The sequence below is a fragment of the Flavivirga spongiicola genome, assembly GCF_030540825.1.
In the GTDB taxonomy this organism is placed as follows: domain Bacteria; phylum Bacteroidota; class Bacteroidia; order Flavobacteriales; family Flavobacteriaceae; genus Flavivirga; species Flavivirga spongiicola.
The window spans coordinates 1880275-1995617 of the sequence record NZ_JAUOEO010000001.1 but is presented as its reverse complement, the minus strand read 5'-3'; the positions used below and the strand labels follow the sequence as shown (position 1 = coordinate 1995617).

115 protein-coding genes (1 of these 115 running past the window's edge) are annotated in these 115343 nt (G+C 32.6%); 57 read left to right on the top strand and 58 right to left on the bottom strand.

All coding sequences use genetic code 11. The features are described 5' to 3' along the window. The 7 genes from Q4Q47_RS07975 to Q4Q47_RS07945 all read left to right on the top strand — a co-directional run. Positions 1–554: the end of an O-antigen ligase family protein gene (locus tag Q4Q47_RS07975; RefSeq protein ID WP_303306126.1), read on the top strand. Its footprint begins 670 nt before the window's first position; only the last 554 of its 1224 coding nucleotides appear in the window; the start codon falls outside the window, past its left edge; the stop codon is at positions 552–554. After that, a complete protein-coding gene (locus tag Q4Q47_RS07970; RefSeq protein WP_303306125.1) occupies positions 551–1294 on the top strand; it encodes a WecB/TagA/CpsF family glycosyltransferase in 744 nt (247 codons plus the stop codon). The genes Q4Q47_RS07975 and Q4Q47_RS07970 overlap by 4 nt, the downstream gene beginning before the upstream one ends. A 2-nt stretch (positions 1295–1296) precedes the next feature. Next, on the top strand, positions 1297–2445 hold the full coding sequence (locus Q4Q47_RS07965) for an MraY family glycosyltransferase (RefSeq protein ID WP_303306124.1): 1149 nt from the start codon (positions 1297–1299) through the stop codon (positions 2443–2445). Positions 2446–2537: 92 nt separating this feature from the next. After that, on the top strand, positions 2538–2666 hold the full coding sequence (locus Q4Q47_RS23810; protein WP_332243900.1) for a hypothetical protein: 129 nt from the start codon (positions 2538–2540) through the stop codon (positions 2664–2666). A gap of 77 nt (positions 2667–2743) precedes the next feature. After that, positions 2744–2962, top strand: coding sequence for an AAA family ATPase (locus Q4Q47_RS23805; RefSeq protein WP_303306123.1), 219 nt, complete (start codon positions 2744–2746; stop codon positions 2960–2962). 181 nt (positions 2963–3143) lie between these two features. After that, positions 3144–4130, top strand: a complete 987-nt coding sequence (locus tag Q4Q47_RS07950; RefSeq protein WP_303306122.1) for a UDP-glucuronic acid decarboxylase family protein — start codon at positions 3144–3146, stop codon at positions 4128–4130. A 7-nt stretch (positions 4131–4137) separates the two neighbouring features. Continuing rightward, positions 4138–5547 carry an exopolysaccharide biosynthesis polyprenyl glycosylphosphotransferase gene (locus Q4Q47_RS07945; protein WP_303306121.1) on the top strand — a complete coding sequence of 470 codons (1410 nt, stop codon included), beginning with the start codon at positions 4138–4140 and terminating at the stop codon, positions 5545–5547. On the opposite strand, the gene Q4Q47_RS07940 is transcribed toward Q4Q47_RS07945, so the two are convergent. From Q4Q47_RS07940 to Q4Q47_RS07930, 3 genes are read right to left on the bottom strand one after another with little or no spacing between them, the layout of a single operon-like run. Beyond that, complete coding sequence (locus Q4Q47_RS07940) at positions 5541–6707, bottom strand: glycosyltransferase family 4 protein (RefSeq protein ID WP_303306120.1); 1167 nt, start codon at positions 6705–6707, stop codon at positions 5541–5543. The genes Q4Q47_RS07945 and Q4Q47_RS07940 overlap by 7 nt on opposite strands. Then, complete coding sequence (wecB, locus tag Q4Q47_RS07935; RefSeq protein WP_303306119.1) at positions 6707–7801, bottom strand: non-hydrolyzing UDP-N-acetylglucosamine 2-epimerase; 1095 nt, start codon at positions 7799–7801, stop codon at positions 6707–6709. The genes Q4Q47_RS07940 and wecB overlap by 1 nt, the downstream gene beginning before the upstream one ends. After that, positions 7798–9171 carry a phenylacetate--CoA ligase family protein gene (locus Q4Q47_RS07930; RefSeq protein ID WP_303306118.1) on the bottom strand — a complete coding sequence of 458 codons (1374 nt, stop codon included), beginning with the start codon at positions 9169–9171 and terminating at the stop codon, positions 7798–7800. Before Q4Q47_RS07930 ends, wecB begins: the two co-directional genes overlap by 4 nt. 100 nt (positions 9172–9271) lie before the next feature. On the opposite strand from Q4Q47_RS07930, the gene purD reads away from it, so the two are divergent. Further along, positions 9272–10543, top strand: a complete 1272-nt coding sequence (gene purD, locus Q4Q47_RS07925) for a phosphoribosylamine--glycine ligase (RefSeq protein ID WP_303306117.1) — start codon at positions 9272–9274, stop codon at positions 10541–10543. Here purD and Q4Q47_RS07920 read toward each other — a convergent pair. Further along, on the bottom strand, positions 10538–10765 hold the full coding sequence (locus Q4Q47_RS07920) for a DUF6341 family protein (RefSeq protein WP_303306116.1): 228 nt from the start codon (positions 10763–10765) through the stop codon (positions 10538–10540). The two genes, purD and Q4Q47_RS07920, sit on opposite strands and share 6 nt — an antisense overlap. 81 nt (positions 10766–10846) lie before the next feature. Here Q4Q47_RS07920 and Q4Q47_RS07915 point away from each other — a divergent pair, with 81 nt between their 5' ends. Further along, positions 10847–11770 (top strand): DUF6427 family protein, encoded by a 924-nt coding sequence (locus Q4Q47_RS07915; RefSeq protein WP_303306115.1) that lies wholly within the window; start codon positions 10847–10849, stop codon positions 11768–11770. Here the strand turns inward: Q4Q47_RS07915 and upp are convergent. Then, positions 11759–12418 carry a uracil phosphoribosyltransferase gene (gene upp / locus Q4Q47_RS07910; RefSeq protein WP_303306114.1) on the bottom strand — a complete coding sequence of 220 codons (660 nt, stop codon included), beginning with the start codon at positions 12416–12418 and terminating at the stop codon, positions 11759–11761. The genes Q4Q47_RS07915 and upp overlap by 12 nt on opposite strands. A 74-nt stretch (positions 12419–12492) precedes the next feature. Here upp and Q4Q47_RS07905 point away from each other — a divergent pair, with 74 nt between their 5' ends. Both Q4Q47_RS07905 and Q4Q47_RS07900 read left to right on the top strand, forming a co-directional pair. Beyond that, positions 12493–13098 carry a DUF4254 domain-containing protein gene (locus tag Q4Q47_RS07905; protein ID WP_303306113.1) on the top strand — a complete coding sequence of 202 codons (606 nt, stop codon included), beginning with the start codon at positions 12493–12495 and terminating at the stop codon, positions 13096–13098. Between the two features lie 39 nt (positions 13099–13137). Then, entirely contained in the window at positions 13138–14163 is a 1026-nt protein-coding gene (locus Q4Q47_RS07900) for a glycosyltransferase family 9 protein (protein ID WP_303306112.1), read from the top strand. A 229-nt stretch (positions 14164–14392) separates the two neighbouring features. Here Q4Q47_RS07900 and Q4Q47_RS07895 read toward each other — a convergent pair whose 3' ends face one another. Beyond that, on the bottom strand, positions 14393–15448 hold the full coding sequence (locus tag Q4Q47_RS07895) for a ferredoxin--NADP reductase (protein ID WP_303306111.1): 1056 nt from the start codon (positions 15446–15448) through the stop codon (positions 14393–14395). 112 nt (positions 15449–15560) lie between these two features. Between Q4Q47_RS07895 and Q4Q47_RS07890 the strand changes: the two genes are divergently transcribed. The 22 genes from Q4Q47_RS07890 to Q4Q47_RS07785 all read left to right on the top strand — a co-directional run bounded on the left by Q4Q47_RS07890 (position 15561) and on the right by Q4Q47_RS07785 (position 36089). After that, positions 15561–15899, top strand: a complete 339-nt coding sequence (locus tag Q4Q47_RS07890) for a PadR family transcriptional regulator (protein ID WP_303306110.1) — start codon at positions 15561–15563, stop codon at positions 15897–15899. A 53-nt stretch (positions 15900–15952) separates the two neighbouring features. Beyond that, positions 15953–16666, top strand: a complete 714-nt coding sequence (locus Q4Q47_RS07885) for a hypothetical protein (protein WP_303306109.1) — start codon at positions 15953–15955, stop codon at positions 16664–16666. 273 nt (positions 16667–16939) lie between these two features. Next, entirely contained in the window at positions 16940–17347 is a 408-nt protein-coding gene (locus tag Q4Q47_RS07880) for a DUF2059 domain-containing protein (protein WP_303306108.1), read from the top strand. Between the two features lie 6 nt (positions 17348–17353). After that, the gene (locus tag Q4Q47_RS07875) at positions 17354–18832 is read left to right on the top strand and encodes a DUF5687 family protein (RefSeq protein WP_303306107.1); all 1479 of its coding nucleotides are present in this window, start codon (positions 17354–17356) and stop codon (positions 18830–18832) included. An 11-nt stretch (positions 18833–18843) separates the two neighbouring features. Then, entirely contained in the window at positions 18844–19551 is a 708-nt protein-coding gene (locus tag Q4Q47_RS07870) for an ABC transporter ATP-binding protein (protein ID WP_303306106.1), read from the top strand. A 536-nt stretch (positions 19552–20087) separates the two neighbouring features. Next, entirely contained in the window at positions 20088–22658 is a 2571-nt protein-coding gene (gene porW / locus Q4Q47_RS07865) for a type IX secretion system periplasmic lipoprotein PorW/SprE (protein ID WP_303306105.1), read from the top strand. A gap of 16 nt (positions 22659–22674) precedes the next feature. Further along, entirely contained in the window at positions 22675–23109 is a 435-nt protein-coding gene (locus Q4Q47_RS07860) for a bactofilin family protein (protein WP_303306104.1), read from the top strand. Continuing rightward, positions 23054–23299, top strand: coding sequence for an AtpZ/AtpI family protein (locus Q4Q47_RS23800; protein WP_303306103.1), 246 nt, complete (start codon positions 23054–23056; stop codon positions 23297–23299). The genes Q4Q47_RS07860 and Q4Q47_RS23800 overlap by 56 nt, the downstream gene beginning before the upstream one ends. Beyond that, positions 23299–23685 carry a hypothetical protein gene (locus tag Q4Q47_RS07850; RefSeq protein WP_303306102.1) on the top strand — a complete coding sequence of 129 codons (387 nt, stop codon included), beginning with the start codon at positions 23299–23301 and terminating at the stop codon, positions 23683–23685. Before Q4Q47_RS23800 ends, Q4Q47_RS07850 begins: the two co-directional genes overlap by 1 nt. 116 nt (positions 23686–23801) lie before the next feature. Continuing rightward, a complete protein-coding gene (gene atpB, locus Q4Q47_RS07845) occupies positions 23802–24887 on the top strand; it encodes a F0F1 ATP synthase subunit A (RefSeq protein ID WP_303306101.1) in 1086 nt (361 codons plus the stop codon). A 43-nt stretch (positions 24888–24930) separates the two neighbouring features. Continuing rightward, positions 24931–25122, top strand: a complete 192-nt coding sequence (gene atpE / locus Q4Q47_RS07840) for an ATP synthase F0 subunit C (protein ID WP_102756010.1) — start codon at positions 24931–24933, stop codon at positions 25120–25122. 91 nt (positions 25123–25213) lie between these two features. Then, positions 25214–25720: a F0F1 ATP synthase subunit B gene (locus Q4Q47_RS07835; RefSeq protein ID WP_303306100.1), complete on the top strand. Its 507-nt coding sequence runs from the start codon at positions 25214–25216 to the stop codon at positions 25718–25720. Next, positions 25720–26256, top strand: a complete 537-nt coding sequence (gene atpH / locus Q4Q47_RS07830) for an ATP synthase F1 subunit delta (protein WP_303306099.1) — start codon at positions 25720–25722, stop codon at positions 26254–26256. The genes Q4Q47_RS07835 and atpH overlap by 1 nt, the downstream gene beginning before the upstream one ends. 27 nt (positions 26257–26283) lie before the next feature. Then, complete coding sequence (gene atpA / locus Q4Q47_RS07825; RefSeq protein ID WP_303306098.1) at positions 26284–27858, top strand: F0F1 ATP synthase subunit alpha; 1575 nt, start codon at positions 26284–26286, stop codon at positions 27856–27858. A gap of 105 nt (positions 27859–27963) precedes the next feature. Further along, positions 27964–28824 (top strand): ATP synthase F1 subunit gamma, encoded by an 861-nt coding sequence (gene atpG / locus Q4Q47_RS07820; RefSeq protein WP_303306097.1) that lies wholly within the window; start codon positions 27964–27966, stop codon positions 28822–28824. Between the two features lie 234 nt (positions 28825–29058). Further along, a complete protein-coding gene (locus Q4Q47_RS07815) occupies positions 29059–29565 on the top strand; it encodes a hypothetical protein (RefSeq protein WP_303306096.1) in 507 nt (168 codons plus the stop codon). 62 nt (positions 29566–29627) lie between these two features. Beyond that, on the top strand, positions 29628–31055 hold the full coding sequence (locus Q4Q47_RS07810) for a lipopolysaccharide biosynthesis protein (protein WP_303306095.1): 1428 nt from the start codon (positions 29628–29630) through the stop codon (positions 31053–31055). 1 nt (position 31056) lies between these two features. Continuing rightward, on the top strand, positions 31057–31491 hold the full coding sequence (gene dut, locus Q4Q47_RS07805; protein ID WP_303306094.1) for a dUTP diphosphatase: 435 nt from the start codon (positions 31057–31059) through the stop codon (positions 31489–31491). Between the two features lie 96 nt (positions 31492–31587). Continuing rightward, positions 31588–32607 carry a sugar phosphate nucleotidyltransferase gene (locus tag Q4Q47_RS07800; protein ID WP_303306093.1) on the top strand — a complete coding sequence of 340 codons (1020 nt, stop codon included), beginning with the start codon at positions 31588–31590 and terminating at the stop codon, positions 32605–32607. Positions 32608–32728: 121 nt separating this feature from the next. Continuing rightward, positions 32729–34090, top strand: coding sequence for a tetratricopeptide repeat protein (locus tag Q4Q47_RS07795; RefSeq protein ID WP_303306092.1), 1362 nt, complete (start codon positions 32729–32731; stop codon positions 34088–34090). Next, positions 34090–34857 (top strand): DUF4292 domain-containing protein, encoded by a 768-nt coding sequence (locus Q4Q47_RS07790; protein WP_303306091.1) that lies wholly within the window; start codon positions 34090–34092, stop codon positions 34855–34857. Before Q4Q47_RS07795 ends, Q4Q47_RS07790 begins: the two co-directional genes overlap by 1 nt. Further along, positions 34857–36089 (top strand): murein hydrolase activator EnvC family protein, encoded by a 1233-nt coding sequence (locus tag Q4Q47_RS07785; RefSeq protein ID WP_303306090.1) that lies wholly within the window; start codon positions 34857–34859, stop codon positions 36087–36089. The genes Q4Q47_RS07790 and Q4Q47_RS07785 overlap by 1 nt, the downstream gene beginning before the upstream one ends. Before the next feature lie 352 nt (positions 36090–36441). Here Q4Q47_RS07785 and Q4Q47_RS07780 read toward each other — a convergent pair whose 3' ends face one another. From Q4Q47_RS07780 to Q4Q47_RS07725, 12 genes are all read right to left on the bottom strand, one after another. After that, positions 36442–36957 (bottom strand): GNAT family N-acetyltransferase, encoded by a 516-nt coding sequence (locus Q4Q47_RS07780; RefSeq protein WP_303306089.1) that lies wholly within the window; start codon positions 36955–36957, stop codon positions 36442–36444. 134 nt (positions 36958–37091) lie between these two features. Beyond that, entirely contained in the window at positions 37092–37487 is a 396-nt protein-coding gene (locus tag Q4Q47_RS07775) for a DUF2721 domain-containing protein (RefSeq protein ID WP_303306088.1), read from the bottom strand. Between the two features lie 254 nt (positions 37488–37741). After that, positions 37742–38422: a hypothetical protein gene (locus Q4Q47_RS07770; protein WP_303306087.1), complete on the bottom strand. Its 681-nt coding sequence runs from the start codon at positions 38420–38422 to the stop codon at positions 37742–37744. Positions 38423–38675: 253 nt separating this feature from the next. Then, a complete protein-coding gene (locus Q4Q47_RS07765) occupies positions 38676–39575 on the bottom strand; it encodes an energy transducer TonB (RefSeq protein ID WP_303306086.1) in 900 nt (299 codons plus the stop codon). 72 nt (positions 39576–39647) lie between these two features. Then, entirely contained in the window at positions 39648–40313 is a 666-nt protein-coding gene (locus Q4Q47_RS07760; RefSeq protein ID WP_303306085.1) for a DUF6796 family protein, read from the bottom strand. A 233-nt stretch (positions 40314–40546) separates the two neighbouring features. Further along, positions 40547–41038 (bottom strand): hypothetical protein, encoded by a 492-nt coding sequence (locus tag Q4Q47_RS07755; protein ID WP_303306084.1) that lies wholly within the window; start codon positions 41036–41038, stop codon positions 40547–40549. Positions 41039–41208: 170 nt separating this feature from the next. After that, a complete protein-coding gene (locus Q4Q47_RS07750) occupies positions 41209–41391 on the bottom strand; it encodes a hypothetical protein (RefSeq protein WP_303306083.1) in 183 nt (60 codons plus the stop codon). 315 nt (positions 41392–41706) lie between these two features. Beyond that, entirely contained in the window at positions 41707–42261 is a 555-nt protein-coding gene (locus Q4Q47_RS07745; protein WP_303306082.1) for a porin family protein, read from the bottom strand. A 578-nt stretch (positions 42262–42839) separates the two neighbouring features. Then, positions 42840–43565, bottom strand: coding sequence for a hypothetical protein (locus Q4Q47_RS07740; protein WP_303306081.1), 726 nt, complete (start codon positions 43563–43565; stop codon positions 42840–42842). After that, entirely contained in the window at positions 43565–44050 is a 486-nt protein-coding gene (locus Q4Q47_RS07735; protein ID WP_303306080.1) for a hypothetical protein, read from the bottom strand. Before Q4Q47_RS07735 ends, Q4Q47_RS07740 begins: the two co-directional genes overlap by 1 nt. Before the next feature lie 18 nt (positions 44051–44068). Next, a complete protein-coding gene (locus tag Q4Q47_RS07730; RefSeq protein WP_303306079.1) occupies positions 44069–44899 on the bottom strand; it encodes a ParA family protein in 831 nt (276 codons plus the stop codon). 271 nt (positions 44900–45170) lie between these two features. Further along, the gene (locus tag Q4Q47_RS07725) at positions 45171–45485 is read right to left on the bottom strand and encodes a hypothetical protein (protein WP_303306078.1); all 315 of its coding nucleotides are present in this window, start codon (positions 45483–45485) and stop codon (positions 45171–45173) included. A 372-nt stretch (positions 45486–45857) separates the two neighbouring features. On the opposite strand from Q4Q47_RS07725, the gene Q4Q47_RS07720 reads away from it, so the two are divergent. Together Q4Q47_RS07720 and Q4Q47_RS07715 are read left to right on the top strand one after the other, a co-directional pair. Then, the gene (locus Q4Q47_RS07720) at positions 45858–46190 is read left to right on the top strand and encodes a hypothetical protein (RefSeq protein ID WP_303306077.1); all 333 of its coding nucleotides are present in this window, start codon (positions 45858–45860) and stop codon (positions 46188–46190) included. Then, the gene (locus Q4Q47_RS07715; RefSeq protein WP_303306076.1) at positions 46187–46459 is read left to right on the top strand and encodes a sigma factor; all 273 of its coding nucleotides are present in this window, start codon (positions 46187–46189) and stop codon (positions 46457–46459) included. The genes Q4Q47_RS07720 and Q4Q47_RS07715 overlap by 4 nt, the downstream gene beginning before the upstream one ends. A 944-nt stretch (positions 46460–47403) precedes the next feature. Here the strand turns inward: Q4Q47_RS07715 and Q4Q47_RS23795 are convergent. The 3 genes from Q4Q47_RS23795 to Q4Q47_RS07705 form a co-directional block, all read right to left on the bottom strand. Next, positions 47404–47583 (bottom strand): DUF6515 family protein, encoded by a 180-nt coding sequence (locus Q4Q47_RS23795; protein WP_332243946.1) that lies wholly within the window; start codon positions 47581–47583, stop codon positions 47404–47406. A gap of 173 nt (positions 47584–47756) precedes the next feature. Next, positions 47757–48266 (bottom strand): acyl-CoA thioesterase, encoded by a 510-nt coding sequence (locus Q4Q47_RS07710; RefSeq protein WP_303306075.1) that lies wholly within the window; start codon positions 48264–48266, stop codon positions 47757–47759. 255 nt (positions 48267–48521) lie between these two features. Continuing rightward, the gene (locus Q4Q47_RS07705; protein WP_303306074.1) at positions 48522–49457 is read right to left on the bottom strand and encodes an HU domain-containing protein; all 936 of its coding nucleotides are present in this window, start codon (positions 49455–49457) and stop codon (positions 48522–48524) included. A gap of 104 nt (positions 49458–49561) precedes the next feature. Here Q4Q47_RS07705 and dprA point away from each other — a divergent pair, with 104 nt between their 5' ends. Continuing rightward, positions 49562–50665 carry a DNA-processing protein DprA gene (dprA, locus tag Q4Q47_RS07700; protein ID WP_303306073.1) on the top strand — a complete coding sequence of 368 codons (1104 nt, stop codon included), beginning with the start codon at positions 49562–49564 and terminating at the stop codon, positions 50663–50665. Between the two features lie 282 nt (positions 50666–50947). Here the strand turns inward: dprA and trpS are convergent, their stop codons facing one another. Continuing rightward, a complete protein-coding gene (trpS, locus tag Q4Q47_RS07695; protein WP_303306072.1) occupies positions 50948–51916 on the bottom strand; it encodes a tryptophan--tRNA ligase in 969 nt (322 codons plus the stop codon). A gap of 138 nt (positions 51917–52054) precedes the next feature. Next, positions 52055–52297, bottom strand: coding sequence for a GlsB/YeaQ/YmgE family stress response membrane protein (locus tag Q4Q47_RS07690; protein WP_303306071.1), 243 nt, complete (start codon positions 52295–52297; stop codon positions 52055–52057). Between the two features lie 65 nt (positions 52298–52362). Here Q4Q47_RS07690 and Q4Q47_RS07685 point away from each other — a divergent pair, with 65 nt between their 5' ends. Beyond that, the gene (locus tag Q4Q47_RS07685) at positions 52363–53100 is read left to right on the top strand and encodes a lysophospholipid acyltransferase family protein (RefSeq protein WP_303306070.1); all 738 of its coding nucleotides are present in this window, start codon (positions 52363–52365) and stop codon (positions 53098–53100) included. An 84-nt stretch (positions 53101–53184) separates the two neighbouring features. On the opposite strand, the gene Q4Q47_RS07680 is transcribed toward Q4Q47_RS07685, so the two are convergent. The 4 genes from Q4Q47_RS07680 to recA form a co-directional block, all read right to left on the bottom strand. Next, positions 53185–54831, bottom strand: a complete 1647-nt coding sequence (locus tag Q4Q47_RS07680; RefSeq protein ID WP_303306069.1) for a hypothetical protein — start codon at positions 54829–54831, stop codon at positions 53185–53187. Next, entirely contained in the window at positions 54831–55373 is a 543-nt protein-coding gene (locus Q4Q47_RS07675; protein ID WP_303306068.1) for an RNA polymerase sigma factor, read from the bottom strand. Before Q4Q47_RS07675 ends, Q4Q47_RS07680 begins: the two co-directional genes overlap by 1 nt. A 33-nt stretch (positions 55374–55406) precedes the next feature. Continuing rightward, positions 55407–55817, bottom strand: coding sequence for a hypothetical protein (locus Q4Q47_RS07670; protein WP_303306067.1), 411 nt, complete (start codon positions 55815–55817; stop codon positions 55407–55409). Positions 55818–55923: 106 nt separating this feature from the next. After that, positions 55924–56922, bottom strand: a complete 999-nt coding sequence (gene recA / locus Q4Q47_RS07665) for a recombinase RecA (RefSeq protein ID WP_303306066.1) — start codon at positions 56920–56922, stop codon at positions 55924–55926. An 870-nt stretch (positions 56923–57792) separates the two neighbouring features. Between recA and trhO the strand changes: the two genes are divergently transcribed. The 9 genes from trhO to Q4Q47_RS07620 all read left to right on the top strand — a co-directional run bounded on the left by trhO (position 57793) and on the right by Q4Q47_RS07620 (position 68990). Beyond that, positions 57793–58821 (top strand): oxygen-dependent tRNA uridine(34) hydroxylase TrhO, encoded by a 1029-nt coding sequence (trhO, locus tag Q4Q47_RS07660; protein WP_303306065.1) that lies wholly within the window; start codon positions 57793–57795, stop codon positions 58819–58821. Between the two features lies 1 nt (position 58822). Then, on the top strand, positions 58823–60067 hold the full coding sequence (locus tag Q4Q47_RS07655; RefSeq protein WP_303306064.1) for a peptidase U32 family protein: 1245 nt from the start codon (positions 58823–58825) through the stop codon (positions 60065–60067). Continuing rightward, the gene (locus tag Q4Q47_RS07650; protein WP_303306063.1) at positions 60067–60297 is read left to right on the top strand and encodes a ferredoxin; all 231 of its coding nucleotides are present in this window, start codon (positions 60067–60069) and stop codon (positions 60295–60297) included. The genes Q4Q47_RS07655 and Q4Q47_RS07650 overlap by 1 nt, the downstream gene beginning before the upstream one ends. A gap of 114 nt (positions 60298–60411) precedes the next feature. Then, the gene (locus Q4Q47_RS07645; RefSeq protein WP_303306062.1) at positions 60412–61605 is read left to right on the top strand and encodes a PSP1 domain-containing protein; all 1194 of its coding nucleotides are present in this window, start codon (positions 60412–60414) and stop codon (positions 61603–61605) included. Then, a complete protein-coding gene (locus Q4Q47_RS07640) occupies positions 61592–62086 on the top strand; it encodes a gliding motility lipoprotein GldH (protein WP_303306061.1) in 495 nt (164 codons plus the stop codon). Before Q4Q47_RS07645 ends, Q4Q47_RS07640 begins: the two co-directional genes overlap by 14 nt. 71 nt (positions 62087–62157) lie before the next feature. Continuing rightward, positions 62158–64488 carry a penicillin-binding protein 1A gene (locus Q4Q47_RS07635; protein WP_303306060.1) on the top strand — a complete coding sequence of 777 codons (2331 nt, stop codon included), beginning with the start codon at positions 62158–62160 and terminating at the stop codon, positions 64486–64488. 245 nt (positions 64489–64733) lie between these two features. Next, positions 64734–67052 carry a penicillin-binding protein 1A gene (locus Q4Q47_RS07630; protein ID WP_303306059.1) on the top strand — a complete coding sequence of 773 codons (2319 nt, stop codon included), beginning with the start codon at positions 64734–64736 and terminating at the stop codon, positions 67050–67052. Between the two features lie 468 nt (positions 67053–67520). After that, positions 67521–68222: a CoA transferase subunit A gene (locus tag Q4Q47_RS07625; RefSeq protein ID WP_303306058.1), complete on the top strand. Its 702-nt coding sequence runs from the start codon at positions 67521–67523 to the stop codon at positions 68220–68222. A gap of 111 nt (positions 68223–68333) precedes the next feature. Continuing rightward, the gene (locus tag Q4Q47_RS07620; protein WP_303306057.1) at positions 68334–68990 is read left to right on the top strand and encodes a CoA transferase subunit B; all 657 of its coding nucleotides are present in this window, start codon (positions 68334–68336) and stop codon (positions 68988–68990) included. A 463-nt stretch (positions 68991–69453) separates the two neighbouring features. Here the strand turns inward: Q4Q47_RS07620 and Q4Q47_RS07615 are convergent, their stop codons facing one another. From Q4Q47_RS07615 to Q4Q47_RS07580, 8 genes are all read right to left on the bottom strand, one after another. Further along, positions 69454–71133: an ABC transporter ATP-binding protein gene (locus Q4Q47_RS07615; RefSeq protein WP_303306056.1), complete on the bottom strand. Its 1680-nt coding sequence runs from the start codon at positions 71131–71133 to the stop codon at positions 69454–69456. Beyond that, positions 71133–71846 (bottom strand): 3'-5' exonuclease, encoded by a 714-nt coding sequence (locus Q4Q47_RS07610; RefSeq protein WP_303306055.1) that lies wholly within the window; start codon positions 71844–71846, stop codon positions 71133–71135. Before Q4Q47_RS07610 ends, Q4Q47_RS07615 begins: the two co-directional genes overlap by 1 nt. Before the next feature lie 6 nt (positions 71847–71852). Beyond that, positions 71853–74054: a S41 family peptidase gene (locus tag Q4Q47_RS07605; protein ID WP_303306054.1), complete on the bottom strand. Its 2202-nt coding sequence runs from the start codon at positions 74052–74054 to the stop codon at positions 71853–71855. A 94-nt stretch (positions 74055–74148) separates the two neighbouring features. After that, complete coding sequence (locus tag Q4Q47_RS07600; RefSeq protein ID WP_303306053.1) at positions 74149–74508, bottom strand: hypothetical protein; 360 nt, start codon at positions 74506–74508, stop codon at positions 74149–74151. Then, entirely contained in the window at positions 74505–76916 is a 2412-nt protein-coding gene (locus Q4Q47_RS07595) for a penicillin acylase family protein (RefSeq protein WP_303306052.1), read from the bottom strand. Before Q4Q47_RS07595 ends, Q4Q47_RS07600 begins: the two co-directional genes overlap by 4 nt. A 55-nt stretch (positions 76917–76971) precedes the next feature. Further along, a complete protein-coding gene (locus Q4Q47_RS07590) occupies positions 76972–77493 on the bottom strand; it encodes a DUF4442 domain-containing protein (RefSeq protein ID WP_303306051.1) in 522 nt (173 codons plus the stop codon). A gap of 2 nt (positions 77494–77495) precedes the next feature. Continuing rightward, on the bottom strand, positions 77496–78029 hold the full coding sequence (locus Q4Q47_RS07585) for a methylated-DNA--[protein]-cysteine S-methyltransferase (protein ID WP_303306050.1): 534 nt from the start codon (positions 78027–78029) through the stop codon (positions 77496–77498). Positions 78030–78041: 12 nt separating this feature from the next. Further along, positions 78042–79112, bottom strand: a complete 1071-nt coding sequence (locus tag Q4Q47_RS07580) for a CNNM domain-containing protein (protein ID WP_303306049.1) — start codon at positions 79110–79112, stop codon at positions 78042–78044. A 355-nt stretch (positions 79113–79467) separates the two neighbouring features. On the opposite strand from Q4Q47_RS07580, the gene Q4Q47_RS07575 reads away from it, so the two are divergent. Beyond that, positions 79468–79707: a hypothetical protein gene (locus Q4Q47_RS07575; protein ID WP_303306048.1), complete on the top strand. Its 240-nt coding sequence runs from the start codon at positions 79468–79470 to the stop codon at positions 79705–79707. A 1-nt stretch (position 79708) separates the two neighbouring features. Beyond that, on the top strand, positions 79709–80428 hold the full coding sequence (locus tag Q4Q47_RS07570; RefSeq protein WP_303306047.1) for a hypothetical protein: 720 nt from the start codon (positions 79709–79711) through the stop codon (positions 80426–80428). A 229-nt stretch (positions 80429–80657) separates the two neighbouring features. Here the strand turns inward: Q4Q47_RS07570 and Q4Q47_RS07565 are convergent, their stop codons facing one another. The 7 genes from Q4Q47_RS07565 to hemB all read right to left on the bottom strand — a co-directional run bounded on the left by Q4Q47_RS07565 (position 80658) and on the right by hemB (position 90535). Further along, complete coding sequence (locus Q4Q47_RS07565) at positions 80658–81482, bottom strand: hypothetical protein (protein ID WP_303306046.1); 825 nt, start codon at positions 81480–81482, stop codon at positions 80658–80660. Positions 81483–81499: 17 nt separating this feature from the next. Next, positions 81500–83005, bottom strand: coding sequence for a RagB/SusD family nutrient uptake outer membrane protein (locus tag Q4Q47_RS07560; RefSeq protein WP_303306045.1), 1506 nt, complete (start codon positions 83003–83005; stop codon positions 81500–81502). Between the two features lie 10 nt (positions 83006–83015). Next, positions 83016–86030, bottom strand: coding sequence for a SusC/RagA family TonB-linked outer membrane protein (locus tag Q4Q47_RS07555; protein ID WP_303306044.1), 3015 nt, complete (start codon positions 86028–86030; stop codon positions 83016–83018). A gap of 269 nt (positions 86031–86299) precedes the next feature. After that, positions 86300–87151 carry an AraC family transcriptional regulator gene (locus Q4Q47_RS07550; RefSeq protein ID WP_303306043.1) on the bottom strand — a complete coding sequence of 284 codons (852 nt, stop codon included), beginning with the start codon at positions 87149–87151 and terminating at the stop codon, positions 86300–86302. 71 nt (positions 87152–87222) lie between these two features. Then, positions 87223–87630 (bottom strand): hypothetical protein, encoded by a 408-nt coding sequence (locus Q4Q47_RS07545; protein WP_303306042.1) that lies wholly within the window; start codon positions 87628–87630, stop codon positions 87223–87225. Beyond that, the gene (locus tag Q4Q47_RS07540; RefSeq protein WP_303306041.1) at positions 87630–89147 is read right to left on the bottom strand and encodes a M43 family zinc metalloprotease; all 1518 of its coding nucleotides are present in this window, start codon (positions 89145–89147) and stop codon (positions 87630–87632) included. The genes Q4Q47_RS07545 and Q4Q47_RS07540 overlap by 1 nt, the downstream gene beginning before the upstream one ends. A 395-nt stretch (positions 89148–89542) precedes the next feature. Further along, positions 89543–90535 carry a porphobilinogen synthase gene (hemB, locus tag Q4Q47_RS07535; protein ID WP_303306040.1) on the bottom strand — a complete coding sequence of 331 codons (993 nt, stop codon included), beginning with the start codon at positions 90533–90535 and terminating at the stop codon, positions 89543–89545. Between the two features lie 75 nt (positions 90536–90610). Here hemB and Q4Q47_RS07530 point away from each other — a divergent pair, with 75 nt between their 5' ends. Continuing rightward, positions 90611–93247 (top strand): DEAD/DEAH box helicase family protein, encoded by a 2637-nt coding sequence (locus Q4Q47_RS07530; RefSeq protein WP_303306039.1) that lies wholly within the window; start codon positions 90611–90613, stop codon positions 93245–93247. Positions 93248–93282: 35 nt separating this feature from the next. Here the strand turns inward: Q4Q47_RS07530 and Q4Q47_RS07525 are convergent, their stop codons facing one another. The 9 genes from Q4Q47_RS07525 to hemA form a co-directional block, all read right to left on the bottom strand. Further along, positions 93283–93714 (bottom strand): PaaI family thioesterase, encoded by a 432-nt coding sequence (locus Q4Q47_RS07525; protein WP_303306038.1) that lies wholly within the window; start codon positions 93712–93714, stop codon positions 93283–93285. A 45-nt stretch (positions 93715–93759) separates the two neighbouring features. Next, complete coding sequence (locus Q4Q47_RS07520; RefSeq protein ID WP_303306037.1) at positions 93760–94533, bottom strand: hypothetical protein; 774 nt, start codon at positions 94531–94533, stop codon at positions 93760–93762. A gap of 1 nt (position 94534) precedes the next feature. Next, positions 94535–95437, bottom strand: a complete 903-nt coding sequence (gene hemF / locus Q4Q47_RS07515) for an oxygen-dependent coproporphyrinogen oxidase (RefSeq protein ID WP_303306036.1) — start codon at positions 95435–95437, stop codon at positions 94535–94537. 2 nt (positions 95438–95439) lie between these two features. Next, the gene (locus tag Q4Q47_RS07510; RefSeq protein WP_303306035.1) at positions 95440–95787 is read right to left on the bottom strand and encodes a 5-carboxymethyl-2-hydroxymuconate Delta-isomerase; all 348 of its coding nucleotides are present in this window, start codon (positions 95785–95787) and stop codon (positions 95440–95442) included. A 1-nt stretch (position 95788) separates the two neighbouring features. Further along, positions 95789–96331, bottom strand: a complete 543-nt coding sequence (locus tag Q4Q47_RS07505) for a GNAT family N-acetyltransferase (protein ID WP_303306034.1) — start codon at positions 96329–96331, stop codon at positions 95789–95791. Beyond that, positions 96324–97079: an EI24 domain-containing protein gene (locus Q4Q47_RS07500; protein WP_303306033.1), complete on the bottom strand. Its 756-nt coding sequence runs from the start codon at positions 97077–97079 to the stop codon at positions 96324–96326. Before Q4Q47_RS07500 ends, Q4Q47_RS07505 begins: the two co-directional genes overlap by 8 nt. A gap of 122 nt (positions 97080–97201) precedes the next feature. After that, positions 97202–98230 carry a uroporphyrinogen decarboxylase gene (gene hemE, locus Q4Q47_RS07495; RefSeq protein ID WP_303306032.1) on the bottom strand — a complete coding sequence of 343 codons (1029 nt, stop codon included), beginning with the start codon at positions 98228–98230 and terminating at the stop codon, positions 97202–97204. An 87-nt stretch (positions 98231–98317) separates the two neighbouring features. Beyond that, on the bottom strand, positions 98318–99895 hold the full coding sequence (gene hemC, locus Q4Q47_RS07490; protein WP_303306031.1) for a hydroxymethylbilane synthase: 1578 nt from the start codon (positions 99893–99895) through the stop codon (positions 98318–98320). Beyond that, positions 99888–101147 (bottom strand): glutamyl-tRNA reductase, encoded by a 1260-nt coding sequence (gene hemA, locus Q4Q47_RS07485; RefSeq protein ID WP_303306030.1) that lies wholly within the window; start codon positions 101145–101147, stop codon positions 99888–99890. The genes hemC and hemA overlap by 8 nt, the downstream gene beginning before the upstream one ends. 189 nt (positions 101148–101336) lie before the next feature. Between hemA and Q4Q47_RS07480 the strand changes: the two genes are divergently transcribed. The 6 genes from Q4Q47_RS07480 to Q4Q47_RS07455 all read left to right on the top strand — a co-directional run bounded on the left by Q4Q47_RS07480 (position 101337) and on the right by Q4Q47_RS07455 (position 107135). Next, positions 101337–102239, top strand: coding sequence for a helix-turn-helix transcriptional regulator (locus Q4Q47_RS07480; protein ID WP_303306029.1), 903 nt, complete (start codon positions 101337–101339; stop codon positions 102237–102239). Between the two features lie 15 nt (positions 102240–102254). After that, positions 102255–103289 (top strand): ferrochelatase, encoded by a 1035-nt coding sequence (hemH, locus tag Q4Q47_RS07475; RefSeq protein ID WP_303306028.1) that lies wholly within the window; start codon positions 102255–102257, stop codon positions 103287–103289. A gap of 2 nt (positions 103290–103291) precedes the next feature. After that, positions 103292–103840, top strand: a complete 549-nt coding sequence (locus Q4Q47_RS07470; RefSeq protein WP_303306027.1) for a CopD family protein — start codon at positions 103292–103294, stop codon at positions 103838–103840. Positions 103841–104081: 241 nt separating this feature from the next. Continuing rightward, the gene (locus Q4Q47_RS07465; RefSeq protein WP_303306026.1) at positions 104082–105539 is read left to right on the top strand and encodes a sensor histidine kinase; all 1458 of its coding nucleotides are present in this window, start codon (positions 104082–104084) and stop codon (positions 105537–105539) included. 187 nt (positions 105540–105726) lie between these two features. Next, on the top strand, positions 105727–106164 hold the full coding sequence (locus Q4Q47_RS07460; RefSeq protein ID WP_303306025.1) for a protein-disulfide reductase DsbD domain-containing protein: 438 nt from the start codon (positions 105727–105729) through the stop codon (positions 106162–106164). 185 nt (positions 106165–106349) lie between these two features. Beyond that, on the top strand, positions 106350–107135 hold the full coding sequence (locus Q4Q47_RS07455) for an enoyl-CoA hydratase/isomerase family protein (RefSeq protein WP_303306024.1): 786 nt from the start codon (positions 106350–106352) through the stop codon (positions 107133–107135). Between the two features lie 182 nt (positions 107136–107317). On the opposite strand, the gene Q4Q47_RS07450 is transcribed toward Q4Q47_RS07455, so the two are convergent. After that, complete coding sequence (locus tag Q4Q47_RS07450; RefSeq protein ID WP_303306023.1) at positions 107318–107854, bottom strand: nuclear transport factor 2 family protein; 537 nt, start codon at positions 107852–107854, stop codon at positions 107318–107320. 248 nt (positions 107855–108102) lie between these two features. Here Q4Q47_RS07450 and Q4Q47_RS07445 point away from each other — a divergent pair, with 248 nt between their 5' ends. Further along, positions 108103–109176 (top strand): PA0069 family radical SAM protein, encoded by a 1074-nt coding sequence (locus Q4Q47_RS07445; RefSeq protein WP_303306022.1) that lies wholly within the window; start codon positions 108103–108105, stop codon positions 109174–109176. 257 nt (positions 109177–109433) lie between these two features. Here the strand turns inward: Q4Q47_RS07445 and Q4Q47_RS07440 are convergent, their stop codons facing one another. After that, the gene (locus Q4Q47_RS07440) at positions 109434–110033 is read right to left on the bottom strand and encodes a hypothetical protein (protein ID WP_303306021.1); all 600 of its coding nucleotides are present in this window, start codon (positions 110031–110033) and stop codon (positions 109434–109436) included. A gap of 205 nt (positions 110034–110238) precedes the next feature. Here Q4Q47_RS07440 and Q4Q47_RS07435 point away from each other — a divergent pair, with 205 nt between their 5' ends. Beyond that, positions 110239–111111: an AraC family transcriptional regulator gene (locus Q4Q47_RS07435; protein ID WP_303306020.1), complete on the top strand. Its 873-nt coding sequence runs from the start codon at positions 110239–110241 to the stop codon at positions 111109–111111. Between the two features lie 109 nt (positions 111112–111220). Here Q4Q47_RS07435 and Q4Q47_RS07430 read toward each other — a convergent pair whose 3' ends face one another. The 5 genes from Q4Q47_RS07430 to Q4Q47_RS07410 all read right to left on the bottom strand — a co-directional run bounded on the left by Q4Q47_RS07430 (position 111221) and on the right by Q4Q47_RS07410 (position 115170). Continuing rightward, complete coding sequence (locus Q4Q47_RS07430) at positions 111221–111874, bottom strand: HD domain-containing protein (protein WP_303306019.1); 654 nt, start codon at positions 111872–111874, stop codon at positions 111221–111223. Positions 111875–112057: 183 nt separating this feature from the next. Next, positions 112058–112978 carry an AraC family transcriptional regulator gene (locus Q4Q47_RS07425; RefSeq protein ID WP_303306018.1) on the bottom strand — a complete coding sequence of 307 codons (921 nt, stop codon included), beginning with the start codon at positions 112976–112978 and terminating at the stop codon, positions 112058–112060. A gap of 23 nt (positions 112979–113001) precedes the next feature. Beyond that, positions 113002–113994 carry an acyl-ACP desaturase gene (locus Q4Q47_RS07420; protein ID WP_303306017.1) on the bottom strand — a complete coding sequence of 331 codons (993 nt, stop codon included), beginning with the start codon at positions 113992–113994 and terminating at the stop codon, positions 113002–113004. Positions 113995–114004: 10 nt separating this feature from the next. After that, positions 114005–114742, bottom strand: coding sequence for a lysophospholipid acyltransferase family protein (locus Q4Q47_RS07415; protein WP_303306016.1), 738 nt, complete (start codon positions 114740–114742; stop codon positions 114005–114007). A gap of 26 nt (positions 114743–114768) precedes the next feature. Beyond that, positions 114769–115170: a hypothetical protein gene (locus Q4Q47_RS07410; protein ID WP_303306015.1), complete on the bottom strand. Its 402-nt coding sequence runs from the start codon at positions 115168–115170 to the stop codon at positions 114769–114771. Positions 115171–115343 lie beyond the last annotated feature (173 nt).

The window sequence follows — 115343 nt, the reverse complement described above, 5'->3', positions numbered from 1 at the left end:
CAACGATTACGATGGTGTTGATTTATTCTCTTTATTCTTTAAGACTGAATAGATTAATTAAAATACTAATTTTAGTATTAATGACTTTGAGTGTTGTATATAAAACAGTGATATCTCCTAGCCCTAGAATTAATAGGTTTATAGAAATCGGAGATCCAACGAGAATTAACAACTATAAATCAAGTTTAGAAGTAATTTTAAATAATCCAATTATAGGAGTGGGTTTAGGAGATGAACTTTCTGAAATTCAGAAAGTCAGATTTGATTCATTTATTGTGAAAAATAAGTATAATGCTCATAATCAATTTATAGAAATTACCCTTGGCCTTGGTCTTGTAGGATTAGTCTTATTTGTTTGGTTTTTGTGCCTTTGTTTTTCAATAGCAATAAAAAACAAAGACCACTCCTTTATAATTTTCTTATTATTAATTAGTTGTTATTTTATGATTGAATCTATTTTAGTAAGACATTATGGTGTTTTGTTTGTTTGTTTTTTTCTCTCATTTTTTCTTGTTTTAAACCAGATCGATCCAAATCAAATAAAGCATAAATGAGTAGTTTTTTTTCAAATTTCACCAAAAAAGTATACCCCCATTTTACTAGTGAAGTAAATTTCAAGGAGATTTTTGAATCTTCAGGACACCTATATACTTTTGTTAACCCGTATTCTTATTTAATTTTAAGAAAGAAAGACAATTTAATAAATAACGTAGATTTTATTCTTATTGATGGAATTTTATTAGTTAAAGTTTTAAAGTTTTTAGGAATCAAAACACAACGTGTTAGTTTTGATATGACGTCTTTGGCGCCTAAACTATTTGAATTTTGTGAAGAAAACACTAAAACAATTTATTTTGTTGGGACAAAACAAAGCGATCTTGAAAAGTCAATTGTAAATATTAAAAAGGAATTCGCAAATCTTAATATAATTGGTTATAGAAATGGTTATTTTAATGATTTTAAGGAAAAGGAATTGTTTCAGGAAGAATTAATTTCTTTAAATCCAGATTATATTATTGTAGGTATGGGTACACCATTACAAGAAGAGTTTATAATAGAACTAAAAAGTAAGGGGTATAAAGGGAAATCCTTTACTTGTGGAGGTTTTTTGCATCAATCCTCTTCTAATATGATATACTACCCAGCTTGGGTGGACAAATTAGAATTAAGATGGTTGTATAGGTCGTTTAATGAAAAGGGTGTTTTTAAAAGAGTTTTAATTAGCTCTTCTTTATTTTTAGTAATCATTTTATTTGATTTTTTTAATCACTATTTTAGCAAAAGAATAAATTAAGTTTGGAACTATATTACCCTATATCGTTTTTTGTGGGATCCTATGTTTTAACATACTTAACTATACCAAAGATTATTGGCTTAGTACAGTATAAGAATTTAATGGATAGCCCCAATAGTAGAAGTTCTCATATAAAAAGAACACCTACATTAGGAGGAGTATCTTTTTTTTATACATTAATTTTCGCATTATTTTTTCTAAGAACTTGGTGTAATCATGATGAAGCCATTTATTTAATACCTGGATTAACAATACTTTTTATAATTGGCTTAAAGGACGATCTAGTTGTCCTTTCACCATATACGAAATTAACTGCTCAAGTAATAGCTATAATATTTATACTAAGTAATGAAAGCTTTACCGTATATTCTTTAAATGGGTTTTTGGGGATTGATGAAATACCGATTTATATTTATTATTGTATTGCAGGTTTTATAATGTTAACTATTATTAATGCCTACAACTTAATTGATGGTATTGATGGATTAGCAGCCATTGTTGGTATCGTTATACTGATAATATACGCTACGATTTTTTATATGACTGAAGAATATTTTTTTTTATTAATCAGTTTGACTTTAAATGGTTGTTTAATAGCTTTTTTAAAGTTTAATCTATCTCCAACTAGTGAAAAAATTTTCATGGGTGATACAGGGTCTCTTATTGTGGGTTTCATTATTAGTATATTAACTCTTAAGTTTTTAGCATTATCTCCGGAAAAATACGATAGTCTTCCTTTTTTGATAGAAAACATTCCACTAATTGCAATAAGTATACTAATAGTACCTTTATTTGATACAGCTAGAGTTTTTACTATTAGATTGGCTAACAAAAGAAGCCCGTTTTCTGCTGATAGAAACCATACGCATCATATATTGATAGACTATTTTAAGTTGTCTCACCGAAAAGCAAGCTTTATAATTGGTGGTTTTAATTTAGTATTTGTATATCTTTTTATAATATTGGGAAGTGCTTCTTATAATTTTTGGCTTGCAACAGTTTTAGTAATAACGGTTATTGTTTTAGGCTATTTTTTTTATCGATTTGATTATAGTTTTGCTAATATTAAAAGAAAAATTCGTTTTAGAAGAAAGATAGATACTGTTAAAGAAAAAGGAAAAAATATAATAAAACCTACTAAGGGTAGTTAAAAATCAAAAATATTTGCTAGGTAGGAGCTGTATATGTTTGAGGCCCCACAATAGCAGTAATTGCTCACAAGTGTAAACATATAAATGTTATTGTGGTGGATATTGATGAATCAAGAATAGATGTTTGGAATTCAAACGATTTAGACGAATTACCAGTGTTTGAACCATGTTTAGATACTATTGTAAAAGAAGTGGAAGGAAGAAATTTTTTTTTCAACTGACGTTGATGAAACCATTGATATTGCTGATATGATTTTGAGAGAAGCACGTAAGGAACTTTTAAATAGAAGATCCAAAAGTGTTTTTGGAACAATATTCAAACGGTGCTATACTAGATGAGGTTCAACGAACTCCAAAGTTATTTTCATATTTACAGCAGATAATAGATGAAAGCAATAAAACAGTGCAGTTTATACTAACAGGCTCCAACAATTTTTTATTGCAACAAAGCATTAGACAAAGCCTTGTAGGTAGAGTGAGGTATTTAACTTATTACCTTTTTCGTTATCTGAAATAAAATCTGGAAAGACCGTTACAAGCGATTATTTTAAAGGGTTAAAGTATTGGAATAATTTAACAGGATATGAAGGAGGAAAAATTGTTTATGGAGGAGAAGATTATCAAAAAAAGAAGCAATAACTTTGAAGTAATTCCTTTAGATTTGATGGATGAAAAAATTAAGGATTAAAACATAAGCGTTGAAAAAAATTTTAATTACAGGAGCAGCAGGTTTTTTAGGATCACATTTATGTGATCGTTTTATTAAAGAAGATTACCATGTTATTGGTATGGACAACTTTATAACTGGAGATAAAAAAAATCTTTCTCATTTAGAAGGGAGCCGAAATTTTGAGTTTATAGAGCATGATGTTACTGAGTTTGTAAATATAGAAAGAGATTTAGATTATATACTTCATTTTGCTTCGCCTGCAAGCCCAATAGATTATTTAAAGATACCTATACAAACTTTAAAAGTAGGCTCATTAGGAACTCATAACTTATTAGGTCTTGCAAAAGCTAAAAAAGCGAGAATACTCATAGCCTCTACATCAGAAGTCTATGGAGACCCTTTAGTACATCCGCAAACAGAAGATTACTACGGTAATGTAAACACAATTGGTCCAAGAGGTGTTTATGACGAGGCAAAACGTTTTCAAGAGTCTATTACCATGGCCTATCATAGATTTCATGGCTTAGAAACACGTATTGTTCGTATATTTAATACCTATGGTCCACGGATGAGACTTAATGATGGTAGAGTGATTCCTGCATTTATGGGACAAGCTTTGAGAGGAGAAGATTTAACTATATTTGGAGATGGCTCTCAAACCCGATCATTTTGTTATGTTGATGATCAAGTTGAAGGCATATATAAACTGCTATTAAGTGATTATAACTTACCTGTAAATATAGGTAACCCACATGAGATTACCATTAAAGAATTTGCAGAGGAGATTATTAAGCTTACGGGAACTTCTCAAAAAGTAATATACAAAGACTTACCTCTAAATGACCCAATGCAGAGACAACCAGATATTTCATTAGCTAAAAAATTATTAGACTGGGAACCGAAAATAGATAGAGCAAAAGGAATGAAAATAACGTTTGATTTTTTTAAAAGTTTAACAGAAGAAGAACTTTATAAAAGTGAACACAAAGATTTTTCTGGTTATATTAATGACTGATTAGTTAATGGGACATATACGAGGTAGATATTCATGGCTGTTAAGACCCTTTCTAATAATATATGATATTTCTATCATTAATATCTTCGCGTATTACTTGTTAGATTTTAATGATGAAAAGCTGTTTTTCTTTTCAATGGAAGTGTTTAATAATAAACACATACTTTACATCATTTATTCTATTGTTTTTTGGCTTTCAACAACACTTTTATTAAAGTTTTATAAAGTATATAGGTATACCTCGGCACAAAGTATAATCTCCCTTTTAATAAAACAGTTTTTAACATATACAATAATTATTTTTGCCTATGTTGGCATATTTAGAAGTATAAATGTAGGAGCGATAGTCATTTTTAAATATTTACTTTATTCATTTTTAGCCACTGGAGTCGTTAAAATATTAAGTTTTTATACCTTAAAAAAGGTTCGTGCGTATTTAAAGGGAAATCTAAGAAATGTTATTATTGTAGGTTGTGGAGAGAATGTTAATGAACTTGAAAGTATATTTAAAAAAAAGAAGGAGTTAGGGTATAATATAAAGGCTATTTTTAATGATTCTGGAGACAATAATGTAACAGGCACGATTAAAGACAGTTTTAGTTTTATACAGAAGAATCTTAATATCGATGAAATTTATTGCGCTATTGATGAGTTAACCGAAAAAGAGGTTAATGAATATGTAAAGTATGCCAATTTAAACCATTGTAATATTAAGTTTATTCCGAATACACTCAATCTTTTTACTAAACGATTACACACCGATTATTATAGCTATCTTCCTATTTTATCTATTCAAGGTGTTGCATTAAATAATGAATTTAATAAGTTCTTAAAACGAGGTTTTGATATTGTATTTTCTTTATTTGTTATTATTTTCTTTCATTTTTGGCTTTCAATAATTTTATTTATTCTTTTTAAATTTGAATCTAAAGGCCCCTTATTTTATAGACATAAAAGACATGGGATTAATTATAAAGAATTTTACTGTTATAAGTTTAGGTCACTAACTACTACAAGGGAAGAGAAAGGTACTTACGTAAAACAAAACGATGTTCGTATAACGAAAATTGGAAGGTTTTTACGGAGAACAAACCTAGATGAGCTGCCACAATTTATTAATGTATTAAAAGGGGATATGAGTGTTGTTGGGCCTCGACCTCATATGTTAACATATACAGAGGATTATTCGAAAAAGGTAGATAAATATAATTTTATTTTCAGACATCATGTTAAACCTGGAATAACTGGGTTGGCACAAATTAAAGGGTATAGAGGAGAGATAAAGACAGATGAGGATATTATTAACCGTATTAAATATGATAATTTTTATATTGAAAATTGGTCATTGTTTTTAGATATTAGAATCATTTTGCAAACTATAATAAATATGCTTAAAGGTCAAGAGACTGCTTATTGAACTTTTTTAATTAACGAATCCAGTTGCTTACCAAAGTCAAAATATTCAATAGCTATTTTTATTATTCTTTTTCTATTTTTTAATTCTATATCTGAAGATTTAATTTTAGAAATTACAGTATTCAAATCGTCATAATCTCCAGATTTAGCTATCCAACCTAAATCATATTTTTGTATAATTAACTCCCCCTCACCACCTCCAAAATAAAGCATAGGCAAACCTAATCTGGCGTATTCAAATATTTTTGAAGGCACAGACCCATAAATTCTATTCAGTAACGGAATAATGGTTAAATCGTATCTCACAAGCACTTTGTGTAAGGTATCTCTTGAGACTTCACCGTGATATACAATATCTAATTCTGGATTATTCGAAATAAGCGTCTGAATTTTATCTCGTTCTGTACCGCCACCATAAATATGAAATTGAATATGAGTATAATCTAACTCCTTGCACAACTTGTAGACTCCTTGTGCTATACCCAATAAACCAGCATAAACCATTTTTAGTTTTCCTTTTGAAACTACTCTTTTAGAAACTTTAGGTGTTACAAAATCGGGATAATTACGATACAAAAAGGTGCCTTTTTTAGGAAACAAAGACCTTACATGATTTAAAATTTCATTGCTTTGCCCTAAAATTAAATCGGCATGTTTATAATTAAAGTATTCAATTTTTTCAAGTAAATTATAACTAAGATTCTTTTTAAAGGCTCCTAATTCCAATCCTGCAATAGGCCATAAATCACTTATATTTAAAATAAGTTTTCGTTTTTTAGAACGTAGAAACAAAACAGAAGTAAACGCAACCAGCAATGGAGGGGATTGTATGATAACCGTTTTTGGAATTTTATTCCACAGAAAAAACCAACATAAGCTAAAGCTGTAAGAGAGCATGGCTATTAAGCGTAACAACTTATTTTTAGAGTTACTGGCATAAATCCATAAACGATAAATGGTTATATTGTTTTTTGTAGAAGTGTCCTTAAATCTTCCTTTATAAGCGTCAAAAATTTCACCAGTTGGATAATTAGGTAAAGGTGTTAAAACAGATACTTTAAAATCATGTTTTTTCAAGCCTTCTGCTAAATGAAAAATCCGGTTTGAAGCAGCCCCGGTTTCAGGAGGAAAATAATTGGTTATGATAAGTATATCAGTCATTATAACTCATAAATGTCTAGTAAATGATTAACAATTCTATTTGCAGCAGATCCATCCCATAACTCAGGAATGGTTCCTTGTTTCCAGGATTCAGAAAGCAATGTTTTAAAAGCTTTTTCAATTTTTTTAGAATCAGTTCCAACTAATATGTTGGTTCCAATGTCACAAGTTTCAGGACGTTCTGTGGAGTCTCTAAGCGTCATACAAGGTACATTCATAACAGTCGTTTCTTCTGTGATACCACCAGAATCGGTTAACACAGCTAAGGCGTTTTTTACTAAATAATTAAATTCTAAGTAGCCTAAGGGATTTACGTAATGAAGATTTTTAAAATTTAAATTTAAACCACTTAAAAGCTTTTTTGTTCGGGGATGTACAGGAAAAATAATGGGGTAATTCTCACCTAATGCCACAATTTGACTAACTAATTTTTTTAGTTGGGCTTCTTCATCTACGTTACTGGGCCTATGAAGCGTCATAACCAGATAGTTTTTTTCTGATAAATTCAAATCTTCCCAAAGAGTTGGCTTTTTTAATCGAGCTTCATGTCTTCGAAGGGTATCAATCATGACATTTCCAACAAAAAAGATGTTCGATTTTGTGATGCCGAACTTCATCAAATTCTCATTTGCATACATAGACGTTGTGAAAAAATAATCGGTTAAGCTATCAGTTACAATTCTGTTAATTTCTTCGGGCATTTTCATATCACCAGAACGAATTCCAGCTTCAACATGAGCTACTTTTATATGCGCTTTTTTAGCAACAATAGTACAAGCCATGGTTGAGGTCACATCGCCAACAACCATCACCAAATCACAAGGGTTTTGTTCTAATTCTTTTTCAAAACCAATCATAATAGCAGCAGTTTGTTCTGCTTGTGTACCGCTTTTAACTTCAAGATTGGTATCCGGAAAAGGGATATTTAATTCTTCAAAAAAGGTATCGCTTAAGTTTTTATCGTAATGTTGTCCCGTGTGTACAAGTCGATAATTAATATTGGTTCCATCCTTTTCTTTATTCTGAATAGCTTCAATAATAGGAGCAATTTTCATAAAATTAGGTCGGGCACCAGCTACTATAGTAATAGTCATTTATTTGGGTATATTAATGATGAAAACTGCTTCAATTTACCACTTTTCAAGCGTTTTAATGCCGTTTGTCTTTCAAATAGGATAGTAAGCCCATTCTCAAGATAATTTTCCATTTCGTTCTTTATCATGGTCATTTTATTTTGTGAAATATCTATATCACTAACATAGTAAATTTTAAAAGTATCGAGTTTTAATTGTACAATAACAAACTCTTTAACGTTGCCATCATCTTCAATAATACTTTTTGTAATGTAATAGAATGTTAATCCGGCAGCTTTTTTTCCACTAGGCAATGAAGCCATGTCATTTGTTCTACCTATTAGTTTTTCTAAGATGGGTTTTTTGGGTGTGCTTTTTTGGGAAAGAACCCCTATATCACCAATGTCATACCTTATAAATGGCTGTGTTTTATTGTATAAAGAAGTAATGACTAAACGTCCTTCTTCACCATTTGGCAAGACGTTGTTGTTTTCATCTAAAACCTCAACAAAAAGTGTCTCACTATTTACAATCCATTCACCATTCGTATTTTCAAAAGCAATCAAATCTAATTCTGAAGCACCGTATTCATTGATTACCGGTATTCCAAATTGTTTTTCCATAAGTTGTTTGTCGTCTTTAAAAAGCATTTCAGATGTTACAACACAGGCTTTTAAGGTAGGGCAAATAGCTTTAAGGATGATATTTTTATGTCGAAGGTATTTTGCGAATTGAACGATAGGGCTTGTATAGCCATTCATATAGAAGAAAGGTTTCCTTTTAAAATCAATTAACCAGTTTTCAAGAGCCTCATCACTTAAATCAAACACATTAAATCGATATCTGTTACTAATAAAGTCTTTTAGTTTCTCAGTATAATACCCTTTTCTATCCAGAGGAATTCCATAAAATCGTGCTTGTTTTGTGCTGTTAAAATTAAGATTAAACCAAGAAAATCGATCCATTATAATGCTCCAGGTTAAGGCATGCGTGAATTTATCTTTAGAGAAAATAAAAGGATGCCCTGATGCTCCGGAGGTCTTATCTATATAAATATTTTTTGTTGAAAACCTATTAGATAATAGTGTTACTAATGGTTGCTGCAAATCTTTTTTAGACATAATCGGAACGGTGTTCCAATCTAATGGATTTGCATCTTTTGCAAACGATTTATAAAATGAATTATGCTTTAAATGATAATTGACAATATCTTTCTTTTTAGTTTTAATATAAGTATTAAATTCAGAATCACTTTTCTTTTGAATAGCTTTCAAAGCGAGCTTGGCTTTTCGTATTGAAAAGCCTTTAAGTTTTAGTGAAAGTTCGAATAAATTCAATAAAAAGGATAATTTGTGTAAAGTAAATAAAAAATATTCGTGAATTCGTAGCATTAATTTTATTTTTGCATTCGAAAAATTACTTTAAATGCTTTTGCATTTGAAAACAAAAAATGGTCATTCCCATACAAAAGGGAATCTAAAAATAAACACAATGAATATCTTAATTCTCGGTTCTGGAGGAAGAGAACACACATTTGCATGGAAAATAGCTCAAAGTGCTAAATGTAAACAATTATTTGTGGCACCGGGAAATTCTGGAACGGCCCAAATAGCTACTAATGTAAATATTGGAGTGAATGATTTTGATGCGATTAAAGAGCTCGTTTTAAAAGAAGGCATTGAAATGGTTGTTGTTGGCCCTGAAGACCCTTTAGTTAATGGCGTGCATGATTATTTTTTAAATGATGACGCTATTAAACATGTGTCTGTTATAGGCCCTCAAAAAGTAGCGGCAGAATTAGAAGGAAGTAAAGAGTTTGCCAAGGAGTTTTTATACAGACACCATATTCCAACAGCAGCTTATGAAAGTTTTACGAAAGAAACCGTAGAAAATGGTTATGCTTTTTTAGAAACGTTAAAAGCGCCTTACGTTTTAAAAGCAGATGGATTAGCTGCTGGTAAAGGTGTTGTTATTTTAAATGATTTAGAGGCCGCTAAAGCGGAATTAAAAAGCATGCTAGTTGATGCCAAATTTGGAGAAGCAAGCACTAAAGTGGTTATTGAAGAATTTTTAGATGGCATAGAATTAAGCTGTTTTGTACTAACTGATGGTACAAACTATAAAATTTTACCAACCGCAAAGGATTATAAACGAATAGGTGAAGGCGATACGGGATTAAACACAGGTGGTATGGGAGCAGTTTCTCCTGTGCCTTTTGCGACCGATGAATTCCTTAATAAAATTGAAGAACGTATTGTAAAACCTACTATTAATGGTTTTAAAAAGGACAATTTGCCTTATGTAGGATTTGTGTTTATTGGGCTTATTAAAGTTGGAGACGATCCAAAAGTTATAGAATACAATGTACGTATGGGAGATCCTGAAACCGAAGTCGTATTACCTAGACTAAAAAATGACTTTGTTGAAATACTCCAGGCAATGTCTCATGGTACATTAGATAAAATTAACATTGAAATAGACGAACGAGCAGCGACAACTATTATGTTAGTATCTGGGGGCTATCCTGAAGCTTATGAGAAAGGAAAAGAGATTATAGGAATAGAAAACATTCAAGATTCCATACCTTTTCATGCGGGAGCTGTATTAAATGAAGGTAAGATAGTAACCTCTGGGGGACGTGTTATGGCTATTACGTCATATGGAAACACATACCAAGAAGCCATAAAAAAATCTTATCAAAATATAGAAAAACTACATTTTGATAAGATGAATTATCGTAAGGATATAGGGTTCGATTTATAAAAATGAGTGTGAAGAAACACTTTTGTCTTCTTCATTATTATCGTTAAACATTTTAAGTTGCTTCATCCAATAAAGCATAGCAACAAAACCTATAAGAAGGAAAATCCAAGAAACTATATTTGCTGCAAACCAGCTTTCTAGCTCAAGAGCTCGTAAAGCATCGTATGGTGCAAAAAGAACATTAACGAATAAATCCTGTATAGCGTAAAAGAAATCTTTCATGTGTTTTTTTATTATTGTTTTCTAACTATTTTATAGTTAGTATATTTACATATTTACGTAGCAAAAATACAAAAAGAGTTAATGATAACAAGCATTTTAGGAAAATCTAAGTCAATAAATTTCATCATTGTTTTTTTTATTACGCTTTTAGCTTTCATAATAGCTAGGGTAGAATTAATAAACGAACCAATAACATTAGTATTTGTATTAAAGCAAATTGTTTTACTTTCCGTTTGTTGCATGACTGTTTTACTTTTAAACTTTATTGTTAGTAAGAATAACTTAACAATGAATGACAACTATGAGATTTTATTATTTAGTTTGTTTTTGTTGCTAATTGTTCACACTACTAGTGACACAGCTATAGTTCTTTCTAATTTTTTTATTTTACTCGGCTTAAGGCGTACAGTAAGTTTACGGTCTGAAAAAAATGTAAAAAAGAAATTATTTGACGCTGCTTTTTGGATCGCTATTGCATCGTTATTTTATTTTTGGACAATTTTGTTTTTTGCTTTAATACTAATTGCTCTGGTTTTATATACAGATAATAAATTAAGGCATTGGATTATACCTTTCCTAGCAGTCATTACTATTTTTGTGATTTCCATAAGTGTTTCTATAGTTATGTACGATCGTTTTTTTGAAATATTAAACATCTCACCAAAAATCAGCTACGATTTTGGTAACTATAATTCTGTAAAATACTTGGTTGCCATTACCTTGCTATTGTCTTTCGGGATTTGGTCGTCCATATTTTACTTACGGAATATTAAAAAGAAGAAAAAAGCCTTTAGAGCTTCTTTTAAAATTATTATTGTTGCGGTTGTAATAGCCTTTTTGATAGTGCTTCATGCTCCTGAAAAAAACGGGAGTGAATTTTTATTCATGTTTGCACCACTGGCTATAATCATAACAAATTATATCGAGATTATTCAAGAAAAATGGTTTAAAGAAGTGTTTCTTTCTCTACTCATCATTGTTCCGTTTATAACACTATTGCTGTAATTTTTCACCAAAAGCTAAGTCACCTGCATCTCCTAGACCTGGAATAATATAACCTTTATCATTTAGGTTATCATCAATAGCTGCAATCCATAAATGCGTTTTGTCATCAAAATGACTTTCAACAAAGTCAATACCTTCTTGAGCTCCTATAACACTAATTAAATGTACTTCTTTTGGTGTTCCAAATGGTTTTAAAGCTTCAAAAGTTGCTACCATGGATTGCCCGGTTGCTAGCATGGGATCTGCAAGAATAAGGGTTTTGTTTTCTAAGTTTGGACAAGCTAAATATTCTACAATAATTTCAAAACTTTCGGGGTTGTGTTTATGATGTCTGTAAGCTGAAATAAAAGCGTTTTCAGCGGTATCAAAATAATTAAGCAATCCATTATGTAATGGAACACCGGCTCTTAAAATGGAGCATAAAACAATATCATTATTTAATAAATCGATATTGCAATTCCCTAAAGGTGTTTCAATGGTCGATGCGCTATAATTTAAAGATTTACTCATTTCATAACCCAATACTTCGCCTATTCGTTCAATATTTCTTCGAAAGCGCATGCTATCTTTCTGAATATTAATATTTCTAATTTCGGAAATGAAAGTATTTAACACGGAATTTTCTTTAGATATATTGTGAATATACATAGCGTTTATATCGTTTTTTGAATAGTAAAGTTAATTAAATATAAAGTATATTTACACTTTAAAATTATGACAACATGTTTACAGAAAAAGCTAACAAAATATTTCAGGATGTTATTGAAAAATATCATGTAATAAACACGGTAGACCAACCTTTTGAAAATGGGTATGATAAAAGTAATTTATTAGAGCATTTGCTATACAGAAAATGCTGGATTGATACAGTACAATGGCATTATGAGGATATTATCAGGGACCCACAAATAGATCCTGTGGCTGCTCTAACCTTGAAGCGTCAAATTGATGCTTCAAACCAGGACAGAACAGATATGGTTGAATACATTGATAGCTATTTTCTTGAAAAATATAAAGATGTTACATCAAAAACTGATGCAACCATTAATACCGAAAGCCCAGCTTGGGGAATTGATAGGTTATCTATTTTGGCGTTGAAAATTTTTCATATGAATGAAGAGGCCACAAGAACAGATGCTTCCGATGCTCATAGAGATGCATGCCAGAAAAAATTGGATATTTTATTGGAGCAACGCATAGATTTGTCTACAGCTATTGATACACTGCTTAGCGATATAGAAAAAGGAGGTAAGTACATGAAAGTTTATAAGCAAATGAAAATGTACAATGATGATGAGCTAAACCCTGTATTACGTTCACAGAAGTAAAATTCCTGCCACCGCGGGAATCTCATCAATATAGTTGAGATGCTAAAATCATCAAACCATATTTTAGTTATTCGTCTTTCTGCAATGGGAGATGTTGCAATGACTATTCCTGTGCTACAAGCATTAAATCAGCAATATCCGGAGGTTAAAATTACTGTGCTTACCCGTGCTTTTTTCGAGCCCTTTTTTCGAGACTTAAAAAATGTTACAGTTTTTCCTGCTGAGGTTGAGGGAAAACATAAAGGAATTTATGGGCTTTTTAAACTTTCTAAAGCGCTAAAAAAACTAGAGATTGATGCTATAGCAGATTTGCATAATGTACTACGAAGTAATATTTTAAAGTTTTTTTTCTTTGGAAAACAATTTAGCCAGATTGATAAAGGGAGAACTGAAAAGAAAGCCTTGGTTTCTGGCAAAATATTTCAGCAATTAAGCACAACGCATCAAAGGTATGTTGGTGTGTTAGAAAAGTTAGGTTTTAAGTTAGATTTATCAAATCCAGTATTCCCAAATAAATCAATTTTAAATAAAAAGGCTCAAGTACTTGTAGGGTCAGATTCAAAAAAAATGATAGGAATTGCTCCTTTTGCTGCCCACGAAGGGAAAATGTATCCTTTAGACTTGATGAGGGAGGTTATTGCTGTACTTTCAATAGAGTATAAAATCATATTATTTGGAGGAGGCACAAAAGAGGTCTCCATTTTAAATGATTTTGAAGAAAATTTGGATCATGTAATAAGTATTGCTGGTAAATTATCACTTGATGAAGAATTAGACGTGATTTCTAATCTGGAAGTGATGCTTTCAATGGACTCTGGCAATGCACATATAGCTGCTATGTTAGGAGTAAAAGTCGTCACTATTTGGGGTGTTACCCATCCGTATGCTGGTTTTGCACCATTTAATCAGCCAGAAGGCTTTACGTTGCTTACAGACAGAAATAAATTTCCGTTAATTCCAACATCCATTTATGGAAATAAATACCCTGAAAGTTATAAAGAAGCTTCAGGGAGTATTGCTCCAGAAACTATTATTAATAAAATTAAGTCTGTCATTCCTGCGTAGGCAGGAATCTTATTAATGTGAGTTCGATTTAAATTTTAGCAAGTGAATCATTGCAATAATGATGAAAAACAGCAATTTGTAATATCGACAAAGCGAAGTATGAGCGACGAGATATCTCATTAGTATGAGATTCCCTGCCTTTGTCGGCCTGACGCATAGCGTCGAGGAATTCTTTTCGATTAAAATACTTAAAAATTCAATTTATGAGATTCCTGCCTTCGCAGGAATTTTATACATCATCATAATCTACCACAAGAGTTGGTGTTGTAGGATGTGCTTGACATGTTAAAATTAAACCTTCTGCAACTTCATTTTCAGTTAAAATATTATTCTGTCTCATAGTTGCTTCACCTTCTTTTATACGAGCTAAACAACTGCTACAAATACCACCTTGACAAGAATAAGGCGCATCAATGTCTTCATCTAAAGCAGCTTCAAGAACAGTTTGTTTTTGAGACATTTCAAATGTAGATTCCTCATCATCAACAATAACTGTTGTTTTGGTTTTACCGTTTGATACAATATTTTCTTTTATTTCGGCAGGTTTGGCAGCTTTAAAAAGCTCAAAATGTATACGGTTTTCGTCAATATCATGATCGGTTAAAACATCCTTTACAGTATGAATCATAGCTTCTGGTCCGCAAAGATAAAAAGCATCAACATCCACATGCTTGTGTTTGTTTTTCATGACATAATTAACGGTGCTTTTTTCAATACGGCCAAAAATAGAGTCATCTTCCTCTTGTTGACTAAAAACAAACTGTATAGAGAAACGTTCTTTGTATGCATGCTGAAGCTCTAAAAGTTCGTTTAGAAACATAGTGTCTTTGGTTGTTTTGTTACCATAAACCAAAATAACTTTACTATAAACTTCCTCTACTAGTGCGCATTTTATAATACTTAGAACCGGTGTAATGCCACTACCTGCAGCAAATGCAGCAATATTTTTTGTTTTTGAGTCGTTAGGTTCAAAAATAAAACGCCCTTTTGGAGGGGCAACTTCTAAAGTATCTCCTATCTGTAATTGATTGTTTGCATAAGATGAAAAGGTGCCATCTTTTACTGCTTTAACAGCCACTTTTAATTCACCAATTTTTGGAGAAATACACAAAGAGTAATCTCTTCTTACTTCACTTCCCTTAATTATAGTTTTTAGGGTGATGTATTGACCTGCTTTAAAAGTGAATATTTTTTTTAAATTTTCAGGAATATCAAAGGCAATACTAATAGATTCACTGGTCTCTCTTTTTATTGCAGCAACTGTAAGTTTGTAAAATGATGACATGTATAAATTTTTGACAAAAATAGTGAAGCTCTAAGTCTTTGACGTAAAATAAATAAAAAATTAATACATAAATAATTTATGCATAAGAATTTTATGTATATATTTGTATAGTATGGGAAACGCAAAATTATATAAAGGCAGTCTTGTAACAATTATTCTAAAACTCTTGAATGAGCATGATAAAATGTATGGCTATGAAATTACGCAACGAGTAAAGGAGATTACAAAAAATGAGCTTAAAATAACCGAAGGAGCCCTTTATCCTTCACTACATAAATTAGAAGCTGAAGGCTTATTGGATGTTGAGGTTTTAAAAGTGGATAATAGGTTGCGAAAGTATTATAAACTTACCGAGAAAGGCACTAAAGAAACAGTTAACAAATTGGCTGAACTTGAAAATTACATTAAAACCATGCGTGCATTGGTAAATCCTAAATTTCGTTTAGAATAATTGAAACGAACATTAATTAATTTAATGTCAAATGATTACTAAAATTTAAACGTGTGAAAAAGCTTAATAAGGCAGAAATACTGTATATAGATAATTACCTCATTAAGAATGAAGTGAAATATTGGGATGTAAGAACAGAATTACTAGATCATATAGTTTCTGCTGTAGAGGAAAAGATAGATAAAGAAGGCATTTCATTTAATGAAGCATTGCTTGATGTTCATGAGGGATTTGGCAATAAATTAGGACATTATAAAAACCCTTCATTTGAAAAGCAATTGTATTATAGCAATATAGGATTTAAAAAACTCTTAAAAACTAAGAGAAAAGAAATTAGAAGAAAGTTAAATAAAAATTATTGGAAAAGTTTTATTCCTTATGTGTTTTCAACTAGATTCTTATTAGAATTTATTGCATTAGTTCTACTTGTTCTCACTGTATATAGATACCATCAAAAAGCAGCTTTTTTAGTGGCAATGTGTTGTGCTTGTATACCAGAATTTATAAAACTCTTTTATTCAATAGCAAAAGCAAGTAGAAAATCTTTAAATATGCAAATGGCTATTGCAACAGGTTCACTATTTATGTCCCTAAATTATTTTTTTATAGAAGTGTTTAATTCCCTTTTTAAAGATGTTTTTCCAAAGCCATATGTGTTTATAATTGTATTTTATTTGTTGTTATTTCCTTTTTTAAGACATAGTTTAAATATTTATATATCTACTCTTAGAGTTTATAAGGAACGCTATAAGTTAATGCTTTCATGAAAGTTTCATATAACCAAATACAAAAACTCTTCGTTTTTACACAAAAAAACTTTGTTGAATGGTATGATGTTCAAACAGAATTAATAGTTTCTATATCCATTGTTTTGTATATGATTGCTCTTTATGTATCCATTAAAATAATTCCAGAAAAATTAAGATCGAAAACATTAAAAGAGTATTCCGAATATAATCTTTTATAAAACATGTAACATTTTTTAATATATAAATACATATATCAATAAGAACATTAACCATAATTATAAAATCAATAAAATGAAAAAAGTACTGCTAGTATGCTTATTTGCAATTGCGATAACATTTAAAACACAAGCACAAGAAAATACTGAATTCGAAAAAGAAACAGTTGAATTTATAAAACTTACAGGTGCCGGAGCAGCGTTTGAAAATGCGATAGCTCAAATTGGATCTGGGGTTTCAGAAGCGAATAAAGAAGCCTATACCAAAGAAGCGAAAGGAACTTTAGAGGCATTGTATGTTAAAATGGCTGAGCTTTACATGGCTGAATTTACTCAAAATGAAATAAAAAAATTAGTCGCTTTTTATAACACAGATTTAGGTAAAAAATTAGCAGAAAAGCAATTAGGCCTCACCCAAAAAGCAATGATGTTTGGACAGTCTTGGGGCATGGAAGTACAAGGGATAGCCCAAAAATATAACTAACCAGGTATGATTAAAAACTTTTTAAGTTTAGAGTGGAAATCTTTTTTACGGTCTGCCAATTTTGGTAAAGGACTTGCTGTAAAAATATTGATGGGCTTTTTTGCGCTATATTTTATAGCTATGTTTTTGGGAATGGGACTGATAATGTACCCTGGACTTAAAGAAGCTTTTCCAGATCAAGATCCGCTAGTTATTGTTAATAACTATCTTTTTTATTGGATTTTGGGTGACTTAATTTTTAGGTTTTTCTTTCAAAAACTACCTGTAATGAGTGTAAAACCATTACTAACACTACCTGTTAAAAGAAGCAAAATTGTTAATTATGTTTTAGGCAAATCGATAACATCATTTTTTAATTACCTCTCGCTTTTTGCTATTATACCATTTGGAATTACCTTAATTGTAGAAGATTACTCGCCAAGTTCTGTATTGGTTTGGATGCTAGCCCTCATTCTGGTAACCCTTTGTATTAATTTCTTAAATTTTATTATTGAGAGTTTTTCGGCAGAAAAGGAACTGTCTTTTTTACCCATAATTATATTAACAGGTGGGCTATTTGTATTAAACTATTTTAATGTTGTTTCTTTTACTGAGGTTGTTGCAAATGGATTTAATGCTATTTATAAAACGCCTGTTTTAATTGGGATTCCTTTGCTCGTTTTGATTGGTCTTTATTTCTTCAACTTTAAGATTTTAAAGCAAAAATTATTTTTAGATAGCGGTTTAAAAAAGGAAGTTAAAGAAGTAAATGCGTCTAATCTTGAATGGACAAAAACCTTTGGGGATATTGCACCATTTATGCAATTAGATTTAAAACTGCTTTGGCGTAACAAGCGTACCAAGTCTTCTGTTTGGATGCTAGCAATCGGATTATTTTATGGTCTGTTTTTTTACCCACAACCCATGTATCAAGATATGCCATGGTTTTTTGCTTTTATTGGCGTTTTTGTAACAGGCATCTTTTTAATCAATTTTGGACAGTTTATTCCAGCTTGGGATAGTGGCTATTATAAACTCCTTATGAGTCAAAATATTAAATATGAACAGTATTTAAAATCAAAGTTCACACTAATGGCTTTAAGTATTATTATATTATTTGTGCTAAGTATCCCTTATGTTTACTTTGGATGGAAAATATTATTAGCCCATTTTGCAGCAGCCATTTATAACCTAGGAATTAATACACACGTTATTCTATATGGTGGTTCTTTTAATCGCAAAAAAATTGATTTAAATCAAAAAGCAGCTTTTAACTACCAAGGAACTGGTGCAGTACAATGGCTTATAGGGATTCCTTTGTTGCTAATACCTATGGGGATATTTGCATTGTTTTACTTTTTAATAGGTTTCGAAATAGCTTGTTTGTCATTAGCTACTCTTGGTGTAATAGGTGTCGTTTTTCACCAAAAATTAATGAAAACAATTACTAAAAAATATTTAGAATCAAAATATAAAATGATTGATGCCTTCGATCAAAATAATTAACACATAGCATTATGATAACAACTTCAAACTTATCAAAGAAATATAGTGGAAATGAAGTTTTAAATATAGAGTCATTAGAAATTCCAAAAGGACAAAGTTTTGGCTTAGTAGGAAATAATGGTGCAGGAAAAACCACTTACTTTAGTTTGCTTCTAGACTTAATTCAACCGTCAACAGGGTTTATAAAGAGCAATGATATTCAAGTAAACGAAAGTGAAGATTGGAAACCGTTTACTTCAGCATTCATTGATGAAAGTTTTTTAATAGGCTATTTAACAGCTGAAGAATACTTTTATTTTATTGGCGAATTACGCGGTCAAAATAAAGCAGATGTTAATAAACTAGTAGCTCAGTTTGAGGATTTTTTTCATGGTGAAATACTAGGGCAAAAAAAATATTTACGTGATTTAAGTAAAGGAAATCAGAAAAAAGCAGGGATTGTAGCTGCTTTGATTGGAAACCCGGAAGTTATTGTTCTAGACGAGCCTTTTGCAAATTTAGACCCGACCACTCAAATTCGTCTTAAAGGAATTATTAAGGACTTAGCTGAAAAACAAGGGACTACCGTTTTAATTTCTAGTCATGATTTAATGCATGTTACCGATGTTTGTGAGCGCATTGTTGTACTTGAAAAAGGTGAAATCGTAAAAGACTTAAAAACGAGCGAAGCTACATTAAAAGAACTTGAAGTGCATTTTGCCGGAACAGATGTTTTGTAATCAGTGTTAAGTCTCAGTTTACAGTGTTTAATGGAGGTTTGAAACTTTTCATTGCGTCTTTGTGTCTTTGCGAGGAATTTTTTAGTATTCAGTAACCAGTAACCAGTAACCAGTAACCAGTAACCAGTAACCAGTAACCAGTAACCAGTAACCAGTAACCAGTAACCAGTGTTCAGTCTTGGTTTATAGTGTTTATTAGTTGTTTGAAGTTTTCTCTACGTCTTAGAGTTTTTTGCGAGATTTTTTTTAATATCCAATGTTCAATCTCAGTTTACAATGTTTAGTAATAGTTTAAAACTTTTCATTGCGTCTTCGTGTCTTTGCGAGAAATATTTTTAATATCCAACAACCAACAACCAACAACCAACAACCAACAACCAACAACCAACAACCAATTCACAACAGCTTAGCAAGATGCTTTTAGCTCAAAAGTCCTTTGATTTTATAGGTTAATCAAAAAAGATGTTTATTTTTACCTGCTTACATAATATATGTGAGAGTTTATAGTTATTTATTTAGACTTAAAGATACCAGCATTGAAAAGACCTTCTAAAGCGATATTGATTATTCTATGTGCTACATTATTGGTTGTAAGTTGCTCCAGAAAAAAGGACAAATTTATTAGCCGAAACTTTCATGCGGTTGCGACAGAGTTTAATACCCTTTATAATGGTTATAATGCTTTAGAAGAAGGAAGGTTAAGTCTTAATGAGGGTTATACCGATAATTATTGGGAGGTTCTTCCTATAGAACGTATGCAAATCTTCGATGAGATTGTACTTCCTGGACAATCTAAAAACGAAAGTTTTACTAGAGCAGAAGAAAAGGCTGTTAAAGCCATTCAGAAGCATAGTATGAATATTGATGGGAAAGAGAAAAATCCACAAATGGATGAAGCACACCTACTATTAGGAAAATCCAGATATTTTGATCAGCGTTTTATACCGGCCTTAGAAGCATTTAATTATATACTTTATAAATATCCGGCGAGTGATAAGATAAACCAGGCGAAGGTATGGCGTGAAAAAACGAATATTCGTTTAGATAATGACGATTTAGCTATTAAAAATTTGAAACGCCTTTTGTATCAAGAGGATTTAGAAGGGCAAGATTTAGCAGATGCTACGTCTATGTTAGCACAAGCATATCTAAACACAAAATCTGTTGATAGTGCTATAACGCAATTGGAAATAGCATCAAATGCCGCTAAGAGTAATGATGAACGTGGACGTTACCGTTTTATACAAGGGCAATTGTATAATAAATTAGGTAAAAAAGACAGTGCAAATATGGCATTCGATAAGGTGATTGCACTTAATCGTAAAACACCAAGAATTTATATGATAAGTGCTCATATCGAAAAAGTTAAGAATTTCGATTATGAGAACGGTAATAAATTAGAGTTAACAGAATTACTAACAGAACTTCAAGAAAATAGAGAAAATAGACCCTTTTTAGACAAGATTTATCATCAAATTGCAGAATATCATTTAAATAATCAATCAGATACTTTAGCAATAGCATATTATAACAAATCGTTGCGAACTAATTCTCAAGATAAATTGTTGAAAGCTAGGAATTATGAAATTCTTGGTGATATGAATTTTGACAAATCTATTTATAAAGCCGCTGGTGAATATTATGATAGTACTTTAGGAAATTTAGTTTTAAATTCTAAACCATATCGTGTTATTAAACGTAAACGAGACAATCTGGAAGACGTTATTTATTATGAAACTATTGCACAAGCTAACGATAGTGTTTTAAGGCTTGTAAATTTACCAGAAGAAGAGCGATTAGCTTATTTCGAATCATTAGTTGAGAAGCTAAAGATTCAAGCAGAGGAAGAAGAAGAAAAAAAGAAAAAAGAAGAAGCTGCAAAACGTAATGCCGGTTTGGTGACCGTTAATAATACATTGGGAGGTCAAAATCCTCGAGGAAGAGCACCTAATCAGGCAACGGTATTTTATTTTTATAATCCTACAACGGTAGCATATGGTAAAAATGAATTTGTGAAAATTTGGGGAGATAGAAGTTTAGAAGATGATTGGAGATGGTCCGACAAAGCAAAATCAGGAGGCATTAGTAACGATATAAATAATAATAATGTTTTAGCTTCTGCGACGGAAGAAGAATTATTTGATCCTCAATTTTATATATCTAAAATCCCTTCCGAAGAAAAAGAAATTGATAGTATTTCTAAAGAGCGTAACTATGCTTATTATCAGTTAGGCTTAATTTATAAAGAAAAGTTTAAGGAATACGAATTAGCGAAAAGCAAATTTCAAAATTTACTTAAAAGCAATCCGGAGGAACGATTAATATTACCATCTAAATACAATCTATATAAGATTTATGAAGTTTTAGGCGAGAATGATGAAGCTGAAATTGCTAAGAATGAGATTATCTCTACGTATCCAGACTCTAGATATGCTACTATTTTAAGTAGTCCGGAATTGGCGACAGAGCGAGATGAAAATAGCCCAGAAAGTTTATATGAAACACTTTACGAACAGCATGAAAATCAGGAATATGCAGATGTGATTTCTAAAAGTGAAAATTATATAAATGTATTTGATGGAGAAGCCATTGTACCAAAATTCGAATTATTAAAAGCTACAGCGATAGGGCGATTATATGGATATGATGCTTATAATAAAGCAGTCAAGCACATAGCTGTTACTTATGCAAATACAGAAGAGGGCCAACAAGCCCAAAATATTGAAGCTAATATTTTACCCAAACTCATAAACAAAGATTTTGTTGAAGATCATGAAGACGTAACAAATAATTACAAAATTATTTTTAAATTTGAAAATCCAGAAATGGAGCAAGTTTTAAGCTTTCAAAAAGTCTTAGATGATGTTTTGAAAAACATAAAATATTATGATTTAAAATCTTCGGTCGATGTTTATAATCCAAATACTGTTTTTGTGATTGTTCATGGTCTAAAAAACGCACAAGTAGCGAAAGCATTTGATCAAATAATAGTTGAAGAAGATAAAAATAAAATAAAAGAACCCTATTTTGCAATAGCATCTGCAAATTATCAAATTGTTCAAATTCATAAAAATTTAGATGCTTATTTGAATATAAATAATAATTAAATTAATAGCACTCATTATGTTCTCCGAGAATAAAAAAGAAAAACAAATGGTAGAAGGAAAACCAAGTCAAAACATTATAGCACAAGGCACCAAAATAGTTGGTGATTTTAATAGCGAAGGTGATTTTAGAATAGATGGTATTATAGAAGGAAATATTAAAACTTCAGGAAAAGTAGTTGTTGGTAAAACAGGTTTTATTAAAGGAACCTTGAATGGTACAGACGCTTATTTTGATGGTAAATTTTCCGGAAAACTGGAGCTGTCAGGTACATTAACACTAAAAGCATCTGCTTATATTGAAGGCGAAGTAGTTGCTGGTAAATTAGCTGTTGAACCTGGAGCTACATTTAATGTAACCTGCACTATGAAAGGCACCGTAAAAGAAATAAATAAAGGTGGACAACAACAACAAAGACCAGAAAAAAGACCAGAAACCGAAAAAACAGCTTAAAAACGCTGCTATTCTTACAGGGATAGGTTTGCAAATGGGAGTTACTATTTACCTGTTTGTACTTCTAGGTAAGTGGCTTGACACTAATTATAATGATGGTGAAAAACTATATATTATAATTATGACACTTTTAGGGGTTGCTATTTCGCTATACGCCGTTCTTAAACAAGTCAATCGAATTAAATATTGATGAATAATCCTTTTTTTAATTTTGCATTAAAAGCCTTTATTGTTTTAGCGTTAGTCTTTTGTACCCACATAGGTATATTAAGTATTTTAGACCTTCCGCTTTTTGAAAATAGAATTATATTATCATATATAGTAAACCTCATTTTAATCATTGCTATTTTCGGGATACTTTATCTGCTTAAAAGAAAATATAAAAGTCAGTTAGGCTTTTTATTTTTAGCAGGCAGTTTTTTAAAATTTGCTATCTTTTTTATGCTGTTCTATCCTTTTTACAAATTCGACAATATCATTACTAAACTAGAGTTTGCAGCTTTTTTTATACCCTATGCTTTTGGTTTAGTTTTAGAATCGGTAAGTTTAAGTAAATGGTTAAACAAACTCGAATAGTCTCTATAATTTTTTCATTAAGACAATCCTTTAAAATAAAAAGCAAAATTGTTTTTGTTTTTGATATAAAAACATACCTTTGCAGCGATTTTTAAGCCACTATTATTTAGAGTGATATGCGTAGAAAAATATCTTTAAAACCAATTACATTATTATTACTTTTAGTAACCTTTGTTTCTTTTGGGAAAGAGCAAGACGGTCACGGTGAACCAAAAACCGATCAAAAGACTGAAATAAAAGAATATATTCAACACCATTTACAGGATTCTTACGATTTTAGTTTGTTTTCGTACACAACTGAAGCTGGAGAACATAAGTATTTTGGATTTCCATTACCTGTAATTTTATGGGATAATGGTTTAAAAGTGTTTTCTTCATCAAAATTCCATCATGGAGAAACTGTTGCCGAAGCAGGTGGAAGTTTCTATAGAGTGCATCATGCGAAAATTTATAAGGTTGATGGCGTTGATGGACAAATCATTGAAGATGATCATCATCATGCGACTAACGAGAAGCCTTTAGATTTTTCAATTACTAAAAACGTAACCATGATTATGATGGTATTCTTAATCATGTTTTTTATGTTTAAGAGAATGGCCGGTGCTTATAAAAAGAATGGTGGTATGCCAAAAGGTATGGGGCGTTTCTTAGAACCAATAGTGTTATATGTGCGAGATGAAATAGCGGTTCCTAATATTGGTGAGAAACATTACAAAAGATATATGAGTTATTTGCTAACTGTATTCTTTTTTGTGTGGATCGTTAATCTTTTTGGATTAACTCCAATAGGAATGAATGTTACAAACAATATTGCCGTAACATTTTGTTTAGCAATTATTACTTATTTGATTACAACATTTTCAGGAAATAAAAATTATTGGAAGCATATCTTCTGGATGCCAGGAGTACCTGTTCCAATGAAAATAATATTAGCGCCAATTGAATTATTGGGAACTTTTATCAAGCCTTTTGCATTGATGATTCGTTTGTATGCGAACATTACGGCAGGACATATCGTATTGATGAGTATTATCGGGATGATGTTTGTATTCAATAGTTGGTTAGGTAGTTCTTTATCATTTTTATTAGCCTTTGTGCTTGGGATTTTAGAATTATTAGTTGCGGCGTTACAAGCTTATATTTTTACGGTACTATCAGCGTTGTATTTTGGTATGGCGGTTGAAGAACATGATCATCATTAAGCGGATTATTAAATTGAATGTTTAATTTTTAATTATATATATTATGGAAATTCCAGCTATCGTAGGAGCAGGTTTAGTAGTAATTGGAGCAGGAATCGGGATCGGAAGGATCGGTGGTTCAGCTATGGAAGCAATTGCACGTCAACCAGAAGCTACAGGAAAGATTCAAACGGCTATGCTTATTGCAGCAGCCTTAATTGAAGGTATTGGATTCGCTGCTTTATTTGCAGTGTAATTACCAAACAAAAAGGAGAAACAGCTATAACGGTTGGTTATAGCTGTTCTTTTAAAATTAAACATAAGTTATTTTAGAAATATAAATTATTATGGAAGAATTATTAGGAGGGTTTTCTTTAGGATTGTTTTTTTGGCAGGCTGTACTTTTTGTAGCATTAATATTTTTGTTAAAAAAGTTTGCTTGGAAACCCATTTTAGATTCAGTAAATGACAGAGAAGAAGGAATTAAAAATGCATTGGATTCTGCTGAAAAAGCAAAATTAGAAATGGAAAACCTTCAAGCTGATAATCAAAAGTTATTAAAAGAAGCTAGAACAGAACGCGAAACTATGCTGAAGGAAGCGCGTGATATCAAAAATAAAATGATTGAAGACGCTAAAGGAGAAGCTCAGGAGCAAGCTAATAAAATGATTCAACAAGCACAAGCTGCTATTGAAAGTGAAAAGAAAGCAGCTATGGCTGAACTTAAAAATCACGTAGCAGGTTTATCTTTAGATATTGCTGAGAAAGTAGTGCGTAATGAATTATCTAACAAAGACAAACAATTGGAATTAATTGAAACTATGTTAGGTGAAAAATCATTAACTGAGGCATAATGGCAGGAGCAAGAGCAGCAATACGTTACGCAAAAGCAGTATTAAGTTTGGCGTCAGATCAAAAATCAGCAGAGGCTGTAAATAACGATATGAAGTTAATTGCTAATACTATTGCAGAAAGCAAAGACTTAAGTGATACACTTCAAAGCCCTGTAATTGGTTCTTCAGTAAAAAAAACAGTTTTATTAGAGGTTTTTAAGAAATCAGATAAAACAACTTTAAGCTTAATAGATACTTTAGTTAATAATAATAGAATTGATATTTTAGGGCATGTCGCTTTAAAATACAACCAACTATTTGATCAATCAAAGGGCATCGAGCTTGCAACGGTTACAACAGCCATTGCTTTAACAGCAGGTTTAGAGAAAGAAGTTTTAGCAAAAGCAAAAGAACTTACAGGCAAAAACGTTGAAGTAGAAAATATTATAGATGAAAGCATTTTAGGTGGTTTCATTTTACGCATAGGAGATATACAATACAACGCAAGTATTGCAAATCAACTGAGCAAATTAAAAAGAGAATTTACATTAAACTAAGATATTCGTATCTAAATAAATAATAAGATGGCAGAAGTAAAACCAGCTGAAATATCAGCAATCTTAAAACAACAACTTTCAGGTTTTGAAGCAGGTGCTTCATTAGATGAGGTAGGAACTGTACTAACCGTAGGTGATGGTATTGTACGTGCTTACGGATTGGCTAATGCCCAATATGGGGAGTTAGTTGAATTCGATGGAGGATTAGAAGGTATCGTACTTAATCTTGAAGAAGATAACGTTGGTATTGTATTATTAGGACCTTCAGTAGGAATTAAAGAAGGATCTACAGTAAAACGTACATCTCGTATTGCTTCTATTAATGTAGGTGAAGGGATTGTTGGACGTGTTGTAGATACTTTAGGAAATCCTATTGATGGTAAAGGACCGATTTCTGGAGATACTTACGAAATGCCTTTAGAGCGTAAAGCGCCGGGTGTTATTTTTCGTGAGCCAGTAACAGAACCATTACAAACGGGTATTAAATCTATTGATGCCATGATTCCTGTAGGACGTGGACAACGTGAGTTGGTTATTGGTGACCGTCAAACTGGTAAAACAGCGGTTTGTATTGATACGATCTTAAATCAAAAAGAATTTTACGATGCAGGCGAGCCTGTATATTGTATATATGTTGCCGTTGGTCAAAAAGCATCAACAGTAGCTTTAATTGCTAAAACATTAGAAGAAAAAGGAGCTTTAGCTTATACGACTATTGTTGCAGCAAATGCATCAGATCCTGCTCCAATGCAAGTTTATGCGCCTTTTGCAGGTGCTGCTATTGGTGAGTATTTTAGAGATACTGGTCGTCCAGCTTTAATTGTTTATGATGATTTATCTAAACAAGCGGTTGCATACCGTGAGGTATCTTTATTATTACGTCGTCCACCGGGACGTGAGGCGTATCCAGGTGACGTTTTTTACTTACACTCTAGATTATTAGAGCGTTCTGCGAAAGTTATCAATGATGATGATATCGCTAAAGATATGAACGATTTACCTGACTCATTAAAACCATTAGTAAAAGGAGGCGGTTCTTTAACAGCTTTACCAATTATTGAAACACAGGCAGGTGACGTTTCTGCATATATTCCAACAAATGTAATTTCTATTACAGATGGACAGATTTTCTTAGATGGAGATTTATTTAACTCTGGTGTACGTCCGGCAATTAATGTAGGTATTTCTGTATCTCGTGTTGGTGGTAATGCACAGATTAAATCAATGAAAAAGGTAGCAGGTACTTTAAAATTAGACCAAGCGCAATTCCGTGAATTGGAAGCATTTGCTAAGTTTGGTTCAGATTTAGATGCCGTTACTTTAAATGTAATTGAAAAAGGAAAACGTAACGTAGAGATCTTAAAGCAAGCTCAAAATGATCCATTTACAGTTGAAGACCAAGTAGCAATAATCTATGCAGGTTCTAAAAACTTATTAAGAAATGTCCCTGTTGAGAAAGTTAAAGAATTCGAAAGAGATTTTATTGAATTCTTAAAAGCAAAACATGCAGATGTACTTAGTACATTAAAAGCAGGTAAATTAACTGATGAAGTTACAGATACATTAACGACTGTAGCAAAAGATTTATCAGGAAAGTATTAAAAGCCCCTCCCAGCCTCCCCAAAGGGGAGGAATTGTCAGGAGGATCTAAAATATTAAGTACAATTAATAAAAATCCCTCCTCTTTGGGGAGGTTAGATGGGGCCAATGGCAAATTTAAAAGAAATACGTAACAGAATATCATCGGTATCTTCAACGATGCAGATTACCAGTGCCATGAAAATGGTATCGGCTGCAAAGTTAAAGAAGGCACAAGATGCTATAACTGCTATGCGTCCTTATGCAGATAAGTTAACGGAGCTTTTACAAAGCTTAAGTGCGACTTTAGATACAGATTCTGGAAGTAAATTTTCAACACAACGTGAGGTAAATAACGTTTTAATAGTTCCTATCACTTCTAACAGAGGTTTATGTGGTGCTTTTAATTCAAACATTATTAAACAAACGCAAAATTTAATTGATACTGTTTATGCAGATAAAAATGTATCTGTTGTAGCAATAGGCAAAAAATCGAATGATGCTTTCGCTAAACAAAATAGAGTTATTGCTAATAAAAGTGACGTTTTTGAAGATTTAACTTTTGATAATGTTGCAGTCATTGCTGAGTTGTTAATGGATAAGTTTGTTTCAGGCGATTTCGATAAAATTGAGATCGTTTATAATAAGTTTAAAAATGCAGCGACTCAGATTGTAATGACAGAACAGTTTTTACCAATTGTTCCTGTTGAAGGAGATGCTAATAACAATTCAGATTACATTTTTGAGCCATCAAAAGGAGAGATTGTAGAAGAGTTAATACCTAAATCGTTAAAAACACAATTATATAAGGGTGTTAGAGATTCTTTTGCAAGTGAACATGGCGCACGTATGACAGCGATGCATAAAGCAACGGACAATGCTACTGAGTTAAGAGATCAACTTAAATTAACTTACAACAAAGCACGTCAAGCTGCCATTACTAATGAGATCCTTGAAATTGTTGGTGGAGCGGAAGCGTTGAACAATTAGACGGAGCATAGCGAAGTCAAATGGTCTAGAAAGAGTGGAAGCGTTGAACAATTAGGCGGAGCTTAGCGGAGTCAAATATCCAAATAAAGTGGAAACACTAAATAGTTAAAAAAGCTGTCACCCTGAGCGCAGTCGAAGGGTCTAAGTCTAAATAATATCAGGCCTCACTTTTAGTGAGGCTTTTTTATGGCATCAATTTTGAAATTGTATATTTATAATACTAAACTTTTTAGAATGGACTCATTGAAAAATACGCTAAGCTTATTATTGTTTTTGTTAATAGCCATAGGGTTTACACAATGTGCAAGCACTCAAAAATTAGAGGATACATTACCTTTAGAAATAGGAGACGTTTATTCTCAACATTGGGTTTCAGGTGTTAGAGGCGGTGGATCAGGCTATAATCTATTCATTCCAATAAAATCAAACCCCAATAAAATTGTTTTAGACAGCCTCTATTTTAAAGGAAAAAAAGTAAAATTAGAATTAAAGAGTGCATCTGTTTTTATAGGACGCTTTAAATCTGAAGCTAACCAAAGACATGATATTATTATGAGTAGTGACTCTTTGGCTGAATACGGTAATCCAGTTCCGGAAATGACTAAAAAACCACCTTTCGAATTAAAAGATACAGAATGTATAGTGAGTTATAAGCGAGGTAAAAAAACGTTTTATTATAAGATTTCCGGTATTGTTAAAAAAGCAACTGCGAGATACCCTATAGCACCTCAAAATAGGTAATAGCTTATCTTTTGGTTTGCATGCCCTAAAAACGTATTTTTAGCAGAATAAAAAACGAATCGTTGGGGATCCTCAAAACCTTTTTTAAAGACACAATTATTTATGGTTTAGCAATTGTATTGCCGCGCCTTATAAATTTTCTTCTAGTGCGCCTACATACAGATGTACTACCCAATGAAGCTTATTCCGAAAACACCGAATTTTATATAGTAGCAGCCTTTTTTAATGTGATTCTAACCTATGGAATGGAAACATCTTTCTTTAGGTTTTTTAGTAAGAATAAAGAAAAAGAAAGGGTGCTATCTACAGCCATAATTTCAATCGTTTGTAGCACTATTATATTGGGAGTGGCTTTATTTATATTTAGAGAACCAATTTCTCAAGCACTTCATATCAATACTAACTTTTATAATTTATTAGTAAGTATAACATTAATAGATACTTTGATCGTTATACCATTTGCGTACTTGAGAGTGACAGGAAGACCTATCCGATTTGCCTCGATAAAACTTATTAATGTATTTATTATTGTCGTATTAAACATTTTATTTTTATCTGCTACATATGGATCAGAAAGCCTGCAAAACCTGTTTAAGGTAGATGATAAAGTAGCGTATATCTTTATAGCAAATCTTATAGCAAGTATCGCTGTTTTATTGTTTGTTCTCCCTTATTTCTTTAAAAGTAAACTACAGTTCGATTTAAAGGTATTAAAACAATTACTTAATTATGGTTGGCCTATAATGATCGCAGGACTGGCTTTTGTAATTAATGAAAATTTGGATAAGTGGTTATTACCGAGATATGAAGGGGAATATGTGAATGGCGCATACAGTGCTTGTTATAAATTAGCAGTATTTATGACGCTTTTTATTCAAGCCTTTAGAATGGGAGCAGAACCATTTTTCTTTAATCATTCTAAAGAAGAAAATGCAAAAGAAACATATGCTACCATTCTAAAATACTTCACGATTGTAGGTGCACTGGGTTTATTGATTGTCACTGCTTTTATCGATTGGTTGCAACCTATATTTATAAAAAAAGAAAGTTATTTAATAGCTCTGGATATTGTCCCTATTGTTTTATTGGCTAACCTGTGTTTGGGGATTTATCATAATCTTTCAGTATGGTATAAACTGACAGATAAAACGCGTTACGGCATGTATATTTCAATTATTGGGGCCATTATGACCATAGTTTTTAATGTGGTATGCATTCCAATATTAGGATTCATGGCCTGTGCATATGCAACGCTTCTAGCATACGGTATGATGATGCTTCTTTCCTATTTGATAGGAAAAAAGCATTATAAAGTGCCTTATGCTATTGGAAGAATAGGGTTTTATCTTGGATTTAGCTCATTATTATCCTTTCTAAGTTTTTATCTTTTTGAAAGAAATATTCTTATAGGAACCGTATTTTTGTGTCTGTTTTTAGCAACTATAGTGTTATTAGAAAGAAGTCAAATAAAACAATTATTAAAGCGATAACATGCAAATTAAAATTATAAATAAATCCAGGCATGCTTTGCCAAATTACGAGACCATTGCGTCGGCAGGTATGGATTTGAGAGCAAATATTTCAGAATCAATTAGCTTAAAACCTTTAGAGCGCACCATAGTTAAAACGGGCTTGTTTATTGAGCTTCCAATAGGATTTGAAGCGCAAGTACGTCCGCGTAGTGGGTTAGCTGCAAAAAAAGGCATTACGGTTTTAAATGCTCCGGGAACTGTTGATGCAGATTATAGAGGTGAGATAGGTGTGATTTTGGTAAATCTTTCAAATGAAGATTTTACTATTGAAAATGGTGAACGAATTGCACAAATGGTGATTTCAAAGCATGAACGTGCCGAATGGATTGCTGTTGAAGAGCTATCTGAAACCTCTCGAGGAGAAGGTGGATTTGGTAGTACGGGGCGAAAATAAAATTTTGCCTTCCCGCGAAGGCGGGAAACTCAAGAATAAAAGTAAGAAGTTTAATTTAAAAGATTCCCTCCTGCGAGGGAATGAAAAAGGTTTTCAATGAAAATAATTGTACCAATGGCAGGACGAGGTTCTCGTTTACGTCCGCACAGTTTAACAATACCAAAACCACTAATCCCAGTAGCGGGGCAACCCATTGTTCATAGATTAGTAAAAGATATAGCCAAAGTTTTAAAACAACCTATAGAAGAAATAGCTTTTGTTTTAGGTGATCCAGCTTGGTTTGGTGATGATGTGGTTTCAAGTTTACAAGATTTAGCAAAAAGTTTAGGAGCTAAAGCTTCTATTTATCGTCAAGATCAACCGTTAGGTACCGGCCACGCCATTATGTGTGCAAAACCATCATTGTCTGGACCTGCAGTTATTGCATATGCAGATACACTAATTAGAGCTGAATTTGATTTAGATGTGACTGCAGACAGTGTTATTTGGACCAAACAGGTAAAAAACCCTGAAGCTTATGGCGTTGTTAAATTAAATGGCCATAGTGAGATAGTTGAGTTAGTTGAAAAACCAGAAACCTTTGTGAGCGATCAGGCAGTCATTGGAATTTATTATTTTAAAGACGTGGCTATTTTAAAAGAAAAGTTACAAGAGATACTGGATGAAAATGTTATGAATGGAGGAGAATACCAAATTAATGATGGCATTAAACGTATGATGGCCGAAGGGAAAGTTTTTAAAACAGGAACCGTTGATGAATGGATGGATTGTGGCAATAAAGCTATAACCATTGAGACGAATCAAAGAATGTTAGGCTTTTTAAAAGCAGATAATCAGGAGCAATTAGTATCGCCATCGACAAAATTGGATAACTCGACCATTATAGAGCCCTGTTTTATTGGCGAAAATGTTATTCTTAAAGACAGTACGATAGGGCCTTACGTATCTATAGGGAGTAACAGTATGATTGAGAATTCAAGTGTTAAGAATAGCTTAATTCAAACAAATACCACAATTAAAAATGCTAATTTAGATGATGCTATGATTGGTAATCATGTTAAATATGATGGTAATTATACATCTGTAAGTATTGGAGATTATTCAGTATTAGAATAATTCCTGCGAAAGCAGGAATCTCATTAAATGAGTTTTGGAATACTATTTGAAGACTATTCGTTATGTCGAACATGAGACATCATATATAATAAATTAAGATACCTGCTTACGAAGACATTGTATGAAAAATAAAATCTACATATTATTTGTTCTTTTTGGAATGTTAATTTTTCCACAGATTAACTATGCGCAAGTAGATTTTAATAAAAAGCCAGATGATGATTTAGGGGATGTAGAAGATAAGTTTCAGGAACTATTCTATGAAGCTTTAAAACAAAAGGGTATTGAGAATTATGATAGATCTATTGAATCACTTTTAAAATGTATAGAATTAGATAGTTCTGTACCCGTTTTGTATTTTGAGTTAGGTAAAAATCATAAAAAACTTAAAAACTTTGGGGCCGCGGAAGAAGCATTAAAAAAAGCTATTAGTAAAGAACCAGATAATGAGTGGTTTTTAGATGAATTGTATGGGTTTTATGTATCGCAATATGATTATGATAAAGCCATAAAAACAGTCAAGCAGCTTGTTAAATATCACCCAGATTATAAAGAAGATTTGGCATCGCTTTATCTCAGATCTAAAAAATATGATGATGCTTTAAAACTTTTAGATGAATTAGATTCAAAATTTGGGATTTCAGTGTCTCGGGATAGGATGCGTAATCGAATTTATGAAGAAACGGGAAGAAAAAAAGATCAAATAAAAAACCTTGAAGAACGTATAGAGAGCCGCCCTAAAAAAGAATCTAATTACTTAGCTTTAATTTTCCGCTACAGCGAAAACAATGAAAAAGCGAAGGCTTTCGAGACAGCTAAAGAACTGTTAAAAATGAATCCGAATTCACAATTAGTTCATTTAGCACTATACAAATTTTATTTAGATGATAACGATGCCGAAAAAGCTATTGAATCTATGAAAATTGTTGTTAAAAGCAATGAAATAAAACCAGAGGCGAAACTTAAAGTGTTAACGGATTTTGTAACGTTTGTTGGGAATAACCCACAATATGAGGCAGATTTGGTGGAGGCTACGGCCATGGTTGGTAACAATAATAACAGTAAAACACTTATCGAGTTAGGACAATACTATTTAACGAAAAAGAATAAAGAAAAGGCTTTAGAGTATTTTGAGGCGGCATTAAAGTTAGAACCAAATAACTTTGGTGTTTTACGAAATGTATTGTTACTATATATAGATTTACAGAAGTACGATTTAGCTAAAGAAAAAAGTAGCGAAGTACTTCAGAAATACCCATCTCAACCCTTGTTTTATTTAATAAATGGGATTGCTTTAAATCAATTAAATCAACCCAAAAAAGCAGTTGAAGCTTTAGAAACGGGATTAGATTATATTATTGATGATACTAAAATGGAAATTGATTTTTACAATCAACTAAGTAAAGCCCATACCCTATTAAACAATACAGCTAAAGCAAAAACGTTTAGTGATAAAGTAAAACAATTAGAAAGTTCGAATTAATGGAAATACGCTCTCAACTCATTTTAGTTTTTTTAGTCTTATTAGTATTTAATTGTAAATCATCAAAAACGGTTGTTGAGGGAGAAGCTAATTATAATCTTTCTACAAAACAATTGATAAAAGAAAACGCAAAACAAGCACCTAATTTTAAAACGCTTAAGTCTACTCTTAAAATAACCTATACACAAAAAGGAGATTCACAAACACATTCGGTAAGCTTTAGAGCTAAAAAGGATGAAGCCTTATGGATTAGTGCCACGTTTTCGATAGTAAAAGCATTAGTGACACCAGAAAAAGTTAGTTTTTATAATAAGCTGGATAACACTTATTTTGATGGTGATTATAAATACCTAAGTGATTTATTGGGTACCGAATTAGACTTTCAAAAAGTTCAAAATTTATTATTGGGAGAAACCATATTTAATTTAAAAGATGATACCTATAAAGGTTCTGTTGATGATGGATCTTACGTACTTCAGCCTAAAAGACAACGCGCGCTTTTTGAAATATTCTTCTTATTTGATCCTTCTCATTTTAAAGTGAAGTCACAGCAAATATCACAACCAAAAGAGTTTAGACATTTACAGATTGATTACTTATCGCATCAAGAAGTTGAAAAGCAGATTCTTCCGGAAAAGATAAAAGTGATAGCTTTAGAAACTAATGAAGAAACGATTATAAATTTAGAGTTTAAAAATGTTAGCTTAAATGAGGAGTTACGATTTCCATTTAAAATACCATCAGGTTTTAAAGAAATAAAACTTTAATGTTAGATAAGAAGTCTTCATATAAAATAGTTTTTATTATAGCATTTTTGCTATGTGGGGCTTTTGCATCTTCTCAGAACAATAAGCAAAAGCAGTTAGAAACACGCCGGCAGGAATTACGCAGAGAAATTCAGAAAATTAATGAATTACGTGCCGAGAATAAGTCAAAACAAAAATCACAAATATCATTAATAGAAGATTTTAATTATAAGATAAGCGTGCTATCTAACCTGATTAAGGTTACCAATCAACAAGCTAATTTACTAACCCGTAAAATTAATTCGAACCAAAAGAAAATAACGGTTCTTAGAGGCGAATTAATGGAGTTAAAAAAGGATTATGCTGCCATGATAGTTAGATCCTATAAAAGTAAAAATAAACAAAGCAGAATCATGTTTTTGTTATCGTCTGATGATTTTAAACAAGCTTATAAACGATTACAGTATATAAAGCAGTATTCCGATCATCAAAAGCAGCAAGGAGAAACTATAAAAGCTAAAACATCCGAACTACAGGCTACAAATAGAGACCTGCAAGATCAGAAAGAAGACAAAAAGCGGTTAATTGCCGATAATAAAGTGATTCAAAAATCATTGGAATCAGAACGTAAGCAGCATGAGGTTTTAATGAAGTCAATTAAAAAGAACCTATCATTATATGCGTCTCAAATAAAACAAAAACAACGAGAAGCCAATAGAATTGATAGAGAAATAGACCGTATTATTAAAGCAGCTATTGCCAGATCTAATAAAAAAGCAGGAAAAAAAGTAACGGGCTCAAAAAGTTTTGCGTTGACGGCTGAGGAAAAAGTTTTGGCGTCTAACTTTATAGCCAACAAAGGTAAATTACCATGGCCGGTGGAAAGAGGTGTCGTAAGGTTAGGCTATGGCACACAACGCCATCCTATTGATAAATCATTAACAATTAAAAGTAACGGTGTACGGATTGCTACGCAAAAGGGCGCTAAAGTTAGGGCTGTTTTTAATGGTGAAGTGAGCGAAATACTTAAAATGAAAAATGTAAACCCCATTGTGATGATTCGCCATGGAAGTTATTTAACTATCTACAAAAACCTATCTAACGTCCATGTTAAAAAAGGTGATAAAGTATCCACTAAACAAGTCATTGGTGAAGTTTTTACGAATCCCTCAAATGGTGAGACTATTTTAAGTTTTACATTATCTAAAGGGATGAATACAGAAAATCCGGCTTCGTGGATTTATAAAATGTGATATCATTTTTTGGTGAGGTCTGAAAAACTTAATTTAACCTGAGTTCGACGTAAGTTTTGTTGAAAAGAATTAAGTTAATTGTCTGAAAAAAAGTTGTTTGTCATGTCGACAGAGCGAAGAATGAGCCTTTCGACTACGCTCAAGATAAACTTGAGACATCTCAATATGATGAGATTCCTCCTCATAAGCTTCGCTTAGGTATTTTCAATCAAAATATATTTTGATTTTAATAGCGTTCGGAATGACAAGGTTTCTTCATTAAAATATTTTAAATATCTGACTACCAATTTGTAATATATCGAACTGACGTTAATTTACATACTTTATAAGATTGCGTCTCCAATTATTTATTTTATTTATTCAAATCTATTTCAAATAAACAAGCTGGAACATTGTGATAATGTTCAGGTAAATTATCGGTATTTTTGAGGTTGAACATACCTAAAAACTCAAACCCTGCATTTTTATAATGTTCGATTAATCTAACGTTGTTTCCTAAAGTATCAAGTCTGACAAACTGCTTGCCCATTAATTTAGCATATTCCTTAGCCCACTCTACAATTTTTGCAACAAAACGATTTCCCCTAAAATTCGAATTGGTCGTAATTCTATGAATGTAAATGGCACTATCTTTATTTTTTTCTTCCCAAATTTGTTCGTCTTCGAAAGTAATTGCCCATAGGCAGGCAATTTCACCATCGATTATCATTTTCCATTGTCGATTTTCGTTAATTTCAGTTTCGACAAGTTCTCTTTTGAAATTTGGCCATACTACCACTTTTTTCTTTGTCTTTTGATAGTCTGATGCCATTTTATAAAGTCTAAAAATTTCATCAATGTCTTTAATTGTACAGTTTTTAATTTCCATGTTTTTGTTCGTTCGATTTTATTAACGACACAAATTTCGAAAGGATTTAGTTTTTAAAAAATCCGTTTCTTGCTATACTTTAAATTTGATTGAGTTTTTTTCAGAGTTGATGTTAACGCCTAAATAAAATGAGCTTATCTATTCTCAATATCATTAATATGGTGCTCTAAAGCTTTAACTGAAATTTGAATTTCCCAAATTAAAAAAGCCAAAGAAAGTATTAATAAAATAAGTGCTAAACCAAATATCCAAACCGCAATAGTATGCTGCTGTATGTAAATTAAGAACATAGTAAGTACACAAAATAACAAACTGGTAATGCCAAAAATTTGCATAGAACGGGTTAAATATAAGCGGTGTTTTATATTTTTAATTTGAGCTATTAAAACGGAATCCTTTTCTCTTTGATATTTATCGTGCAAGTTCCGTATTATAGCTGCATAAGCCAAAAATCTATTGGTGTAAGCTAACATAATTAAAGATATTGCTGAAAACAATAGAGCAGGAGTTGTTAAGGTAAGTTCTTCCATGAATAATAGGTTTTGTATAAAAAACTAAATTATTAATTCCATTTTATAATCGAGTGATTTTTACACTGGATTTTTTGGTATAAAAGAAGATTTTTTCCAGGGCACATTCATTTGATTTTTATCTCAAATGACTACCTAAAACGTGTAAACTATGTCCCTTTACGATACTTAATGCATGTTAACGTTTTGTGTATGCTTTCGTTATTTCCTCTTTTTTAATTCTGTTTCTATCAGCATTTAATTCCTCATTAAGGCTACTCTCTATCTGCAGGTAAAGGTGAAATCATAATGTGCGCTCTATGTGTTCCGGGATTCATAATCCAAGGATGATTTGGAGCATATGGGACTTCTGGCAAGCCGGTAGATTTTGATGTAGCCCAAGGCATATATACCACATAGCGGAGTTGAGCACCTTCAACTTTTGACGTTTCAGGGTTATACATTGTTTTTGCCCCGTAGTAAATGTGCAAAGTCGATCCAGGAGTTATTTTAAGTTGACCTGATTTCATTTCTGCTTCACGGATAGCAAAGACTTCTTGTCCTGTCTTTCCTTCTGCTCTTAAGGCTCGTCCTCTCGCCATAAAAGGTTCAAGATCTTTATGATAGCATGCGGCATTAAACCCATCCTGATTAGGATTATCAGCAAGAACAATAAATTCATTATCTCCTTCTCTCATCGTCACAAATTCACCTGCCATATTATATCCAATAACTTTACATTTCGATCTGCTTTCTTCGGGAGCAGCCATTAATGCTGTTGCAATTAAATCTTCATCAGTATCAATAGTCTTTAATTGTTTATTGATATCATTTGATTTACTATCTGTTGCAGTTTCCGTTATAGAGGATTCTTGTATAGGGGCTTTGGTTTTGTCTGATGAATTACAAGAAATCAAAATTCCTGTAAAAACTAATGCTGTAATAATACGTTTCATGTTTTATTAATTTTTTAGTATAGTTATAATGAAGTACAACGTAGGGATAAACACACCAGTGCATTTTATTTTGCTTACTCCTACCTCCACTAGGAAATCCTAGCGGTAGCCGGGGATTAAAATGCACTTACTTTTCGGTTTAACACTCAGCCAAATTTACAATTTTATCATTATATTTATTTCAGCCGTCAAATTGTAAATTTGGGGGACTTTATTAAAATCTGCCAGTTTTGGGATAGGGAATGTTGCCTATTCATTCAAAAATTATTGGATAGATAAGTTGAACAGCTACTTTTTGTCCTAAATGTTCACCAGGAATCCATTTTGGCATTGATTTGATTATTTTCAAAGCTTGTTCATCACATTCTGGAGAAAGGCTTCTTAAAATTTTGGGATCAATTACATTGCCATCTTTATCAATCACAAACTGGACGAAAACCTTTCCTTTTATGGATGTAGATTTATAACGTAGCTTTTTATAAAATGCCTTTTGTCCTTTTGCAAATTCCGGATATTTTTCAACAATTGTAAAAATCTCATCAAAATCAGTCTCTTTGGCAGAATCTTTTTTTATCGTTTCTTCTTCTTCTATAATGATGTCTTCCTCAATAATTCCTCCATAATTAAATTCAATTGGCGCAAAAGTTGTTTCGTTAGTATAAAAAGAATCTTCATCTCGGAATAGGTAGTAGGCGTACTTTTTATCCTTCGAATTAGTATCTATTGTTTGTCTTTGAATAACCATGTGTCTATTCCCCTTCAAGTCAAATACTTTTACTTTCTTGTTAAAAAACATATAAGCACCCAGATCTTCTTTAATCATTTTTTTTATTATCCGTAAGGTATCATCGTTTTCATAAGTGACGGAATCAATAATTGGAATAGGTATTGCATATTCTTTTGCAAAAGAATATGTTTTTTTGACCGATTCTAATTTTTCACCTTTCATAGTTTCCAATTTATCAAATGCTACGAAAATTGACCCGAATAGTTGTAAAAAATTAGCTCTGTCAAAGTGAATGTATACTTTCGAAGTTTTATAAATTACAGCATCATTTTCTTCACTTTCATGTAATTGCCAATTAATTTTATTCTGAGCAGACAGTTGAGATATAGTTGCTAATAGTAGAATTGTAAAAGTGTATTTTCTCATGCTCTTTGTGTTTAGATATTAAAATTATAGCCTAACGTTACTGCATATGGACAGGTTGTTGTATGCTGTGCTTTATTTAGTATTATTTCTAAACTTTTTAATATTCCATAGCGCAATCGTAGATGCAGTAAAAAAGACAACCAAAATTAGATTTAAGTAACCTCCTTTGATTACAATCCAAATGTTATCAGGTAAATATTTACAGACCAAATCTTCAATTAAAAGCGGGATTAATGGGAAAAAAATAATAATCCATCTCGGATATAAAGTTTTTCTCTTCCAAACTTGACTAATAAAAAGAATGGATAAAACACCAACAATTGGATAAACGAATAATCTCAAGGTTTTGTTTATTTTTTCAGAAAGTGAAACGGCCTCGTTTATATCAAGATTATGTTCAGTCGCCAGTTTCGCAGTTGTAGCGATAGCAAGAAAAGCTCCGTGAACTATTCCAAATGCTATTAAGATACTTCCGAAAAAAATCAATACGCCATTTCTAAAAATCGGTTTTGTCGTTTTAAATGCATAATATATTTGACCTAATCCAATCATATAAAACCAAGTTGCAAATAAGGCACAAACTCCACTTGCAATAATTCTAAAGTCAGAAGCATTACCCATATTTGTTTTAAAACTCGTACTAATTGGGTCATAATACAAAAGCATATCTCCAGCGAATAAAATCAATCCGCCAACTATTCCAAATAGTCCCAAAACTTTAATCCAAAAGGGATTCATTTTATTAATTGCAGGTTTTTCCGATATTGTATACCGGTTTTGTGTATGAAACGTAGCGTATTTAAAAGTACAAATTTTCGGATTAGCACTTAGCCACATTTTTATATGTTGTTTTTAATTTGTCATTCTTAAAAGCTAAAAAAGATCATTTCGCTATCGTGTAATATATTTGGCGGGGTTTGTAAATAAGCATTTTAACCTTCATTCATTGTTATACTTGATATCTATAATGATTACAAACTGTTTAATTCCGCTATTTTATCTACTAACAAACTTCGATAATTTTTCATATAATCGGGATATAATGCATTACGAAAACGCCAAGATTTATGAAAACCATCATCATTTTGAAGTTCTAAATAAAATCCACCATTAACATCTGTACAATCAGTACAATCTAAATAGCCATTAGGCTCATTAAATATTTCATTAGGTAATTCAGCTATTAGGTTTTTAAAATCTTGATAATCTGCATTAGTCATCAGTTGAAAGTTACCTTCAAAAAAAGTGTTTTCAGGATAATTATAATCAATATCCTTATAAACTTTTTCATTCTCTATTTTATATATAGTTGAACAATCACCTGAACAACTTGAATCAGCAAACCAACCAAAAATGAGTATTTCATTTTTTTCCTCAGAAGTTACATTGTCATCTTCCGATTTACATCCAGAAATAATAAAAGTTAATAATAATAAGTTTAATATTAAGTTCAGTTTTTTCATTTTAGTCTTTTCTTTAATTATTGTCAACGTGTTTATGGTTTGTTGCGTGTTTTAAGCGCCTAATTTAGCAAATACAAACCGAATAGAAAATCCGCAAAGATTTTCGTAAGTAGACTTGTACTAGCAATTAATTTTATAGGAAGTTGGTAACCGCTATTTTTAATAAATATTCACACTTCTACAATTTTCAAATGACTTCCTACTCCCTCAATAGCATATAATTTACTCGTTGATTGATTTAAATTATTTTCATTTTCGTTGTCATCACTACAGCTAAATAGCAGGACAGTTATTGTAGTGAAAATTATAATTCTACAGAAAGATGTTAATCGCTGCAATTTTGTTATTGTCATAGTGTTCATTTATGGGTTTCTTTGTCTTAGTTGTTGCCAACGTGAGTCCGTATATTAACCCTGTCTTATTTATTCAAAAAAAAAGAAGTTGTTTTTATTCTGTATAGGAATCAAGGTTTTTGTCAAAAAAGAGCTTAAACTGATTGTTTCTGGTTGTAAAAGGAGCATATTTAAAAAAAGAAAGAACCCCCACATTCTATGAAACAGCGAGGATTCCGCGAAAATCAATTGTTCTGTTATTCAGTGCGACTTTTGCAGGGTTAGGATTTTTTAATTCTGTTATTAAAGTGTTATAATATTGAAAATTATTAAGCCTTAAAAGAAGTAGCCAACATTTAATTGTAATACTCCATTTTTATTTGTCACACCACCCACATCGTTAATATTAGATAAACCTAAAACATAACGTACTCCAAAATTAAGACCATTATCCAATTTATAGCCAAGACCGAAATTCACACCAAAATCTGTTGTTTTAAAAAGATCTTTATAATCTTCAGTGCCTCCTTTAGTAGAAAGTAAAAAACCAATTTGAGGTCCTGCTTCAAGGCTCAACCTTTTTGTAACATAGTACTTTGCTATTAATGGAATATTCAAATAGTTTAGTGCTATAATACCCTCAGAATCAATGTTTGTATCATACCCTTGTCCGGAATACATTAATTCGGGTTGCAAAGAGAATTTGTCTGAAATTTTAATTTCAGCCATGGCTCCAAAATTAAAAGCGGTTACAGTTTGATCTTTTGAGGTATTGTCTCCAATAACTGTAGCAAAGTTTAAACCGCCTTTAATTCCGAATTCAACGTCTTGTGCGTTAATATGTGCTAATCCCAAAATGCTGATGGCTGTTACTAGTAATAGTTTTTTCATTGTTTTAAATTTTTTGATTATTTAAAACAAATCAAATGTTTTTTGTGTTTGTAGGATTGTGTTTATAATAGCTTTAACGTTTTTAACCATTATTAACAGAACAATTTCTAAATTTTAACAGAAGTATTTCTTAATTTTTAAATCAGTTGAGTCTACTGTGGTAAGCCTAAGCAAATACCAATAAAAAATAATTTAAAAAAGCTTTTACGTCTCTGTAAAAGCTTTCTTTTTTTCCTCCTTACACTTAAAACTTCCTCGGTACGCCACAAGGAAATCCTAGCCGGGGCATACTATGGAACAGCGGGGGAGACCACTAATCTAATGGGTTTTTAATTGTTTTGAAAGTATTTGTAGCTACACGAGTAATATTTCTGCCTTTTACTAGAACCATGACCTAAAAGTATTTGTATTTGCCTTAAATCTACCTCTGCTACCTCTAGTTTTCAAAACTAGTGGCGGTAAGCGTCTACAAATGTCAATGAAAATAATCTAGAAAAGCTTCTGCATTTCTGTAAAAACTTTTTTCTTTTTATCACTCACACTCGGCACTAGGGGGTAGTTAGTAGTGACTGAAATGCCTAACCTTTATAATCTATATTATTTAAAATAATCGGTTTTAACGACTTTTTTATACTTAAAATAATGTTAGCTTTATTTCTATGATGCATTTGCTGAAAATGAGAATTGTGTCTATTACAGATTAAGAATAGATAAACCTGTATAAGCTTTAATATTCTCTTGCTTATATCATTCATTTGATTGTCATCATAACTCGGAAAATATTTAAAAGCAGTTAGTTTTTGCATGTTTATTGCTTTTGCAGTATGGGTATCTTTGCATAAATCTCCATATTCGGATAAGCAAGAATTCAGCATTGTTTTTTGCGGCTCTTTTTTGAAATAATCTATTTCTTTGATAGAATCGAATATTACGAAAATCCTCTTTTCTTCTAATATACCTTCAATATCTTGTTCGCAAAATCCCTTAAAAAAGGTCTCTATTGAACTCCTTAACATCATTCTTGCTGACTTATATGATCCGTTTATAGAATGAAATACTGCTGAGAGAATATCAGAAGATGATTCAACGATATATGTGAATTGAATTTTTTTTATTTCTGGCTTTAATTTGGTATCGTCGACAAGTGATTCCAATTCACTTATTAGAGTTAAATAAGAATAATATTTTTTGTGAATTTTTCTTAAATTCTTAATCACTTCATCATTTTTAAAAACTTTTTTGAGTTTATAGTTTTTTAAAAATGTTATAAATTCTTCGAAATCTTTACTAACTTCTCTTGACATTATTGATTTGTAATTTCTCTAATTGCTTCATTCCATGAAAAGTTTGGGCTGTTCTTTTTCTTCTTAAGCATAGTTTTAAATTTCGTATTACTAGTAAGTGATTGTATCGCATCAGTAATATCGAGGACTCTATTATTTTTAAGTTCTAAAATTTCTATTATTACCAATCCAATAATTTCATATCTAGATCTCTTTTCAGGTCTTGAAATGCTAATATTGAAAGTAGATTCCGCAAAGTCTATTAAATCTGAATTTCTGGAAAATAGTTTCTTGTCGTTTAATAATTTAGGTAAAATACCAATTAAGCGATCTTTTTCGCTTAATCTACTTTCGTTAATTGTACCATGCATTATTGAGTTTCTAATATTTTGATTGATTCTAATTTCATTTAGAAAATCATTCAAATCTACATTTTTATGCGATTTAAAAACCCAAGATAGCTCTTCTAGAAAGTTAAATATTTTTTTTATTTCGTTATCATTCATTTCTCGCAAATAATTGATTTATAATTTTGCTAAAATTTCATTTACTAGACCCGTAAGGGCAATTTTCGCACTCTCATCAGAATTATCTAAGATAAATTTCTGATTTAATTGTTCGCGTGCTATTTGGGTCCGTTTAGGTATTTCTTTGTTAAATTTTAAGGCTCTCCATTTCTTGCTTTTTGAAATTATCCCAAGAACACCTTTATGTACTTTAGTGCCGGTTTCAACCATTGTGAGTACTAATCCTAGGCATTTAATTTTTATATTAAGATTGTCCCTTTTATCTTCAATAATACTTTCGAGTAGATCAATTCCGGTAAAACTCATTGGATCGGGTTTTACTGGAATGATGTAATTATCAGATGCTAATAAGGCACTAGTCATCCATATTGAAGGAGTTGGCGGGGTATCGATTATTGTAATATCGATATCAATCTTCTTTTTTATTGCTTCAATGAACCTAGATAATTTATACTCTCTACCTTCTCCCGGGGACATTTCCATTCTGTAAAGCTCTAAATTACCAGGCAATAAAAAAAGATTTTTTCGAATTTCAATTGGTTCTATTTTATCTATTTTTTTGCTTTTTAACTCTCCGATTCCATCAACTGTCTTGGCTACTGCGCGTTTTACTCGATCAAAAACATTTACAATAGTATCCTTTTCCTTTTCTAAGTGTTTGACATAGGCTTTTGGTTGCATTAAACTTTGAGTGCAGTTAAATTGTGGATCAACATCTAATATAAGTACTTTTTTGTCATGACGTGATGCAAGACAATCAGCAATATTTATAGCGAGAGTTGTTTTACCTACGCCCCCTTTCATATTTATTAGACTTATAACACTCATCTTTATTTAATATTTTTAAATTTTTTATTGTAATTAATTAGGATGTATAAATCCATTTCATTTTTAAGAAGGTAATTTATGAATTTTATATAATTAAAAGTTATTTTCTTTAGTATTTAGCTTTTTTGAGCTATTAACTACAACTATTGTATAAACATAATATTGCGTTTATTCCTATTATAAATAAACCAAATTTATCTAATATTTTCCTTTTATTAGTGGTTTAGCTCTTAGGAGTTTATATCACAGAAAAGTACAATAAAATTAGCACCTAAAGCGGTATGTTCACTCCATAATTTTTTTCAAACTCTTCAAATAAGCTTTTCAAAGAATACCTCTCCTGTCTACAAATATTGTAAATGGTTGCCATTGGTATATCATAACCTTCAGAGCTCTTTAATTTACTGAGAGTAGACGAAGATAAGCCACATGAGCTTGCATATTTGTTCTGAGAAATCACATTTCCATCTTGATCATGAAATGTTTGCAAGAACTTATTAGCAATAAAGTTGCACAAATATCTATTTACTAAAGCGTTTGCCTTATTTAATTCATCCTTACTTTTTTTGTTCTTGTGTTTACTCATCGTTATTTACAATTCACCCAAATCAAGCGAATAATCAAAAATTAACTGTTCGCGTTAGCGAATGATTGCCTTTTTTTATATATTAGCTCCAGAAATACATATTTTTGCGATTCTTCTTTTAAAATATTGAAGCAATTGCTTTGAATCTCATGTTAGAAAACTGGTAATTTTTAAAACCACGAGATGATAAGTAGATTGGCTCACGTACCCGGGCGTGGGCTCTCTTATCGTGGTTGGGTATACCAGTACCTCTAACGTGGTAAGTTGAGTTCCGCGCCTTTTTTGTTTTCACACATTATAGGCTTTGGAGAGGTGATATCTCTTTTTAAGGAACTAAACTTAAAATGTTACTAACTAATAGCATTAAATTCTATGGAAAAAACAGAAACCTATACATTACCAGATAGTTTTATACTACCACACTATGCCCTTATAGCCACATTAATGGTCTTATTGGATAAAACTGAGCTAACGTATGCCGTTAAAAACCATTGTAAAACAGGGCTAAGGGTTATTGGCATTATCCATGCTCATGAGGGCTATAATACCGGAACAAATCTTTTGTCAAGAAAAGAGTTTGACGGGTTCTTTGCGTTTTTCCCTGCCGCATATTTTAACAACAGAGCATTGATTCCAGCACATATGATTATTGAAAATATAGAATCGTGTATTAAAATAAACGACGTAGTAAATAGTAATAAATGAATGAACTTACATTAAATAATTATAAAAAGCTTTTTGAGAGCTTGTACCCACAACTAAGTGTGTTTGCTTACAAATACCTCAACGATTGGGAATTCTCAAAAGATGTTGTTGAGGAAGTATTTGTTAAAGCATGGGAAGATAAAATCACTTTTCAAAACAAAGACCATGTAACAGGGGTTTTTTATAAGACGGTAAAAAATGAATGTCTTCATTTTTTAAAAAGTAAACACTATAAGGTTACAGAACATTATGAGCCCCCGCACAAATAAAATTCAGTATGTAAGTGATTCCCTTTTGTTCTTTAGATAGAGCCAGTAAGCTCTCGTTGTAGTCTTCTTTATTGTGAAAAATTTAATCTCTCTGTTTGCTTTGAAAAAGCAATAATATCTCTAACTAACATTTTTCTAGCAAAAGGGAACCTTACATAAGTTTTTATTTTAACCCGAGTTGGACGTAAGTTTTATTGAAAAAAATCAAATTAATCAATTGAAATACAGTTGTTTGTCATGCCGACAGAGCGAAGGGTGAGCCTTTCGACTACGCTCAAGATAAACTTGAGACATCTCAATATGATGAGATTCCTCCTCAAAAGCTTCGCTTTATATCTTCAAACAAAATATATTTTGTTTTTGATAGCGTTCGGAATGACAAGGTTTCTTCTCACGCTATCGCTTGAAAAGAACCAAGCCCAAAACTTCGTCTCCGAAGCTTTTGTGCTCTATCCTTCCGAAAGGTCGGACAGCCCAATGGCCTTTTCCTGACAACGGGCAGAGGGACCTGGCCGCACTAAAAAAAGAAAGACCATGGAGGTTGGGACTGTGGCCTATCCAGGGTTCTGTCAAAAATCAAGGAGTCAGCACGAGGGCTTTGAGATAAAAAGCTGTTTGAGCTTGATATTGGATTATCGGTGGACCAGTAATTATGGCAAATAAAAGGGCAAACAAAGAAAGGTCATATGGCGAGTTCTTTTTATCTGTGGCTGGGACCTCCGTAGCATTTTCTACAGGATTCTGGTAAGCCTAGACCTTTTTGGTTTGCGGCAATGGTAAAAAGATCATGGTACTCTTATTGTTTATTAATTTGTGGGTACACCGTAGCTGCCATAGGCAGGTTCGCTATATTCTATACCGAGCACAGTTGGAGTGATCTGAACGACAGGTTTATTTTATTCTGATAACACACAGATTCCGAATATAAATCTCAGCTAAATTTGTTATACTCTCACAATCACGTAGCCTTTTCTTGTTTTCTTATAGTGATTTCCATTCCAAAAGTAATAACGTTTCCCTTTAACTTTTACAATTTTGTAATGCCTAGGGGCTTTTTTTACAACAACGACCTTTGCAGGTTTAGTAACAACATGGGTACGGGTAACACAAGATGATAAGCTCATCGTGCATAAAACGAAAAATAAAATAATAAATAGTCTCATAGCTTTTTAAGATTAAATTCTACTATAAGACTTTCTACAAAGCAAAAAGTTTAATCGGGAAGAAATCCCTCAAGGTTTTGCCTAGGGATTTCAATTGAAATTGCCATACACCTTCACTGTGCGAAATATTTTATTTATTCAAAAAGTGCTTTTAATTCTGTAGCCTCATTTGGTTTTATTTTCCCGGCTAATAATAAACTTAATTGTTTACGGCGCAATGCAGCATCAAAGCGTTCTTTTTCTAAATCGGTTTCTGGAATGACTTCAGGAATTGCAATAGGGCGCCCTGTTTCATCTACCGCCACAAAGGTATAAATAGCTTCATTTGCTTTCGCTTTATCACCAGACTCTCTATCTTCTACCCAGACATCCATAAACACCTCCATAGAGGTCTTAAAAGCACGAGACACCTTAGCTTCAACAGTTACGACACTTCCTAAAGGAACGGCTCTATTAAAAGCGACATGATTCACAGAAGCAGTTACCACAATACGTCTTGAATGGCGTCTTGCAGCAATACTTGCCGCGCGATCCATTCGCGCTAGTAGTTCGCCACCAAATAAGTTATTTAATGGGTTGGTTTCACCAGGTAAGACCACATCGGTGAGTATGGTTCTCGATTGTTCGGGAGTTTTTGCTTGCATCACAATAAATTTAATGATGCGGCAAAGTTAAGTATTAATACCATTTTATGTTTGAATTTTCCGAAAAAGAAAATGATGATTTTTTTCTTTATTATGAATAATAAAAACATGTACTCAGCTTGACTGGGTATCAAGCATAGCAATAGTTACGGTTGTTTTTTATTTTGAAATAGAAAGGGAAAAAGGGCGTTTTATTACGGAAAATTCAAGCATAAAATGGTATAAAGCAGTAAAATATGAGTGAATTTGTAAAAACTAATCTAGTTTTCTAACATCTAACCAAGCGTCTTTATTATGCGTTCTCTTGATGGTTCTTAAGGCTTCCAAAGCTTCTAATCTATCTTCGTAACTGGCATAAACAACCTGATGTAAACCATACTTATTAACACCAATTTTTCGGGCACTAAAACCGGCTGCTTTAAGTTGTTTTATTTTTTTATCACAATTTTCCTCAATTCTAAAAGCACCGGCAATAATATGATAATTACCAGTTTGCTTATTAACATTTAGAGTAATGGCTGGAAACGGATTTAAATTAAATGTTGCTTGTTGTATTTTAGCGTCTAATTGTTGTGATGCTTCCTCTTGTGCTAATTGATTATGTTGCTCGATTTGATTTACATAATAATTAGATCCTGCAAAACCACCAAGCGTTAAGGCAATTACAGCAATGGCTGCATATTTTAAATATGGTCTGGTTTTGCGCTTTTCTGGAGTAACAGTAATAGGAATTACTTTTTCAATGCTTTCAACCTCTTCTTTGTAAACCTCTCGGGTGACTGTTGGGGATACAAATTGAGACAGCCCAAAGGCATCTGTTAAATAGTTAAGGTGATTAGAAGGTTCAAACAAAATTTTACCTTCACTATTAAAAACAATGTCTCCAATATTTTTAAAAGTAAGTGTTTCCCCTTGTGTTAAGTAAGCTTTTAATGTTTTTACTCGTTTTGCAATTTTTTTATTGGCAACTTCAAAAGGGATTTTTTCTACATCGGCAATATAATGCGCCAACAAACCATCATTTTTTTGAATTTGCTCATTAAATGACAGCATTTTGTTAGGCGGATAAAAAGCATTAGTGCTTTCGTGAATGGTTGCAGATACACGTTGTGTTAAAAAAGCACCAAACTCAGGAATGGTAACACACTCATATCTATATAGTAAATCGCTTATGTAGGTTTCTAATTGCATAAAAACAAAGTTAAAAAATTATGCTTTCATATAAAATTTAGCCACAAGTATTTATTAACAGTATAAAAATTCTTTTATTGCAGCTTAAAAATCAATGATATAGAATGACAGAAAATGATTTGCTTTATACTTTAGCTTTACAACATGTACCAAATATAGGCGATATAACTGCTAAACGACTTATCTCGCATTGCGGTACTGCCGAAGCCGTTTTAAAGGAAAAAAAACAAAACCTGCTTAAAATTGATGGCATAGGGAGTCTTGTTTTAAAGGACTTTTTTAAAACAGATCATTTAAAGGCTGCCGAAAAAGAAATGGACTTTATAAAATCGAACGACATTAAAGTGTCTTATTTTATGGAGGAAAGTTATCCTGAAAAATTAAAGCATTGTATTGATGGACCGATTTTATTATTTCAATCGGGGCATATTAATTTAAAACAACAGCATATTATTAGTATTGTGGGCGCTCGAAAAATAACAACTAGCGGCATAGCGTTTTGTGAATCATTGGTAGAAACGCTGGCACCTTATAATCCCATTATTGTTTCCGGTTTTGCCTATGGAACGGATATTACAGCACATAAAGCAGCTATTAAATACAATTTACAAACCATAGGTTGTTTAGCGCATGGGTTGAATCAAGTTTATCCCAAAGTGCATAAAAAGTATATGGTCGATATGGAGAAAAATGGGGGCTTTTTTACCGATTTTTGGAGTAGTGACACATTTGATAGAAATAACTTTTTAAAAAGAAATAGAATCATTGCAGGTTTAAGTGAGGCGACCATAGTTATAGAATCTGCTGAAAAAGGTGGAAGTCTGGTTACTGCAGATATTGCAAATTCTTATAATAGAGATGTGTTTGCCGTTCCGGGAAGGACCACAGATACTCAGAGTATGGGGTGTAATAATTTAATAAAACATCAAAAAGCACACATGCTTACGACGTCTTTAGATGTTCCTTATATGCTCAATTGGCAATTAAAAGAAGACAAAAAACCAGCCATACAAAAACAATTGTTTGTTGAATTGGACCCTATAGAAAAAATAATCTATGCGTATTTAAAAGAAAACGAAAAACAACAACTGGATGTGATTGCCATTCATTGCAAGATGCCTATTTTTAAAGCAGCAAGTGTATTGCTTAACATGGAGCTTAAAGGAGTGATTAGACCTTTGCCCGGTAAGTTATTTGAGGTTGTTTAATTCCTGCGAATGGAGGAATCTTATTAAATAACATGAACTCGATATTAATTTCAATGGGCAAATAGTATTTATGTTTCTGATAAATAGCGCTTTGTCATGTCTGCGGAGAGCGAAGCATGAGCAACGAGACATCTCAGAAGGATGAGATTCCTCCTCGTTCCTCGTTCGGAATGACAAAAGACACGTTGAACATACCTTTTGTTTTGATAATAAAAACTGCAAAAAGATCTGTTTTTTCAGGTATAATCTAATTAATAAGATTCCTGCCTTCGCAGGAATTTGTTAATACCCAACCTTCTCCCTAACACGATTTAAAACAGTATCGGCTACTACTTTTGCTTTTTCAGCACCTAAAGTTAAGGCTTTGTCAACCTCGTTAAGGTTATCCATGTAGTAGTTATAGCGTTCACGTTGTGTAGCAAATTTTTCAACAATTAATTCGAACAAAGCTTGTTTGGCATGCCCATAACCATAACCGCCATTTTCGTAATTAGCTTTCATGGATTCAATTTGCTTGTCATTAGCCAACAAATTATAAATAGCAAAGCAATTACAGGTTTCCCAATCTTTTGGTTCTTCCAATGGCGTACTATCTGTTTGAATAGTCATTATTTGCTTGCGTAGTTTTTTATCATCTAAAAAAATATTGATAATATTATTTCTACTCTTACTCATTTTTTCACCGTCGGTTCCAGGAATAAGCTTTGTGTTTTCTTGTATTTTCCCTTCTGGTAATACAAACGTTTCGCCAACTTTGGCATGAAAACGAGAGGCAACATCACGTGTCATTTCGATATGTTGTAGCTGATCTTTTCCAACTGGAATAATTTCAGCATCATATAACAAAATGTCCGCAGCCATAAGCATTGGGTAAGTAAATAAACCAGAGTTCACGTCCTCTAACCTGTCGGCTTTATCCTTAAAACTATGTGCTAATGTTAAACGCTGGTAAGGAAAGAAACAGCTTAAATACCAAGTTAGCTCAGTAACTTGCGGAACGTCACTTTGTCTGTAAAACACTGTTTTTTCTATATCTAAACCAAAAGCTAACCAAGTAGCCGCTGTAGAATACGTGTTAAATCGTAATGTTTCGGCATCTTTAATTTGAGTTAAAGTATGCATATTTGCGATAAATAAATAAGAATCATTTTCAGGAGTATTAGCCATCTCAATAGCCGGCATAATAGCTCCTAAAATATTTCCTAAATGTGGTGTCCCGGTACTTTGTATGCCTGTAAGTATTCTTGCCATGTGTACTTTCCGCCTTTCGGCTCCGCTCAAGATAAACTTCAGCGGAAATCTTTTTAATTAAATAACACCGCGAAAATACGTATTTGTTTAACAATAAAAAAAGCGGTTAATACCGCTTTTTTATAAAATATGGGAATTTTATTTTTTAAATAAACCTGCGACAAATAATATGACCGAAGCGCCAATGGCTCCTGTTAAAATATCACCAACAATACCACTCATTAAGGTAATATTAAGTTTTTGAAAAAGCCAATTACCAACAACGCCACCTATAATACCAATTACAATATTAAAAATTAGCCCAAAACCGCCACCTTTCATTAATTTTCCAGCTAACCAGCCAGCAATACCTCCAATTAAAAGTGCATACAGTAAACTCATGATTTATTTGTTTTAAGTTATTATGATCTAAATATAATCAATTTATAATAGTATTTTTGAAGCTTATGATAATTTTCAAATACATTTTCTGGGTATTATATCGTATCTGGTTTTACATACTGGTAGGGTTGCCAATACTAATTATGTTTCCAGTGCTTTTAATTTCTATTTTAAAAGAATCATGGTATCCCTTCTTTTTTAAGATTGCCAGAGTTTGGGCAAAAATAATTTTAATTGGTATGGGGTTTGGCTATCGTATTGATCGAGAACAAACGCCCGAAAAAGATAAGAGCTATATGTTTATCGCCAACCATACTTCAATGGTGGATATCATGCTTATGCTGGTTTCGGTTAAAAACCCATTTGTATTTGTTGGAAAAAAGGAACTTACTAAAATTCCGCTTTTCGGTTTTTTTTATAAACGTACTTGCATTTTGGTCGACAGAAATTCTCCTAAAAGTAGGCAGGGTGTTTTTTTAAGGGCACAACGCAGATTACAATCCGGCTTAAGTATTTGTATTTTTCCAGAAGGAGGTGTTCCAGAAGAACATATAGAATTAGACACCTTTAAAGACGGTGCTTTTAGATTGGCGATAAACCATCAAATACCTATAGTGCCATTAACTTTTGCTGATAATAAAAAACGATTTTCATATACATTTTTTAGTGGTAGCCCAGGAAGAATGCGCGTTAAGGTTCATAAATTTTTATCTACAGAAAACTTAGTGACCGACGATACAAAATCTTTAAATGAAAAGGCTAGACATATTATCTTGAAACAATTACAGGTTTTTAATAAATAAAAAACTGCTCAGGGGATGAGCAGTTTTTTTTCGATATTGATTTTCGAGCTTAATGAAAATCAATATCCAGATCTAACCAAAAACCTAGAATTTAATGGCGAATCCGGTATAAACCCCTATAAAGAAAGGTTTAAAATCGCCAGATGTATTATTAAATGTGTTAATTTGATATTTAAACATAGGCTCTAAATTCAAGTCTATCTTTTTAGATACCTGATAATTTAACCCTAATCCAAAATTAGCACTATAACTTACTTTATTTATATTATTCGCTTTACCTAAAAGTGTTCTTGTACCACCTTCAGATTCAGAAAATATTTTATTGTTACTTAGAAAGAATGAGCTAAATCCTCCAATAAGATTGACTCCTAATTTTTTGTTTGAAAGCGCATATTGAATCTCTAAAGGAATTTCGATATAACCTAAATCTTGATTAATAGAGGTCTTTGATGTTGAAAACGCTTCAGGAATGTCATTTGCGTTAAAGCTTTCAGCGCTAACAAGAGAGACATTATCTGGAGTGTTGCTAGTATTATTTTTCTTAACAGCATTGACATTTTGAAGTGAACGACTACTTGAAGAGACACCTACAGTTTGAAAAGCAACTACATTGTTAGTGTTATAGCCTAAATTAACCCTATGAACACCAGAACGAACACTTAGTTTTTTGTTAATGGCATAGCTAGCAGAAATACCATAACTCATATTAAGTTCGCCACTCTTAGAATTATTATTGAATTGAGGGTCTATTGAAGAACCTTCGCCTAAAGTATTAAAGTAAACAGGCGCAGCATTTGGGGCAATACTCCACCTGTTTGAATCTTTCTCTTCTTCAACTATATCTTTTGTTTTGTCTATGGCTTCTTCTATTGTAAGGCTGTTTTTTTCTGTTTTATCATTAGTCGCAGTTTCTTTATTTTCATTTTTGACTTCTGCAATGGCATTATTATTTTTTGAAGCGTTGTCAATGACTTCTTTTGCTCGTTCTTTATTGATTAATGATGATTTATTTTGTTGGATTGCCTGATTCTTTTTTTCAGAACCCGAATCTGAAGTAATGGCAGAACTATTTTTTATTGTATTTTGAAGTTTATCAGTATTTTTCTTTTCTTCAGAATTATCCGCAATAACATGGTTGTTTTTTGATTTATTAGGGATTTTATCGTTATCACTTTTTTCTTCAAGATTCTTTGCAACGACATGACTGCTTTTAGTATTTAATAACTTGTTGATCGTATTTTGTCCTTTGTTAATGGAAACGCTAGATGCTTCTTCTCGCTCATTATTATTTGAAGCAGGTGTTTCTGCAATGGACGATTCTTTTGAAGGGGTTATTTTGTTAGAGGGAAGGTTTGTTTTATTTTGTTGAGGTGTATCATCTAAGCTTTCATTTTCATTAGAATCAGTGTCAGCAATAACATCATCTTTTGCCTTATCCAAATTAGTAGGATTATCTTTTTCAGAATTTGAAGGTGTTGTAGCTTCTATATCAGATATTTCATTGGTTGGGATTTTATCGGCATTATTAAAATAAACACCACCAATAGTTAATAAAAGTAATAATAGCGCAGCAGCACCTGCATAGCGCCACCAAATAGGAATAACACGGCGTTTTTTCTTTTTTTGGTTAAGTTTAGCTTCTATATTTTCCCAAACGGCATCACTAGGTATCGCTTCAAAATCTTTAAAACTCTCCTGAAACAATCTGTCTATATGTTTTTTATCACTCATTATAATGATTGTAAACTTTGTATTGTCTTGTAATTTTCAATAGTTTCCTTCAAACTTTGTCTGGCACGAGCCAAATTAGATTTTGAAGTCCCTATATTTATATCCAGCATCCCTGCTATATCTTTATGTGAATAACCATCCAATACATACAAGTTAAAAACCAATCTGTACCTGTCCGGTAATTCTTGAATAATTTGTAAAAGATAATCGATGGATACAGTATCTTCATCAACTTCTAATTCAACATCTTCAATTATATTTTCATTTATAATATCAAAAACCTTTTCGTTTCTGTATCGTTGCAATACCGTATTTATAGTAATGCGTTTTAACCAACCTTCAAAAGAACCCTTACTCTTATACTGTCCAATTTTTTTGAAAATTGTTAAAAACGCATCTTGCAGATTATCTTCTGCTTCGGTACGGTTTCGCGAATACTTTAAGCATACAGAGAAGAGCTTGCTCGAAAAGAGCTTATATAATTCTCCTTGTGCTTTAGTATCATCAATTTTACAACTTTCTATGAGTTGGCTTAAACTCAAATTAAACACGTATTAAATGAATACTTAATTTTTTTAGTCTACTACAGGCACTTCAATTGTTAAAAACTGATCTTCTCCATCGGTGTCTTCACCTTGCCAGAATTTAAAAATATAAGAGCCATTACTTGTTACTATAAAGTTAAAAGTTGCTTCTACCAATTCATTTTCTAGTGTTTCACAATCATTCCTCACAAAATCATAGTTTATTGGGGCAACAGTACGCACATTATTTTCTTTTAAATAATAAAACTCTTTAAAGGTATGACATGTTGAGGGTCTAAAATAAGAAATGGTAATTGGGTATGTTTCTCCTAAAGTAAATGTATCAGGAATCTCAACACTCTCAACTGGTAAAATTTCAAGACCAAAATTTGGTCCATCATCATCAATACTACATGAGGCAAATAATAGCGCCGTAAAACAAAGAATAAAAAACTTTTTCATAGCAAATAAATTTAGGGTTAAGTAAATGTTTGCTCTTTGTAGATGCGTCAGCAATAAAAAGGTTGCGTATAAAATTAAAAAATCCCGAATTAACGGGATTTTTAAACTATTCTGCTACAAGTTTTCTAACTTTTCCTTCGAGTTCGTCCATCAGCTCGGGGTTGTCTTTAATGAGCGCTTTTACAGCATCCCGCCCTTGCCCTAGTTTGGTATCATCGTAACTAAACCAGGAACCACTTTTCTTTACAATTTCATGCTCAACAGCAAGATCTAATATTTCACCTACTTTAGAAACTCCTTCTCCATACATAATATCAAATTCTGCCATTTTAAAAGGAGGGGCTACTTTATTTTTAACCACTTTTACTCGGGTTTTGTTCCCTGCGACTGTCCCATCGGTTTCTTTGATTTGAGTAGAACGTCTTATATCTAATCTAACAGAAGCGTAGAATTTTAAAGCATTTCCACCTGTTGTTGTTTCAGGGTTACCAAACATAACACCAATTTTTTCACGTAATTGGTTAATGAATATAACGGTACAATTGGTTTTACTAATAGATGCAGTAAGTTTTCTTAAAGCTTGAGACATTAAACGAGCATGTAAACCCATTTTGGAGTCTCCCATTTCACCTTCAATTTCACTTTTAGGTGTTAATGCTGCCACAGAATCAATAACCACAATATCAATAGCTCCTGAGCGAATTAAATTATCGGTAATCTCAAGTGCTTGTTCTCCATTATCTGGTTGAGATATAATTAAGTTATCAATATCTACCCCAAGTTTTTCGGCATAAAACCTATCAAAAGCATGCTCAGCATCTATAAAAGCAGCAATACCACCAGCTTTTTGAGCTTCAGCAATAGCATGTAAAGTAAGTGTGGTTTTTCCAGAGGATTCCGGACCATAAATTTCTATAACACGCCCACGTGGATAACCACCAACGCCTAAAGCAATGTCTAAACCTAAAGAACCTGATGAAATAGCTTCTACATCCTGTACTGCTGCATCGCTCATTTTCATTACGGTTCCCTTTCCGTATGCTTTATCTAATTTATCTAGGGTAAGTTTAAGTGCCTTTAATTTAGCTTCTTTTTCGCTGCTCATTTATAATTTTTTTTTCTCTAGTTGTGCTTGCTAAAATACTACATCTTTTATCATGACACAATAATAGTTTTCAACATAAATTTAGAAATAAAAGAGAAAAAAGATTCTATAATGACAGCACACTCCCAAAGGAATTTCATACACTGTAACTTAAAGATTCAATTTAAAACTAAAGAGAAACCTTCCAGACTAACTTATACTACTGATAAAATTTATCTTAAATATTTGGATGTTTAGGATGCAATCTCATTATGAAGTTTAATGGTTTTTTCAGATAGTCTATAAGCTAATAGATGATTCATATTTTACATAATCCTTTCTTAGTTTTTATGTATTAAAATGTTATAATTTTGTCATAATACAATTTTATCACGCAACCTTTTTTCACATTTTGCATCTACTAATTAAAGTGGAAAATTTTGCTATGAAAAAGAATTAAATGAAATTTTTCAAACAAACAATTTTAATAAACGCATTAGGTGTTTCAGTCACTGTTATTATAAACAGTAACTGTAAAGCCGATGGTGGCTAAAACCGTGACATATTCTTTAGGAAAAATTAAAGTATTATTAATCACGGATTAGTCAAGAAAAAGCACTTTATGTTTAATAAAGTGCTTTTTTTATTAGTGAAACCCTATTTTGGAAAATTGCATAGCAATGCATTGAAAATAGATGGTTGAACTAATCCCGCTTTTTCAGCGGGATCTCAAGGCGAATACTTTAAGACTTACTTTGGAACTTACTAAATTGTAAGGTTATAAGATTGATACCTCAAAGCTTGCCCCAGAAAATTTTACTTTCTCACTTCTGGTTAAAATTGTATTTTTGCACTTTAAAAATAATCTTTAACCTTATAAATTAGTATAGCATGCAACTGTACAATAAACTAAGCGCAAAAGAAAGAGCCGAATTAATTGATAAAACTGGAAAAAATCGATTAACACTTTCTTTTTACCAATATGCCAAAATTGGCAATCCACAAATTTTTAGAGATCATTTGTTTATCACTTGGAACGCATTAGATGTTTTAGGTAGAATCTATGTCGCTCACGAAGGAATTAATGGTCAACTATCATTACCTGCCGACCGTTTTAATGAATTTAAAACACATTTAGATACGATTTCATTTTTAAAAGATATCCGATTAAATATAGCGGTAGAACAAGATAATAAATCGTTTTTAAAGCTAAAAGTAAAGGTGCGTAGCAAAATTGTTGCGGATGGTTTAAATGACGATACATTTGATGTTACCAATAAAGGCGTTCATGTAGGAGCAGAACAGTTTAATAATCTTATAGAAGACGAAAAAACGGTTTTGGTAGATATGCGTAACCATTACGAAAGTGAGATCGGGCATTTTAAAAATGCCGTAACACCGGATGTAGATACCTTTAGAGAATCTTTAGATATTATTGAAGACGATTTAAAGGCCCACAAGGAAGATAAAAACCTCGTTATGTATTGCACAGGAGGCATTCGTTGTGAAAAGGCAAGTGCCTATTTTAGGCATAAAGGCTTTAAAAATGTGTATCAATTAGAAGGTGGTATTATTGAGTATACCAGACAAATAAAAGAAGAAAATCTGGAAAATAAATTTTTGGGACAAAATTTTGTGTTTGACGATCGAAGAGCAGAACGTATTAGTGAAGACGTGATCGCTAATTGCCACCAATGTGGAAATCCATTTGATGTGCATACTAATTGTGCAAATGCTGCTTGTCATTTACTATTTATTCAATGCGATTCTTGTAAAGAAGCTATGGAAAATTGCTGTTCTACTGAATGTATGGAAATAAATAGACTGCCTTTTGAAGAACAAAAGAAACTGCGCAAAGGACAAGGAAACAGTAACGATATTTTCAAAAAAGGAAGGTCTGAAGCTTTAAAATTCAAATAATATGCAACAAATAGAATTAATGGCTCCTGCAGGAAATTTTGAATCGCTTCAAGCAGCTTTAGATAATGGAGCGGACTCTATATATTTTGGTGTTGAACAGTTAAATATGAGAGCCAGGGCATCTATAAACTTCACTTTGGATGATTTACCTGAAATATCAAAGCGATGTAAAGCAAAAAATGTAAGAACGTATTTAACATTAAATACCATTATTTACGATCATGATTTATCCATTGTAAAAACATTGGTAAATAAGGCAAAAGAAGCAGATATAACCGCTGTAATAGCCATGGATCAAGCTGTAATAGCTTGTGCCCGGGAAATTGGTTTAGAAGTGCATATCTCAACACAAATTAATATTACCAATATTGAAACGGTTAAGTTTTATGCACTCTTTGCAGATACGATGGTATTAAGTAGAGAATTAAGTTTACGCCAGATAAAAAAAATAACCGAAGCCATTGAAAAAGAACAAATAAAGGGTCCTTCAGGTAAACTAATTGAAATTGAGGTATTTGGACACGGTGCTCTTTGTATGGCTGTTTCAGGCAAGTGTTATATGAGTTTACATTCTCAAAATTCATCAGCAAATAGAGGTGCTTGCAAACAAAATTGCAGAAAAAAATATACTGTTATCGATCAGGAAACTGGTTTTGAAATGGCATTGGATAATGAATATATCATGTCTCCTAAAGACTTATGTACCATAGATATTTTAGACCAAGTAGCAGAATCTGGCATTAAAGTATTAAAAATTGAAGGGCGAGGCAGAGCTCCGGAATATGTTGCCAGAGTTATAAAGTGTTATAGAGATGCCATTGATAGTCTTGAGAATAAAACCTATAATAAAGAAAAGGTTGTTTCCTGGATGCAAGCATTAGAAAAGGTGTATAACCGCGGATTTTGGAATGGTTATTATTTAGGACAGAAATTAGGAGAATGGAGTAAGGGGTCAGGGTCTCATGCTACGCAAAAAAAGGTATATATTGGTAAAGGTGTACACTTTTATACGAAGGCTAAAATAGGTGAGTTTAAAATTGACGCTTATGACATTTCTATCGGAGATACCATTTTAATAACAGGGCCTACAACAGGAGCAAGAGAAATGGAAGTCAATGAGATGTTAGTAAACGATGAAAAACTAACAGCAGGCTCCAAAGGTGATACGATAACCATACCATTAGATTTTAGAATAAGACCCTCAGATAAATTATATAAAATTGTGGAGAATAAAGTAGAGGCCTAATGGTAGTTATTACATTACAACGTAATAAGTGTATAGGCTGCAATTACTGTGTGGAGTTAGCTCCTGATCAATTTCAAATGTCCAAGAAAGATGGCAAGTCGGTTCTTTTACATTCAAAAGATAAAAAAGGGTTCTTTACCGTAAAGTCTAATGACGATATTATTTTTGATGCATGTGATAAAGCATCTAAAGCATGTCCTGTAAACATAATTAGTGTAAAGAATATTTAAATAAATTTATAGCTTTTTAAAGTCAACATAATAATCATATCTTTACATTTCAAAAAAATTATTAATCTTCATTCGTAATAATCTAATTATTAGCGAATTCAATATATAACGTATATGGCTTGCGCAAGCTGCTCAACTAAAGATGGCCAACCTAAAGGCTGTAAAAATAATGGTACTTGTGGTACAGATAGTTGTAATAAGTTAACTGTTTTCGATTGGTTAGCAAACATGTCATTACCTAATGGTGAAAAACCATTTAATTGGGTTGAGGTACGTTATAAAAATGGTAGAAAAGAGTATTACAAGAATACAGAAAACTTAACACTTGGCATTGGAGATATTGTAGCTACACAGGCAAAAGCGGGTCATGATATTGGTATGATTACTCTTGCAGGAGAACTTGTACGCGTTCAGATGAAACGTAAAAATATATCAGATAATGAAGACGAGGCTTTAAAAGTTTACCGAAAAGCAAGCCAAAAGGATATTGATATTTGGTCGTCAGCCCGAGATAAGGAAGAGCCTATGAAGGTAAGGGCGCGTCAGTTTGCAATCGATTTGAAATTGCAAATGAAAATTTCAGATATCGAGTTTCAGGGAGATGCCAGCAAAGCTACTTTTTACTATACAGCCGAAGAGCGTGTTGATTTTAGAGAGCTTATAAAAGTTTTTGCTCGCGAGTTTAGAACGCGCATAGAAATGAAGCAAGTTGGGTTTCGCCAAGAAGCTTCAAGGTTAGGGGGCATAGGGTCGTGTGGTCGTGAGCTATGCTGCTCAACATGGTTAACGGATTTCCGATCAGTAAGTACATCGGCAGCAAGATACCAACAGCTATCATTAAACCCTCAAAAATTAGCAGGACAATGTGGTAAATTAAAGTGCTGTTTAAATTATGAGCTTGATACGTATCTTGATGCCTTAAAAAGTTTCCCTAAAACAGACGCAAAATTACATACAGAAAAAGGCACTGCAGTATGTCAAAAAACGGATATTTTTAAAGGACACATGTGGTATGCCTATGAAGGAGAATGGAATCATTGGCATAAAATAACAACAAGACAAGCCAATGAAATTATCGAATTAAACAAGAAAAATGAAAAAATAGCTAGCCTTGAAGAATACGCTTCAGAATTGGTAGAAGATACTAAAGCTGAGTTTGAAAACGTTGTAGGTCAAGATAGTTTAACGCGTTTCGATAGTCCAAAATCGAATAATAAACGTAAAAATAATAAGAGAAGAAACAATAAAAACAATAGGAACAATAAAAAGAAAAGAAAACCTCAAAACAATAAAAATGCAGCAAAATAGTGTATTATTATTTCTTTTAATTTCTTCTTTAGTATTTGTGTCTTGCGATTCTAATCGCGTTTTCGATACCTATAAATCGGTTCCTAATAAATGGCATAAAGATTCTATAATTAGCTTTAAAGTTAGTCCTCCGGATTCTACGAATGCGTACAATCTATTTGTTAACTTAAGAAATACAAGTGATTATAAATACAACAACTTGTTTTTAATTGTTGAAATGAATTTTCCACATGGTAAAACGATTAAAGACACATTGGAGTATAGAATGGCAGACCCTAGTGGAAAACTTTTAGGTACTGGTTTTACGGGAGTTAAAGAAAATAAGCTTTGGTATAAAGAACAAGTCGTTTTTAAAGAAAAAGGAGATTATACGGTTAAGATACAACAAGCTATGCGAGAAAACGGAAAAGTTAATGGCGTTATAGAACTTGAGGGTATTACAGACATTGGTTTTAGAATTGAAAAACCAGAAAAGAATTAAATAGTAATTGTCACATCTAGTGATTTTGTTTTACGAAATTGTATCGAGATGTATTTTATAGGTAGAATTAAATGGCAAAAAAAAAGCAAGAAACAACAACTCAAAATTTTTCAAAATACATCCGTTGGTTTTGGATGTTATTTTTAGGAGGGATACTTTCAGTATTGCTTATATTTTTATTCACATCTATTTTTGGGGATTTACCAGATCACACCGTATTAGAAAATCCCAAAACCCATTTAGCAACTGAAATTATTTCATCTGATGGAAAAACCTTAGGCAAATTTTATTTAAATGATAATAGGACGCCAGTTGGTTATAATGAGCTGCCACAAAATTTAATAGATGCATTAATTGCTACAGAAGATGCGCGTTTTCATGATCATGCCGGTATAGATGCCAGAGGAACACTTAGAGCCATTGTTATGTTAGGCTCAGGTGGAGGAGCCAGTACCATATCGCAACAACTGGCAAAACAATTATTTACCGGTGTAGCATCTCGAAGCACCATAGGAAGGATTACTCAAAAAGTAAAAGAGTGGATTATAGCCATTCGTTTAGAACGCCAATATACCAAAGAAGAAATTATAGCTCAATATTTTAATATTTATGATTTTGGTAACAATGCGGATGGTATTCGTAGTGCGGCTGCCATTTATTTTGATAAAGAGCCAGGTGAATTAGATTTGAAAGAATCTGCTATGTTGGTTGGAATGTTTAAAAATTCTTCATTGTATAATCCAAGAAGAAACCCTGTAGGCGTTAAAAACAGACGTAATGTTGTTTTGCATCAACTGGAAAACTACGATTATATTAATGAAGCTGTCAAAGATTCACTTCAAAAAAGAGAGCTAGATTTACGTTATACGCCACAATCACACCGTGATGGTATTGCTACCTATTTTAGAGGCTATTTAGATGGTTTTATGAAAGATTGGATTAAGAAAAACCCAAAACCAGATGGTACTAAATACAATTTATACAATGATGGTTTAAAAATTTATACGACTATCGATTCTCGTATGCAGCGATACGCAGAAGCAGCCGTGCAACAGCATATGCCTAGGTTACAAGCTGAGTTTTTTAATCAAAACACACCCAAAAGGAACCCAACGGCACCGTTTTTAGAGTTGGACAGAAAAGAAATAAAAGCTTTAATGAACCGTTCCATGAGGCAAGGTGAGCGATGGAGAATACTAAAGAAGGCTGGAAAGTCTGATAAAGAGATTGAGGCGTCTTTTCATGAGCCAACCAAAATGACTGTTTTTGAATGGAAAGAAGGTAAAGCTTCAGAGGTAGATACTATTATGAAACCTATAGATTCCATGCGATATTATAAATCGTTTTTAAAACCAGGTATGATGTCTATGGATCCTTTAACGGGTCACGTAAAAGCATGGGTAGGCGGTATGAACTACAGACATTTTCAGTACGACATGGTAAAACAAGGAAAGCGTCAAATAGGCTCTACATTTAAACCTCTTGTTTACACAGCAGCAATTGATCAATTACACTATTCACCTTGTGATGAATTTCCGGATACTCCTTTTTGTATAGAAAAAGAAAAATATGGTAATCCAGAAGAGTGGTGTCCAAAAAACTCTGGTGGTGAAGATGATTATGGAGGCACCAGAACTTTAAAAAATGCTTTAGCAAATTCTGTAAATACCATAACAGCCAGATTGATTGATAAAGTGGGACCGCAACCTGTGGTGGATTTAGCAAAGAAATTGGGCATTGAGTCTGAAATACCTGCAGTGCCATCGATTGCTTTAGGGACTCCGGATATAAGTGTCTACGAAATGGTTGGTGCATATGCTGCATTTGCTAACAAAGGTGTATATACAAAACCCGTAATGGTTACTACTATAGAAGATAAAAATGGAACTATTTTATATCAATTTAAACCAGTAACGCGTGATGTTTTAAGCGAAGAAACCGCTTATGTCACAGTAAAACTTATGGAAGGTGTTACACAAGGTGGTTCTGGAACAAGGTTAAGACATACCTACGCAGCTAGCAGATCAGACTATAAAGAAATCATTACAGGTTATCCTTATGGGTTTACTAATCCTATAGCAGGAAAGACAGGGACGACTCAAAATCAAAGTGATGGTTGGTTTATGGGTATGGTGCCTAATTTAGTTACTGGTGTTTGGGTAGGAGCAGAAGATAGAGCTACACATTTTAGAACCATAACTTATGGACAAGGCGCTGCTATGGCATTACCAATCTGGGGGTTGTACATGAAAAGCTGTTATGCTGATAAAACATTAAATATTTCTAAAGAAGCATTTGAAGAACCGGTAAACTTATCTATAAACGTAGATTGTTCTAAAGCCTCAAAGGCTATAGATGATGATCAAGGTGATGAAATTCCTGATGATTTAGGTGGTTTTTAATAAATGTGTTTAAGGAATAAGAAAGACGTATCTAAGTAAATCAGGTAAGATTTTATGTTTAGTGTGAGCACAGTTTGTGAAGTTTTTACAGCATTCGCTACAAAGAGTGCTAGCTTGAGTTGTTGAGCCCGAAGCTACCGCAGGTGTTGGTTTTAGAATTGAAAAACCCGAAAATAAACGAAGTTCCCAATAATTCTGAAATTTCTCAGAATTGTATCTAGTAAATATTTAACCTTAAAAGTTTAATGGCAAAAAAAAATCAAGCAATAACAACTCAGGGTTTTTCAAAATATATCCGTTGGTTTTGGATTGTATTTATCGGAGGCGTATTTCTGGTAATTCTTATTTTTTTATTAGCTTCATGGGGTGCTTTTGGTAAAATGCCGGATCACACACAATTAGAGAACCCTAAAACGCATCTGGCAACCGAAATCATTTCTTCTGATGGAAAAACCTTAGGCAAATTCTACCTAGATGATAATAGAACGCCTGTTAGTTATGACGAGTTGCCACAAAATTTAATAGATGCGTTGATTGCGACAGAAGATGTACGATTTAAAGAGCATTCCGGTATAGATCCAAGGGGAACTTTAAGAGCGTTTTTCTTTTTAGGAAAAAAAGGAGGGGCTAGTACTATTTCCCAACAATTAGCACGCCAATTATTTGTTGGAGTTAGATCCAAAGGATGGGATAAATATACTCAAAAGATAAAAGAATGGGTTATCTCTATACGATTAGAACGTCAATATACCAAAGAAGAAATTATAGCTCAGTACTTTAATATTTATGACTTTTTAAATAGTGCTGATGGAATTAGAAGTGCAGCACGTATTTATTTTGGTAAAGAACCCAAAGATTTAGATTTAAAAGAATCAGCCATGTTAGTGGGGATGTTTAAAAACTCATCTTTATTTAACCCAATAATACGTCCTGAGTTAACAAGAAATAGACGTAATGTAGTGTTAGCACAAATGTATAAGTATGAATATATTACTGAAAAAGTTAAGGATTCATTGCAAAAAACAGAATTAGATTTAAATTTTTCCCCTGAGTCTCATCGAGATGGAATCGCTACTTATTTTCGAGAGTATTTACGAGGCTTTATGAAAAATTGGGTTAAGAAAAACCCAAAACCAGATGGTACAAAGTATAACATTAATAAAGACGGATTAAAAATTTATACCACCGTAGATTCGCGTATGCAACAATATGCGGAAGAAGCAGTACAGCAACATATGTCTAGGTTGCAAGCTGAGTTTTTTAACCAAAATACTCCTAAACGTAATCCGACAGCACCATTTTTAGAACTGGATAAAAAAGAAATTGATGCTTTAATGAAACGTTCCATGAAGCAAAGTGAGCGATGGCGAATATTAAAAAAAGCAGGTAAATCCGATACCGAGATTGAAGCATCATTTGATAAGCCAACCAAAATGACTGTTTTTAAATGGGAAAATGGTAAGCCTTCTGAGATGGATACTATTATGAAACCTATGGATTCTATGCGATACTATAAATCGTTTTTAAAACCAGGAATGATGTCTATGGATCCATTAACTGGTCACGTAAAAGCATGGGTAGGTGGTATGAATTACAGACATTTTCAGTACGATATGGTAAAACAAGGAAAACGACAAGTAGGCTCTACATTTAAGCCTTTTGTTTATGCAACAGCAATAGATCAGCTGCATTATTCGCCTTGTGATAAATTTCCAGATACACCATTTTGTATAGAAAAAGATAAACATGGAAACTCAAAAAAATGGTGTCCTGATAACTCTAATGGGAGCAATGATTATGGTGGTGCCAGAACGTTAAAGAATGCTTTAGCAAATTCTGTAAATACGATAACAGCAAGGTTAATTGATAAAGTGGGACCGCAACCTGTTGTAGATTTAGTTAAAACCTTGGGAATTGAATCTGATATACCCGCAGTACCATCTATAGCTTTAGGAGTTTCAGAAATAAGTGTCTACGAAATGGTAGGTGCGTATGCTACGTTTGCCAACAAAGGAGTTTATACAAAACCTGTCATGGTAACTACCATTGCAGATAAAAACGGCACTATTTTATATCAATTTAAACCAGAAAGACGTGATGTTTTAAGTGAGGAAACAGCTTATGTAGCAGTAAAACTTATGGAAGGTGTTACAGAAGGTGGTTCCGGATCAAGGTTAAAACATACTTCTGCAGCCAGTAAACCAGTGTATAAAAAAATAGTTACTGGTTACCCTTACGGGTTTAAAAACCCTATTGCAGGAAAGACAGGAACGACTCAAAATCAAAGTGATGGTTGGTTTATGGGTATGGTACCTAATTTAGTGACAGGTATTTGGGTAGGTGCAGAAAATAGAGCGGTACACTTTAGATCCGGAACTTATGGATCAGGTGCTTCTATGGCATTACCTATTTGGGGACTATATATGAAAAGTTGTTATGCAGATGAAACATTAAATATCTCTAAAGAGCCATTTGAAGAACCGGTAAACTTATCTATAAACGTAGATTGCTCTGAAGTTTCTAAGGCTATTGATGATACCCCTGAAGATTTAGATGGATTTTAATAGATATATTCTTAATTTGACACTTGTATAATATCAATAAAGTTAGACACGAATTACACAAATTTTTACTAATTTAATCTGCCTATCGACAGATTTCAAGTCTGTACAGACTTGGTGATTTGTGTTCATGTTTAGTCCATTACTACGTAACCATAAGGGAATAGATTCGTGTAAATTTGTGTTTTTTTCAAAAATATGTGTGTGTACATGGGATCTCTGGGATGGATTTTTAGTCTTTTTTCAACAAACAAAATTCTATACTTAACATTTAATCGAAGAGAATTTCTCAAGATCAAGTCTCAGGGCTTCCTTTGAAATTGTCATTCCCGATTTTCGTCTTCGCTCAAGATAAACTTCAGTGAAAATCTAAATAAACTCATTTGTTTTTATTGAAAAATAAGTTATTGTGTAATTATTTTAAAAATAATTCATTTATATGTAAATTTATGCAGTAAAAATTTAATAAGAATGATTAATAAAAAGGTCGCTAATGTTCAAGATGCCCTAAAAGGAGTATCCGATAACATGACACTTATGCTTGGAGGTTTTGGACTTAGTGGTATTCCAGAAAATGCTATTTCAGAATTGGTAAAACTTGGTGTAAAAGGATTAACATGTATATCTAATAATGCCGGAGTTGATGATTTTGGATTGGGTTTACTTCTTCAAAAAAGGCAAATAAAGAAAATGGTCTCATCTTATGTGGGGGAGAATGACGAATTTGAACGTCAAATGCTATCGGGTGAATTGGATGTAGAACTTATTCCTCAGGGAACTTTAGCGGAGCGTTGCCGAGCTGCTCAAGCTGGTTTTCCAGCTGTTTATACGCCTGCAGGTTATGGAACTGAAGTGGCTGAAGGAAAAGAAACTAGACATTTTGATGGAAAAATGTATGTGTTAGAACATGCTTTTAAAGCCGATTTTGCGTTTGTAAAAGCTTGGAAAGGTGATGCTGCTGGCAACTTGGTTTTTAAAGGTACTTCCAGGAATTTTAATCCTAATATGTGTGGTGGTGCAAAAATAACGGTGGCAGAAGTTGAAGAGTTAGTGCCTTTAGGAGCTTTAGATCCTAACCAAATTCATATCCCCGGAATTTTTGTGCAACGTATTTTTCAGGGAGAAAAATATGAGAAAAGAATAGAACAACGAACGGTGAGGCAACGAAGCTGATAGTATCTGTCATTCTTGCTTGTCACACTGAGCGCAGTCGAAGTGTAAGGGCTACATTAAATAATTAATTTCAATTAAAAAGATTCCTGCCTTCGCAGGAATGACAAAATTATGTTAGATAAAACAGGAATTGCAAAGCGAATAGCAAAAGAAGTAAAAGACGGCTATTATGTAAACCTAGGGATAGGGATACCAACTTTGGTTGCAAATTATGTAAGAAGTGATATAGAAGTGGAGTTTCAAAGCGAAAATGGCGTTTTGGGTATGGGACCATTTCCGTTTGAGGGTGAAGAAGATGCCGATGTAATAAATGCAGGAAAGCAAACAATAACGACATTGCCGGGAGCGAGCTTTTTTGATTCGGCTATGAGTTTCTCTATGATACGTGGACAGCATGTAGACCTAACTATTTTGGGAGCTATGGAAGTTGCGGAAAATGGTGATATAGCCAATTGGAAAATTCCAGGTAAAATGGTAAAAGGCATGGGAGGTGCTATGGATTTAGTTGCCAGTGCTGAAAATATTATAGTTGCTATGATGCATACGAATAAAAGAGGTGAATCTAAGCTTTTAAAGCAATGTTCATTACCATTAACCGGTGTAGGCTGTGTAAAAAAAATAGTAACTAATATGGCGGTGATTGAAGTAACAGATAAAGGTTTTAAGTTATTAGAACGTGCACCAGGTATTTCTATAGAAGATATAAAAAATGCCACCGAAGGTACTCTAATTGTTGATGGCGAAATTCCTGAAATGGATATCTTATAGGCCAAGTAAAGGGGTGAATTAAACTAAGTTTTATTCTTCTTCCCCTTTTTTAATACTCCATAACTTGTCTAGATGAGGTTGAAGATACTATTCTGGTTCTAGCATCTTATACCGTTTTGCCCTTCTTAGTAGCTATAAATATTTCATTAAATTTATTGTTGTGTTGTATGAAATACCGTTTAATTTACTTTGATTATCGATGAAAATGTTAAAAATAAATGCACTTCATCGATTTTTTATGTTTTTAATCTGATTAATTGAAAAAATGTTACATATTAGCTGTCCCCAAAATTATCAAACTAATATAGATTTCCCCAAATCTACCATAAATTGAAAACTTATGAAATTTGCAACAAATCTACCTGAACAACCTACATTAAATGAAAGTAAATTTAAGGAAACACTTAAAGAGAATTTACGATTTTTAAAAAGTCTACTATACTTAACGAAAAAAATATTTATGCTATAACCCTTTGGGTATGGCTTCAATTAATTTCTTAGTATATTCTTTTTTTGGTGCATTATAGATAGCATCTGCATCATCCAATTCTTCTATTTTACCTTGATTCATTACCAATAATTGGTCAGACATATATTTTACCACAGCCAAGTCATGTGAAATAAAAATATAGGTAAAACCAAAAGTTTCTTTAAGCTCGTTTAAGAGGTTTAAAACTTGTGCTTGAACAGAAATATCTAATGCAGAAACGGATTCATCACACACAATTAATTTGGGTTGTAATGCTATTGTTCTTGCGATTCCGATACGTTGTCTTTGTCCTCCAGAAAATTCATGTGGATAACGATTAAAATAGTCTTCAGATAAACCAACGCGGTTTAAAATATCTATAGCTTTTTCTTTTCGTTCACTGTCCGAATTAAAAAGGTTGTGAACCATCATAGGTTCTATAATAGCTTCACCAACAGGGATTCTAGGGTTTAATGATGAGTATGGATCCTGAAAAATAATTTGAATGTCTTTCCGAAGCTTTTTAATTTCAGAATGAGATAGTCTTGTAATATCAATACCTTTATATAGTATGTGCCCAGCTGTTGCTTTATCTAGTTGAAGGATGGCATTTCCTAATGTAGATTTGCCGCAACCGGATTCTCCTACTAAGCCTAATGTCTCTCCTTCATACAACTTAAAACTAATATCGTTTACCGCCTTAAATGATTGCGGTTTAGTAAACCAGCCTGATTTAGAGATATATTCTTTTTCAACGTTTATAACTTCTAGTAAAGGTGCATTGTTGTACAATTTTTCGTGTTGAAGCTTCCGTTGCTCAGTGGTGATAACTTCGTTTGAAGTTGTACCATTTAGATAATCATCAATGGTTGGTAATGTTTTTAGCCGCGTATCCAATGATGGACGTGAGTTAATAAGTGCTTTTGTATAAACGTGTTTAGGTGTTTTAAAAATAGTTGAAACACCTCCTTGTTCAACAATGTCTCCTTTGTACATAACCAAAACTCTATCTGCTATTTCAGAAATTAAAGCCAAATCATGAGTAATGAAAATAATACTCATTTTTGTTTCAACTTGTAATGCTTTTAATAATTCAATAATTTCTTTTTGAACGGTAACATCGAGTGCTGTGGTAGGTTCGTCTGCAATTAAAATATCAGGTTTACAAGCAATTGCCATGGCTATCATAACACGTTGTTTCTGTCCGCCGGAAATCTCATGCGGATAAGAACTATACACTCTTTCAGCGTCTGGGAGTTTTACTTTTTCGAATAATAAAATAGTTTCTTTTTTTGCTTCTGGTTTAGATAGTTTGATATGTTGTAATAAAATTTCCTGAACTTGTTTACCGCAGGACATTGAGGGATTTAAAGAACTCATAGGTTCTTGAAAAATCATGGCAATTTTTTTTCCTCGAATTTTTTGAAACGTTTTTGAAGCAAGTGTGGTTAAATCTTCGTTATTATAATTAATACTTCCAGAAGTGATTTTTGAAATCCTTTTTGGCAGCAAACCCAAAATAGCTAAAGAAGATACTGATTTTCCAGAACCCGATTCTCCCACAATGCCTAATATTTCATTTTTATTTAGGTGATAGGAGATATTATGGATCACTTCATTTTTCCCAAATGAAATGGAAAGGTCTTTGATATTTAAAATAGTGTTTTTCTGCATTAGATATAAATAATTTCATCATCAATTAATAGGTCGTCACCGCGTAATCTTAAGAATATTTGGGCCACAGCAATAGTGTCTTTTTCGCAATAAACAATAATTCTATCAATGTCATTTTCTTCATAATATACGTGATACACTTCGCTGCCATCAATATCATCTTTTGGGGATGGAATTCCTAAAACATGAGTTAATAATTTTAATGATGTATAGCTTTTGTAATCTCCAAATTTCCATAATTCTAAGGTATCCAAATGTGGTACTTCCCAAGGTTTTTTTCCAAAGAGGTTTAGCTTATAAGGTAACTCAATATTATTAATTATCATGCGGCGTGCTATGTAAGGAAAATCAAATTCTTTACCATTATGCGCACAGAGCAGATGTTTTGTTTCACTAAAATGCGATATCAATAAGTTTTTAAAATCTTTTAAAATTTTAATTTCATCACCGTAAAATGAAGTGACTCTAAAGGTGCGTACGTCATTTAAAATATTAAAATACCCAACCGAGATACAGACTATTTTTCCAAATTCAGCCCAAATACCTGCGCGATCGTAAAATGCTTCGGCAGTAAATTCATCTTTGCGTTGGTATTGAGATTTTTTCTCCCAAAGGGCTTGCTTGTCTTCATTCAACTCAGAAAAATGCTGTGTTTCAGGAACGGTTTCAATATCCAGAAATAGAATGTTTTCTAAATTAAGTTTACTTATCATGGTTAATTAATCTTTGTTGATAATTTCTATAGCTTTTTCCAAGATTTCATCCCTACCTTCTTTGATACCTTTTACCGTTGGTAAAACTTCAATATCAGGTACGATTCCAATACGTTGAGTTTCGGTACCATCGGGATAATATACGCCAATTCCAGAAATCATGGTCATTAACCCACCTGGTAGTGAAATGCGTGAAACATTGCCATCCGCTCCTGCCGTTGTACTTCCAACAAGAGTCACGTTATCTCCTGCTCTAAATGCCATAGCGGTATATTCTGCTTGACTTTGAGATATTTCGTTTACTAAAACCACAACTTTTCCTTTGTAAAATTTCTCTTTTGGAGGTATAGATAAATCTTTTCCATAAGTAAACGCTCCCGGATTATTAACACTTCCGTTAGTGAACTTTACAAAAGGAGCATATTTAGATGTAAAGAATGACCCTAAAGTAAAGGGCATAAATGCTGATGGATAGTTACGGATATCCACAATAATTCCTTTGGTGTCTTTAAAGTCTTTTCTTATAACTTTAACATCTTCTTTTTTAATATTTTTTAAAGTAATGTAGCCAATATTATTATCTAACATTTTAAAGGAACTTCCATTTTTTTCTCGCTTATACCACCTGTAATAACCCTCTATTTCTTTTTGTTCAAATAGTTTGAGTGTTTTGTCAAAAACTTTTCCATCACGCTTAACACTTATATCTAAGGTGTTATTTGTAGAACGTAAGATATCAAAACTAATATCTCGTAAACGTGTTGGCTGATTAGATGCAGGGTAAAAATCATGTATATTCTCTACTATTTTACTAACAGGTTTGCCATTAATATGAGTAATAATGTCTCCTACCTCTAAACCTATCGATGCTTTTGTTTCTTCGTTAAAATATGCATCAACTACTAATTTATTCTCGATAAAACGAACGTGCATTGGCGGATAGAATTTTCCGCGCTGTTCCTGTATTTTATATTTTCCTCCCGATAAATTAGCATGAGTATCTTTTATGTCAGCTATAATCTTTAAAAAGGCTAATTCATATTCTAAATCATTTTTAACGTTAATAAATTGAGGAATATATTCTGTTAAGCATGTATTCCAATCTTTATCAATTAAGTGCCTGTTTGGGAAGAAATACTGTATCATATTCCAGTATCTATATAAAGCTAATAGCCTGAAACCTGTATCTTTATATGGCATGTCTTTATATGAACCTTCATTTTTAAATATTGGATTGCCTACATTGGGAGTCATCTCAATATAATAATGGTTTCCTTGGTGCCTGTTTTTTCGAATATATTGTAATTTGTCTTTTAAAGCAGTCGACATATTACTGTTTTTTATCCAGTCTAAATCCGGCTTTAAAATAGCATCTTCTGAGGTCTCTTTACAAGATTTACAAACTATTACTTCTCCTAGACCTTCAATCCAATTGGAAAGTATATTATCTCTGTCTAAATTTGTTTTAGAATCTTTATACTTAGGAAGTATTCTGAACAATTCATAGTCCCAATTGTAATTTCCTTTTCCGACTTCCGGGTGATAGTATTTTAAGAACCCCCAGATACGGCCTAAAAGATCGAGGTTTTGAATCTGATTGTTGTCTAAATTTGAAAAGGTTATTAGAGAGCCTTGATCAAATTCCTTGTCTTTTTGAGCTTTGGTTAGTTTTTTTTGTGGTGCTTTATCTAAAGGAAATCCATCGATTGTAACTTCTAAATTATCAACCCACATTTTACCTGATCCAACTAATAGTCCGCCAATAACGACAGTCTCAGCCTGATTGCTTAAATTAAGTTCAACTTCATATTTTTTCCAATCGGTTGTTCCTTTTATTCCTCTTGATTTCATGTTATCAAAAGCAACTTGTGGGTCTATGCGCATCCATAACCCAGCCCATCCATTAACAATATTCTCTGTTTTTATAAAACCGGTAAGTTTAATTTTTTTACCACCAAAATCTGCTGGGATATGATAACCTAGTGCTTTGAAATTAACTGTTTCACCTATACTTTCAATAGAGGCAGATGTTTCACCATGTTGTTTAATATTTTGGTCGAAATGGACTTTGTATTGCCCCTGTCCCATTTCTTTCCAATTTTTAGCTTTTTCATTTTCAACAATTTCAAAATCTAAATTCGTTGAGTTTTGAGCAAGAGAAATATTTGATATAAATATAAAACTGAAAAGAAATAATAGCTTTTTCATAATTGATGAGTTTAGGTTCAGTCAAAAAAAGATTAAAATTTTATTCCCGTCATGTAATTAATTGTTAAATAACAAAATATTAAGAAATCATTAATTAATCCTTTTTTACTAAAACTGAACACTGTTTTCCAAAAATGGCAGCTACTCCAGCTGCAAGTCCTCCAATAAATCCTGTTAATGATATTAACAAATAGGGGTTTCCGTTTAAGGGTAATAATATGGCAATTTTATTGGCCAATATAAAATTGTTGGTATTGCTTAGCCAAAAAGAGTGGACTATCCATAAAAGAGCTATGGCTAAAAATGGAATGAAGAAAACAGCACTACGTTTTAAACTAAAAAACAGACTTGTAATAAAAGCAGCGACCATTACAGACCACCATGGTAAAAACATGGATAATATAAGTGCAAAAACAATAGTTGCTATAAAATGTAGAATATTTCTTTTCATCATTTTGACTTTAAAGTTTGAGTAGCAATAATGCCATTGTTATTATTTTGGTTTTGCATAAATAATATATCGAAGTACTCCCCAATAGCCCATTTATCTATGAAGTTATCGTAATATTTACTGCCAGGGTTACCTGATTGCCCTCCTGGATATATTCCTATTGCTTTTGGAGGAGAGCTCATTTCTACAATCATTCGCCATGAAGGGCCGTGGTTTACATCTGCCGCATTTACTGTATTACGATCTCCACCAATAGGTAAATCCAGTCTGGAAAAAGCAGGTAGTGCTTGAAGTAAATGCCCAACAAATGTGCCCTTATATCCTTGCCAATTGTAGTTTCCGTATTCCGCTTTCCAATCTGTAAGTTCTTTTACAGCTTCTTTAAAGGTTATTAAAAACAAATCGTTTGCTGTTTCTTTTTCTGGTGTTTCTACTATGTCCATAAATGAATCGTTCGGATTGTTTTTTAGCATATTTATTGTTTGATAGGTAAAAGGTGTTTCTAAAGCAACACTGTCAACATTGAACTCGTCCCATACCAAAGGGTATAATTTTGTCCACCAAGCATCCCAGATACTAGGGGCTATTTGATCGGTTTCACTATAGAAGTTCCAACTTTTAATGGTATTTAAAATCTCTAATTCTTCTGGCGTTAATTGCGACGTATTTAAATGTTCAATCATATGAGGAAGCAATTCTGAAGCTTTTAAATTGAAGTTGTTGTTTTGTAGATCTTTAAAATCTTGAATTGAAATTTTTTCTTTCGATTCTAGGAAATCATTAATGACTCTATTCCTATAAATTTCATAACCATCGTTAAAGACATAAAAAGGATAAGATGCATCAACAGGATGTTGATTGGCAGAACTAACAAAGCCTCGGTCTGGGTTTTTAATATGCGCGTTAAATTCTTGAGGAATAAAACCTTGCCAGTCGTGTTTAGGATTACTTCCATCCATTAAAAATTTACCTTGATTTTTCCATTTATTAGGGAACTGCCCCTGAACCCATATGGCGATATCTCCATCATTCGAGGCAAATGCAAAATTTTGAGCCGGTGCAACGTGGGAGGAAATAGCATTTAAATAATCATCGTAATTTTCTCCATTATTGAGTTTATAAAATAATCGTGTAAAATTATGACCTATATGCCCTGCCCATTTCATGGCATAACCTTTTTTTTCATTAGCACTCTTAAAAGTATGGTCATAACTTACTGGACCATGATGTGTATAAATTACTGAGTCTAAAAATGTTTCTTTATTTCTTATTTTTATTTCTTCTATCCTAACCTCTGTATCTTTCCATTGATTGTTATATTTATAAGCTTGTCTGGTTGCATCTTTAAATTCTATTTTATACCAATCTTTAACATCGCGGGTGGCATTAGTTACCGCCCATGAAATGTGATTATTAAACCCTATAATAATGCCTAAGGCACCAGGAAGTGTTGCTCCATATGTGTTTTGAGTTGGAGAAGATAATTGCATGACGAACCAGATAGAAGGCAAATTAAGACCCAAATGAGGGTCACTTGCCAACATAGGGTTGCCAGAATACGATTTACTACCAGAAATAGCCCAATTATTACTTCCGTTGTTAGGATGTGGTTTTTCCATAGTTTCTGCAATAGAATCTAAGGGCAATTCGCTTTGAGGAATTTCACTCATTTCTGTATCAACAAAGCTCCAGTCTGTTTCTTTTGGAATAATAGGGTCGTTAATATCAAAAAAATCTGGAAACAGTAAATCAAAACGTTCCTGACCTAATTTTCTTAGTACGTTGGTATATTCTAAATCTGAATCACCACCACATAACATATCGGTCATATACATTAATAAATGCATTGTTTTTTCAATCGACCATGCTTCTGGTTTATAATCAAGAAGCTTATATTCCACAGGATAATCTTTAGGATCTAATTCATTAATAAATGCATTGACACCATCACTATATGCTTGCAAGTAGGCTAGGGATTCTTCATCAGTCTTAACAACTTCTAAGCTCTTTTCGGCTCCATAAACCATGCCTTTCCTACGTTGAGTTCTATCATAATTTAATGCTTTCTCCCCGATTATTTCGGATAACCTTCCGGCAGCAGCAAAGGTTTGAAATTCCATTTGCCATAAACGATGTTTTGCTGTTATGTAACCTTGAGCTTTATATAAATCGATGTCATTTTTAGCAAATATGTGAGGTATAAGTTGTTCATCATATTTTATGGTAACATCTTCTGAAAGACCTTCAATTTCAATATTACCAGTAATAGATTCATCTTTATCATTTTGCCAAATTCCCTGAGACGGGCTTAGAAATTTGCCAATAGGAGGTATAGGGCCAAGCTTTGTGTTAAAAGCATAAAAAACCACTACTGTTAGAAGTAGTGATACCATGAATTTGAGTAATTTCATTTAAGTAAGTTTATTGAAACTAAAGATAAGAAAATTCTATACGAATAAAACAAGCTTATTTTTTAATTGCTTTTAACTTACGTTTTTCTTTATAGAAGGTTTTGTCTGCCACATAAATGGTTTTGACGACTTCAGCAAAAACGACATTTTCTTTGTTTGTTATATTGGCCATTTTTGTTAGATTAAATTCACCATTTTCAGCAACTTGAGTTTTAATATTTTCTATTTCTTGAGATGAAAAAGAGAACTCTGCATAAACATTTTCTTTAGCAGGACGTTTATATTTTATAGTAGCATCTTTATCCCAAACGACATAATCATCACCTAAAATGTTTAAAAGTTGAATCATATAGATGGGATCGGTGGCAGAAAAAAGACTGCCTCCAAATATAGAACCTACGTAGTTTTTATTTTTTATGCTTAATGGGATGGTTATTTTAACGTATGATAAATTACTTGAAACCTCAATTATTTTACCGGTTGTGCGTCTATACATAGGAGACCAATTAAATCCATATTTATAGATTTGAGCGTCCGTTAAAAAGGTTTTTAAGATTTTAGTAAGTGTTCTGTACATTTTTAAAAAAGGGATTGCTGCTTATAAGGACTTTCGTGTTCTAACAGCCATTTTTTACGGTGTAAACCGCCAGCATACCCTGTTAAACTACCATCGCTACCTATAACGCGATGGCAAGGCACAATAATCCAAAGCGGATTTTTTCCATTGGCGTTTGCTACAGCACGAATGGCTTTTACATCACCTAGTTGTTTTGATAATTCTAAATAAGAAAGCGTTTTGCCATAAGGAATTTGTTCAAGTTGTTTCCAGACTCTTTTTTGAAATTCGGTTCCTTGAGGATTCAATTTTAGATTGAATTCGTTGCGCTTACCTTCAAAATATTCTTTAAGCTGAATCACACAATCTTCTAATTCTACAGGGATGATGTCGGTTACTTTTTCTTCGGATTCCTGCTTATGCAGGAAAGACAATTTATTTGATTCTCCTTCGGAGAGACCTATGTTATTATTTAAGACATTGACAGAAATAATGCCACTAATATCTCCTTCTATTTTTGTGTAACCTAAAGGTGATTGGATGATGCAAGTTTCCATTATTTTTCATATTTATTCATCTAGAATACCTAATTTTTTAGCTCTAGCTTCCCAGCTTTTACGAGCAAGATGCTGAAGGTCAGAAACGTTATCACTTTCATCCATAATTTCTAAGCCTAAGAGTGTTTCAATAACATCTTCCATCGTTACTAAGCCACTTACAGAACCATATTCGTCAACAACCAAAGCCATATGATTTCTGCTTTCAACCAACTGCTCGAACAGATTAGGAATGGGTAAACTTCGGTTAACAATAATAATATGTCGTTTTAAATCAGCTAGTTTTTTATCTCCATGGTCTAGAGCCATTTCTTTAAAAACTTCGTCTTTAAGTACTAATCCTTTTATGTTGTCTGGATCGTTTGAATAAATAGGAATTCTTGAAAAACGAAGGTTCATATTTTTATTAAAAAAATCTTCGACAGTTGTATTTTGGTCTACTGCCAGCATAACGGTTCTAGGCGTCATAATATCTTTTGCCAAAACCTCCTTAAAAGTCAATAAATTCTTGATGATTTTACTTTCATTTTCTTGAAACACACCTTCTTCATGAGCCATATCCGCCATGGCATGAAAATCTTCTCGACTTAAAACGCTTCCATGACTTTTACCTCCAATAAGTTTGGTGGTGAGTTGTAAGAGCCATAAAATACCTGTCCATTTTAAAGGAAATATTAAAGCAATTAATGCTTTTGAAGTGAAATTAGCTAGGCTTTTCCAATAAGTTGCCCCAATAGTTTTTGGAATGATTTCTGAAGCAATTAAAATTAATAAAGTCATAATAGCCGAAATAACTCCAACAGTATTGATTCCTGCCAACTCTATTTTATAGGGTAGTTTTTCTGCTTGAATACCAACCATCATAGCTCCCAGAGTATGTGCAATGGTATTTAAAGTGAGTATGGCAATTAGTGGCTTGTCAACATCTTTTTTCAAGCGTTCTAAAGTGAATGCATATTCTTTTCCTTCTTGTTTTTTAACGTTTATAAATGTTGGCGTAACAGTTAATAGAACGGCTTCAAGTATAGAGCATAAAAAAGAAAAGAAAATGGAAATTGTTGCCCAAAAAATTAATGTGCTCATTAAAAATTGTTTTAATCGAAAATAATTCCTTGAGGCTATGCCACGAGGTTTCCGTTGAAATTATCATTCCCGTGAAATCGCAAGATTCATGAATCCATTATTATAAAATATTGCATAATGAATAAAACGGGAATCTAAAATAATATAATTTCGATTTTTGACTAAAAAAGTCAAAATGAAACGAGTAAAATACCTCTATGGTTCTACCGAGAGGATAATTCGTTTCAAGAAATTATTTTATTTGCTAAAATAGTTAAAATTTATTTTGTAAATTGTGTAAGTAAATACTGTTGGTTGGTATAGTCTTTTCCCTCTTGAGTTTTTGATTTAGTAGCATAATTTAAAAAGCAAATTTATGACAACCAAAAAACCATCCTATGAGCTTGCAGAAGTTACTTGTGCAAAAAAAGAGTGTAATGAAACATTTAATGTTATTATCTCTTCAATATATACTGTTGTTAGCAGGCCAGTTGGAGCAATAGAATTTAATCTCTCTAAACATAATGAAATAGCTAAAACAAACATGATTGATGACTATATAGTTATTAAATGTGCTTGTGGCCATAGCCAAAGAGTATATTTAAAAAAGAAGTAATATGGGAGATTTAAAAGATTTTGATAGCTTTTGGCTTGCCAAGGGCCAAGATGCTGTTAATAATACATTTGTTAATCTTAATAAACATTTAACAAATTATAGTGTTTACTTAAAAGCCTTATTGGGATTCTACACGCTTATTGGTTTGTCTGCCAATTTAATGACTTCGACTACTGATATTAAGATTTATTTAGCCTTTGTTTTGCCATACATTATTCTCTTTTTGGCGATGTTTAAAATTTCCGTCGGACAAAGTGTACAATTGGAAGAGTTAGATTTAAGAAGTCCATTACAAATTAATAATGCTTACGGAAAATTGGTCTTAGGTCTGAAAGAAGATATCATTAAAGCAAAAAGATGGGTTGCTTTGGCAACTATAGCTATTCTAATTGGAGGGACTATTGCTTTATATCATATTAATATAGAAAAAAAAGCCCGAGAAAAGCAAGAGAAAATTGAGAAACGAGCGGATAAAATTTTGAGCTATGAAGATGAGAATTTAAAAGAATACAAGAAAGCACAAAAACTTAATGTTACAAGAAATATTAAGGAAAACAAAGTAAGTGTTGGGGCAAAATTTTCAGAAGATAAAAAGGTCGTTTTAAAATTTATTAACTTAAAAAATGATACAATTACTACAGTTATAGACGTTCCAAAATTTTATGATTATAAAGTCGATATTGAAAATGTGAAGGAACTATTAACTGCTGAGATTAAATAAAATGATAGAGGGCGGTAGGTGAATTCATGACTTTAAAGTCAATAAAAACAGGTTTTATATGGGTGTTTTCAAGGGTTAAAACCATCATTTTCTTTTACAGAAGAAATGGTATAAAAAGAAAATAATACAAATAAAAAAAGCCTAACGATTATAAAATCGTTAAGCTTAAATTTTAATCCTTCAATAATCCGTGTTTCGTATTGTTTTCAGGATTTGACTAACTTAATAACTATTGTTTTGTAAATGTAACAGATGTTTGTGCAGGAGTATAATCGCAATCTCCTTGAGCGCCTTCTGTAAATATTAAAGTGAATTCACTATCATCATTTACATTATAACCTGAAGGAGTTTGGGCTGCAAGAAACCATTCCTCTCCATTATCACAACTACATGCATTACTCTGTGTTGGTACGATTATTTTATTACAAACTAAGTCAAAAAGAAAATCAACTTGGTTCCAACCGCAAAACTTAGGAGTAAGGACAACATTAAACTTTCTTCGAGTTTCACTTTCAGCAACAACTTCGACCACTACATCATCACTAAATGCAGTTCCTCCGTCTCCCCAAGGAGCCATTAAGAAAGGAGTTGTCTGTTTAATACGATACATGCCTACAAAAGAAGTTATATCAACTGGACATACTTCAAAAATATTGACTGTTAAATTTTTATCTCCCACAAAAGCTTCAGTAGCGTCAACTTTTAATACTAAAGTTTTAGCATCAGTAGTAACATTATTGTCCACTCCATCTATTTTAAGTGTTCCTTCATATGAATTTGCAGGTATTACCACAGATCCTACAGTATAAGAATCTGCTCCTGCCGTAGTTTCTTCTTCTACTATTGTAAGCGCTATATTTCTCTCAGATTCACTCAGACTAGATACAGTTACTGAAACCTCAACAGAACCTGTTGCATCAATTAGAACAGGAAGATCGACATTGGTTTGCTCAAATGATATGAAGGTTTGACTTTCATTAAAGATTGCTTTATCCTCTTCACAGGATATTAATAGCACACATACTATAATAAGATTTACTATAAATTTTTTCATGATACAATTTTTTATGGTTAATAGCCAGAGTTTTGTTGTTCACGTATATTAGGATTGGCAATCAATTCTGCCTGTGGAATGGGCAATGTGAACCTGTGGTCAGTGGCAGGTAATGAGCATGCCCCATTAACCCCAATAGCATTACAATCTAAAGGATCCCGTAATACATCTTGGTTGGCACGAACACCTAAACGCTTCAAATCATGAAATCTATGCCCTTCAAAAGCCAATTCTATACGACGTTCGTTTAAAATAGCTGCAAAAGCTTCTGTTTCATTAGCATATGTTGGCAAAGGTTGTACCGTAGTAAACCTAGCATCACGCAGTTGTTTAATATAAGCTGAAGTAGAATTAGCTGCTCCATTAATATTACCACCGTCTGCTGCTGCTTCTGCCAAAATCAATAACATTTCAGAAGATCTAAATACTTTTAAATCGTTCATTAGTGGCTGCGTTTCAGATCCTGGATATTTATGAACAAGCAAAATATCTTCATTTTCAAAATCTGCAGCATTTTGATAGTCTGGTGAAATTATAGACTCTGGCCCAACATTAACATCAAACCTAATATCATCTTGGTCAAATAAATTGAACAAGGATCTTCCTATTTCAAAATACGGACCACCATTAATTGTTTCATTGGTAAAGGCAAACTTAGCACCAGCCCTACTTTGACTTGCCATATTTGATACACCATTACCTGCACGATCAAATATATCTCCTCTGGTACGTTCCAACTTAAAGATAATCTCTGTATTATCTGCATCTAAAAACATATTCGTGTATTGTCCTCTAGAGGCAATAGGGTATCTATCCAACAATTGTTGTGCATAAGTAGCTGCCATGCTGTATTGTCCACGATAAGTAGCCATACGTGCCCTTAGCGCCGTTACAAAGTCTTTAGATATAAAAGTGGCATTGCTTTGTTCTAGCAATAAGCTTTCCGCTTTTTGTAAATCGCCTTCTATTAAGGCAAATACTTCTCCATTGGTATTACGAGGAAAAACATCACTTATTAATGGTACAAAATCTACTGCGATAACTCCCAAAGCATTGTCATCGGTTAAATCTGTTGAATAATAAGACAACAATTTAAAGTGAGAATATGCTCTAAGCGCGTGGGCTTGCCCCAATATGTTGTTATAATCTTCTTGTTCTTCACTTTCTAAAGAAACAGATTCAGCAGCCAAAATTAACCTCGTAGCCTCATTTATTTCTTCGTAACTTCTTTGCCAAAATGTGAAAGCCGCTAAAGAAGTAGCATCTAAGATAAATTGGTAATCATTTACTCTTTGTCCTCCACTAATAAACCCTACAGAGAGTTCATCTGTAAAGGTTGATGAATGTGCTATATCCTGTACTAGATCATATTTAGTGTAAACTCCTATTAAGCCATCTCTTAAATCATTTAAGTTTTGAAAGGCAACATCAGTAGTAATGCGACCTACTTGGTCAATATCTATGGCATCTTCACAACCTGCAAAAAGTGCCAAACAAAATATAAATTTTATTATTTTCTTCATTGTTTTTTTTTTAAAATCCTATTTCAATTCCAAATGATAATATTTTTGGAGTGGGGTATTGTCTTGTCTCAGTAACACGTGATTCGGAATCATATCCCCTCCATTCAGAAAAGGTTACTAAATTTTCAGCAGATCCATATAACTTAAGCTTTGTTATACCAGTACCTTTTAAATGCTTTTTGGGAAAATTATAGCCGATATTTAAAAAACGTAGCCTTAAATAATCTGAACTACTAAGAAAGCGGTCACTAGTATCTCTAAATGAGGTCCCATTGGTTGCTGTTATACTAGGAATGTCTGTAATACGGTTATCTGGGGTCCAGGCATTTAGTATGTCCCTAGACAATTGAAAATTAGTAAGAGCAAACCCGCTATTGATAAGCTCATAATAAATAATATCACGCCTATCAACTCCAATAACGTAACTCCACTGGGTATCTAAATAAAACCCTTTGTAATTAAAATTAAAACCAAAACTTCCTGTTGCATCTGGAGTAGCATTTTTACCTGTCCAGACAGCATCTGTATCAGGGTTTGGGTTTTCTGTTAAATTGCCATCAATATCAAAAAACAAAGCATTACCATTGCCAGGGTTTATCCCTGCATAACGTATTAGTTTTTGCTCAAATATCTTGCCTCCATTTCTACCTATACCAAGTATTTCACCTGTTTCAGATGGCAAGTTACTTAGTTCATTGTCATTATAGTTGCCAACAAAGTTCAATGTTAAACTTAGGTCTTTTTTCTTAATAAGATCATAATGTAATGCCCAATCTACACCTTTGTTAATTACATCTCCCACATTGGAATCAATTCCCGTGGTTCCGTTAATTGCTGATATCTGTTTAAATTGAAATAAGTCTTCAGTTTTTTTATGATATACATCCAAACTACCTCTCAACCTCCTATTGAATACCTGAAAATCTATACCTATGTTTGTTTGGGTTACTTCTTCCCATTTTAACGTATTATTTCCTATTTGACTTAAGAATAATGAATTAGCATTACCATATCCACTACTACTGGTAGCATAAAAAGATTGGAATAAATCTGGTGATGAGAAGTAGGTTCCACCATTAATCCTTTGATTCCCAGTAGTACCGTATGATGCTCTTAACTTTAAATCATTGAACACTGAATCCTGCATAAAGTCTTCATTGGAGATATTCCAACGTGCACCAACAGAATAAAAAGTTCCCCATCTGTTTGTTGCAGAAAATCTATAAGAAGCATCTCGTCTTATTGTAGCAGAGATTCCATACTTACTATCATAATCGTAGTCTATATTTCCAAAGTAAGAGAATAAGCCCGCATCAAGTCTAAACGCATTAGCATCGTCTACAAAGAAATCATTATCTCCATTATCACTTATAAATGCGCTATCGTCTCCTGGCGCAAAATTTCTAGGGTTTAAACCTCTTGCAAAATAACCAAACCCGCGGGTGAACGCTCTAAAGTATTCTGAAAAAAGTGTAGCATCTAAGGTATGTTTACCAAAGGATTTGTTATAATTTAACGATAAATTGTTGTTAAAAGAAAAATTCCTTCCTGTATCCTGTCTTTGAAAACCAGGGGTTGTATTTCCAGGTTGAGCAAAAACAAGCGCCCTATAAGCGTTTGGAGGCACTACTTCATAACCGGTTGTATGTTCATAATCCAAACCTATATTTATTTTTGCTTTTAAATTTTCAGTCAATTCATAATCGGCAGAAAACCCTGCTATAACCTTAACTTCTTCCTCAAGAAACTCATAATGTCTTAATCTATCTAAAAGATAAATTGGCGTAAGAGCAAGAGAGAATCCTTGATTTGCCAAAGTTGCTCCATCTATATATTCATCTGTAGATATATACGGAAGGGATGCATTTACACCGTATAGCAAGTTTGTAGTAACCCCAAATGAACCCACACCGGTTGGGATATTACTTTTGGAGTAATTTGCCGTAAAACTTGTATTGTAGTTAAATTTACCATTATCAGAACTTCCAGTAAGGTTATTTCTAAAAGTAAAGCGTTTTAAACCTGTAGTTCTAAGAATCCCTTCTTGGTTAAAATAGCCCAAAGATGTAAAACTGGAAGTATTTTCACCTCCTTGCGCAAATGTCAAGGTATGGTTTTGCGTAGTGCCCGTCCTGAAAAATACATCTTCCCAATTTGTAGTGGGTGTAGCATCAATTTCTGCATCAGTCATACCTACCCCTCTTCCTCTTCCTATGACATCACGTTCAAAACGCAAATATTCTGGAGCCGACATAAAATCATAATCATGGTCTTGAAGTAAGGAATAGCTTTGCGTACCGGTATATGCGATTCTTAAAGGTGAATTTTTTGTTCCTCTCTTTGTTTTGATAACAATAACACCATTAGCTCCCCGGCTTCCAAAAACAGAAGACCCAGCTGCATCTTTAATAACGGAAATAGACTCTATATCGTTAGGATTTAAACTTCTAAAATTATCCTCATTAATAGGGATGCCGTCCATTAAAAAAAGAGGCTCGGTGTTACCATTTATTGAACTCACCCCTCTTATTTGCACCAAGGAATTGGCTCCTGGTTGCCCACTACCGGTTTGTATGTCCAATCCTGCAACTTGACCAGATAACGATTGCACAAAGCTTGCATTTGGTCTGGCTTCCAATGCCTCAGAAGTAAGCTGTACACTTGAAATTACAGATTTCTCTTTGGACACGGTTCGATAGCCCTCGATAACTACCTCGTTCAATACAGAGGCATCTTCTTCCAATACAATATTGATGGTCGTATTATTACCTACGACCACTTCTTGGGTTTTCATTCCCAAGAATGAGAATACCAGTGTTTGTCCTGACTGAACATTGATACTATATTCCCCATTAAAATCTGTTTGAGCACCTTTTGCTGTATTCTTGATAATTACACTAACACCTGGTAACGATAGGTTATCTGATGCCGATACTACTGAGCCCGAAATAGTTTTCTCTTGAGAAAATATTACATGGGTTACAAGCAATAACAGTAACGTTAATAATTTGTTTTTTGTTTTCATTCGCCTATTTTTTAAGTTAGTTATGCGAACAAAAATGATTAATTAGGTCTTTAAAACAAAGCAACAGCACGCTCCTTAATAAAATTGTGTCATTATATGTTAATATACTATTACTCGAATAGTATCCCTGTATATTTAACTAATTATAAGTTACTTAAATATGCAGCACATTTAGTTTAATTTAAAAGATTATAGAACGGTTTTGAGAGAACTATTTGTGTTAAAAAAAGAGAGGTGCCATTTTCGTTTTTAAAAATAGAGAAACGAGTTTATGCTGATAACACTTCGGTTTTATATTCAATAGGTGGCTTGTCTTTAAAGACTTTAAACTGTCTATTAAAATATGAGATATTCTTAAAGCCAGATTTATATGCTATTTCTGCTATAGATGATTCTTCACTTTCTAGTAATAACATACAGGCATGCTCTATACGCAATTCATTGAGGAAGGTGAAATAGGTTTTATTAGTCCTTTTTTTAAAATAATTGCAAAACGCATTCTTGGTCATTGCTGCAATTGAGGCAACACTATCTAGAGAAATATTAGCTTGGTAATTGTTTAGGGTATAATCAATAACATTTCTCATGCGTTTGCCTTCTTCATCTCCGTGGTCTTGTTGATGTATAGAAGATGATAAAACCTCACTTTTAGATTTTGATATTAAGTTTAAAACTTTGAAAAATAATAAAAAGCGATTAAGACCTGAGTTATAATGGAACTTTAAAAAAAGTTGCCGTAGTTTATCAATATTTGAGATTAATTTGAATCCATTTTTAGAATTTTTAAAAAATGTTTTTAAAAGCCTAAGCTCTTCAAGGTTAAAAAAATCTTCACCAAATGAATGTGGTGAAAAAAAAATAGAAAGCATATGTGATTTACAATTGTTATTGGGATTGCTTCTAAAAGCATGAGGGAGGTTGGCTCCAATAACAAAGAGATCATTTTTCTTATAATAATTTGTTGAATTTCCTATAATTAGACTGCCACTCCCTTCAAGTATATAACTAATTTGAATTTCTTCATGATGATGAAATTTGTCATAAAGTATAAGCTCACAATCTTCTTGAAACAAAAACATTTTGTCTTTTGGTTTTGCTATTTTGAAAGATAATGGTTTCATTATGAGCTATTTGTGTTAAAAACACTATTCAATTTAATAGTGTAAAGTTGAGCATTTCATTATTATTTATATCATAAATCTACCCAGGTGTTTCTTGTTGATTTCTGCAAAATCTCCTGTATACTCTTCTTTATACTGATAGATTTACTTACTGGTTTTATAATATCATCGACAAAATTATAAACAACAGAAGCATTATGTGCTTCTGTGTCATTAAAAACATAATTTGTGGTAAATACTTTAGTTCCTTTTTCTGCCGAGAATGTATTAAGGACATTACCATCAACTTTAAATTCAAGATTACCTTCTGGCAAACTTTCGCTAGAAGTTATTGTAATGGAGATTTCTAATTTACTGTCTGTTATTGCATTTGCTTCCCACTTTAAGGTTGGAGTAACCAAATTCCCTTGTGAATCATCCTTGCTACAAGAACCAGTTATAAATATGATTAAAACTGTTATTATAAATAGTCTTTTCATCAATTTAGGGTTTTAGATATTTTTTTGTTTAAGCTAGGTATTTCAACTGTCCAAGTGCCTTTTGCCAAATTATCTATTACTAACACTTCTTCAAGCGAAGTTGTGTATTGTTGTTCAAAATCTGTCCCTTTTAAAATAATATCATGAGTATCTTCAATTGCTTTTATCTCAATTCGTCTAACTATCTTTCCAGTTGCAAATTGATTACTACTCTGTGTGTATACAGTGTTTGAAGATATCCATGTAACTTCTGGGTAGTTAATTCTAGGGGTTACAGTAATTGTAATTTCTGAAGTGTTTGACAGCCCTCTAAAGTCATACACGATAACCTTTATCGTGTGTTCTCCTAGCTGTAAGTTAGTAAATGTATTTTCAAAAGGCATAAATTGAACGGTGTTTACTAAAAGGTCATCATAAAAATATTCCACTCTTTTAATATCATCGTCACCATTTGGGTCTGAGAAGGTTGCCATCAGCTCCAATGTGGTACCTTCTTCAAAACTAGAATTGTTCTCTGGGGTATTAATTACAACAGTGGGAGCTTTGTTATCTACTTCAGAAATTATTAAGCCAGTATCAATCAAATTTTGAGTTTGCCATAAAGTTTCTCTTGTAGGGTGTCCCAAAGCTGCAAGCATTCTATCTACTTGACCTTTAGTAAACATTTTATAGCAACCTGATGCTCCATTATATCCCATGTAGTTTTCTGTATTTACATATTCGCCACTACAATTTGTTCCAGACGAACATTTAAGATTGTGTAGACCATCTTCATTAGGCGTATCATCTACTTGATCGGTACCATTACAACCATCCTCAAAAGTATGAAACAAGTTTAACCAATGACCAAACTCATGAGTTAAAGTAGAAGCCAATTCCTTATCTGTATTTGTAGATAAGAATGCACCATTATAAACAACACGAGCTAGATTATTATCAGACATGTCAGTAAAAGGAAACCAAGCTACGCCAGTATTGTCGGTTTCACCATTAGCATACAAATCATTTTGAATATAAACATTCATATACTTATAATTATCCCATGCATCAGCTTTAATTTCAGCATCACTGCCAGATCCATTACCAAATCCGTTTTTTACAGAATGGTAAACAATACCTGCTGTTTCATTCCCATTTGGATCCTTTTTTGCTAATTTAAAAGTAATAGCCATGGTGGCTTTAATACTTGAAAACCTAGAGTTTACCGATGAAAAATCATCATTCAGACCATTAAAATCTTTATTTAGATCGTTTAGCGCATTACGTATTAAAGCATCATTTACTTCTTTTCCATTAAAAGATGTACCATATACATGGAAAACCACTGGGATTTGGTAAGATTCTTCTCCATTATTGAAGCTAAATTTATTTGGTTTTGTTGAATTTTGATGATCACTATGTTTAGATGAATTGTATTTTAAAAACCTAGCATTCGCTTCTGATGCATTGCACTTTATTTGTGCACTTAAAACACTTTGAATGAATAAAATGAAAAATATGGTTAGTTTAATTGTCATAAATGTAATTTATTGGGTGTAAAATTATGAACTAAACAATTATTAAGTTCTTTTTAAATTATCCTGTTTTGATACAATATTATCCGATACGTTGTTTTTTTTATTACAAGAGGTGTATTTATCACAACTCGAATAAAGTGAAGAAGTTGAGTGTTTAGCCAAAAAAACAAAAAAATATTAAAATTTTGGACTCTCAATTATATGGTCAATTCATGATAAAGTTTAAATAATAATAGCTCATAATAGAACCCAAAAAAAGAATAAACCAATTTACCCTATTTAGTAGATCGGTTTATTCTTTTATTCCACAATATCTTTACTAAGCCTTCTATTTTAGTTTATACTTGGCCTTTTGACTCCGCTCAAGACAGGCTAAAGCCAAATTAATCAGGATATTAAGTATTTAAAATTTTAACTACATCTTTGGCAAAGTAGGAGGCTATGATGTCGGCGCCAGCACGTTTTATAGCAGTAATTTGTTCCATCATTACAGCATCATGTTCTAGCCAGCCTTTTTCAGCAGCAGCTTTTAGCATGGCATATTCACCAGAAACTTGATATACGGCAACGGGAACATCAACTTCATTTTTAATTTCTCTTACAATATCCAAATAGCATAGCCCGGGTTTAACCATAATAATATCAGCACCTTCATCTATATCCATTTCCGTTTCTCTGATAGCTTCAAAGCGATTAGCATAATCCATTTGATAGGTTTTTTTGTCCTTGGGAATATCAATTAAATCTACTGGAGCAGAGTCTAATGCATCTCGAAATGGTCCGTAAAATGCCGAAGCGTATTTTGCAGAGTAGCTCATGATGCCCGTATTGATAAAACCTTCATCTTCCAGAGCTTCACGAATTGATAGGATACGACCGTCCATCATGTCGCTAGGAGCAACAAAATTGGCACCTGCTTGTGCATGAGATACACTCATTTCACTTAAAACATCAACGGTTTCATCATTTAAAACTTGGCCGTTTTCAATAATACCATCATGCCCATAAGCCGAATATGGGTCTAGTGCAACATCGGTCATCACAACCATTTCCGGGCATATATTTTTAACCGTTTTAATAGCACGTTGCATTAATCCATTTGGATTTAAAGCTTCTGAACCTTTATTGTCTTTTAAATTATCTGGAACTTTTACAAAAAGTAATACCGATTTTAACCCCAGTTTCCATAATTCTTTTACTTCACCTTCAAGTAAATCTAAACTATAGCGAAAATAGTTTGGCATGGATGGAATTTCATCTTTAATGCCTTTACCTTCAACAACAAATAATGGCACCAAAAAATCATTTGGAGTAATTATAGTTTCACGAACTAAATAGCGGATAGCTTCGCTAGTTCTTAGTCTTCTATTTCTTTTTAATGGATACATAATTAATGTCTATAAAATTCTTGATAATTGTTATTTTTATCAGTTGCAAAGTTAATCATTAAAACCTAGTTTATATTGAATGAATCGTTAGGTCGTTTAGAATTTAATTTTCCCTGGAGAAGTTATCAGGCGAATCTTTTAAGAAACTTTGATCGCCATATATCAGATAACCATTTTCACGTTATAGCGCCTCCTGGTTCTGGAAAAACAATTCTAGGCATCGAAATTATTAGAAGACTAGGTGAAAAAACATTGGTCCTTGCTCCAACGCTTACTATCAGAAATCAATGGGAAGACAGATTACAATCTTTTTTTACCAAAAGCAAAGCGTATGAATCGCATTCCTTTAATATAAAGTCACCTCATGATATTACATTTGCGACTTACCAGTCTTTGCATGCTTTTTATAAAACATTCGAAGATAAAAACGACTATTACTCTTTTTTTGAAGAACACAATATTAAGACGCTTGTTTTAGATGAAGCACATCATTTAAAAAATGAATGGTGGAATTGCTTGATTGATTTAAAAAATAATAATCCTTTTTTCGTTGTAGCATTAACTGCAACACCTCCCTATGATAGTAATAGAACGGAAGTTTCAAAATATTTTACGCTTTGCGGTGAAATAGATGATGAAATTGCGGTTCCGGATTTAGTAAGAGAAGCGGATTTATGTGCTCATCAGGATTTTGTTTATTTTTCCAAACCGGAAGGCTTAGAGATTAATTTTATTGTTGAGTATAGACAAAAAATTGCTGATTTTAAAGATAAATTGCTAAATGATGATGTCTTTGTTTCTTTTATTAAGCAACATCGATTTTTTAATCAACCTGAGGCTTGCCTAGAGGAGCTTTATTCAAATGCTGAATATTTTTCAGCCATTCTAATTTTTTTAAATGCATGCGGCGTGGCCGTTGAAAGGCATAAACTGGAGATTCTCGGTTTTAATAAAAAGGAAACAATAACGTTCCCAACCTTAGAACTGGAATGGTTAGAGGTTTTGTTTCAAAATTTACTAGTTGATGATAGGGAACGGTTGTTAAAAAGCGAACCATACCTCTTAAGTTTAGAAAAAGAGTTAAGAAAGATACATGTATTCGAAAAGCGGAAAGTAAATTTTATAGGCGAGGAGTTACTGTATAAATCCTTAGCTAGTAGTCCAAGTAAACTTAAAAGTATAGTTAGCATTGTAGCTTCAGAACATGAGAGTTTGAATAGTGATTTAAGATGTGTTGTTTTAACAGATTATATTAGAAAAGAGTTTTTAAATACTGATGATAATAAAATTCAGACCGTTAATAAAATAGGTGTTATTCCTGTTTTTCAGTATTTAAGAGCCTATTTTTTAAATAAAGAAGCATTGGCAGTGGTTTCTGGAAGTTTGGTTATCATTCATAAGGCCATTTTAGAGGCTTTTAATCTTATTGAGAATTGTGATCACTTTTCATTCACGCCATTACAAGTAGATAATGCCTTTTTAACGGTAGGATCTAAAAAGAAAACAAAAAATTCGATCGTAAGTATTATTACTGAGCTTTTTGAAAATGGAGATATTAAAGTTTTGGTTGGTACAAAATCTTTATTGGGAGAAGGTTGGGATGCGCCATCAATAAACAGTTTGATTTTAGCATCATTTGTTGGTTCGTTTGTGTCTTCTAATCAAATGCGAGGAAGAGCTATTAGAAAAGACCCTGATCAGTTAAACAAAACAGGCAATATTTGGCATCTTGCATGTGTAGATAGCACTGTTTTAAATGGAGGTAGAGATGTTGATATTTTAAGACGAAGATTTGAGGCTTTTGTCGGGGTTTCTAATAGCAACCGACCTTATATTGAAAATAGTTTTGAACGTTTACAATTTCCAGAGCAGATTTTAGAAGAAGATGTAGAAACCTTAAACTTACAGACACTCAAAAATGCCAACAACAGAAATAATATTATAAAAAAATGGAATAATGCCATTGTAAAAGGAACACATTTAACGAAAGAAATCAAGATTTATCATTTAGGAGAAATCGCTTATAAAAAACAGAAGCGAATTTATTATTTTGATGCTGTAAGGTTTTTTGTTGCAGAGCTATCTTTTACAATTTTGTTGTTTTATTTAGAGTTTATTTTAAAAAACACCCATGTTGTTTTAAGTAGGGGTATGACGTATTTTTTATATACTTTTTTGACAGCTCTTTTAGTGTCATTTGGTTATAAGTTATACAAAGCGGTGACACTTTATATGAGATATGGGTTTCTCGATAAGAAAATTAAAAAGATGGGAGAAGTCATACTTAATACGTTATTCGAATTAGGTTTTATGACTACTGATATGAGCTCAATAAGAATTGAATCCAAACGTATTGATAATGGCGATATTGTTTGTGATTTATTGGGGAGTAACCCTTTCGAAAATTCGCTGTTTTCAAACGCTTTGAGTGAAATTATAGAACCAGTAAAATCGCCAAGATATTTAATTGTAAAAACAAACCTTTTTAGAAGACGTTTAAATATTGAGAATTTTTATTCTGTTCCAGAAATTTTTGGAGACAAGAAAGCAAATGCACTAGTATTTCAAAAATACTGGCGCATTAATTTAGGAAGGAATAAGTTGTTTTATACCAGACACGTTGAAGGCAGGAAACTATTATTGAAAGCAAGGTTATTCCATGTTTATAATGCCTTTAAAAAAGTTTCTAAGCAGGTGGTTGTGTGGAGATAGCAGCCTAAGTTTCTAACGATTTTGAGGGTGTTATTTTATTTATATCCTATTTCTTCGTTTAAAGCTATTCTGCTTTTTGCAAAATGCCCTGTACCAAAAGCAATTTCTTTTCCAGTATCATTAATTAAAGAGCTTTCTGCAATAAATAAGTTTTTCGATTTGAATTTTACTTTGCCAATAGCCGTAATAATTCCTTTATTTGCAGGCCTTATAAGGTTTATATTGAAATTTGTTGTAAGAACGAAAGCATCTTTGACTATAGAGTTAACGGCAAAAAAAGCCGCGTCATCAAGAAGTTTGAAATATACTGATCCATGAATAGCTCCCAATGCATGGAAGTATTTGGGCTCAATAGTCAATTGAATCTGAGCTGTTTCATTTTGAATCTTAACGGTTGTGCTTTGATAAATTTCTTTATTTAAGTTTGCATTAAGATACATGCGCTCCAATTTTTCAAAATGATTCATACTAGATCTGACTTTTTGATTGTTTTAAAAATAGTCAATGGCTTTTTATTCTAAATTCTTAATAAATTTTTTAACATTAATATTTACATCGTCTTCCCCTTGCTGATCAAAAGGGTTTTCTAAATGTGATTGAATATTATCTAATGCAACTAAAATAACACTGAATAGTACAGGGACTGCATATTGTAATCCGTAGTTATAACTCGTAACGTTTTCTGCAAAATGAGGGCCATAAATAATGGGCAGAACAACGATAAAAATGTCACTATAAGTACGTAAAGTTCTTGGTGTTCTATATTGGTAAATATGTTTTATTCGTTCAAAGGAAATCATCATTTTACTTAGAAACTGATTGGAACGTGAAGCTTCACCAGAAGGTAAACCATGAGCACGTAGGCTTTTTATAAACACCGAAAGGTTATGAAAATTTTGATAAACGCCTTTTTCAGTCTCCTCTAATTTATCAACAGGGTTTGTAAATACTTGTGTGCAAGAATTGAGCAGATTTTCAAGATGTATTTTAATGTCTGTTTTAAGTTCTTGAGGAGGGTTTTCTAACCAATGAGATACAGCAAAGTATAAGGATCTTCCATGGGCTTTAATAGATCCGTATTCATCTAATGCCGCTTCACGGCGTTTATAGGCGCCTCCTATAGAAAACACAATAGGAAAAACGATGGCTGTCCCTATAAGTGTTAAAGGAAAATCTGCTTTGATATGGTAATGCAAACAAAAAGCGGTCGATGCTATCGATAAAAATGTAATAACAAATGTTTTCCAATTTATAATTAAAAAGGCACGTTTAAATAGCTTCCACATATTAAACCCAGTTTTTTGGTGTTTTTAAAACTTCTATTAATTTTTCTTCTTCACTCCCAACTTCAGGTTGGTGGTCGTAAACCCACTGTACATAAGGAGGTAAACTCATTAGAATACTTTCTATACGCCCGTTGGTTTTTAGCCCAAAAAGGGTGCCTTTGTCATGTACTAAATTAAATTCTACATAGCGTCCACGACGAATTTCTTGCCAATTTCGTTGTGCCTCTGTGTATTCTAATGCTTTTCGTTTTTCAACAATGGGAATATAGGCTTCTAAGAAACTGTCTCCAACTTCGGTTACAAAGTCATACCAATTTTCCATGGTCATGGTTTCTGAAGCTTTACAATAATCAAAAAATAAGCCACCAATACCTCTGCCTTCATTACGATGTGCATTATAAAAATATTCGTCACAACGTGCTTTGTGTTTTGGATAAAATTCTGGATTGTGTTTGTCGCAAGCCGTTTTACAGGTTTGATGAAAATGCACCGCATCGTCTTCAAACAAATAATAAGGTGTTAAATCTTGTCCGCCGCCAAACCAACTATCAATAATTTCCCCTTGTTTATCATACATTTCAAAATAACGCCAGTTAGCATGAACTGTAGGAATCATGGGATTTTTGGGATGTAAAACCAAACTTAATCCACAGGCAAAAAAGTCAACATCACCTACTTTAAAATAAGCTTGCATTGATTTTGGAAGTTTACCGTGAACCCCAGAAATATTCACACCGCCTTTTTCAAAAACATGCCCGTTTTCAATAACTCGGGTACGTCCGCCGCCGCCTTCGGGTCGTTTCCATAGGTCTTCTTGAAAAGTGGCTTTGCCATCAATGGCTTCAAGTTTTGATGTAATGCGGTCTTGTAAACCCTGTATGTATTGGAAAAATTTATCTTTCATTTTTAGACCATATCTTTATTGCAATATGTAGCTTTTTCAAAATCTCTAATATTAATGGCAATAAAAGGAACCGCAGGAAACAAGGCTTTTAATTGTGTCACAATTTGTTTTGAAAGGTTTGTTTTTTGTTCTGTAGTTCTGCCTTCCATGATATTTGCAAAAACGTGAATAAAGTCGCCTGTTTCACCGCCTACTAAATAATGCTCTTTAAAAGGGTTTAGTCGTACTTTAATATCTGCTTCGTCAAACAATGCTGTACTACAAGCAGATTTATGGACTTCTTGCACAATTTTATCGGGTTGTTGTAATGTTAAGATATTCTCTGAACAATCAATTACAAAATGTGGCATATTAGATTTCTATTTCGTTATATAATTCATATAATTCCATGTTTAATGGTTTTTCTCCAGATGGCGTAAACTCATTATTCAAGGTTCTTTTCCAAATAAAATTACATTTTTCAGCAACTTTTACGCTTGCTATATTGTCTTTATGGGCAATGATTTGAAGCGTCTCAAGGCCTAAGTTTGTAAAGGCATATTCTGATAATGTATTAATAGATTTAGTGATGATTCCTTTTCTTTCAAAAGGATATCCAATACAATAGGCAAATTCACCTTGCTTTTTATCCCAGTCAAGTTCTTTTAAATAAACCAAACCAACTAATTCACCAGATTCATTTTTTTTGATTGTAAATAATAATTCTTCTTTTAAACTAAATTGTTTTACTTTTTTTTGGACAAAGAATTTGGATAAATCGGGCGTTAAATTTTGTTCTAATGTTTTGGGAAAATAGCGTTTTAATCGGTCTTCATTTGCAACAATAAAATTACATAAACTCCAGGCGTCTTGTATTTCAATAGGTGCTATGTTATACGCATTAAACTTAAGCATTTTGTGGCGTGGTTTTTAATTGAAGTACTTCTACTGTTTTTGTTGTTGCTGCTGTTACAGATAATGGTAATACTAATATAACACCAATAACAGGGATCAATAAAAATAAGATAAATATAATACCATTACCGATGGCTAGTCCGCGATTTTTTCTAACAAAAGAAGTGCTTTTTTGATATTTAAAATGACGCTCTAATGTATAATCCATATTACCAAAACCAGCATAATAAGCTTGAACTAAAAATAGTAATATGGTAGAAAATATATTGACAAAAGGGATGAATTTTAAAAGCAGTATAGGAATGGTTAATAGTAACTCCATGAATAAATTTCTCCCATTAATTCTTATACCGCGCCAAAGTTGTTGTAAAAATGTTGTTTTTCTATGCGTGTGTGATGTGTTTCCTGTTAAGTATGCTTCTATTTTTTCGGAAACCGGACTCATAAATGGCGCAGATAGTGCCATGATGATATGCTTAAAAAGGATTAATCCGATAACAATAATAAAGAGCCCTCCAATAAAAGAACTAATGGTTGTAAAAGTTTCTTTTCCCCAATCCCAAATCCAAATTTTTGAAATAAATGCACCAACATTATCAGACAATCCATAAGCCGTAGTGAAAATAAGGATAGCAGTTACAAAACTTATCAGCATAGGAATTGCAAAATATTTCCAAAGTTTTAGTTTAGATATTAAACTAAAAGCACCAAAATAGGCTTTGATTCCTAATATTATGTTTTTAATCATAATCTTTTCCCCAGCCCTCTCCGAGGAGAGGGAATTAATTACGTCCTAAACTATTAAAATTTATTAAACTATTAAAATTTAAAGTTATCTACTTATATAGCAGTTTCTCCCCTTAGGGGAGATTAAGAGGGGCTATATTCTTTCACTGCATCTATAAATGCCTTGGCATGGTCTAACGGAATGTTGGGTAAAATCCCATGACCTAGATTTACGATGTATTTGTCTTTACCAAATTCATTAATCATTTGATGTACCATTTTCTTTATTTCTGAAGGAGGTGACAGTAAACGAGAGGGATCAAAATTACCTTGAAGCGTAATGTTTCCGCCTGATAAATAACGTGCATTTCTTGGTGAACAGGTCCAGTCTACACCTAAAGCAGAGGCGTTACTTTTTGCCATATCGCCAAGTGCAAACCAGCAGCCTTTACCAAAAGCAATTACCGGGGCATCATCCTTTAAAGCTTCAATAATTTGATTAATGTATTGCCAGGAGAATTCTTGATAATCGACAGGTGATAACATGCCTCCCCAAGAGTCAAATATTTGAACGGCATTAACACCAGCTTTTACTTTTTCTTTTAAATAAGCGATGGTTGTATCGGTTATTTTTTGAAGTAATTGGTGTGCGGCTATTGGGTTGGTAAAACAAAATTCTTTGGCCTTATCGAAGGTTTTGCTTCCTTGACCTTGTACACAATAGCATAAAATAGTCCATGGTGAACCTGCAAACCCAATTAATGGAATATCATCATTAAGTAATTCTTTCGTAGCTTTTATGGCTTGATATACATAGTCTAATTCTACTGTGACGTCTGGAACAATTACATTATCAACATCCTTTTGAGTACGTACAGGATTTGGTAAATATGGACCAAAATTAGGTTTCATTTGTACTTCGATATTCATAGCTTGTGGAATAACCAAAATATCACTGAATAAAATGGCAGCATCCATGCCGTAACGTCGAATAGGTTGTACGGTGATTTCACTAGCTAATTCAGGTGTTCTACAACGTGTGAAGAAATCGTATTTCTCACGAATGGCTATAAATTCTGGTAGGTAGCGCCCTGCTTGACGCATCATCCAAACGGGTGGACGATTAACTGTTTCTCCTTTTAAAGCTCTTAAAAATAAATCGTTTTTAATCATACTAGTTGTTAGTTGTTAGTTGTTAGTTATTTGTTGTTTGGGGTTTCTAGAGAATACCAGTAACCAACAACTAATAACCAATAACTATTATACATAATGTTCATTCACCAACTCAATCACACTCTCCACGGTTGGGACTTTAGCTATTCTAACATCTTTAAAATGTTTTTTTGCTTCTTTTGCTGTGGTATCTCCAATACAAAAGGCAATAATATCTGTGTCATTTTTTTGCACAAAACTTTGTACGGTCGATGGGCTGTAAAACATAACACATTCAACAGAATCATCTACTTTTATACCATCAAACTTAGTTTGGTAAGCTTCTACTTCATTTACTTTTATATTGTTTTCAGTTAAAATAGTAGGTAAATCATCTAACCTTAAATCGCTGCAAAAATAAGTGACTTCGGCGCCTTCCATATACTCAACTAAGTACTCTGCTAGCTTTTTTGCGTTTTTTTCAAAATGCGTTACTTTACCTATCCTGTTTTCTACCAAACGCTTCGTGCGTCTACCAACACAATATATATTTTTAAACTGCAATTCTGTTGAAGAATAGTTAGTAATTAAAGATTCTACTGCATTTTTACTGGTGATGATTATATTCCGAATTTCGTTTTTCAAGAACCTGGGATGGATTCTATTTAAGCTTATTTTTATGAAATCGGTGCTTTCCGAAGTTATTTTTTCATGAAAGAGAAGTCGTTGGTCTTCTGTGAACGATTTTGTTGAATAGACGTTTGTTTTTTTATTAGCTTTCTTAATGCTATCCATTAAACGCTTGCCTCCTCGTTCTATAATGAAATCGGCACAAAATGCTGCTACGTCATTATGTTCGCCTAGTTTTTTTACGCGAGTAACATCAATTCTTTTAGTGCCATCTGTACTTAGTAACACGCCCTTAAAGTTGATTTCTTCGTTTTTAATATAAGCGAGTGCGCCAATGGGAGCTGTGCAACCGCCTTCTAATTTATTTAAAAACTCACGTTCAATAGTGGTACAAATTTCGGTTTCTTCATGATTTAATTCAGCACAGGCAGTTTTGACAAAATCATCTTCCTCTAAAGCTGTTATCATAATAGCACCTTGAGCTGGAGCAGGAATCATCCAATCTAAATTAATCGCTTCTTCGGGTCTTATACCGATACGGCCAATACCAGCAGCTGCAAAAATAGCACCATTCCAATGGGCATTATCTTCTAGTTTTTGTAAACGCGAATTCACATTGCCTCGTAAATCAACAATTTTATGTGTTGGAAACCTATTGAGCCATTGGGCACGCCTGCGCAGGCTTCCCGTTGCTATAATAGCTTCTTTAGAACCTAAAAACTCTTCATTGTTTTTAAATACCAATGTGTCATTTACATTGCCTCGTTTTAATACGGCTGCTTGTATAATGCCTTTAGGTAAAACGGTTGGCACATCTTTTAGAGAATGAACTGCAATATCAATGTCATGATTTAACATGGCAATATCTAAGGTTCTGGTAAAAATACCAGTAATTCCTAATTCGTACAAAGGCTTATCTAATACTAAATCGCCAGTAGATTTTACAGGAACTAATTGTGTTTTATACCCTAGGTTTTCGAGTTGTTGTTGTACTATTTTGGCCTGCCATAGTGCTAATTCACTATCGCGCGTACCAATTCTAATGGTTTTAGACATGTGTAGTTGGTTCTAGCTGAAACACTTTTTTTATAAGTTCTAGACTCTCATCAGTAGAAATATTGTCATCTTTTAAATGATGCGCAAAATGATTGGTTATTTTTTGAATGATGTTGCTGCTAATTAATTCCGCTTGTGCTTCATTGAAATCAGCATTTTTTTTGCGCTGTGTTTCTAATTCGGCGGCAGCAAAATTAGCAAGCTTATGTTTTAAGGCTTTAATGGTTGGGGCAAACTTTCTGGTTTCTAACCACCCATTAAACTCTGTTTTTACTTCTTCTATAATAGATTCTGCAATAGGAATATGCTTTTTCCTTTCTTCTAAAGTTTTATCTGTAATTTTAGATAAATCGTCTAAATGAACTAAGGTGACATTGTCTAATTCTTCAACATTGGCGTCAACGTTTTTTGGAATCGACAAATCTAAAATTAAAAGCGGTCTTTCAGATTGAATAATATGCTTGTCAATGGTAGGGCGTTGAGCTCCTGTAGCAACAATTAAAATATCAGAGTTGTTAATCTCTTCCTGTAAGTTAGCATAATCCTTAACGATCAAATCAAACTTTCCGGCAATTAATTCTGCTTTGCCTTTAGTTCTGTTAATTAAAGTGATTTGTTCATTTTCGGTATGTTTTACAAGGTTTTCACAAGTGTTTCTGCCAATTTTTCCCGTTCCAAAAAGTAAAATGTTTTTGTTTGAAACATCTTCAACCGAATTAAAAATATATTGAACTGATGCAAAAGAGACCGAAGTTGCTCCGGATGAAATATTGGTTTCGGTCTTTATGCGTTTACTAGCTTGGATTACAGCGTTCACTAACCGTTCCGAAAAAGGATTAAGTAACCCATGTTTTTTTGAAGAACGCGCACTGATCTTTAATTGGCTAATAATTTCAAAATCTCCAAGAATCTGACTATCTAAACCTGAACCTACACGAAACATATGTGCAATGGCGTCTTTATTTTTATATATGTATGCTACTTCCTGAAATTCTTCAACCGTACCTCTTGTATTATCACAAAGCAGTTGGATTAATTGAAAGGGATGTTGCGCAAAACCATAAATTTCAGTTCGGTTACAGGTAGATGTGACCACCAAACTTTCAATATCATTTTCTTTGGCTTGATCAAGTAAAGCTAATTTGCCCTCATCACTTAAACTAAAGCGCCCCCTTATGTCTGCATCGGCTTTTTTATAACTCAAACCAATGGCATAAAAGTAATTACTTCTTGATATATTGTACTTCTGCATGCTGATACCTGATATTTCAAAGCAAAAGTATAATGGATATCTATAAAAAAACAACGCTCAAAGAACTTTTAATATCGTTTGTGGTTTTTTAACGTTGTTTTTTCTAATTATATGATAAATGTCATATTTTTGCTAATTATTAGGCTGTTTTTGCTTAATTTATTTAGAACGAATCTAAATAAAATCATTATGAAAGACGAAATTAACAATAATAAAAGTGTCGCTCAAAGTTCTTTTGATGAAACAAAGGTAGATGATGGTGCTTTGGTGCTTACATTCAAAAATGAATCAAATGAGGTGCAATCTCTTGCTAAAGAAATAGATAGCGATTATATTCAATTTCATTTTTGCGTAAAGGGTACAAGTCGGTTTGTTTTTAATGAAGGAAGATATGCATTGAATATTTTAGAAGAGAATTCATTATTACTATACAATCCCCAGCGCGATTTACCAATAAATTTACAAATGGATCCTAATTCCTGGATGGTTTCGATTTTAATATCTATTAAAAATTTTCACGGGCTATTTTCTGATGAAGCTGGTTATATTACTTTTTTAAGTGATGATAATAAGGATAAAAAATATTATAAGGATGGTGTTATTTCACCTTCTATGGCAATTGTCTTAAATCAATTAATAAATTATAACCTGAATCAATCTATTAAAAACCTTTATTTTAAAGGGAAGGCATATGAGCTTTTAAGTTTATATTTTAATAGAAGTGAAGATGCCGATGTTGAACAATGCCCATTCTTAGTAGATGAAGCTAATGTTATTAAAATTAGAAAAGCCAAAGAAATCGTTATTGCTCGTATGGCTGAACCTCCCAGTTTACAGGAGTTAGCAGATGAGATAGGGTTAAATCTTAAAAAACTGAAAGAGGGTTTTAAGCAAATTTATGGTGATTCAGTATTTAGTTTTTTATTTGATTACAAAATGGAAGTTGCCAGAAAATTATTAGAATCCGGTGATAATAATGTGAATGAAGTGGGACTTAAAGTGGGGTATAGCACTTCTAGTCATTTTATAGCAGCTTTTAAAAAGAAATATGGTACAACGCCTAAAAAATATGTAATGTCATTATCTTCGTAAAAAAGAAAACTATTAATGAAAAAAGGAGTTTTACTAGTCAACCTTGGTTCTCCGGATAGTCCAGAACCAAAAGATGTAAAAAAGTATTTAGGTGAGTTTTTAATGGATGAGCGGGTTATTGATATTCCGCTCGCTGCCAGAACATTATTAGTTAAAGGCATTATTTTAAAGACACGACCAAAAGCATCGGCGGCAGCTTATAAAAAAATATGGTGGGATGAAGGCTCGCCTTTAATTGTATTGTCTGAAAGGCTTCAAAATAAAATTCAAAAACAAGTAGATGTTCCTGTTGCGTTAGCTATGCGTTATGGGAGTATGACCATTAAAAAAGGGCTGCAGGAATTAGTAGATAAAGGTGTTGATGAGGTCTTGTTGTTTCCCTTGTATCCTCAGTTTGCTATGGCAACTACGGAAACCATTACAGTATTAGTTGAAGAATTACGTCAGCAATATTTTCCGAATTTAAAAATAGAGTCTGTTCCTGCATTTTATAATAAACCTGATTATATCGAGGTACTTTCTAACTCAATAAAAAATCATTTGCAAGGCAAAAATTACGAGCATTTATTGTTTTCATATCATGGTGTCCCAGAACGTCATATTAGAAAAAGCGACGTTACAAAATCGCATTGTAAAATAGACGGTAGTTGTTGTGCTACTCCATCTAAAGCCCATGAATATTGTTATAGACATCAATGTTACGAAGTGACCAGACTGGTTGCCAAAAAGTTGGAGTTTGAAGCCGATATGTACTCCACATCTTTTCAGTCACGTTTAGGCTTCGACCCTTGGTTACTTCCTTATACAGATAGAACTATTGAGCGTTTAGCTAAACAAGGTGTAAAAAACATGGCCATTGTAACACCTGCATTTGTTAGCGATTGTTTAGAAACCCTTGAAGAAATAGCGATGGAAGGACAAGAGATTTTTCATGAAATGGGCGGCAAAGATTTTACAACCGTTCCTTGTTTGAATGACGATGATGCATTTGTTAATCTACTTTCAAAGTGGATTACGAAATGGATAAAAACACCTGTTGAAATTAGCTAATTATGGCATATTATTTTTATTTAAAAGCGTTTCATGTTATTTTTGTTATAACCTGGTTTGCCGGGTTATTCTACATTCCGCGATTATTTGTATACCAAATAGAAGCGTTTCACAAACCGTCACCAGATAAAGAAATCTTAGGCAAACAGCTTAAGCTTATGGCAAAGCGTTTGTGGTTTATTATTACATGGCCATCAGCCATTTTAGCTTTGTTATTTGGTTTAATCTTGTTTTATTTGAACCCTGCACTACTCAATCAAGATTGGATGCAGGTAAAACTAGTCTTTGTTGGGGTGCTAATTATATATCACCTTTTAACACATGTGTATTTCAAGCACCTTCAAAACGATTTGGTTACAGTAACGTCAAGTTTTATGCGTCTATGGAACGAAGGTGCTACTTTTATCCTATTTGCGGTGGTTTTTTTAGTGATCTTAAAAAATGCCATCAATTGGATCTGGGGTATTATAGGGATCATCGTTTTAGGGATTCTTATCATGTTAGGGTATAAAGTTTATAAAAACATAAGAGCAAAAAACCCAGATGCTTAGCACTTAAATCTTCAATTTTCAAAATCACGAGAGGTCTAAAAAAGTAACATTTTTTGTCATCCAGAGCACAGCGAAGGATCTTATACCATTATAAGTCAGCACATTGTTTTTTTTAAGGGATTCTTCATTGCATTCTGAATGACACTTTTTAGACCTCTTGTGATTTGATTTTATCTATAAAAGATATTTGGTTCGATTATTGCTATATTTATGGAACTTTTAAAAGGCACACTAATTATTAATGAAACTAAGAAAACTATCTTTACGTACCCGTATTTTTTTAGCAATGATATTGCTGGTTTTATTAGCCTCAGTTCTTATTTCGGCTGTAGCGATCTATCAATATAAGGAAGAACGACAGGAGTATCATATAGGACGTTTAGAGCGTAAAGAGGAAAACATTCAAACCCATCTTAAGCGTGTTTTAAATGGCAGACAAAACACTTGGGAAGTAAAAACAGAGAATATCCCGTTAATTTTTAAAAATGAAATATATAACGTAGCAGATATTCATAAACTTCAAATTAACTTATATGATTTGGAGGGTACCTTATTAATATCATCTAAAGCAGAATTACAAAATAATGCTGCTCCAGAATGTCTTGAAGCTGATGTTTTAAATGCTATTTCTAATACTGCGGCACATAGATTTGTAGATAAACATAAGGAAAACGGAGAAACATATCAATCATCATATACCTATCTTACGGATCAAAGATCTAAACCTATAGCCATATTAAATTTACCATATTTAGAAAAAGACGATTTCCTTTCAAAAGAGCTTGAAGAATTTCTAAGGCGGATAGCATACGCCTACATGTTTATTTTACTTATGGCTATTGGTATTGCGTTTTTACTATCTAAATACATCACAAAGTCTTTAAAAACAATTAGTGATAAAATTAATACGACAAGATTAGAAAAACGTAATAAGAAGATAGAAGTCAATGATACGAGCGAGGAAATTTCCACTTTGGTAAATTCGTATAATAGTATGATTGACGAACTTGAAGAAAGTGCTGTGCAATTAGCCAAAAGTGAAAGGGAACAAGCCTGGAGAGAAATGGCAAAACAAGTAGCACACGAAATTAAAAACCCACTGACGCCTATGCGTTTAACGGTGCAAAACTTTCAACGTAAATTTGATCCAAATGATGAAAATATTCATTCCAAATTAGATGAATACAGTAAAACGCTCATTCAACAAATAGATACTATGAGTTCTATTGCATCTGCATTTTCAAACTTTGCAAAGATGCCAGCACAGCAAAATGAAACTTTAAATGTTGTAAAAATCGTAAAACTGGCATTGGATATTTTTAATGAAGATTATATCTTTTTTACCGCAGAATCCGAAAAAATTATTGCGAAATTTGATAGGACACAATTAATTCGAGTAGTTACAAACTTGGTGAAAAATGGTATTCAGGCCATGCCGGAAAATCAAACACCAAGAATCGTTATTAATGTAGGGACGAAGGACAATGATGTCACTATTTCAGTTGCAGATAACGGTTTGGGTATTTCAGAAGAGAATGAAGCTAAAGTTTTTGAGCCTAAGTTTACGACAAAAACAAGTGGTATGGGGCTTGGTTTAGCAATGGTGAAAAAGATAGTAGAAACCTATGATGGAACCATAACGTTCAAATCTGAAAAAGATAAAGGCACTACGTTTAATGTGACTTTTCCTAAAGAATAACTTTCTAAGGACACGACAAAAATTACCTTAGACTTGGATGAAGTGAAGTTGATAGTACCGAAACAGAGGTCTGTCAGGTTTTTAGAACCTGACAGATCTAGAAACATAAAAAGTATAAAGATTGATAATTAACAGCTTAAAGTGGTTATTTCAATTTTTGTTATGTACTAAAATAAACTTTATAAAAATGAAAAAAATACTTGCATTAGTCTTTTTAATAACCTCCATGGGGTATTCGCAAATTTTAGAACCAGTTAAGTGGTCAACTAGCGTAAAAAAAGTTTCTAATTTGGAATACGATGTCATTATAGATGCGACGATAAAACCAAACTATCATTTATATTCGTTAAAAGTGCCTGAAGGCGGGCCATTACCAACGGTTTTTATTTTTGAAGAGAATAAAGATTATGAGTTAGTTGGAAGCATGACAGAAGATAAAGGGCATACTGCTTTTGATCCTGTTTTTGAATTAAACATTAAATATTTTGAAAATTCTGCGATTTTTAAACAACGTATTAAACTAAAAAATAAAAAAGCAACGACAATTACTGGGGAAATTGAATTTATGACTTGTAATGATGCTAGTTGTGTTCCGGGATATGATGATTTTGAAATTGCTATTTAGTGTCTGGTCGGAAACAGACGAATTTTATAAAAAGAGTTATTTTTGATAAGATTTGTATTTACTTTTTATGAGGTGATGCCTTAGCATCAGTCGATTAAAAATAAATGCAAAGATTGCACAAAGAAACTTTTTTAATTTTGTTGTGTTTCAGACCAGACACTATTCAATAAACTTTAAATAATACTATGAGTTACACTAACATACTATCAGAAGAGAATAATAATGGTATTACTACCATAACCATTAATCGTCCAAAGAAGCTAAATGCGCTTAATAAGGAGACGATTCAGGAGTTACATGCCGCTTTTAAAGAAGCAGATCTAGATAAAAAAACCAAAGTTATTATTGTGACGGGTAGTGGAGAAAAAGCTTTTGTTGCGGGCGCTGATATTAGTGAGTTTGCAAATTACAGTATTGAAGAAGGTAAAATGTTGGCGTCTAAAGGGCAAGAATTGCTATTTGATTTTATCGAAAATTTATCTACACCAACCATTGCTGCAATAAATGGTTTTGCGCTTGGTGGTGGACTAGAATTAGCCATGGCGTGCCATTTTAGAGTGGCAAGTACTAATGCTAAAATGGGATTGCCAGAAGTCTCACTTGGTGTTATTCCGGGTTATGGTGGTACCCAGCGTTTACCACAATTGGTAGGGAAAGGACGTGCTATGGAACTTATAATGACCGCTGGAATGATTGATGCAAATAAAGCTTTAAATGATGGGTTGGTAAATCATGTAGTTACCTTAGAAGAGCTGCTTCCTTTTTGTGAAAAAATAGCTGGTAAAATAGCGCGTAATTCATCGGTGGCTATTAGTGCCGCTATTAAAGCTATAAATGCCAATTTTAAAGATGGTGTTAATGGTTTCGATACCGAAATTCAGGAATTTGGTAATTGTTTTGGTAGTGAAGATTTTACAGAAGGTACTACAGCGTTTTTAGAAAAGCGAAAAGCAGATTTTCCCGGGAGGTAGAGTTTTATCTTTAAAATGAGGTTTTACGTTATTTTTGGAGTGTTCGTTTAACGTGTTTATGATTTGCTTGCGTTGATTAAGCAACTAATTTAGTAAATACAAACTGAATAGAAAATCCGCGAGGATTTTCGTAAGTAGGCGAGTATTAGCAATGAATTATACATGGTGTTAGCAGCTGTTTATTATTCCGTTGCCAATGAATCTTGTTTTTTCGATAGCTCTTTAATCAATGCCATTAACCCTCCTTCAAATCCAGAAACTTGTTTTATAAAAGGTAAATGTGCCCCAATTGACCTGCCTTTATATATTTTATTATCCTTAACCCAAAAGATAAACGTTTCGTTAAAATCAGTTTTATTAGCCTTGGTCGTTGAACTAGCCATTTTTGGTAAATCAGATTCCATTCCAATCAAGAAAATAACTTTTTCTTTATCAGCTACTGCCTCTACAATTTCAAGTTTTAAATTTGGTAAAAGAGATTCAATTCTTTTAACGGCAGATTTTAATTCATCCCGACTATTAAATTTTCTTCCTTCCGTTGATGTATGTTCATAATTTTCAACAAACAACTCATCAATTAAGTCAATATTATTTTGATTGTATACTTCATTGAAATAACGAGAAGTTAATTCAAGGTTTGATTTTTTTATTTTTTCATCTGTTGATTCTTGTTGGCAAGAAGTCAAAAGTATTAGTAAGAGTATTAGAATTGTTCTCATTATTTGATGAATGGTTTTAATTGCTGGTAATGTAAAGATAAAGTTCCGTTTCAATGAACTTTATCGGTTGTCAAACGAAGTTAGTTGATTTTTTTTACAAAATCAAGTGTGATTTATGCCTTTTAATAATCGAATCTTGATTTATCGAATTTGTTAATAACCCGTTTTTACTTTAACATTTTTGAATAGAATTTATAAGTAATTTTAAAGAGCTACACAAAGCACATTCAACCTTTATTTTTACTACAATGAATCCAAAAACTGCCATAAAAGGACGTGGTGCACAAGTTAATGTACACAATCGTTTCTTCGAATTAAGTCATGAAATGCGTGACGACTTTCTCGAATTCTGTCGTAAAGAAGGTGAAATAAGCGATAAAAATAAAACACAATATCTGGAAGTATTTCCCAAAACGATAGTCAATAAAGTGGAGAGCCCGGATATAGGTATGATGTACTCTATGAATTCATATCAAGGTTGCGAGCACGGTTGCATTTATTGTTACGCACGCAATAGCCATGAGTATTGGGGTTATAGTGCGGGTTTGGATTTTGAACGGCGTATTATGGTAAAGAAAGATGCTCCCAAATTACTGGAAGCACAACTAAAAAAGAAAAGTTGGAAAACACATCCTATCGTTATGTCCGGAAATACGGATTGTTACCAACCCGCCGAAAAACAATTTGAAATTACGAGACAATGCTTAGAGGTGTTTTTAAAATACAAACACCCGGTAGCTATCATTACGAAAAATGCATTAATTCTTAGGGATTTAGATCTTTTAAAAGCATTGACAAAAGATAGCTTAATTGGTGTAAATATGTCCATTACCTCATTGTCAGAAAATACAAGACGCATTTTAGAACCTCGAACAACCACAATTAAAAAACGTTTAGAAACCGTTAAGATTTTAAGTGAAAATAGGATTCCGGTAAATGTGATGTTAGCACCTATTATTCCGTCTATAAATAGTCATGAAATATTACCTTTAGCAAAAGCAGCAGAAGAACATGGTGCTTTGTCGATAGCTCATACAATTGTGAGACTAAATGGTGCTATTGGCGAGATTTTTAAAGATTGGATTCATAAAACGCTTCCAGATCGTGCCGAAAAAGTATTGCATCAAATAGAGAGTTGTCACGGAGGTCGTTTAAACGATTCTAGGTACGGAACCAGAATGCGGGGTGAGGGAAAAATTGCAGAACAAATTAATAATCTTGTAAAACTGGCCAGGCTAAAGTATTTTAAAAATAAAGCTATGCCAAAACTTAACCTGAGTTTGCATGAACAATATAAAGACGGGCAATTAAGATTGTTTTAAATAATACCATTTCTTGTTTGAAATTACTGTAAAAGAAATTGATGATTTTTTTTCTTTATAGAAAGCAGAAAAATAAAGCATAGCCTAAGCTACGGTTTCTTTTTATGTTGAAATGGAAAGGAAAAAAGGGCGATTTATTAGGGTCATTTCAGATGAGAGATGGTATAATATAGGGTTATTAAACAAAAAAAGTGGACCATGACAGCCCACTCCTTACAAAACTAACTAAACTAACTAAATAAGATCTCTTAACTAAATTAATGATTGATGAATTTTGTATACTCTTTGTTGTTTGAATTGATTACTATTTTAAAATTTCCTTTTTTAAGTTTATATACTTTTTCTATTATTTGAATGCCTTCAATCTTTTCTGAGTATATTAAGTGGTAACTGTTGTTATGATTTTCGTAAATCCTTATTTTTAATGGTTCAAGGTCTAAGGCAAGTTTTGTCATATAAACTAAGTTGCCTTTTTCTCTTAGATAAGGCTTAAAAATAACAGCCTCTTTATCTTTATTGAAAGTAACCTGGTTATTTTCTACAACAAAAGGAATTGTTTTAATTTCTAGATCTTTATCTATCTCGAAAAAATAATTTCCGTTTGGTAATTCAGTTAAATCAAAACCTTTATTGTACGTACCAGATGATTGAATAAGTTCTTTATATATAATAATACCCTTGTAATTTTTAATAGATAGAAGGTCGCCTTCTTTTACATTATCAATTGTTAATGCAGTCCCTTTAAGATCCCCTTCAATTTTGAAAGAAGAAATTTCACTAGCGTTACCTATTATTACAGTAAGCATCATTGTTACTAATAATAGGCTTTTTTTGATTTTTTTAATTGCGTTTTTCATGATTTGGATTTTACATCGTTTAACAAGACAAAGGTATATTGGAATAAGGTGTTGCAAAACATCAAATTTGACCAGTTTGTATGCTATTTTATCTGTTAAATGAATGTTAAATCTGTGTAAAGTTAAAATAGCATATAATCATGATAATTGTATATAGATTTTTAAAGATAATATGTAGTATTTTTGTTACTTAATTGCTCCATTTATGATTAATAAAAAACCTACTTTAGAAAAACTTAGCCCTAGTTTTGGAAGTTCTATATTAGTTAAACAACATATGGTTAAGGTTGATAAGTATAATGCTTTTTGGCATTTTCATCCAGAACTAGAATTGGTTTATGTAAATAAAGGCCAAGGAAAAACTCATATAGGTACCCACTTATCTTATTTTAATAATAGTCAACTTATATTAATAGGATCTAATTTGCCGCACAATGGTTTTACAGATCGATTAACAGCAAATGGTACAGAAACAACCGTTCAGTTTAAATCTAATTTTTTAGGAAATGATTTTGTTAATATTCCTGAGATGTCATTAATAATATCCTTATTTGATAGAGCAAAAAAGGGTATTCGGTTTAATGCAGAAACGAAAAAAATAATTGGACCTAAAATTGATAGGCTTCTAAATTATGAAGGCTTGGATAGGGTTTTAAAATTTTTAGAGATATTAAATCATTTAGCAAAAACAGATGACTATATTATTTTAAATGCTGACGGTTTTGCTTTTGAAGCAGAACCACAAGACAGTGGTAAAATTGGTTTGATCTATAAGTATATTAACAGAAACTTTCAAAATCACATTAGCTTAGATGAAATAGCTGATAAAGTAAGCATGACGGTCCCTGCGTTTTGTAGATATTTTAAACGTATTACAGGTAAGACATTTACTAAATTGGTTAATGAATATAGAGTAGTGCATGCGACAAAACTATTAAACGAAAGTCAAATGAGTATTGCGGATGTTTGTTTTGAATGTGGGTTTAATAATTTTTCACATTTTAATAAACAGTTTAATGAAATAACAGGTAAAAGTGCATCGCAATACAGAAAAGAGATAAAACATATTATCCAATAGTAGATTAACTTGACGTAAGCAATCACTTTATTACTGATAATCATCTGAAATTTAAGGGTGTGTCTCCTCGAGTACTGAGCGGAGACGAAAGGCCCGACCCGACAATGCTTTAAGCATTTCCATCCCACTCATTATAAAACTGTTTAAGATACAGCTCCATAAATGTGTGCCTGTTTAAAGCTATTTTTTTTCCTGTTTTGGTATTCATTTTATCTTTTAAAAGCAGTAATTTTTCATAAAAATGATTAATAGTTGGAGCCGTTGATGCTTTATACGCTGCTTTACTCATGTTAAAGTTTGGCTTAATGTCAGGGTTATAAAGGGCTCTGTTTTTAAAGCCCCCATAATTAAAACAACGTGCTATACCTATGGCTCCAATAGCATCTAGTCTATCGGCATCTTGCACGACATCTAATTCTGGTGAACGAAATTTTTGTGCTTCATTTCCACCTTTAAAAGAAATATTTTCAATAATATTTATAACATGCTCAATGACTGTAGAGTCTACATTCAGTTTAAATAAAAACTCTCGAGCTATTTTAGGACCAATAGTTTCATCACCTTTATGGAATTTACTATCGGCAATATCATGTAATAAAGCGCCAAGAGCTACAATAAAAGTATCTACATTTTCACTTTTAGAAATTAGCAAGGCATTTTTATAAACACGCTCTATATGAAACCAGTCGTGCCCTCCTTCGGCATCAATTAATTGCTCTTTTACAAAAGTGATGGTTTTTTGTATAATTTTTTCTGAACTCATAATGGGTTAAAAATAAAAATTTTGTCTAAAAAATGCCATTCAGTGTCATTGCGAGACTTTGCAAAAGTCGTGGCAATCTGTTTAATTTTAGATTCAATTCAAAAGATTACCACGTCGATTCTCTCCTCGTAATGACAGCCTATTTAAACTTTTTAGGCGGTCACTAATTTACAAATCAATTTTTTATTCAATGGGAATATGTAAATCAACTATACATTTATTTTCAGGATGTTCCCGAAAGTCATTATGATATATTTCAAAAGGATTCTCTTCAGCTTTTTTATATCCATTTTCATTCATCCAAATGAATAGGCTGCTCCATGATTTTTCAAAATCAACAGGCGTGATTTCAAAACGACCAACAATGCATTTACTTTTTCTTATGATCCCTGAATCTATGTCTCCTTCTAAAACAAGTGGTTTATTCGTTAGTACACAAATACTCATACGAACCTTGTCCGGATCAGTTATTTTAAAGCTATCATGAAAAATTCTTGCCATTTTAGTTTCAGAGTTTCCCATCAAATCTTTTACTTTCGCCCATTTTATTAATCTGTCAAATACGTTTTCAATACCGTGTACTCCAAAATGAGTCATGCAGGCAAATTTTAATTCAGGAACTTCTTTAATTTCAATGTTTGCATTCATTTTAATCCAATTTAAATGATTATTAATGTTGCAAATGTATTTTTCAAGAATCAGACTTTCTTGCCCATTCTTGCTTTCAACTTGACTTATCTTGCTATATTTATATGGGTTTTCTTTTCGAAATAGAGAAGGGCTTACGCCATAAAATTTTTTAAAGGCACGAGTAAAAGAAGAGTTGCTGCTAAAACCATATTGTAACGAAAGGGCTGTAATACTTATGTGTCTTTTGTGTATTAATACTGAGGCTGTTTTTTCAATACGTTTTCTAATGATATAAGCATGGAGTGTTTCCCCAATTAGAGCTTTAAAAATTCTATGAAAATGAAATGGTGAATATAATGCTATATTAGAAAGAGACTCTAATGATAATTCAGAATCAAGATTATGGTCTATATATTTTAAAGTCAAATTAACCCGACTGATATAATCTTTTTCTATGTCATCTTTAGAAATCAATATTTGTGTGAAATGATTTTTAGCTATTTTATAATGGCAGGCTCAACCCATTTAAATTGAAATGAATTTTCCGGGATTTTAATACGATCTGCTAAACGATACATTCTGGCAGGAAGTTTCATAAGGTAATCTCTGGCCTTTTCAGCTTCGTCGGTAAGGTTTGTGATTTTATCAATTTCCCAACGGGCAATTAATTTCTCTAAAATTTCCACATAATCATTCGATGTGTAAACGCCAATACGCTGCGCGGTATTAGAAAACTCATCAAAAGCGGTGCTGATTTTATTTCCAGATTCTCTTAAAAAAACAGCAGGCATCGTTATTTTTTGTTTCATCATATAATGAAATGCCATCATCATTTGACTAGGATCCACTTTAAAAATACGTTCAACAAATTCAGAATAAGCGTGATGATGTCTCATTTCGTCTCCAGAAATAATTTTACACATTTTAGCAAGCTGTTTGTTACCTTTCTCTCTTGCAATTTTAGCAACACGATTGTGAGAAACGTAGGTTGCTAACTCTTGAAAACTAGTATAAACAAAGTTTTTGTATGGATCTCTATCAGTTCCAATATCAAAACCATCAGCAATAAGATATTGTGTGGTTTTCTCAATTTCACGCATATTTACACGTCCGGAAAGATATAAGTATTTGTTAAGTACATCGCCATGACGATTCTCTTCACCTGTCCAATGGCGTACCCATTTTCCCCAGGCATTTTCTCTGTCTACTTGATCAACACCTTCCACATCCATTAGCCAGGATTCGTAAGTTGGTAAGGCTTCTTCAGTAATCATATCACCGACTAAAACCACCCAAAAATCATATGGTAGTTCTTTAGAAAGTTCTCTTATTTCACGTACTTCTTCAAAAAAAGTATCTCCTTCAGAATTTGGTAAAAAATCGGTTGGCTGCCAAATTTTTTCAATAGGAATTAAATATTTTTCAATTAAAGATTCAACGTCTTTTTCCAAAAACTTCATCACTTCTAATCTAACATTCTTTAACGACATCTATAATTTTTTAAGGGTGTATATGTTCTTTAATAGTAGTTTCAATACTATTTATAAGCTCTTGCTTATTGGCAAAGGTACTAACTTTTAAAGGCTTGTGTACAGTAAAAGTGATATGAGTTCCTAATCCCATAGGGAATTTTCCGTAACGAACTGTTTTCCAGGAATTATTTATAGAAATGGGAACGACTAAAGCCGATGGTGCTTTTTTAAATAGAATTTCTAAGCCTTTTGTTTGAAATGGTTTTGGATGACCATCTTTACTTCTTGTTCCCTCCGGGAAAATAACCGCTGCCCGATTATTTTTTTCAATATATTCACCAAATTTCATAATAGCAGGCAAAGATTGTCGTGGGTTTTTTCTATCGATTAAAACAGATCCTCCATGACGTAAATTATAGGACACACTGGGAATGCCTTTACCCAATTCTATTTTACTAATAAATTTAGGGTGATATTTTCTTAAAAAAACAGACAAAGGTGAGATGTCATACATACTTTGATGATTGCAAACGACAATAAGTGGCTGATTTGTTTCAATATGATGTGCATTATTAAATGTAAATCGAGTGCCTAGAATATGAAGGCATCGCATTAAACACATGTTCATTAAATCAGCACTTTTTTTATGTCCTTTATAACCAAAAGCGTTAAGACCTATCCATTGGATGGGATGGAATATGAGCAATGTTATTAAAAAACAGAGGAAATAAATAATGGTTAATGGGTACGACAACAATTTTTGCATGCGCAAAAATAAGTAAAAACTAAGTTTTAATACATAAGAACACAGGTGTTATTTTCGCAACTTGCACTTACTGGTCGTAAAGCGAGTGCACAATCTGAAGCGATGCCCCATTTTATATTAAAGGCAGCTTCTTTTTGGTTGTAAGTTTCAACGGCAGCTTCTAATTGTTCAACATCAATAGAAGTTGTATATAGTAAATAAGACCATGGCCCTCCACAAGGTTTGCTTCCTAATGCAATAAATTTACACTCGGTAGTATCATTGCAGACTGAAGCTTTAGCCAATGCTTCAATATCTGCCTTTAATAAACTAAGCTGTTCTAATTCGTTTTCATAAGTAGGTGCGTCATTATCGTTAGATGAACAACCGACGATAACTAATAAAATAAGATAGGTAAAAACCAATGTAGTTCTTAAATACAGATTCATAAGTCTTTTTTTTATAAGATGGGAAATTGGTAAATAGGTTGCGTAATCTGTATAAAAAAAAACCACGATAATCCGAGGATCCGTGGTTTAATTTTAATTGTCATTCTGAGCAAAGCGTAAGAACCTATAAAATTTTTAGTTTGTCTGAAAAGAGACAACTACACTTCGATTGC

Bases quoted from the DNA above. Each gene is read 5' to 3' on its own strand.
- Q4Q47_RS07970 (WP_303306125.1), top strand. From the start codon at position 551: ATGAGTAGTTTTTTTTCAAATTTCACCAAAAAAGTATACCCCCATTTT.
- Q4Q47_RS07945 (WP_303306121.1), top strand. From the start codon at position 4,138: ATGGGACATATACGAGGTAGATATTCATGGCTGTTAAGACCCTTTCTA.
- Q4Q47_RS07940 (WP_303306120.1), bottom strand. From the start codon at position 6,707: ATGACTGATATACTTATCATAACCAATTATTTTCCTCCTGAAACCGGG.
- wecB (WP_303306119.1), bottom strand. From the start codon at position 7,801: ATGACTATTACTATAGTAGCTGGTGCCCGACCTAATTTTATGAAAATT.
- Q4Q47_RS07930 (WP_303306118.1), bottom strand. From the start codon at position 9,171: ATGCTACGAATTCACGAATATTTTTTATTTACTTTACACAAATTATCC.
- purD (WP_303306117.1), top strand. From the start codon at position 9,272: ATGAATATCTTAATTCTCGGTTCTGGAGGAAGAGAACACACATTTGCA.
- Q4Q47_RS07920 (WP_303306116.1), bottom strand. From the start codon at position 10,765: ATGAAAGATTTCTTTTACGCTATACAGGATTTATTCGTTAATGTTCTT.
- Q4Q47_RS07915 (WP_303306115.1), top strand. From the start codon at position 10,847: ATGATAACAAGCATTTTAGGAAAATCTAAGTCAATAAATTTCATCATT.
- upp (WP_303306114.1), bottom strand. From the start codon at position 12,418: ATGTATATTCACAATATATCTAAAGAAAATTCCGTGTTAAATACTTTC.
- Q4Q47_RS07905 (WP_303306113.1), top strand. From the start codon at position 12,493: ATGTTTACAGAAAAAGCTAACAAAATATTTCAGGATGTTATTGAAAAA.
- Q4Q47_RS07900 (WP_303306112.1), top strand. From the start codon at position 13,138: ATGCTAAAATCATCAAACCATATTTTAGTTATTCGTCTTTCTGCAATG.
- Q4Q47_RS07895 (WP_303306111.1), bottom strand. From the start codon at position 15,448: ATGTCATCATTTTACAAACTTACAGTTGCTGCAATAAAAAGAGAGACC.
- Q4Q47_RS07890 (WP_303306110.1), top strand. From the start codon at position 15,561: ATGGGAAACGCAAAATTATATAAAGGCAGTCTTGTAACAATTATTCTA.
- Q4Q47_RS07880 (WP_303306108.1), top strand. From the start codon at position 16,940: ATGAAAAAAGTACTGCTAGTATGCTTATTTGCAATTGCGATAACATTT.
- Q4Q47_RS07875 (WP_303306107.1), top strand. From the start codon at position 17,354: ATGATTAAAAACTTTTTAAGTTTAGAGTGGAAATCTTTTTTACGGTCT.
- Q4Q47_RS07870 (WP_303306106.1), top strand. From the start codon at position 18,844: ATGATAACAACTTCAAACTTATCAAAGAAATATAGTGGAAATGAAGTT.
- Q4Q47_RS07860 (WP_303306104.1), top strand. From the start codon at position 22,675: ATGTTCTCCGAGAATAAAAAAGAAAAACAAATGGTAGAAGGAAAACCA.
- Q4Q47_RS07850 (WP_303306102.1), top strand. From the start codon at position 23,299: ATGAATAATCCTTTTTTTAATTTTGCATTAAAAGCCTTTATTGTTTTA.
- atpB (WP_303306101.1), top strand. From the start codon at position 23,802: ATGCGTAGAAAAATATCTTTAAAACCAATTACATTATTATTACTTTTA.
- atpE (WP_102756010.1), top strand. From the start codon at position 24,931: ATGGAAATTCCAGCTATCGTAGGAGCAGGTTTAGTAGTAATTGGAGCA.
- Q4Q47_RS07835 (WP_303306100.1), top strand. From the start codon at position 25,214: ATGGAAGAATTATTAGGAGGGTTTTCTTTAGGATTGTTTTTTTGGCAG.
- atpH (WP_303306099.1), top strand. From the start codon at position 25,720: ATGGCAGGAGCAAGAGCAGCAATACGTTACGCAAAAGCAGTATTAAGT.
- atpA (WP_303306098.1), top strand. From the start codon at position 26,284: ATGGCAGAAGTAAAACCAGCTGAAATATCAGCAATCTTAAAACAACAA.
- atpG (WP_303306097.1), top strand. From the start codon at position 27,964: ATGGCAAATTTAAAAGAAATACGTAACAGAATATCATCGGTATCTTCA.
- Q4Q47_RS07815 (WP_303306096.1), top strand. From the start codon at position 29,059: ATGGACTCATTGAAAAATACGCTAAGCTTATTATTGTTTTTGTTAATA.
- dut (WP_303306094.1), top strand. From the start codon at position 31,057: ATGCAAATTAAAATTATAAATAAATCCAGGCATGCTTTGCCAAATTAC.
- Q4Q47_RS07800 (WP_303306093.1), top strand. From the start codon at position 31,588: ATGAAAATAATTGTACCAATGGCAGGACGAGGTTCTCGTTTACGTCCG.
- Q4Q47_RS07795 (WP_303306092.1), top strand. From the start codon at position 32,729: ATGAAAAATAAAATCTACATATTATTTGTTCTTTTTGGAATGTTAATT.
- Q4Q47_RS07790 (WP_303306091.1), top strand. From the start codon at position 34,090: ATGGAAATACGCTCTCAACTCATTTTAGTTTTTTTAGTCTTATTAGTA.
- Q4Q47_RS07785 (WP_303306090.1), top strand. From the start codon at position 34,857: ATGTTAGATAAGAAGTCTTCATATAAAATAGTTTTTATTATAGCATTT.
- Q4Q47_RS07780 (WP_303306089.1), bottom strand. From the start codon at position 36,957: ATGGAAATTAAAAACTGTACAATTAAAGACATTGATGAAATTTTTAGA.
- Q4Q47_RS07775 (WP_303306088.1), bottom strand. From the start codon at position 37,487: ATGGAAGAACTTACCTTAACAACTCCTGCTCTATTGTTTTCAGCAATA.
- Q4Q47_RS07770 (WP_303306087.1), bottom strand. From the start codon at position 38,422: ATGAAACGTATTATTACAGCATTAGTTTTTACAGGAATTTTGATTTCT.
- Q4Q47_RS07765 (WP_303306086.1), bottom strand. From the start codon at position 39,575: ATGAGAAAATACACTTTTACAATTCTACTATTAGCAACTATATCTCAA.
- Q4Q47_RS07760 (WP_303306085.1), bottom strand. From the start codon at position 40,313: ATGAATCCCTTTTGGATTAAAGTTTTGGGACTATTTGGAATAGTTGGC.
- Q4Q47_RS07755 (WP_303306084.1), bottom strand. From the start codon at position 41,038: ATGAAAAAACTGAACTTAATATTAAACTTATTATTATTAACTTTTATT.
- Q4Q47_RS07750 (WP_303306083.1), bottom strand. From the start codon at position 41,391: ATGACAATAACAAAATTGCAGCGATTAACATCTTTCTGTAGAATTATA.
- Q4Q47_RS07745 (WP_303306082.1), bottom strand. From the start codon at position 42,261: ATGAAAAAACTATTACTAGTAACAGCCATCAGCATTTTGGGATTAGCA.
- Q4Q47_RS07740 (WP_303306081.1), bottom strand. From the start codon at position 43,565: ATGTCAAGAGAAGTTAGTAAAGATTTCGAAGAATTTATAACATTTTTA.
- Q4Q47_RS07735 (WP_303306080.1), bottom strand. From the start codon at position 44,050: ATGAATGATAACGAAATAAAAAAAATATTTAACTTTCTAGAAGAGCTA.
- Q4Q47_RS07730 (WP_303306079.1), bottom strand. From the start codon at position 44,899: ATGAGTGTTATAAGTCTAATAAATATGAAAGGGGGCGTAGGTAAAACA.
- Q4Q47_RS07725 (WP_303306078.1), bottom strand. From the start codon at position 45,485: ATGAGTAAACACAAGAACAAAAAAAGTAAGGATGAATTAAATAAGGCA.
- Q4Q47_RS07720 (WP_303306077.1), top strand. From the start codon at position 45,858: ATGGAAAAAACAGAAACCTATACATTACCAGATAGTTTTATACTACCA.
- Q4Q47_RS07715 (WP_303306076.1), top strand. From the start codon at position 46,187: ATGAATGAACTTACATTAAATAATTATAAAAAGCTTTTTGAGAGCTTG.
- Q4Q47_RS23795 (WP_332243946.1), bottom strand. From the start codon at position 47,583: ATGAGCTTATCATCTTGTGTTACCCGTACCCATGTTGTTACTAAACCT.
- Q4Q47_RS07710 (WP_303306075.1), bottom strand. From the start codon at position 48,266: ATGCAAGCAAAAACTCCCGAACAATCGAGAACCATACTCACCGATGTG.
- Q4Q47_RS07705 (WP_303306074.1), bottom strand. From the start codon at position 49,457: ATGCAATTAGAAACCTACATAAGCGATTTACTATATAGATATGAGTGT.
- dprA (WP_303306073.1), top strand. From the start codon at position 49,562: ATGACAGAAAATGATTTGCTTTATACTTTAGCTTTACAACATGTACCA.
- trpS (WP_303306072.1), bottom strand. From the start codon at position 51,916: ATGGCAAGAATACTTACAGGCATACAAAGTACCGGGACACCACATTTA.
- Q4Q47_RS07690 (WP_303306071.1), bottom strand. From the start codon at position 52,297: ATGAGTTTACTGTATGCACTTTTAATTGGAGGTATTGCTGGCTGGTTA.
- Q4Q47_RS07685 (WP_303306070.1), top strand. From the start codon at position 52,363: ATGATAATTTTCAAATACATTTTCTGGGTATTATATCGTATCTGGTTT.
- Q4Q47_RS07680 (WP_303306069.1), bottom strand. From the start codon at position 54,831: ATGAGTGATAAAAAACATATAGACAGATTGTTTCAGGAGAGTTTTAAA.
- Q4Q47_RS07670 (WP_303306067.1), bottom strand. From the start codon at position 55,817: ATGAAAAAGTTTTTTATTCTTTGTTTTACGGCGCTATTATTTGCCTCA.
- recA (WP_303306066.1), bottom strand. From the start codon at position 56,922: ATGAGCAGCGAAAAAGAAGCTAAATTAAAGGCACTTAAACTTACCCTA.
- trhO (WP_303306065.1), top strand. From the start codon at position 57,793: ATGCAACTGTACAATAAACTAAGCGCAAAAGAAAGAGCCGAATTAATT.
- Q4Q47_RS07655 (WP_303306064.1), top strand. From the start codon at position 58,823: ATGCAACAAATAGAATTAATGGCTCCTGCAGGAAATTTTGAATCGCTT.
- Q4Q47_RS07650 (WP_303306063.1), top strand. From the start codon at position 60,067: ATGGTAGTTATTACATTACAACGTAATAAGTGTATAGGCTGCAATTAC.
- Q4Q47_RS07645 (WP_303306062.1), top strand. From the start codon at position 60,412: ATGGCTTGCGCAAGCTGCTCAACTAAAGATGGCCAACCTAAAGGCTGT.
- Q4Q47_RS07640 (WP_303306061.1), top strand. From the start codon at position 61,592: ATGCAGCAAAATAGTGTATTATTATTTCTTTTAATTTCTTCTTTAGTA.
- Q4Q47_RS07635 (WP_303306060.1), top strand. From the start codon at position 62,158: ATGGCAAAAAAAAAGCAAGAAACAACAACTCAAAATTTTTCAAAATAC.
- Q4Q47_RS07630 (WP_303306059.1), top strand. From the start codon at position 64,734: ATGGCAAAAAAAAATCAAGCAATAACAACTCAGGGTTTTTCAAAATAT.
- Q4Q47_RS07625 (WP_303306058.1), top strand. From the start codon at position 67,521: ATGATTAATAAAAAGGTCGCTAATGTTCAAGATGCCCTAAAAGGAGTA.
- Q4Q47_RS07620 (WP_303306057.1), top strand. From the start codon at position 68,334: ATGTTAGATAAAACAGGAATTGCAAAGCGAATAGCAAAAGAAGTAAAA.
- Q4Q47_RS07615 (WP_303306056.1), bottom strand. From the start codon at position 71,133: ATGCAGAAAAACACTATTTTAAATATCAAAGACCTTTCCATTTCATTT.
- Q4Q47_RS07610 (WP_303306055.1), bottom strand. From the start codon at position 71,846: ATGATAAGTAAACTTAATTTAGAAAACATTCTATTTCTGGATATTGAA.
- Q4Q47_RS07605 (WP_303306054.1), bottom strand. From the start codon at position 74,054: ATGAAAAAGCTATTATTTCTTTTCAGTTTTATATTTATATCAAATATT.
- Q4Q47_RS07600 (WP_303306053.1), bottom strand. From the start codon at position 74,508: ATGATGAAAAGAAATATTCTACATTTTATAGCAACTATTGTTTTTGCA.
- Q4Q47_RS07595 (WP_303306052.1), bottom strand. From the start codon at position 76,916: ATGAAATTACTCAAATTCATGGTATCACTACTTCTAACAGTAGTGGTT.
- Q4Q47_RS07590 (WP_303306051.1), bottom strand. From the start codon at position 77,493: ATGTACAGAACACTTACTAAAATCTTAAAAACCTTTTTAACGGACGCT.
- Q4Q47_RS07585 (WP_303306050.1), bottom strand. From the start codon at position 78,029: ATGGAAACTTGCATCATCCAATCACCTTTAGGTTACACAAAAATAGAA.
- Q4Q47_RS07580 (WP_303306049.1), bottom strand. From the start codon at position 79,112: ATGAGCACATTAATTTTTTGGGCAACAATTTCCATTTTCTTTTCTTTT.
- Q4Q47_RS07575 (WP_303306048.1), top strand. From the start codon at position 79,468: ATGACAACCAAAAAACCATCCTATGAGCTTGCAGAAGTTACTTGTGCA.
- Q4Q47_RS07570 (WP_303306047.1), top strand. From the start codon at position 79,709: ATGGGAGATTTAAAAGATTTTGATAGCTTTTGGCTTGCCAAGGGCCAA.
- Q4Q47_RS07565 (WP_303306046.1), bottom strand. From the start codon at position 81,482: ATGAAAAAATTTATAGTAAATCTTATTATAGTATGTGTGCTATTAATA.
- Q4Q47_RS07560 (WP_303306045.1), bottom strand. From the start codon at position 83,005: ATGAAGAAAATAATAAAATTTATATTTTGTTTGGCACTTTTTGCAGGT.
- Q4Q47_RS07555 (WP_303306044.1), bottom strand. From the start codon at position 86,030: ATGAAAACAAAAAACAAATTATTAACGTTACTGTTATTGCTTGTAACC.
- Q4Q47_RS07550 (WP_303306043.1), bottom strand. From the start codon at position 87,151: ATGAAACCATTATCTTTCAAAATAGCAAAACCAAAAGACAAAATGTTT.
- Q4Q47_RS07545 (WP_303306042.1), bottom strand. From the start codon at position 87,630: ATGAAAAGACTATTTATAATAACAGTTTTAATCATATTTATAACTGGT.
- Q4Q47_RS07540 (WP_303306041.1), bottom strand. From the start codon at position 89,147: ATGACAATTAAACTAACCATATTTTTCATTTTATTCATTCAAAGTGTT.
- hemB (WP_303306040.1), bottom strand. From the start codon at position 90,535: ATGTATCCATTAAAAAGAAATAGAAGACTAAGAACTAGCGAAGCTATC.
- Q4Q47_RS07525 (WP_303306038.1), bottom strand. From the start codon at position 93,714: ATGAATCATTTTGAAAAATTGGAGCGCATGTATCTTAATGCAAACTTA.
- Q4Q47_RS07520 (WP_303306037.1), bottom strand. From the start codon at position 94,533: ATGTGGAAGCTATTTAAACGTGCCTTTTTAATTATAAATTGGAAAACA.
- hemF (WP_303306036.1), bottom strand. From the start codon at position 95,437: ATGAAAGATAAATTTTTCCAATACATACAGGGTTTACAAGACCGCATT.
- Q4Q47_RS07510 (WP_303306035.1), bottom strand. From the start codon at position 95,787: ATGCCACATTTTGTAATTGATTGTTCAGAGAATATCTTAACATTACAA.
- Q4Q47_RS07505 (WP_303306034.1), bottom strand. From the start codon at position 96,331: ATGCTTAAGTTTAATGCGTATAACATAGCACCTATTGAAATACAAGAC.
- Q4Q47_RS07500 (WP_303306033.1), bottom strand. From the start codon at position 97,079: ATGATTAAAAACATAATATTAGGAATCAAAGCCTATTTTGGTGCTTTT.
- hemE (WP_303306032.1), bottom strand. From the start codon at position 98,230: ATGATTAAAAACGATTTATTTTTAAGAGCTTTAAAAGGAGAAACAGTT.
- hemC (WP_303306031.1), bottom strand. From the start codon at position 99,895: ATGTCTAAAACCATTAGAATTGGTACGCGCGATAGTGAATTAGCACTA.
- hemA (WP_303306030.1), bottom strand. From the start codon at position 101,147: ATGCAGAAGTACAATATATCAAGAAGTAATTACTTTTATGCCATTGGT.
- Q4Q47_RS07480 (WP_303306029.1), top strand. From the start codon at position 101,337: ATGAAAGACGAAATTAACAATAATAAAAGTGTCGCTCAAAGTTCTTTT.
- hemH (WP_303306028.1), top strand. From the start codon at position 102,255: ATGAAAAAAGGAGTTTTACTAGTCAACCTTGGTTCTCCGGATAGTCCA.
- Q4Q47_RS07470 (WP_303306027.1), top strand. From the start codon at position 103,292: ATGGCATATTATTTTTATTTAAAAGCGTTTCATGTTATTTTTGTTATA.
- Q4Q47_RS07465 (WP_303306026.1), top strand. From the start codon at position 104,082: ATGAAACTAAGAAAACTATCTTTACGTACCCGTATTTTTTTAGCAATG.
- Q4Q47_RS07460 (WP_303306025.1), top strand. From the start codon at position 105,727: ATGAAAAAAATACTTGCATTAGTCTTTTTAATAACCTCCATGGGGTAT.
- Q4Q47_RS07455 (WP_303306024.1), top strand. From the start codon at position 106,350: ATGAGTTACACTAACATACTATCAGAAGAGAATAATAATGGTATTACT.
- Q4Q47_RS07450 (WP_303306023.1), bottom strand. From the start codon at position 107,854: ATGAGAACAATTCTAATACTCTTACTAATACTTTTGACTTCTTGCCAA.
- Q4Q47_RS07445 (WP_303306022.1), top strand. From the start codon at position 108,103: ATGAATCCAAAAACTGCCATAAAAGGACGTGGTGCACAAGTTAATGTA.
- Q4Q47_RS07440 (WP_303306021.1), bottom strand. From the start codon at position 110,033: ATGAAAAACGCAATTAAAAAAATCAAAAAAAGCCTATTATTAGTAACA.
- Q4Q47_RS07435 (WP_303306020.1), top strand. From the start codon at position 110,239: ATGATTAATAAAAAACCTACTTTAGAAAAACTTAGCCCTAGTTTTGGA.
- Q4Q47_RS07430 (WP_303306019.1), bottom strand. From the start codon at position 111,874: ATGAGTTCAGAAAAAATTATACAAAAAACCATCACTTTTGTAAAAGAG.
- Q4Q47_RS07420 (WP_303306017.1), bottom strand. From the start codon at position 113,994: ATGTCGTTAAAGAATGTTAGATTAGAAGTGATGAAGTTTTTGGAAAAA.
- Q4Q47_RS07415 (WP_303306016.1), bottom strand. From the start codon at position 114,742: ATGCAAAAATTGTTGTCGTACCCATTAACCATTATTTATTTCCTCTGT.
- Q4Q47_RS07410 (WP_303306015.1), bottom strand. From the start codon at position 115,170: ATGAATCTGTATTTAAGAACTACATTGGTTTTTACCTATCTTATTTTA.